This window comes from Kitasatospora sp. NPDC038210 (assembly GCF_055600605.1).
The window spans coordinates 1-106,951 of the sequence record NZ_JBVJYK010000026.1 but is presented as its reverse complement, the minus strand read 5'-3'; the positions used below and the strand labels follow the sequence as shown (position 1 = coordinate 106,951).

The following is a 106,951-nucleotide window of genomic DNA, read 5'->3' as shown; positions in this document are numbered from 1 at the left end:
GTCAGCCCACCCCCATCCGCATAGCGCATACCAACGGGATAGCGCGCAAATGATGGTCAGTCAGCTACACAAACAGGCCAATCACCTTGAAGAGCCGATGTCAGTAACGGCGTTGCATCGCCCGGTCCTCCGCCGCGCGCCGCTGCCGGTTGGCCCGGTCCTTCGCGGCGTCCTTGCGCGTCTGCGCCGCACCGGGGGGCTCGACGACGAAGTTGCAGTTGCCGCAGACGTAGCCCCCCTCCGGGCCGTAGGTGATCTCCGCCCCGCACTGCGCGCAGTGCATCCCGGACACGCTCACCTCCCGCGTGGTGACCTCCCGCAGTGCGGCGTTCGCCGGCGGCGGGACCACGTACCAGCACGATCCGCAGACGTAACCGCCCTGCGGGCCGTGGCTGACGGGCTGCCGGCACTTGCCGCAACGGGGAGTGTTCATACCTACCTCACGATGGACGGGACGACGGGGACTGCTCGCGCGGACGACGGCACCGCACGGCCGATGACGGCGCCGCACTGCCCGCAGGCAAGCTGTCTACCCTGATCCTGCATCAGCGACCCACAGTTCGGACACTGCATGGCGATTCCCTCCGGCCTCCTCGGTGGTGCAGCCATCGTGGCGCGGGTACCCCGGAGATCGGAAGCCCCGTACCCCGAGGAGCAGTCGGCATTCCTGGCGCCCCATCAACCCGAGCCGTTGTGGCGCCCGGAGACGGCACGGGGCGGGCGCTCGGCGTTACGCTCCCCCGATGGTGACGGTGCTGGTCAACGGTCTGCCCGGGGCGGGCAAGACGACGCTCGCGCGCGCTCTGGCGGCTGAGCTGCGGCTTCCGCTCTTCAGCAAGGACTCGGTGAAGGAGACCCTGGCGGACACGCTCGGCGTTCTGCGCCCTGCGGGGTGCACGGACCGGGAGTGGAGTCGGACGCTCGGCGCGGCCGCCGGCGAGACGCTGTGGACCCTGCTGGCCGACGCCGGTGGCCGGGCCGTCCTGGAGAGTCCGTGGTTGGCTCACACCCGGCCGGTGGTGGCGGCGGGGCTCCGGCGCGCGGGTGTCTCCACGGTCCTCGAAGTGTGGTGCGACGTACCGCCGGACGTGGCGCGTCGTCGCTTCGCCGCGCGCACGGCCGAGCGGCACGGCGTCCATCCCGAGCGCCCGGGCGGGTTCGGCGGGGACTGGGACCTGTGGTCCCGGGGCGCCGAACCGCTCGGGCTGGGAGTCGTCCACCGCGTGGACACCACCCGTCCGGTCGATGTCCCGGCGCTCGCGGCCGTCCTCTCGGCCGCGCGTTGACGCTGCCGCCGACAGGTGCGTGACGAGGGCGCGGTGACCGCCGGCGCTCAGTGCCGTCGCCCGCCCGGGCGACGGCGGGCGGCGGGCAACGGGTGGTCCGCCAGGGGCTGCGACTGCTCCGGGCGCAGGGCCAGGCCCACCCCGACGGCGGCCGTGGCCAGGCCCAGCGCGGCCAGCGGCCGGGACCACTCACCCACCGTGGCGGGGGCGAACGCGGGTGGCAGGACCAGCAACGAGGCGGTGAGGGCGGCGGCCGCGGAGGCGGGGCGGATGCTCGGGTGCCGGGGGCCGAACGCGTCGAGCAGCAGCAGGTGGGCGGCGAGCAGGACGGTCACGGCGAGCGCCCGGCCCCACGACGGTTCGCCGAGCGCGGCGAGCAGGACGGAGGCGGCGGCGAGGAGGGTGGGGCGGGTCGCGGACAGGCGCGCGAGCCAGGCCGGCGGGGCGCCCGACGCGTCCGGGCCGGCCGGTGCGGGCACGGCGGCCCACAGGGCGCCGACGGCGACCGGCAGCAGGCTGACCGGCCCCAGCCGGTCGGTGAGCGTGCCGTCTCCGGTGCCCGCGGCGGCGAGCGCGAGGGCGGTTCCGGTGGCGCGCAGGGCGGCGCGTTCCAGGCGCGGCGCCCAGCCGGTGCGGTGGGCCGGTGCCGCAGCGCCCGTACGGGGGCGGCGGGCCGGTTCGGCGAGCGTGCGTGGCGGGGACCCCGGCTTCGTGGCGCGGGTCGTTCGGGGCGCGCGGGTCGTTCGGGGCGCGCGGGTGGCGTCGGGCGCGTCGGTCGGGCGGGTCGGTCCGGTCATCGGGCGGCTCCCACGATCCGGCGCCGCAGCAGGGGCCCGAGGGCCAGGTCCAGGCTCTCGCCGGGTGCGTGGCGGACCACCGGGATGCCCCGGCCGCGCAGGGTGGCGCGCATCGCCTCGCGTTCCGCGCGCCACAGGCGCAGCGCGAGGGCGTCGGTCTCGTCGTCGGGGCGGGCCGCCGGTTCCCCGACCGGGATCTCCACCACGACGAGCGGGTTGCCCCGTTCGCGTACCCGGCCGAGCACGTCGAGGATGCGCTGGTCGGCGAGCGGGGTGAAGGCGTAGACGAGGGCGTGGCCGGGCAGGGCCGCGAGCGGCAGGGTCGGCAGGGGGCCGCGCGGGGGGCGGTCCTGACGGACCTCCAGCACGCTCTCCACGATGCGGTAGAACTGCCGGTCCCCGGTGGAGGAGGTGAGCAGGCGCAGGCGTCCGCCGACCGCGACGAGGCCGATCCGGTCGTGGCGGCGCAGGTAGGCGCGGGTCAGGCCGGTGGCGGCGCGCAGGGTCTCGTCCAGGCTGCGCAGTCCGGTGGTGGCGTCGATGTAGTCGGCGAGCGTGTCGAGCAGGACGACCGCGTCGGCTGCGCGTTCGGCGGCGAACTGGTTGATCTGGACGGCGTCGCGGCGGGTCGTGGACGGCCAGTGGATCCGGCGCTGCCGTTCCCCGGGCACGTGCGGGCGGACGCCGACGACCTCGATGCCGGTGCCCTCGTGCGCGGTGGTGTGCTCGCCGATCCGTTCGGGCAGGCGCACCGGGATCGGGGTGAGGCGGGCGGCGTCGGGGACGGGGAAGACGTCGACGGTGCCGAGGTCGGTGCGGACGGTGCGACGGGTCAGGCCGCGGGCGTCGGGGACGTCGAGGTCGACGACGCCCAGGTGCCGGCGGCCCCAGCTGGCGGCGTGCAGGACGAGGTCGACGCCGGTCGGGGTGACGGTCAGCGCGTCCAGGGTGACGCCGGGGCCGAGCGTCACGACGGGCTCCGGCGGGCCGATCCGGCCGTCGTGCTGCACGGTGACGTGCACGGCGACGGCCTCGCCCTCGAAGCAGCGCTGCGGGCGGACGGTGCTCTCGGCGGACAGCCGGGTGGGGCGGCTGCGGCCGGGGGCCGCCAGGGCGAGCAGGACGGCCGCGAACGCGGCCGGGGCCAGGAGCCAGGCGTGGCCGGTGACCAGGGCGGCGAGGGCCGCGACGGTGGCCACGGTGAGCAGGCGCAGGGTCTGCTCACCGGGCCGCCAGTACGGTGCCGGCGGGGCGTCGGGCAGCCCGGCGGCGGTGGCGCGGACGCTGCGGGCGACGGCCAGCGCGCGGACGCGGCGGGCGAGCCGGTCCGTGCCGCCGGTGCCGTCGGTGGCCGTCGGCAGGCTTGCGGCCGGGGCCCGGCCGGGGCCCGGGGTCCCGCTGCCGTCCGACGCGGCGTTCACCGTGTCCCCGCGTGGGGCAGCGTCTGCGGTGCGGGGACGGAGGCGACCAGCCGCGCCATCACGTCGTCCGCCTCGATCTGGCGCACCCACAGTTCCGGCTTGAGCGTGACGCGGTGGGCCAGGGCCGGGCCGGCGAGTGCCTTGACGTCCTCGGGGGTCAGGTAGTCCCGCCCTTCCACCATGGCGTGGGCGCGGGCCAGTTGGACCAGCGCCAGGCCGCCGCGGGGCGAGGCGCCCACCTGGATCTGCTGGTCGTTGCGGGTGGCGTCGACGAGGGCCATGACGTACGCGACCAGGTCGTCGTCGACCTCGACCAGTTCCACCGCCGCCCGCATGGCCAGGAGTTCCGCCGGGCCGGCCACGGTCTCCAGGACCGGCTCGGGGGCCGCCCGGTCGATCCTGGCGCGCAGCATCGCCGCCTCGGTGGCGGTGGGGAGGTACCCCATGCGGACGCGCAGCAGGAAGCGGTCGAGCTGGGCCTCGGGCAGGGCGTAGGTGCCCTCGTACTCGATCGGGTTGGCGGTGGCGATGACCAGGAAGGGGTCGGGCAGCCGGCGGGTGGCGCCGTCGACGGAGACCTGGCCCTCGGCCATCGCCTCCAGCAGGGCGGCCTGGGTCTTGGGCGGGGTCCGGTTGATCTCGTCGGCCAGCAGCAGCTGGGTGAACAGCGGGCCGGGCCGGAACACCATCTCGCCGGTGTTGCGCTCGTAGAAGGGGGCGCCGGTGACGTCCGAGGGCAGCAGGTCGGGGGTGAACTGGATCCGGCGGAAGTCGAGGCCGAGGGTGGTGGCGAAGGATCGGGCCAGCAGGGTCTTCCCGAGCCCGGGCAGGTCCTCGATCAGGACGTGCCCGCCGGCGAGGGCGCCGAGCATGACCAGGCGCAGCGCCTCGGGCTTGCCGACCACGGCCCGTTCGATCTCCGCGATGACCGCGCGGGCGCGCTCGCCGGCCTGTTGCGGGGTGAGCGGCGGAGGAGTCGCCGGGACGGTTCCCTGCGGTGCGGGACCGGCGGGACTCACCGGACCGGCAGGACTGGCGGGACCGGCGGGACGGGCGGAAAGGTCGGGCATGACGCTCCTGCAGAAACGATTCGGTCGGTGGGAGGTGATGGAGGGGCGGCCGTCACAGCGAGTCGAGCCGGTCGACCAGCTCGCGCAGGACCGCCGCCGGGAAGGCTTCGGCCGGGGCCGGCGTCAACGGGTCGATCCACGGCCACAGCCGGGGCCCGAGGAGTTCGGCGGCCCGGGCGCGGTCGGCCGACAGGTCCACGCCGTGCGCCTCCGCGAGCCGTACCGTGTACAGCCGTTGGAGCCGGAAACGCAGCGGCGCGGTGTCCCCCTGGGGGTCGAGGCCCTGGCGGACCGTCCAGCGCCAGTCACCGAGGCCGGGCTCGTACGCCTCCATCTCCTGCGGCCGACGGCGCCGGAAGAAGGTCTCGGTCTCGGTCGCCGCCCCGGCGACCCGGCGGGCGACGAGCAGGCCGACGGCGGTCAGCAGGACCGCACCGGCCCCCGCCCCGGGCCAGCCGCCGACCAGGGCGAACAGGATCTCGGCGAGGACGGCGGGCAGGGCCAGCTCGATCAGGCTGTGCCGCACCGAGCCCGGCCGGGCCAGTTCGCGGTCCGTCCCGTCCACGGGCCCGTCGCGTCGGGGTGCTGAACTGCTCACCGCTGCTCCCCTGTTGTGTCAGCTCCGGTTGGGTGAGCGCCTGTAGCGTGACCCGCTGCAGGGTGTGCCTCTGCTGTGTGCGCGACGGCCGGTGTGCCCTCGTCCGCCGCGGCCCCGGCGTCCGCGGGCTGGGCGTCCGCGAGCCGGGCGGCGATGGCGTCCAAAGCCGTACGGGCCCGGTGCACCTGGCTGTCGTCCATCGGGTGGGTCGAAAATCTGGCCTCGCGGAACAGCGTCGTCAACTCCCGTGCCCCGGCGGCGTCGACCCGCTCGTCGGACAACGCGCGCACCAGCAGCTCCGTAGGGCTCTCCCAGTCCTGCCGGGGCAGTCCGGAGGCGGCCAGCGAACCCTCCATGGCCGCGTAGCAGGCGATCACCGCCGCCCGGGCGTCCGCTCCCTCCAGGGCCCTGCGGCCCGAGGCGACCGCCTCGACGAGTGCGCCCTCGGGGCTCGCGGGCGCAGCGGGCAGCACCTCGGGCAGTTCCCCGCTACGGCGCCTCGACCTGCGCAGCCGGACCACGGCAAACGCGCCGACGGTGAGGACGGCTGCCGCCGCCAGGGCGATCACGGCCACGAGCAGCATCCCGAGCCCCTCGCCGGACTCCGGCGAGACCGGCACCGGCGGGGCCGACGGGACGGCCTCGGGGGTGGAGTCGGGCGAGGGCAGCGAGAGGTCGGGCAGCGCGTCCCCTCCGGACCGGCTGTGCAGGACCAGCAGCAGGACCGGCACGGCGACGGCGGCCAGGGGCAGCAGGAGCATGGCCGTCTCCCGCAGGCGGTCGGCCCGGGGTGTCGGCCCGTCGAGGTGGCGGACCTCCTCGCGGAAGCGCACCGCGAACCTGCCCACCAGGACGGCCCAGCCGAGCCCGAGCAGCACCACGTAGCCGAGGCCCGTCACCGGCCCGCTCGTCGCGGTGCCCAGTAACCCGCTCCCGGGCCGCAGGGTCGCGGCAGCCGTCAGCAGCCCGACGACGACCAGCACTGACGCCGCCCGTCGGCCGTGCCGTCCGCGCGTACGCGTCGGCGATCCACCGCTCATGCGAACCCCCCGGTCCCCCGCGCGCACGAACGGCGCGCGAGGTGCAGCGTCGCACACCGGCCGTCACGGTGTCACCTGCCGTCGCAGGCACCCCGTGCGTCCCCGGTGTCCCCGGTGTCCCGCGCCCCGCCGGCACGCGCCCGACCGGGGCGGAAGGCGGTCGGAAAATTTCTTCGAACCCGTCTGCAACCCCCGCGGTGGCCGCACGTCTGTATCAGTGAGGGGAACGGAACGGGGCGACTCACAGGGGGGGCCACCGTCCGGGAGCCGGCCTCCGTGACCCGTCGGGTCCACGAGGCCGCTCGACCGCTCACTCACGTACGCACAGGTACACGCACACCCACATCCCATCGCCTTCGGTACCGCCGAACCCTCTGTTCGGCATGTCCATGACAAGATTGTTCCAGGGGGAACCATGTCCAGCACCACCCGTATCCGCCGTTCCCGCCGCGCCGTCACCGTCGCCGCCGCGCTCGGTGTCCTCGCACTGGGCGGCTCGCTCGCACTCCCGGCGCAGGCCGCCTTCGCCGACGGCGTGCACCAGGGGACGCTGACCGTCCGGACGCCCCAGGAGGTCGGCTTCGCCGGTCAGCCGGTCGCGTTCACCGAGACCGTGACCAACACGGGCACCGAGACCACCGCCTTCTCGCTCGTCCTGCAGACCACGACCGAGGCGGGCACCCCGCCGCACGCGATCACGATCGACTACAAGGACCCGGCGAACGGCAAGTGGACGTCGGTCCCGTTGGAGTTCTACCGCGGCGACAGCGAGGCCACGTACCACGGCCTGATCAACGGCATCACGGTCGCGGCCGGCAAGACCGTGAAGCTGGACATGCGCATCGGCGCCCCGATGGGCCTGCCGCACGACGGTGCGAGCAACGGCGGCTTCCGCTCCATCACCCTGAGCTCCCGCCTGACCGTTCCGGGCACCTGGGAGAACCTGGGCGAGCTGGTCAGGATGATCTCGGTCGAGTCCGTCGTCAGCTCCCTGGCCCCCGTGCCCACCACGGCGGTCGCCGGCGGCGCGCCGATCGAGTTCGACGCGGTGCTGTCCAACCCCACCCCGTCCGCCTACGTCAACCTCGGCAACGTGCTCTTCACCAACAGCCACGCCACCGTCCAGGTCCGCAAGGCGGACGGCACGTGGACCACGCTGAAGAAGTACGCCAGCGACTCCGACGACACGGCCGGCGTCTACCTGCAGGGCCGCAACTCCTCCATCGGCGCCGGGAAGACCACGGTGACCCGGGTGCGCGTGTCCTACGACGGGACCACCCCGCTGGGCGCGACCCAGATCAACCCGTGCGTCTTCGTCAACGAGGGGAGCACCCCCTTCCTGGGGACCACCATGTGCAACCAGGGCAGCACCGTCGACGTCGTCGCCCCGACCGCGACCCCGGCCCCCACCACGCCCCCCAGCAGCGCTCCCACCACCGCCCCGGGCAAGACCCCCGGCAAGACCGGCGGCACCTCGGGCACCGGTGCCGAGCGGGGCACCGGCACCAAGCAGGGCACGGACGTGAAGCAGGCCACGGACACCAAGCCCGCGACCGACACGGCGCCCGCACCCGTCGCCCCCGTCGTGGCTGCCGAGCCCGCCGCGGGTGCCGCCCCCGCGGCCCCCGCCGCCCCCGCCGTGGGCGAACTCGCCGCCACCGGTGCCGAGTCCAGCACCGTCCCGGCCGTGGCCGCCGCGGCGCTCGCCACCCTCGGGGCCGGCGCGCTCGTCCTCGTCGGCCGCCTGCGCCGCCGGTCCTGAACCACCTCGCGACCCGCGCCCTCCCCGGTCACCCACCGGGGAGGGCGCGGGTCCGTCCGTCCCGATGGCCGTGCGTTTCGGTGGCCGTCCCTACCGGTCGCCGCCCCGGTCGGCGGCCGTCCCCGCCGCCGCCCCTCCGCGCCGCCGGCTCACGAACGGACCGTCAGCCCGTCCAGGGTGAGGTCCAGCAGGCGTTCGGCGCGTGCCCGCAGGTCGGGCCCGGCCGAGGTGAGGGCGATGCCTTCGAGGGCGGCCGCGAGGTCGGCGGGGCCGATGTCGGTGCGGATCGCGCCGACGGCCGTGCAGGCGTCCATCAGGGCGGCGAGGGCCCGTCGGATCATGTCCCGGCTGTGGCCGTGCGAGATGCTGCCGGCTGCGGCGAGGGCGCGCAGTGCGTCGGCCATTCCGGCCTTGGCGGCGACGTAGTCGAGGAAGAGCCGGGTCCAGGCGCGCAGCGCTTCGTACGGCGGCTCGGCTGCGAGCAGGCCGGGGACGGCGTCGCACAACTGGGCCAGCTCGTTGCGGTAGACCGCCTCGATCAGGGCCTCACGGGTGGGGAAGTTGCGGTAGAGGGTCGCGCTGCCGACGCCCGCCGCCTTCGCGATGTGTTCCATGCGGGCGTCGAGCCCGTCCTCGGTGTAGACGCGCACGGCGGCGGCGAGGATCTTGTCCCGGTTGCGCTGCGCGTCGGCGCGCAGCGGGCGGTGCGAGCTGCCGTCGGTCACGTGTCGTCGTTCCTTCCTGTCTGCCGGTCGATCCTTCCGGTCCTGTCCGCCGATTGCCAAGCGGATGGTTCCCCACTTAACGTGGGATCAAGTGGGGAACCCCCCATTTTCATCGCGGACCAACCTCGGCCCACCCTCGGGCCACCCTCGGGCCGGCCCGCCCGCACAACTCCGGAAAGGCTGCCCATGCCGGGAATCGAAGGCAAGGTCGTGGCGATCACTGGCGCCAGTAGCGGCATCGGGGCGGCGACCGCCCTCCACCTCGCCGGGAGGGGCGCCCGGCTCGTCCTCGGGGCACGACGCGAGGACCGGCTGGACGCGGTGGTCGCGCAGATCACCGCGCAGGGCGGCAGTGCCGTCGGCGCCGTCGTCGACGTGACCCGCCGCGAGGACTTGCGGCGCCTGACGGACACGGCGCTCGACCGGTTCGGCCGGCTCGACGTCCTGGTCTCCAACGCCGGCACCATGGCGGTGTCCCCGTTCGACGAGCTGCGCCAGGACGACTGGGACGCCATGGTCGCCACCCACATCACCGGCCTGCTCAACGGGATCGCGGCCGCCCTGCCCGTCTTCCGGGCGCAGCGCTCCGGCCAGTTCGTCAACATCGGCTCCACCGCGGCCTACACGGTGAAGTCCCCCCAGGGCGTCTACGCGGCGACCAAGACGGCGGTCAAGGTGCTCACCGAGGGCCTGCGCCAGGAGTCCGGGCCCGACCTGCGCGTCACCCTCGTCTCCCCCGGCTTCACCGACACCGAGGGCATCGGCAAGGGCGCCGCTCCCGACGTCGCCGCCGCCCTCCTCCGCCGGCGCGACGAGATCGCCATCCCGCCGTCCGCCATCGCCGCCGCCATCGCCCATGCCATCGACCAGCCCGAGGGCGTCGACGTCAGCGAGATCGTCGTCCGCCCCACGGCACAGGACTGACACCGGGGGCGGCGCTCCCTCCCCGCCCCTCCCCGCCCTGGACGGGACACGCGGAAGGTCCCGGCCGTCGTGCGGACGGGACCTTCCGCGGTGGGCGGGGCGCTGCCCGGCGGGCGGGTCAGCCGGTGGTGCGGGGTGCGAAGACGCCGAACGTGGCGCCCTGCGGGTCGCGGACCACGGCGATCCGGGGGCCGTTCTCCATCTCCACGTCGACGGGCCCGTGCAGGACCTCGGCCCCCAGGCGCGTCGCGGTCGCCGCGGCGGAGTCCACGTCCGCGACCTGGAAGTACGGGGCCCAGTGGGACGGAACCTCCGCCGGGATGGAGGCGTCCATCGCCATCACGCCGCCGAACATCTCACCGGCCAGGCCGACCATCGGGTAGACGTCGTCCGGCCAGACCTGCCAGCCGAAGGTGGTCTTGTAGAACTCCACCGCGGCGTTCCTGTCCCGGGTCGACAGGTCGACCCAGCCGAAGGCGTTCGGCTCGTTCACCACGCCGAACCCGGCGAACTTCCGGGCCTGCCAGACGGCGAACGGCGCGCCGGTCGGGTCGCTGAGCAGCGCCCAGCGGCCGAGGTCGCCGATCTCCATCGGCCCCATCCACACCTGGGCTCCCGAGCCCTTGGCGGTCCCGCAGGTGCCGTCGACGTCCTCGGTCGCGAAGGACACCAGCCACATCACCGGCTGCTGCGGGTTCATCAGCGGCGCCACGGCCGCGGCGGGCGCGCCGCCGTGGGAGAAGGTGGTGTAGCCGCCGTACTGCGGGTCGGGGTCGGTCTCGGCGCTCCAGCCGAACAGTTCGCCGTAGAACGTCTGAGCGGCGGGGAGGTCGCGGGCGCTCAGCTGCGCCCAGCACGGGGAACCGGGGACGATCTTGGTCACCTTCAACGCACGAGCCTCTCGGTGTCGGGTTCGGGGCAGGAGGACCATATCCGACAGTTCGTCAGATGTCCGGTACGACCGGCGGTTCGGGGGACGGCCCGGTGCGGCCGGGCCCCGTTTCCCGTCCGGGGGCCGAGGGCAGAGCGCTTCCAGGGGCCGGTGCCGGAGCGCTGGGGTTCTGTCACGTCCCGTCGCGCACCGTGGCGGAGGTGCTGCGCAGCAGGAGAAGGGACTCCGGGGTGGCACATCGTGAGGCAGGGCCGCCGGTCACCCCGATCGGCGTCACCGGCACGACCGACACGGCAGCGGCCGGGGCGGGCGCCGCATGAGCGCCGTCGACCGCACCGAAGGCGGCGCCGACGGCGACTCGCAGCCGCTCTACGTCCAGAACGTCATCGCCGTCAGCGGCTTCGCCTACGGCACGATCGGCGCCGACATCCACGTGCACGGCGCCGACGGGCTCCCGCTGTACCTGCTCGCCGCCTGGCAGCGCACGATGGACACCGACCCGGGGTGGCTGCGCGAACTCCCGAGCCGGATGCTCAACGCCCGCCGCGCCGTGGTGCCCTTCACCGGCCGCCACGACGAGCTCGCCCGGCTGCGGGAGTGGCGCGACGGCGACGGCGCGCGGTTGGGGGTGCGCTGGCTGTACGGCCCGGGCGGCCAGGGCAAGAGCCGCCTGGCGGCCCGGTTCGCCGACGAGTCCGCCGAGGCGGGCTGGAAGGTCGTCGTCGCCTTCCACGGCCCCGACGCCGACCCGATCCCGCCCGGCAGCCAGGACCTGCGCCCCGCCGGGGCGACCGGGGTGCTGTTGATCGTCGACTACGCGGACCGGTGGCTCACCACCAACCTGACCTGGCTGCTGAAGAACGCCCTGCTGCACCAGAGCAGCGTGCCCACCCGGGTGCTGATGCTGGGGCGCACCATGGACGAACTGCCCCAGCTGCGCGGCATCCTGGACACCTACCAGGCCGGTGTGTCCGTCCAGCCCCTCCCGGCCCTGCCCGCGGACGGCGCGGGCCGCGGCGCGATGTTCACCGCCGCGCGGGACGCCTTCGCGGCCGTCTACCGCCTGCCCGACGCAGCCGCGGTCCGGCCGCCCCTGGCGTTGCACGGCACGGAGTTCGGCCTGACCCTGGCCGTCCACATGGCCGCCCTGGTCGCCGTCGACGCCCGTGCGACCGGATCCGCCCCGCCGGCGGACCGGTCCGGCCTGACCATGTACCTCCTGGACCGCGAGCGGCTGCACTGGGCGCGGCTGTACGGCGACGGCGTCAACGCCGGGCAGGACGGGAACGGATTCCGCACGCCGCCCGAGGTCATGAACCGGGCCGTGTACGCCGCCGTCCTCACCGGCACCCTCTCCCGCGAGGCCGGTACGGCGGTCCTCGACCGGCTCCGGTTGCCGGACCCCCCGGACGTCCTGAAGGACCACGCGTCCTGCTACCCGCCGGCCGCAGCCGACACCTCGACCACACCGACCGAACCGACCCCCGGCCAGGTCCTGGAGCCCCTCTACCCCGACCGCCTCGCCGAGGACTTCCTCGCCCTGACCGTGCCGGGACACCGCCTCGCCTACCCGCCGCAGCCGTGGGCGGTGCCCGACACCTCGTCCCTGCTCACCCGGCACGGCCCCGAGCGCGCCCCCGCGCCCTGGACGCCCCGCGCGGTCACCTTCCTGCTGTCGGCCGCCCAGCACTGGGAGCACCTCGGCCCGCAGCACCTCTACCCGCTGCTGCTGGCGGATCCGCGTCTGGCGGTCGACGCCGGGAGCGCCGCGCTGACCGTACTCGCCGGGCTGCCCCACGTCGTCCCCGTCCTCGAAGCCGTCGAGCCGCACCTGCCGCCCGACCGGCACACCGACCTCGACCCCGGCATCGCGGCCGTGATCGGCCGCCTGACCGAGCACCTGCTGCGCCGCACCCGGGACCCGAACGACCGGGCGCTCCTCCACACCCGTCTGGCCACGCGCCAGTCGCACGCCGGTCTCCACCGCCAGGCGCTGGAGAACAGCGTGCAGGCGGTCGCGTGCCTGCGCGGCCCGGCCGAGGAGGATCCCGCGCAGTACCTGCCCGACCTGTCCAATGCGTTGGCCAACCTCGGCGTGTGCCGGTCGGTGCTGGGGCAGGCCGCCGAGGCGCTGGAGGACACCGAGGAGGCCGTCCTCCTGGCCCGCCGTCATGCGGCCGAGCACCCCGAGGCCCGCCGTCCCGGTGCTCCGCAGGCCGACCTGTCCCGCCCGCTGAGCAACCTGGTCCACCACCGGCTGGCGACGGGACGCCTCGACGAGGCCCTGGAGGCGGCCCGGCAGGCGGTGGACCTGTGCCGCGAACTGTCCGACGCGGACCCCGACGGTTACCGGCCCGCCTACGCCCGTGCGCTGGTCAACGCCGGGATCGCGCTGTTCGAGTCGGGGCACCGGGCCGACGCCGTCGAGGCCGGCCGGACCGCGCTCGCGGTCTACCGGGGCCTCGCCGCCGACAGCCCGGACCGCTTCGACCCCGAGTTCGCGACGTCGCTGGTCACCGTGGCCAACCACCTGTGGGGCATGGGGCGCGGCGCGGAGGCGCTCGGGGTCGCCGCCACGGCCGTGGGCATCCGGCGCCGGCTGGCCAGGGTGAACCCCGACGCCTTCCGGCCCGCGCTCGCCCGCGCGCTGACCGCACTCGGCGTCTACCAGCGGGCGGCCGGCCTCGACGACGAGGCACTGACGACCGCCGAGGAGGCCGTCCGCCAGTGGCGCGAACTGGTCGCGGCCAACCCGGCGTTGCACGAGGAGTTCCTCGCCGCCGCCCTGTCCAACCTCGGCAACCGGCTCGCCGCTGCCGACCGGCCGGAGGAGGCCCTGACCGCCACCGAGGAGGCCGTGCTGATCCTCGACCGCCGGGCCGCGACCGGCCGCGCCGTCGACCGGGACAGCTTCGCCATCGCGTTGAACAACCTGGGCAACCGGCTGGCCGCGGTGAACCGGCCGGAGGCCGCCCTCGACACCTCGCGGAAGGCCGTGGAGATCTACCTCGTCCTGGTCGGCGAGCACCCGGCGGCGTACGAGCCGGCCCTGGCCCGGGCGCTCGCGAACCTGGGCATCCGGTGGGCGCAGCTCGGCTTCCTCCGCAAGGGGCTGGACGCGACCGAGGAGGCGGTGCGCATCCAGCAGGCCCTGGCTGCCGCGAACCCCGAGGCGTTCACGACCGACCTGAGGCGCTTCACGTACAACCGTGACGCGCTCCGCGCGGAGCTCGCCGAGCGCTCGCCCCGGCCGCGGTGACCTACGCCGCTCCGGCCGGCCCTCCGCCCTCGGCCACTCCTGCGTCCCCGCCCTGTTCCCTGCCCTCGTGGTAAACCAGGTTCCCGCCCTGGACCCCGAAAGCGCGCCCGCTGTCGCGGGCGGTGACCGTCTGCTGGTACACCCGGGTCGCCGTCTCCTGCGGCAGCGCCGGGACCAGCACCTCGTCCAGCACCCTCCGGAGCTCCCCCGCGAGTTCGGGCTGCCGCCGGAGCAACGTGGCCAGCCGCCCCTGCCACTCCGCGGCGAGCGTGCCCCGCAGCTCCTCGTCGTCCTGTTCGCGGGCCTCCAGCGCCTCCTGCCGGAGCTCGGCCAGCTCCGCACCGACCGCCTCGGCGCCGTCCGGCCGGAACCTGCGCCACACGGCGACCATCGCGTCCCGCGCGTGCTCCCAGGCGTCCGTGGCCATCGCCCCGACGAGTGACGAGCCCGCGACGGCCGCGAGCGTGGCTGGATCCATGAGATCCCCTCCCCCTGTGTCAACGGGCGTACGTGCCACCCCGGGTGCCCCGGGAACACCGGCCACCCGATTCCGGATGCTACGCACGGCGGGGTGCGGCGATCACAACAGTCGCCGCAACTGTCACTTCCCGGTCGGCAACGGACCGCTCATCGCCAACTCGCGTTCTACCGATGTCTCTTGACGACCGATTGGATCTCGATCCGGCGTATCGTGTTACGTTTCGCGGACCAACGGACAACAGGTTGACCCCGGCGGCGCTACCAACACCCCGGGGTCCGGCACAAGGAAGCCAACGAACTCCCGATGCGTATTCATCGTAGCGCGCCCGTACGTGACTTCACCGTACTTCCCAACAACGTCCTGCAGTACCGACGGCTCTCCTACACTGCCCGCGGTCTGCTCGCGGACCTCCTGTCCCGCCCCGACGGCTGGCGGGAGGACGGTCGGCAGATGGCCGACGCCAGCCCCCAGGGGCGCGGCGCCGTCCGCAAGGCCCTGAAGGAGCTGATCGCGGCCGGCTACTACCGGGTCGAGACGGTCCGCCTGCCGGACGGCACGCTCCGCACCGAGAACCACGTCTACGACACCCCTCAGCTCCCGGCACCGGCTACCACCCCTCCGGCACCCGGTGGAGCGACCACTGGTGGCGCTGACGCCCTACCAAAGAACCGAGACAAAGAACCCTCCCTCCCGGCCGTCGCGGAACGCGACGGGCCGGAGGTCGAACACCGGGCCCCCGAGGCCCCTCCCCCGCCACCGGACGAACGAACGCGGGAGGCGGTCGCAGCACTCTTCCGGGCGATCCGGCCCGAGCCCCGCCTCCGCCTCGGCGAGGCCGAAGCCCGGAAGCTCGCCCCGCTGGTCGCCCGGTGGCTGGAGCGCGGCGCCACCCACAGCGAACTCGCCCAGGCCCTCCTGCCCGGGCTCCCCGTCCCCCTGCACTCGGCGGCAGCGGTGATCCGCTACCGCCTGGAAAACAAGATGCCGCCCGAACGAGCCCCCGCAGGCCCGGCAGCGGCCCGGTACGCCGAGTGCGCCAAGTGCCACGACCCGGTGCCGCAGCCCGGCATCTGCCGCCCCTGCGCCGGGCTCGGCGCACCCACGCCCGCCGTCGGCGGCAGCGGGGCGACCACCCTCGCCGGAGTGGCCCGTGCCCGGGCGGCCCTCCGTGCGGCCCGTACGACCGCACTGGGCCTCGGCGGACTGGCCCAGCCCGGGTGAGGCCTCGCCGGCCGCGGCTTCGCCGGTGTGCCGCGGGTGTACCGCCGGGGCACCGAGCAGGCGCTCCGACGGGCGGGACGCGCGGCACCGGGCCCGTCCGACTGATCCGGATGCCACCGTGCGCGTGCAGCCCACCGGCCCTGCGGCGAGGTTGAGGGGATGGACACCATCATCGTGCTCGAAGCCGACACCCCGACCAACGTCCGGCTGCTCGGTGCCGACCACACACCGGCCGACCCCGAGAACCCCGTACGCCGCGCGCACACCGCCCGGGCAGCGGCCTCGGGCGTCTGCGACCCGCTCACGCTGTGCGGCCTGGACACCTCCGACATGACCCTCGCCCCGCACCGGTCCACCGACCTCGGCGAACCGCACCCCCGCCTCCCCTGGGCCACCTGCAGCAGCTGCCGCAAAGCCGAGGAAGGCACCCGGCCCGCCCCCGTCGCGGACCGCGCCGGCACGGACGCTGTCGGCACGGACAGCGCCGCTGCGGACGGCGCCGGCACGGACGGCCCGGAGGACGCCCCCCTCCCGGCCGAACCCCCGGCGCCCTGAACCAGCGACGGCCGGACGGGGCCGCGAGAGCGGCCCCGTACCCCCGGCACGCACCGGGCTCAGCCGACGGTCAGCTCGCGGCCGTACCCGGTGTGGGCAACCTCGTCGTGGAGGTCGGCGAGGTGGCGATCGGGATTCAGCAGGGCGACGACGGCTTCGGTGAGCGGCCGGTGATCGAGGACGTGCTGGATCGCCGTCAGGTCGGGCGTCTTCTCGTAGTACTCCTCGGCGAACTCCCGATAGGCCGCGGCCGTCCCGGCCACCAGCACGTCGAAGATCCAGCTCGCGCCGTCCACGTCGCCGTCGTTCACCTCCGGGAGGTCCACGGCCCCGCTCCGCCACTCGGCATCCGAGGCCTCCCGCCAGAAGCACACCGTCGCCCTCAGGGTGCCGTCGGACTCGCAGAAGGACGGCTCGGTCAGGAGCGGCTGGAACGCCTCGGGCACCGAATCCACCAGCCCGGGCCACAGCCGGAGCGGGTCCTCGGCCCAGGGCGTCATCGGCGACTCGTGGTCGAAGCCGCGGGCGAACGCGCCGGCCGCCGAGAACACCACCGAGTAGTCGTTCCCCGAGCCGTCGTGCATCGACGCCAGCATCTCCGACCCGGACCAGGCCGGGTCGAACGCGTAGTAGCGCAGCGACGGCTCGTCGCACATGATCACGTCCAGCACGGCCATGGCCTGCGCCCGGTCCCGAACGGTTGAGATCTCCGGAAGCCGGCTGGTCACGTCGTATACGGTCATGCGCCGATTCAACCGCAGCCCACCGACACGATTGCGCGGACGGCCACCGCGTCCGCCTTCCGCGGACCGCGCGTCCAGTGGCAGCCGGGCGCCGGTTCCGGGAGGCGCCCCGTTGCCCGTCGTCAGCCGGCAGTGCCGAGGGCCTCGGCGAGGCGGGTGTCCTGGTCGGCCGGGAGGCCGACGCGGGTGGTGCGCGGGCTGTGATGGTCACTGCAGCGGAGGACCCGGCTCGGCTGGGTGACGCGGGCTCCGCTGAGGGGGGGAGCGGTCGTCTTCGTGGTGCCAGGTGGCGCCGTCCCAGAAGGGATGGTCGAGCAGGGCCTCGGCCAGCGCGCCGACGGCTTCGGACGGCGTGCCGACGGCGGTCAGGGCGTCGGCGACGGTCCCGGCGGCGTCGGCCGGCAGGTCGGCGTCGCCGAGGACGGGCAGGAGGAGCAGCAGGCGGGCGTGCGGCTCGGTGATCCCCGGCGCGCCGCCGGGGTTCCGGGCGATGTGGACGAGCTCGCGCCAGGCGAGGCCGGGGCCGGAGTAGTGGCCCTCGATGCCGGCGAGCGGGGCGGTGCGGTCCCAGTCGGGGTGGGTGAGGCGGTAGTCGATCCCGTCGTCGTCCGTGAAGTTGCGGTGGACGATGACGATGCTGTGGCCGTGCTGCAGCGGCAGTCGGATGACGGGCCAGGCCGCCGGGTCGGTGAGTCGCCCGTACGCGGCGTCGGCGTCGGCGCCGTCGACGCCGAAGAGCTCCGGTGTCGGATCGGGCTCCTCGCCTTCGGAGAGCCACAGCAGGTGGGCGGCCCAGAAGCCGGGCAGGGCCAACAGGTCCTCGCCCGCCGTCAGGGGGTCGTTCTCGTATCCGGGGATCAGCACGCCGAGCATCCTTGCAGGCAGAGACGACGCCGGCCCGCACGGCGTGGGGCCCTGAGCCCGGATCCCCGCGCCGAGTACGGCGAGCCGGGCGGGGCGGGCGGGGCGGGCGGGCGGGGCGGGGACTACACGGGATCCTCTCTGATCAACGTGCCGTCCGGGCCCAGTCGGTGGACGCGCGGCGGGGGCACGGCTGCGATGGCCGCTCTGAGGGCGGCGTCCCGCTCGGCGGGGCCGGGGGCGTCGGGGTCCCGGACGAGGTAGCCGTGCAGGGCGACGGTCTCCGCGGCCAGGTCGCCCGGCTCCGGGCAGCCCTCGACGACGAAGCCGCAGAGCGCGCGCAGCGCGTCCTCGCCCATGTCCAGCGGGTGGAAGGGCAGCGGGTACGGCTCCTCGCCCTCTTCCTCGTCCGGCCACGGGACGATGTCGGCGGGGCGCTCCCCCGCCCAGTAGGGCGCCTCGAAGGGGAGCGGCTCGCCGACGTCCTCGATGATCCCGCTGTCCGGGGACAGGCTCAGCGCGCGGACGAGGCGCCCGTCCTCCCACACGCCGAAGGCCAGCCGGTCGACGACGCTGTGCATGGCGTGCAGGACCATCCGCCGGCCCGCGCTCGCCGCCACCAGTCCGTCCGGGAGGCGGGACGGGAAGTCGATCATGAAGCGTTGGTCGCAGACCAGCTCCACCCCCGGCCAACTCCCCGCGTGGGCAAGGCCGTTCGGGGGATGGACCCCGCGCCCGAGGTTCGACGGGGCGGCCGCGTCGATCGACCAGCCCGGGTACAGGCGCCGCATCATCGCGGCCGTCCGCTCGCGGTCCGGCGCACCGACCCGCTTCAGCAGGCCCGGCGCCTCCCCGTCGGCGTACACGAGCAGCCCGGTCTTGGCCCCCACGGTTCCTCCCTCACGACGAATGCCCACGTTGCGCTCGCAAGCTACTCGCCGGCACCGACAGAGCGCCGGGCGCTCGGCTGTGGGTGGGGCGGGGCGCCCCCGGCAGGCTTCGTCAGTGCCCGGCCGTCGCGATGAGGCGTCGCAGGGCGGTGTGGGCGGGTGGGCCCCAGGTGGGCTTGCCACCGGGGCGACCGCGGACCCCGGCCTCTCCGATGAGGATCCCGGCGAGGGCGCGCAGCACCGCGCATCCGCGGGCGCGGCGCAGGGTCGCGGCGTCCGGAGCCGACCGGTCGGCGGCACGGGGGCGGTGGGTGTCGTGGAAGCGGTAGGTGTCGTGGAAGCGGTCGACGGCACCGTCCGGCAGGAGGATCCAGGCGGCGGCGAGGTCGTAGGCCGGATCGCCTGCGCACAGGTCGCCGAAGTCGATCACACCGCAGAGGGTGCCGTCCGCGGTGAGGACGTTCGCCGGGTGGAGGTCGGCGTGGAGCCACAGCGCCGGGCCCGCCCAGCCGGGCGCGGCGACGGCGTCCGCCCAGACGGCGCGGACGGCGTCCGGGTCGGGGATCAGCCCCATTTCGGTGGCCGAGGCGAGCATCCTGGCGAACCCCTCCGCGTGCTCGGTCAGCGGCCCCCCGCGGTCGCGGCCGACGGGCGCCCCGTCGGGGGCGGGCCGGTGAAGGGCGGTCAGGAACCCGGCCAGGCGGTCGGCCGCGTGGGTGGCCCGCGTGGCGGGGGCGCGGTCGCCGGGCGCGCCGGGGACCCACGTGGTGACGATCCAGGGCCGCGGGAACCGCTCGGAGGGCTCCCCGAGGCGCTGCGGGACGGGGACCGGCAGGGGCAGCTGCGGGGCGAGGGAGGGCAGCCACGCGTGTTCCTTGCGCAGCAGTCCGTCCGCGGAATCCGTCGCCCAGGGCAGGCGGACGGCGAGGTCGTCGCCGAGCCGCCACAACTGGTTGTCCCAGCCGCGTGCGCCGAGCCTGATGGGGCGGTCGGCCAGGTCGGGATGCTGGTCGCGGAGCAGCTCCCGGACGAGCTCCGCGGTCATCTCGGTCGCGGTGTGCGCGGTGTGGGCCATGGGTGACAACCGTAGCGGCGAAGGGGCTCACCGGTGCGTGCTTCGGCGGCCGTGGCCGGACGGTGTGGGTGCGGGTGAGCGCGGGATGGGCGCGCTGTGGGCGCGCTGTGGGCGCCGAGCGCGGTTCGGGTCAGCCGGCGCGGAGCAGGACGGTGTGGGCGGGGTCGAGGGCGGGGTCGGTGCTCACGCGGGTGTCCTCCTGGGTTACGGCGGCGGTGGCGGTTACGGCAATGGCGGCGGCAGTTACGACGGCGGTGGTGGCAGTGGCGCTTGCTGCGGCGCGGGAGTCAGGCCGGGGTGTCGGCCGGCACCGACGGCACCGGATCCGGCTGCGCCACCTGGTCGCGGCTGGGCAGCAGCAACGGGGTGGCCAGGATGGCCAGCCCCGCGACGGCGAGGGTGGTGCGCGGGCCGGTGGCGCCGGCGAGCAGTCCGCCGAGCGCGGTGAGGACGGCGATGGCCGCCTGCTGGCCGATCGACCAGGCCGCCAGGGTGCGGGCGACGAGGTGCTTGGGGGTGTGTTCGAGCCGGTAGGCGGCGAGCACCGGGGTGTAGAGGCTCATGTTGACGATGATCGCCAGCTCGACGGCGATCACGGTGACGAGGCCGACGACGCCGGGGCGGACGAAGGCCAGGCCGATCAGCCAGACGGCGCGCAGGGTGCCGACGGTCCGGAACACCCGGTGCCGTCCGTAGCGGGCCACGACGCGGGGGGCCAGCCGGGAGCCGACGAGTCCGCCGAGGCAGGGGGCGGCGAAGGCGAGGCCGTACTGCCAGGGGGCGAAGTCGAGTCGGCGCAGCAGGAGGACGGCGAGCACCGGCTCGGTGGCCATGATCAGGCCGGAGACGAGCACGTTGTTGAGGTAGAGCGCGCGCAGACCGGGGTCGCCCAGGATGTGCCGCCAGCCGTCCAGCACCCCGCCCGCCCGGACCGGGCCGGTGCCGGTAGCAGTGCCGGTGCCGCTTCCGGTGTCGCTACCAGTGCCGCTGCCGGGCGGCCGCGGGGCCTCCTCCCGGCCACCGATCGCGGTGATGCCGAGCGCGGACAGCAGGTAGCTGAGCGCGTCGGCCACCACGGTGGTGACCGGCCCGAACGCCCCGATCGCCGCGCCGCCCAGCGGTGGCCCGACCGCGATGGAGCTCCAGTTCGTGGACTCGAACCGGGCGTTGGCCACGAGCAGGTCCTCCGGCCGGACGAGGGCCTTGAGGTAGGCGCCGCTCGCCGCGCCGAACGCGATCTTGGCGGCGGCGATCACGATCGAGACCACGAGCAGCTGGACGAAGCCGAGCCACCCGAGGGCGTAGGCCGCGGGGATGCTCGCCATGGCCGCGAACCGGGTCAGGTCCGTCGCGATCATGACCGGGCGTTTGCGCCGGAACTCCACCCACGGCGCGAGCGGCACCGCGACCAGCGCTCCCACCGCGGGCCCGACCGCGGACAGCGCGGACACCTCGGCCGGACCGGCGTGCAACACCAGCACGGCGATCATCGGCAGTGCCCCGAACCCCAGCCCGGACCCGTACGCGCTCACCGCGTACGCCGCCCACAGCCAGCCGAACCGGCGGCCCAGCCGTTTCCTGCCCCTCATGCTCGATGCGCCTCCTCGCCGTCTCGATCACACAAACCGGGGTTGATCGAGGAGAGCTAATCGGGCGGCACAACCGCGGGTCAAACAACCTCCGCGCCATCGCTGCACAACCGCGGGTTGTTCACTAGGGTGGTCGGCGTGGACCTCGAAGCAGTGCGCACCTTCGCCGCCATCGCGGACGCCGGCCAGTTCCAGAAGGCCGCGGTCGACCTCTCCGTCACCCAGCAGGCCGTCTCCAAGCGCGTCGCCGCGCTGGAGCGCGACCTCGGGGTGCGGCTGTTCACCCGCACCCCGCGCGGGGCCGAGCTGACCATCGACGGGCAGGCGTTCCTGCCCCACGCGCGCGAACTGCTGCGCGTCGCGGAGCGCGCGGTCGCGTCCGTGCGCGTGGGGCACCGCCCGTTGCGGGTCGACGTGATCGCCTCGCGCGGCGCGGCGTCGGGCCTGATGCGCGGCTTCCACCGCGCGCACCCGCAGATCGACCTCGACGTGGTGATGCTGCTGGAGATCGAGACGGCGATCGCCGCCATCCGCTCCGGCACCGTCGACGCGTCCTTCCGCGCCGTCGCCGCGCCCGGCCGGCCCCTGCCCGAGGACATCACGTCCGTCCGGGTGCTCGACGAGCCGCTCCAGCTCCTCACCGGCCCCGGCCACGCGCTGGCGGGCGCGAGGTCGGTGACCCTCGCCGAGCTGGTCGGCCACCGGATCTGGATGCCGGGCATCCTCCCCGGCAGCGAGTGGGGCGCCTACTACGACGACCTGGTCGCCGAGTTCGGTCTCACCATCGAGGCGACCGGCCCCAACTTCGGCTCCGACGCGCTCCTCGACACCATCGCCGACACCCCGGCCCTGGCCACCTTCATGAGCGAGCACACCCGCCTCGTCTGGCCCGCCGGCCACGGCCTGCGCCGCATCCCGGTGACCGACCCGACGCCCGTCTACCCGCACTCACTCCTGTGGCACCGCGACAACCCCCACCCGGCCCTGGCCACCCTCCGCACCCACCTCGCCGCCACGACCCCCGGCCACGACGCCCCCGACACCTGGGCGCCGGACTGGGTGCTGCCGCGCTGAACGCAGCCGGGCCGGCCGGGACCGGGCGGTGCTCAGTCCGTACCGCGTCCGCTCCCGAGCCCGGCCCCAGTGCCGGCACCGGCCCCATCGCCTGCACCGGCCCCGTTGCCTGCACCGGTGCCGGTCCGCCACACGGAACGGAGCCGCTCCGCCACCTCGGTGGCCTGGCGAAGACCCGACCGGTAGGCCGGCTCCCAGGCCGTCCGGTCGTTCAGGTCCGGGCCGAACACACCGATCGAAGCCGGATCCGGCTCGACGGTCACCACGGTGTGCGCCGCGGCCACGGCCAGCTCCCGGTGGAGCAGCTCACGCGGAAACAGGTGCGCCTGCGGGTCGATCACGACGAGCGTGCGCGCTCCGGCCGCGAGTGCGGCGTTGGTCGCCGACCGCAGGGAGCCGTCCATGTACCGGTGGCCGTCGACGGTGATCGGCGGATAGATGGCCGGGAAGGCCGTGCTCGCCGCCACTGCGACGGACAGCGGCGCGCCGCTCGTACGGTCGAGGACGGCCGGCTCGCCGGTCTCGGCGTCCACCACGGGGATGAGCAGCGGCCGGTCCGGCCAGTCGTCCGTGCCGACCATGGCGCCCATCCGGGCGACATGGGCCTGCTCGGGGCCGGTCTCGGCGTCGAGCGCGATCCGGCCGACCCGGCGCCGCGCCCCGTCCGGGTCCGCGGCGGCCTGACCGAGCACGGCGAACACCTCGCCCAGCCGGCGCCCGTCCACCCGCGGCGGCGTGCTGCCGGAACCGGCCGGCCGCACCGGCGTGGCCAGGCGGCCCGGGTCCTGACCGGTGGCCAGCAGTGCGGCGGTGATCGCGCCGGCCGAGGTGCCGACGATGAGATCGGCCTCGCCGAGATCCACCCCGCCGTGGCGCAGGCCGCGGGCGAGCCCGGCCGTCCAGGCGGTGCCGACGAGACCTCCGGCGCCGAGTGCGACGGCCCGGTCGTGTGCGTGCATGACTGTCTCCTCCCCGTTCTTGAAACAGTCGTACCATATACTGACGCAGGCTCAGATCAGCAAGGACGAAAGGACGGTCCACCGTGGGGCGACCTCCGGACCCCGCTCGACGGGAGGCCACACTGGCCCGGGCGACCGACTACGTGCTGGCGCACGGCCTCGCCGGGTTGAGCCTGCGGCCCCTGGCCGCCGCCCTCGACACCAGCCCGCGGATGCTGCTCTACGACTTCGGCAGCAAGCAGGAGCTGGTGTCCGCCGTCCTCGCCGAGGCCCGCCGCCGCGGCGCGATGCGGCTGGCCGGGCTCCCCCCGGCGCAGGCCGCCTCCCCGGAGGAGCACCTGCGCGGCATCTGGGCCTGGATCAGCGCACCGGAACGCGCCCCGTTCGTCCGGCTGTTCTTCGAGGTGCACGCCGACGGCCTGGTCCATCCCGAGAACTACCCGCACCAGGCCGAGGCGATCACGGACTGGTTCGACACCCTGGGCGCCGTGTTCCACGACGTCACGGCCGGCCCGAACGACACCGTCACCCCGACGCTGGTCATGGCCGTCATCCGCGGCCTCCTGTTCGACCTCACGACCACCGGCGACCGCCACCGCACCGACCGCGCCCTGGACCGCTTCTGCGACCTCCTCGGCCCCGCCCTCCGACAGTCAGGACCAGCAGGCACGTGACTCTCCGCAGCCGCCTGGAGTGCGGGGCCGGCTACGGCCCCGGCCGTCCGCCTCGCGCGGTCCGGCGGCGCAAGGCGGCAACGCTCCGGCGACACGAGGCGGCGAGGCGGCCGCAGCACAGGGGATCAGGGCAGGAGGACGGCCTTGCCCCGGTTGCGGTGGGCCTCCAGGTCGGCATGCGCCTGGGCGGCCTCCGCCAGGGGGTAGGTGCGCCAGATCGGCACGGTGAGCATTCCGGCGGCGGCCAGCTGCACCAGCTCCGGCAGTGACTCCCCACCCTGGCCGCCGGTGCCCGCGCTGAAGCGCACGCCGTGCTGCTGGGCGGACATGTCGGCGATGGTGATGACCTTGTCCGCATCGCCGGTCAGGGCGACGGAGTCGGCGAGCACGCCGGCGCCGGCGGCGTCGAAGACGAAGTCGACTCCGCCCGGGGCGGCGGCCTTCACCCGCTCCGCCCAGCCGTCGCCGTAGCGGACGGCGGTGGCGCCCAGCCCGGTGATGCGCTCGACGTCCTTCTCCCCGACCGTACCGATGACGGTGATGCCGCGGGCGACCGCCAGCTGCACCGCGATGTAGCCGACGCTTCCGGCGGCGCCGTGGATGAGCAGGGTCCGGCCCGCCTCGACGCCGAGCTGGTCGAGGACCCGATGTGCGGTCCGGCCGACCGTGACCAGCGAGGCGGCCACCTCCCACGACAGCTCCGCGGGCTTGGCCACCGGGTGTTCCAGCAGGGCGTACTCGCTGTAGCTGCCACCGGCGGTGGCACCGAGCACCTCGTCGCCGACGGCCGCACCGGCTCCGTCGCCGACGGCGTCGACGACACCGGCCGCGTCCACGCCCGGTGTCACCGGGAAGTCGGCGGGGGCGACCTTGGCCATCGTGCCGGAGCGGATCTTCAGGTCGAGCGGGTTCACGGAGGCGGCCTTGACCTTGATCCGGACCTGGCCCGGACCGGGCTGCGGCGTGGTGACCTCGGTCGGGCGCAGCACCTCGGGCGGGCCGTACTCGGAGAAGGTGATGGCAGTGGACATCGGGAACTCCCAGGTGGAGACGGGTTCGGAAGACGGATCGGACGGGATCGCCCTGACCCACTGTGCGGTCACCACGGCGGCCACGCCCGTGGCCGCGCCGGTGTGCCGCGCGCCGATCAGGCGCCGAGAGCCGGGTAGTCGGTGTAGCCCCGGTGGTCACCGCCGTAGAACGTGGCCGGATCCGGCGTGTTGAACGGTCCGCCGGCGGCCAGCCGGGCCGGCAGGTCCGGATTGGCCAGGAACAGCGCCCCGTAGGCGATCATGTCCGCGCTGCCGTCCTCGACCAGCTCCAGCGCCTCGGGCCCGGTGAAGGCGGGGTGGGTGAAGGGGTTCAGGACGAAGGTGCCCGGCCACGCCTTGCGCAGGCGAGCGGTCAGGTCGCGGTCCGGGCCCTCCAGCAGGTGCAGGTAGGCCAGGTCCAGGCCGGTCAGCCGCCCGATCAGCGCCTCGTACACCTCGGCCGGGTCGGCCTCCGCGATGTCGTTGTACGGGTTGCCGGGCGAGATCCGCAGACCCACCCGGTGGCCGCCGATCGCCTCGGCCACCGCGGTGACCACCTCGGCGGCGAATCGGATCCGGCCCTCGGTGTCGCCGCCCCAGGCGTCGGTGCGCAGGTTGGTGTTCGGCGCGAGGAACTGGTGGACCAGGTAGCCGTTGGCGCCGTGGATCTCCACGCCGTCGAACCCGGCCTCGACGGCGCGGGCGGCGGCGTCGGCGAAGTCCGCGACGGTCTGCCGGATCCCCGCCTCGCTCAGTTCCTCCGGCGTCACGTAGTCCTTCGGGCCCTCGTGGGTGAACACCTGCCCCTTGGCGGCCACCGCCGACGGCGCCACCGGCGCCAGGCCGTCGGGCAGCAGGCTGGGGTGGCCGATCCGGCCGGTGTGCATCAGCTGGGCGAAGATCACCCCGCCCTCACGGTGCACCGCGTCGGTCACCGTCCGCCACGCCGCCACCTGCCCGGCCGTGTGCAGACCGGGGGTGTCGGGGTAGCCCTGGCCGACCGGCGAGGGCTGGATGCCCTCGGTGACGATCAGCCCGGCGCCGGCGCGCTGCGCGTAGTACGTCGCCATCAGCTCCGTCGGCTCCGCGCCCGGCCCGTACGCGCGGCTGCGGGTCATCGGCGCCATGGCGATGCGGCTGGTCAGGGGCTTGCCGCCCAGAACGATCGGATCGAAAGCAGTGGTCATGATCTCTTCCCTACGTGAGGAGTGCCGGTGGCCTCGATGCATCCAACGTAACAGATACCTGCTCGAACAGGTAAGTGCCCGGGGAGCCACTCCTCCGCAGCCACCTGGCATCAGCCATGCGGACCCAACAGGGAACTTGCCGTACGAACGCAGGCGGATCAGCGAGGGAGCGCAGCCGCACGATAGAGTTAGCTGCCCGATCAGGAAGTGAGGAAGAGATGACCCAGTCCCCGAAGGCCGGGAAGGATCCCGCGGGATCCGCTCAGGGAGCCAGCGTTCCGCTGCCGGCCGCCGCCGCCGGCGGGCCCGTCAGCCACGCGATCTTCCGCCTCGCCCGCCTGCACCGCATGTACGCCGGACAGCTCCTGCGCCGCATCGGCCTGCACCCCGGCCAGGAGCTCGTCATGATGCACCTGTGGGAACTCGGCCCCCGGCGCCAGACCGACCTCGTGCGCCTGCTGGACTCCGACGCCGCCACCATGACCCGCACCGTCCAGCGCCTGGAGCAGGCCGGCTTCGTCCGCCGCCGCCCCGACCCCACCGACAAGCGCGCGTCGCTCATCGAACCCACGGCCGCCAGCCACGCCCTGCGCCGAGAGGTCGAACAGAGCTGGAGCACGCTCGAAGACCTCGTCACCTCCGGTCTGACCCCCGACGAGCGCGCGGAGGCCCTGCACACCCTGGAACGCCTGGAGCACAACCTCGTCGAGGCCGCCGACTCCGGGTGCGAGGAGACGGAGGAGCCTCAGTCGGGCCGCTCGGCCCAGCCGTAGCGGGCAGGGCTCACCAAGGAACGGTCTGGCCGAAGCGGTCCAGATAGGCCAGGCCGGGCGTGCCCAGTCGGGAGAGCAGGACGTCCACCAGCAGGGGGACGGTCTCGTCGATCGTGAACGGCGCGTCCGGACCGCCCAGGGCCGTGCGGATCCAGCCCGGCGCCATGAGGACGAAGGCGCGCCGCGTCCCGCTCTGCCGGGCCGCGAAGCTCCGCAGGAACATGTTCAGCGCTGCCTTGCTCCCCCGGTAGACCTCGCGGCCGCCGGCCGTGTTGTTCGTGATGCTGCCCTGTCCCGAGGACATCGCCCCGATCAGGCCCGCCGGTGGCACCAGGTCTTCGAGGGCTTCGATGGCGCGCATGGGGCCGAGCGCGTTGGTGACCATCACGTCGACGAAGTCGGCCGTCGGGACCGCCCCGACCGGCGTCCGCTCGTTGTTGGTGGTGCCCGCGTTGACGAAGAGCACGTCGAGTCGGCGGTGCGCCAGACGTTCGTGCAACAGCGGCAGGTGGCCGGGCTCGTTGAGGTCGAGATGCTCGACGGTCACCCGCCCGTCGGCCCGGTCCGCGAGTTCGTGCAGCGGCGTCCGGGCGGTGAGGTCGCGGACCGTACCGACGACCCTCCACCCCCGGTCGAGGAACTCCGCCGCCATCGCGTGGCCGAGGCCGCGCGAGGCCCCGACGATCAGGACGGTCGGTTGGTGCTGGTGTGCGGTGCCGTTCGATGACATGGGCGTCAACTCCGTTCCACGGGCGTCGTACTCCGTTCGGGTGTCGTCGGGACGCCGGGACCGCCACGGGGCGGCGCCCGTCGCTGCGGTCCCTCGACCCGTGCGCCCCGAATCCCGTTCGCCGCGAACCCCTGCGCCCTGAACCCCCTACGCCCCGAGTGTTTCCTCCGCACGGCACCGCGGGCGAGCCACGAGCGCTCGTTCGTAGGATTGCCGACATGCCGAGGGCACTCATGATGGAATCCGCTTCGCTGCAGCCTGATGATGTACGAATCATCCGGGCGCTGCAGATCGCTCCGCGGGCTTCGTTCGCCGCGATCGCGACCGCCCTCGGCCTGACCGAGGGGGCCGTCAACCGCCGCTACCGCCGGCTGCGCGCCGACGGTGTGATCCGCGTGGCCGGCGTGGTCAACCCGGGCGCCCTGGGGCAGAGCAGGTGGCTGGTGCGGCTGCGCTGCCGCCCCGGCAGCGGCCCGGCGATCGCCGACGCGCTCGCCGAGCGGGACGACGTCAACTGGGTGGCCCTGGGCGCGGCGGGCTGCGAGATCACCTGCGCGACGCAGTCCCGGACGCGGGAACAACGCGAGGACCTCCTGGGGCAGCGGCTTCCCCGCACGGCCGCGGTGGTCGACGTCAACGCCTTCGCCATGCTCCGTCAGTTCCTCGGCGGGCGCGGCCACTACTGGTCCGCCCTGGCGGGCACGCTGTCCCCGGAGGAGGAAGCAGCGCTGGGGAGTGGCGGGCCCCCGTTCACCGAGTCTCCGGTCGTCGCCCGCGAGCCGCTGCAGCTCACCCCCGAGGACGAGAAGATGCTCGATGCGCTCGCCGCGGACGGCCGCGCCGGTCTCGTCGACCTCGCCGCAGCCGCCGGTCTCACTCCGGGTCGCGTCTCGCGGCGTCTCGACACCCTGCTCCGGCGCCGCGTCGTGCACATCGACGTCGAGATCGCCGCAGCGGCCCTGGGCTACCACGCCCGCGCGAACCTCTGGCTCCGCGTGCACCCGTCGGCGGTGAAGAACGCCGGCCGCGCACTCGCGCAGGAACCCGGGATCGCCTTCGTCGCAGCCGTCTCCGGGCCCTGGAACATCCACGCCGTCGCACACTGCCGGGATCTCGACGAACTGTTCGAGTTCACGTCGGATCGCATCGGGTCCCTGGACGGCTTGCAGAGCATGGAGGTCTCACCCGTGCTGAAACACGTCAAACAAGCGGGCACCCGGCTCTTCGGCGATCGCCTCGTCGAGCCGCGCGGCGCTCGCGCCCGGCGCTGAGAGGACGGGCGCGACCGGCCGCTCGGCGGCGCGTCCGCCCCCGGTGGTGCCGAACGGCCCGGACAGGGGCGGGCCGTTCGACACCTGGCGGGGGGCACCGCCCGTCAGCCGGCGGACTCCGAACTATCCGACCGCTCCGGCGTGGTGGTGCCCGACGGCGGGATCAGGCGCCCCACACGGTCCAGAAGACGTCGGCGTTGTCGCCGCCGCCGCCCTGACGGACCGGGGCGAAGACGCCGCCGTCGGTGCCGTTCTCGTCATAGCTGTTGGAACCGACGTAGGGGTTGGCCCAGTGCAGCTGGACGTACTTGCCGTTGCGCCAGCTCTGCTGGCAGTTGTAGGACACGTACTGCACCAGGCCCTCGGTACCGGTCATGAACCCGTTGCTCTCGGACCCGAAGGTCTGGTCGGCGCCGTCCCCCAGCCCCAGGTACGGCTCCTGCGTCCAGATGCCGTGGGCCAGGGAGTAGTTGGTCCGGTAGAGCGTGCAGCCGGTCTTGTTGCTCAGGTGGACCGTGGTGCTCCGGGCGGCCTGGACGCCGGCCGGGGCGGGCTGGGCGGCCTTGACGGCGGCCGAAGCGGTGGCGGTGGCGGTGACCGGGGCGGCCTGGGCGGTGCCGGTGGCGATGGTGCCGAGCCCGATGGCGGCCACCGTGGCCAGCGCCGCGACGCGTGCGGAGATGCGCATGGTTTCCCTCGATTCCGTGTGTGTTCCGGTGGGCGGCGCGGGCCGTGTGCCTGCGCCGTGGTGAACGATCCGCCGCGCCGGGCGACAAGCGATGGACGGGCGGGACGGCTCGATGCGGCCCGTGCCGCCCACCGCGCGTCCATCGTTTGTCTACTGTCCACTGTCGTGGTGTTCCGGGACTTCGGGCGCCTCGGCGGCCGTCGGCGACCCGTCGGCCGTCGGGGTGGCCGTCCGCCGGTCCGGACGCGGGGGAATTCCGGCGGTTTTCGATCTGGCGGCCCGTCATGATTTCCGGAACGTCACTTCCGGCGATTTCCCGGGTGTGTGAATCGGCGAGTGCCGTGCCCGATTCCTGTTCCCTCCCCCCTCCGCCGCAGCCGGGCCCGCGGTTTCCCGGATCACCGGGGCGGAGGGCCGTTCATGCGGGGAGAGAACCGCTTTCCGGGGGACGGTACCGGGCGCCGGAGACGATCATTGTGCGCGAAAGCGGGCGGGTCGCGTCCGACTCCCAGTTGATCATCTGCAATGCTGTCCCCGTCCACCGTTCGCGGCTTTGAACGGCGGACATCCGCAGTACCGGGCAGTCAGCCCGGGAAGCCCACGGAGAGAACGGAACATCATGAAGCCATCCGTGCTTGTCGTGTCCACCGACCCCCAGGGGTCCGCCGTCGTCTGGGCGGAGCGCGTGGGCGACAACCTGCCCTTCGACTTCATGGCGGCGCACGACCACGCCGAACAGCTGATCCACCTCAAGAACACCGGCGCGAAGATCCACGTGATCGCCAACCAGAAGGGCGGCGTCGGCAAGACCACCACGACGGTCAACCTCGCGGCGTGCACGTTCGACGTGCTCGGCGAGAAGGACGAGTACCAGCACATCTTCATCGACACGCCGGGCACCCTGGCCGACGAGGAGATCCTGCGCCGGGCGCTGGAGATCGCGGACGACGTCCTGGTCCCGATGATCACCGAGCCGCTGTGCTTCGACCCGACGGCCCGGACCATCCAGAAGGTCATCGAGCCGATGGACATCCCCTTCCGGATCGTCGTCAACAACTGGGACCCGCGCGACGGCCGCGCCGACCTGGAGGACACCGAGGCGTACATCGCGGCGAAGGGCTGGCCCCGCGCCAAGACCGTCCTGCGCCGGTACAAGATCCACTCGCGGGCGGTGGCCGAGGGCACCGTCGTCACCCAGTACAAGGAGAGCGGCACCGCCTACCGGGCCCGCGAGGACTTCTTCCGCCTGTCCCTCGAACTCGGGTACGGGGGTCGCTGATGGCAGGCCGTCGTGTCTCCTTCGCCTCGATGGCCGCCGACCCGGTCGTCGACGCCCCGGGGGTGGAAAGCGGCAGCAGCGCCAACAACACCCCGGCCCGGTGGATCCCCACCGCCAACTGCCTCCCCAACCCGCGCAACCCCCGCGACGAGCTGGGCGACCTCTCCGACCTGGCGAGCATCAAGGACCGCCAGCTGCAGAGCTGCCTCGCCGTCACCCCGGCGGCCTACCTGCGCCTGTGGCCGGAGGACCGGCAGGTGCTCGGCGCGGGCCCGCAGGACGTGGTCGTCGTCAACGGCAACCGCCGTCGGGCCGCGGCGCAGCTGTACGGGCGTGAGCAGCTGCTCGTGGTCGTCGACGACTCGGTGGCCGAGTCCAAGGCGACCCTGCTGCGGGCGGCGCTCGACGAGAACATGGCGCGCAAGGACTTCGACCCGATCGAGGAGGCCAACGCGGTCCTGCTCATCGTGGCGCAGTACCCCACCGCCAAGGAGGCCGCCGAGGCCGAGGGCTGGTCCCAGAGCTGGATCTCGCACCGCAAGAACCTGCTGAAGCTCCACCCGGAGCTGCAGCGCCAGGTGCGGGCCAAGGCACGCGGCGAGGAGGGCGTCTCCATCAACGTCGCCCGGCGGCTGGGGTCGGTGAAGGGCATCGAGGAGATGTCCCTGGCCGAACAGACGGCGGAGCTGGACCAGTTGCTGCAGGCCGACGCCGACGCGGTGGCGCTCAAGCGGGCGGCGCGGCTGCAGGCGAAGGCGGGCGTCAAGGCCGCCCCGGCCGGCGTGCCGGCTCCGCAGCCGGTTCCGCAGTCGGCGGCCGCGTCGGCACCGGTCGCCGAGCCGGTCGCCGAAGCGGTCACCACACCCGCCGCGGTAGCCGCCCCGGTGCCCGCCCCGGCCGCTGCCGAGCCGGTCAGCCGACCGGCTGCGGAGGCCGCGCCGTCGGCGGCAGCCCAGGTGGCGCCGACGACGCCGACCGCGCCTCGGCCGGAACCTGCAGCCCCGGCGGCTCCGAAGGCGGCTCCGTCCGCGAGCGCCGAGCCCGCTTCGGGCACCGACCGATTTTCCGCGGAAAATTCCGACGCGGTCCCGATGCCGGAGCAGCGCGAGAAGCCGGCGGTCGCAGCCCCGCAGGCCGATCTGGGCGGTGTCGACTGGCACAACGTCGAGGAACTGGCGGACGCCATCTGCCGTACCCTCTCGGCCGACGAGGCCTACCGCCTCGCCGACGCCCTGGCGAACCGTCTGCTGACGACCAGCAGCTGACACACCCTGGTGTCCCGCTCCACCCGTTCGGGGTGGAGCGGGACACTGCTGTTTTCCGGTGTTCTCCGGGTCGGTCGTGGCCCGTCCGGGCCTGGTGGCCTACGCCGGCGGGGCCGGCGGTTCGGGAGTGTCGAGGGGCCAGGTGTCGCGGTCCTCGATGTGGTCGTAGACGGGGAGTTCGTCGGCCAGGACGTCGAAGTGGAGCAGCGGGGCCCACAGGGCGCGGTCGCCGACGACGTACAGGCGGCGCTTGGCGCGGCTGGCGGCGACGTTGAGGAGGTGGGGGGTGCCGGCCGCCCATGCGCGGGCGCCGCGGCGGCCGGCGCCGAGCAGCAGGATGACGACGTCGGCCTCCTTGCCCTGCGCCTTGTGGACCGTGGCGCAGCGTTCGTCGAGGTGTTCGGCGCTCCAGCCGGGGAGGGTACGGCAGGTGTCGCGGGCCTCCCGGACGAGGGCGCGGAAGGGGGCGATGATGCGGAGGCGGTCGACGCCGACCTCGTGCTGGTCGAGCCGGCGCAGCAGGAAGGTGAGGGCACGTCGGTCGCGTTCGCCCCAGGGGGCGTCGGCGGGGCGCCCGGGGTCGGGGGTGTCGAGCCAGCGGCTGGGCAGCAGGCCGTCGTGCTCGGGGTCGGGGAAGGGCTGCGGGTGGGTGCCGTACACCATCAGGCCGCCGTAGGCGACCTCGTTGCTGACGGTGAACATCGGCTCCTCGCAGCGGCGGTGGACGCGCAGCGGTGAGCCGACCCAGACGGTCTCGTCCTCGGCGCCGGTGGGCGCGGGCAGGTACGTGCCGTAGCGGTTGACCCGGTCCGCGACGGCCTGGGCGGAGGTGGCGGAGGGCAGCCACTCCTCGTCGACGCCGTGGGCGAGCAGCAGACGGCGCTGCAGGGCGCTGGGCATGGTGACGACGGGTTCGAGCTGCAGGGGGTCGCCGACGAGGACGGCGCGGCGGGCGCGCCACAGGGCGCCGACGGCGGCCTGAGGGGTGGCCTGGCCGGCCTCGTCGACGAGGACCCAGCCGAGGGAGCCGCGGCCGAGGCGGGCGAACATGCTGCCGATCGAGGAGAAGGTGGTGGAGACGACGGGGACGAGCAGGAAGAGGGTCTGCCAGGCGTGCAGGACCTGCTCGTCGGGGACGGGGCCGTTGGTGCCGGCCATGAGCTCCACCAGGACCTGGAGGTTGCTGCGGATCCGCTTGGCGGTGTTGGCGACGAAGGCGCGGTGCAGGTCGAGGGCGCGCAGGAACAGGTCGCTGCGGGCGGTGCTCCAGGCCTCGTCGGCCCAGGGGGCGCCGAGTTCCTGCTCGGGGTCGTCGAGGTGGAGCCAGTCCAGCGGCAGGGAGGGGAGGGTCTCGGCGGCCTCGCGCAGGGAGCGGTGGGCGGCGTCGACGCGGGCGACGGCGCTCTCCAGCTCCTGCAGGGCCGTGCGGGCGTCCTGTTGGGCCCGCTGGAGGGCTTCGTGGGCGGCGGACTCCTCGATGAGGGCGGCCCGCTCCAGCGCTCGGGCGAAGTCGGCAGCCGTGGCGGCCGCGGTGACGTCGGTGGTCGAGCGGGTGCGCAGCTCGGCAGCGGCCTGCTCCTCGGCGCGCACGCAGCGGGCGATGTGGCCGTTGGCGTCCGCCAGGGCGGTGTGCTGCTCGACGAGCAGGGCGAGGAGTTCGGCCTGGCTGCGTTCGCGGTGCTGCTCGGCGGCCTGGCGCTCGGCCTCGCTCCGGAGCATGCGGCGCAGCCCGGCGCGCAGGCCCGACTGTGCGGTGGGGGGCTCGTCGTGGAGGGCCGTGAGGGTGTCGACCTGGCGGCGGTGCTGGTCGGCGCGTTCGCGGGCGACGGCCAGGACGCTCCGGGCTTCTTCGAGGGCCTGGCGGGCCCGGGAGACGCCCCGGTCGGCGGCCTCGTGGGCGGCTTCGGCGGTGCGGACGGCGCTCGCCCCGGTCTCGACGGCCGTGGCGGCGGCGTCGGAGCGGGTCCGGGCGGCGGCCACCTGGTCGTCGGCGCGGGCGACGGCGGCGCGCAGGGCGTCGAGGTCGGCGTCGAGCCGGTCGGACCGGGTGGCCGCCAGCGCGGTGGCGAGGCGGGCGCGTTCGGCGCGCAGGCGTTCCACCTCGGCCTGGGCGGCCTGGAAGGCGGCGACGGCCTCGGGCCAGGACGGGACGGGCTCGGCGGGGGCGGCGGGGGGCGCTGTCACGGTCGCCGGGGCCGTGGCCGAAGCCGTGCGGCGGTCGCGCGGGGTGCGGGCGGCGGTCCTGGGCGCGCTCGGCGGGACCCAGTCGCCGAGGACGGCGTTCATGCCGCGCACCGGCGGGAGGCCGGCGGCGGTGCGGACGGCGTTCTCGTCCTCGGGCAGGCGGCCCCACCAGAAGCGCTCGGTGAACCGCGTGCGGTTGGTCTTGTTGCCGAGGACGGCGGCCACCAGCCCCCAGGCGGGCGCACCGCCGAGCAGGGCGGAGGCGAGGTCGGAGAAGTGGTCGGGGCCGCCGTGCCAGTGCTCGTCGAGGGCGGTGGCGCCAGGCAGTTCGGCGGTGATGTTCTCCACCGCGCCGTTGTTGGAGGAGGTGACGACGATCTCGCGGCCGGTGAGCCGTGGGTCGAGGGCGGAGACGAAGCGCGTGTGGACGCCCTGGCGGTCCTTGCCGCGCCAGGCGCGGCCGACGAACGCCTCCTCGGGCCGCCGGTAGCCGGCCAGCACGGCGGCGCGCTCGACCACGAGGGCGGCGACCAGGTCGCGCAGCATGGTGGTCTTGCCGGTGCCGGGCGGGCCGTTGACGGAGAACAGGCCGCCGGCGTCCGGGGCCGGGGTGGTGGCCGTCGTCCCGGTGGCGCGGTCGGCAAGCATGCGGTTGACCGCGAACTGCTGGCTGAGCGCGAGGGGGTAGCGCGCCTTGGCCGGCCAGCGCCCGGCGGGGACGAGCGCCGGGTCGACGCCTTCGAGGACGGTGAGGCGGTCCACGAGCAGGTCGGTGCGGGCGGCGACCGGGATGTCCTGGCGAGCGGTCAGATAGGCCTCCAGGGCGGGGCCGAGGCCCTCGCCGCCGCTGTCGGCGAGCGCCGCGCCGACCCGGGCGAGGTCGGGCGGGAGGAAGCTGTTGAGGAACGGCTGCGGGGCGACGGCCTTGGCCTTCGGATCGCGCGGGAGGCGCACCAGCCGGCTCTGCACCCGGATCACGCGCGGGTCGAGGTGCTCCTCGACACCGCACAGGTGGGCGATCTGGGCGGTCAGCGCGACGAGGTCGGCGAGTTCGACCGGGCGCGCGCCGGTGTCCTCGTCGGTCCCGTCCGGACCGTCGGGCCCATCAGGCCCATCGGGCCGGTCGGGGGAAACGGGCGCAACGGTGGTGGGCGAGCCGGCCGGTGACGGCACCTCGGCGGACGGCTGCGGCGCGGGCGCGGCCCCCGGCCCCTCGGCGTCCTGCCGTCCCGTCCGGCGGGCCGCCGACCACTCGGCGACGCGCCGCACCAGCGGCTCCGTCGCCCCCTGCACGGCGGCCCCGGCGACCTCGCCGAACAGCGCCCCGACCGCTGCCACCGCCGCCCCGCCCAGGACCTCCGCGAGCAACTGCCGCCAGCCGCCCGTCGGTTCGGCCCCCTCTCCGCCGGCCCCCGCACGTCCGGGCACCGTGCCGCCCACCGGCCGGGACAGCAGCGGGTTCGGCAGCGAGTACGGCAGGGGGTTCGGCAGCAGCCGGGGCCCCGGCGCGTACCGGATCGGCGCGGCGGCCAGCTGACCCACCGCCACCTCGAACGCCTCGCCCAACTCCTCGAAGCCGTCCAGCCACCCGGGCGTCGACGGCCCGGGGTCGAAGAGCCGCCCCGTCGCCCAGGCGCACGCGGAGACCACCGAGGTCTCCTCGACCGGCCGCCCGTGCTCGTCCAGGACCAGCGCGAACATCGCGCTGCGGCCCGACAGCTTCAGCTCCTCCTGCGGCACCCCCGGATCGGGGTCGGTGCCCGCCGGCAGCACGGCGATCATCGCCTGGCGCAGCCGCTCCACCTCGAAGACCCCGCCGTACACCTCGTGCCGCCACACCATCCCGCGCGGCGCACGCCTGGCCGCCGTCTCCGGGTGCTCCGGCGACCAGGGCAGCAGCGCCGCCGCCTGGCCCGCGGCCGGCGTGACGTCGACGACGACCGGGTCCGAGGCCCGGGGCCGGCCCGCGCGGCGCTTGCGCGGCACCTCGGGGATCGACGGCGGGCTGAACAGCTCGATCGCCCGCCAGCACTCCAGCAGGTTCCCCGCCCGCCGGCCCCGCCCGTCCCCGCTCCCCACCCGTCGCCCCCTCGCGTCGAACCTGCTGCGCGCAGCCGCTTCGTGTGCCGTCAGCCGGCGGCCGAATCTACCGGACGCCGGGCGGGTGAGCCGAGTGCCGGCGGCGGGCCCGCTGCGGGCGGCCCCGGAGGCGCCCGCGCGGCGGGGGGCTACCGCTCCGCCGGCGCCCGGACCCGGCACCGATCGGCCGGTACGGCTCACCCGGCACGGGAGTCGGCGAGGACGTCCATGACCGGGGCGAGCGGGTGGTCGCGGCGGGCGGCGATCGAGGGCGCCTGGTCGGCGGTCCGGCTGAGGGCGTTGGCCAGGGCGAACAGGTCGGTGCCGTCGACGTCGGGGCGGACCTTCCCGATCGCCCGGGCCGCGCGCAGCAGCGGTAGGTGCGGTCCGGCGGGGCGCAGCCGGCCGAGCCGGCGCGCTCGATCGGCGCCGGCCGGCTACGCGTCGGCATCGACAGCGTCTTCCCGCTGAGCGCGGCGGCCCGGGCCCGCACGCGCGCCGAACAGGGCCACCTGCCGGGCAAGATCGTCCTCAGGGTGGTCGCCCGACCCGTTCCGGCAGGGGGCGGCTACTCGCCTTCCAGGGCCGCCACCAGCTGGGGCAGGGTGCCGCCGGCCGCGTGGAAGGCCAGGTGGTCGTGGTAGTCCCGGCTGTGGACGATGCGACCGTCGCGGACCCGCAGGACCTGGATGTTCGCGGTCTCGAAGTCCCGACCGGTGGCGCGGTGGTGGGCCCGGTAGTCCCACTGGGTGACGATCACCTCGGGATCGCCGGTCTCCCGGATCACCACGTTCTCCGCCGTGAGCCGCAGGGGCGAGTGCTCGGCGACTTCCGCGAACCGCTTCGCGAGGACGGCTCGCCCTTCGAACCGGCGCGGCCCGACCGGCTCGAAGACGGTCTCCACGACGGTGTCCTCGGCGTAGAGCTCGGCCAGTTCGGAGAACCGTCCGTCGGTAATGCCCTCCAGCAGCTTGAGGAAGACCTCGCGCGGCGACAGCGTTTCGGACATGATCAACCCCCAGGATCGCGCCGCTAGAATCGGACTAGCGACTCCGCTTCAAACGATACGGACCAGCCACTCCGGTTGTCCAGGGGTAGATCCGCGCGCGCCGCGGACGGGAGGAGACAGGCATGAGCGGGGCATCGGAACGACCGCTGCGCGCCGACGCGGCCCGCAACCGGGCCAAGCTGCTCGACGCCGCCACCGAGGTGTTCACCACCCGCGGCATCGGCGTGCCGACCGAGGAGATCGCCCGCGCCGCTGGGGTCGGGGTCGGCACCCTCTTCCGGCACTTCCCCACCAAGGAGGCGCTGCTGGAGGCGGTCATGGTCCGCAGGCTGGAGACGATCACCGCGCGCACCGCGGAACTCGCGGCCGAGGCCGAGCCCGCCGAGGCCTTCTTCGCCTGCTTCCGCCTGATCGTCGAACACTCCGCCGGCAAGCAGGAGTTCACCCGCGCCCTGGCCGAGGCCGGGGTCGACGTGCACGCCTCCCTGCGGGAGTCCACCGAACAGATGCGGTCCCAGCTGACCGAACTCCTCGCCGCGGCACAGCGGGCCGGGGCCGTCCGCCCCGAGGTGGGCCTGCCGGAGCTGATCGCCCTGCTCGTCGGCGTCGGCACGGCCACCGAGCAGCTCGCGGCCGACCCCGGGGCCCGGGAGCGGATCTTCGACGTCGTCTTCGCCGGACTGCGGCCGCAGTGACACCCCGGAGGCACGGCAACCCGGCGCCGCGACTCCGCGCCGCAGCACCGCGTCGCGACTCCGGGCCGCCACCCGCGTAAGGTCAGCGACCGACGCACCCACCTGCCCGATGACGACGAGGGACGAGCCCCACCGTGTCGAACGCGCCCGTGATCCGCAGTGACGTCCCCGGGTCCTTCCCCTGGAGCGTGTTCCACGTACGCCACCCCGAGCTCGTCCGGCGGGTCCTCGACGCCCTCCCCTACGGCCCCGCCGAGCGGTCGGCCGTCGAGCGGCTGCTCGTGGAGAGCACCGACGGCGTCCTGGAGCCGCTGCGCGCGGACGCGAGCGGCACGGCGGATGGGCCGGACGCGTCGGACGCGGTGGACGCCGCGGACGCGGCCAGGTGGCTGGCGTGGGGCGAGGGCCTGTGGGGCAGGCCGTGGGGCGAGGCTCCGTTCCTGTGGGCCGAGAGCTACTTCTACCGGCGGCTCCTCGACGCCACCGGCTACTTCCGGCCCGGCGCCTGGCAGGGCATCGACCCGTTCGCGCCGTTCAAGGCCGCCGAGCTCGGCGGGTCGGCGGTCGACGACGAACTGGCCGCGCTCGACGCCCTCGACGGGCTGCCGCGTGCCCGCCAGCGGGAGGCGCTGCTGTCGTCCTCGCTGTGGGGCAACCGCGCGGACCTCAGCTTCGGGATCACCGCGGAGCCAGGCGGGCCCGCCGCGTCCGGCCTGGTCGCCGACAACAGCGCACTGCTGTGGGCCGCGCTGGAACGGGCCGGGGGCGGACGGCTCTGCGTCGTCGCCGACAACGCGGGCCGGGAGCTGCTGCCGGACCTCGTGCTGATCGACCACCTCCTGACCGGCGGCCCGGCGGCGCAGGTCACGCTGTACGTGAAGCCGCAGCCGTACTTCGTGTCGGACGCGACGATGGCCGACGTCCTCGCCGCGCTCGAACGCCTCCGCGCCGCGCCCACGCCGGCCGCCGCGGCGGCCGGCGATCGGCTGTGGCGGGCGATGGGCAGCGGCACGCTCGCGGTCCGCACGCATCCGTTCTTCTGTGCGCCGCTGCCCTTCCACGACATGCCCGCCGACCTCCGGGCCGAGTTCGCGGACGCGGCGCTGACCGTCGTCAAGGGCGACCTCAACTACCGCCGCCTGGTCGGCGACCGGCTCTGGCCGCCGACCACCCCGTTCACCGCCGCGACCTCGCACTTCCCCTCCGCCGTCGCAGCCCTGCGCACCCTGAAGTCGGACGTGATCGTCGGCGTCGACGCCACCACCGTCGCCCGGCTCGACGACACCGGTACGCCGTGGCGCACCGACGGCCGCCACGCCGTCGTGCAGGTCGACGCCCGGCGGTAGGCGGGACGGCACCCCACGGGACGGCACCCCACGGGATGCACCGGGCCGGCGGCTACCGGTACCAGTCGTCCCCGCCCCCGGCGAGGGAACGGCCCAGGTAGTCCGCCAGGTCCCGGGCCACCCACCGGCGGCTGTCGTCCTCGTGCTCCCAGACGAAGACGTCCGGACGCTCGGGCGTCCGCACGAACGCGAAGTGGTCCCCGCCCCCGTTGTCGCCGAAGAAGAGCAGGGCGTCGAAGGGCATGTACAGCTGGGCGAAGGAGGCGTCGGAACGGAAGAGCAGGTTCCGATCGACGACCGTTTCGAGAGGCCACACGGTGTCCACCGCGGTGCGCCCGATGATTCCGTCGCTCTCCAGGAACAGCTGCCTCAGCTCGGCCGGCAGCCCGCACCCGAGCCGGCGCTCCGCCTCGGCGAGCGCCGTCACCTGCGCGGGACTCCGGAACCCCGCCCCGGGGAAGGCCTCACGAGCCGCTTCTCTCCACATGGCCCGAAGACTACCCAGGGGTCGGCCCGACCTCGGCGCGAGGCTCGACCTCGACCTCGACCTCGACCTTGACCTCGACCTCAACCTCAGGTTCAGGTCGAGGCGCAGCTTCAGGTTGAGCTTGAGGTCCAGGGTTCGGCTTCACGTTCAGGTCGAGGTCCGGCCTCACGTTCGGCATCAGGTTCAGGACAGCATGTTGATCCGGTACTGCATGATCCGGTAGTTCGTGTCGTCGTACCACTGACTGACGACGATGTGGAAGTTGCCGAACGTCGAACCGGGGACGACGAAGCCGCCGTACGGGCTGGCGACGAGGTTGCCGGCCTCCTGGCCCGGGGCGCCGGGCAGGATCATGGTCTGCTCCAGCGTCCTGGTCAGGTCCGAGGTCGGGAGGGGGAAGACCATCGCCCTGATCGACAGCGGGTCCATGTTGAGCCAGGTGAGGACGTACTTGCCGTCCATGGCACGGAAGCACATCTCGCCCCACCTGCGGGTGCCGAAGACGGTCGTCGGAGCGGGCGCGTTCCACCGCCAGCCGCCGTCGGTGAAGCCCCACGGCTCGTAGGCGTCCGGGTTGCCGAGACTGTCCTGCCGGACCCGGTGCAGCAGCATGCCCGATTCCACGTCGCGGTTGAACACCGTGGACAGCACGTAGCAGTAGCCGTCGTCGGCCACGGCGTACGTCTTCTGCTGGAACTGGCCGCCGTGCAGGTCCCCTGGCCACTGGCAGAGGTACTCCCAGGTCTCGCCGTTGTCGGTGGAGCGCCAGAAGTCGGTGTGGTGGGTGTCGTAGATGACGCCGCGCATGAGGTGCATGTACATCACGCCGTCGACGACGAACACGTCGGACGGGATCGCCGTGGTGAACTTGTCGCCGACCGGGTTGTGCGGCTCGTCGACGAGGCTCCTGGCGTGGTCGCCGCCGACGCTGCCGTCGATGCGCAGGTTGTCGGGGTCCGCGCTGCCGGAGCGCAGGCCGACCGGGGCGCGCCAGTCGCCGGTGCCCACCCGGTCGCCGTCGAAGGTGTCGCCGCAGACGAAGAGCATGGTGCCGTCCGGGCACCGCACGGGGATGCCGAGGTCCGTCCACGGCGAGGCGAACGGCCCGGTCTCGACCGGCCCGCTGAGGTTCTTGATCTTGGTTGCGATCGTCGGAGCGGTCGGGTCGTACGGGCCGTTGGCGACCGCCGCGGGAGCACCCGTGCCGATGGCCCCCGCCCCCACGGCGACGCCGAGACCGATCCTGAGCAGCGTGCGGCGGGAGGGCCCGCCGGTCGTCGCGTCGTTCCCGCCCGATGAGTGGGTCATGGTGTCGATGGCCTTTCCGAGTCGACTGGATCCCCGCGGCTTCCTGCGGCTCCCGAGGCTACGGCGATCCACCGGCGCCCGATCGACCGGTGAACAAACCTTCACTCAAATTGGTTAGGAGTTACCGGAGTTCACGATCCGCACGCAGCTCGTTCGAGCCCGGGCCGCGTCCCCGGCCGCGGGCCCGGCCGGGGACGGAACCGGGGTGTCCCGACGCGCAGCGGCGCCGTCCCGTCAGACGACGTGCAGCCCGTGCGCCGCGAACACGGCGCGGGCCGCGGCCGTCTGGTCGCGGGTGGGCATCGGTGTGTCCGCGAGCGTGAACTCCAGACCGAGCGCTCGCCACTTCTCCGTGCCGAGCTTGTGGAAGGGCAGCACGTCGACGCGGGTGACGTTGCCGAGCGAGGCGGCGAACGCGGCGACGCCCTCGACGTTCCCGGGCGGGTCGGTCAGGCCGGGGACGAGCACGAACCGGACCCAGGTCTCCTTGCCGAGGTCGGCGAGCCGACGGGCGAAGTCCAGGGTCGGGGCGAGTTCCCGGTGGGTCAGGTGCCGGTAGAGCGCGCGGTCCCAGGACTTGATGTCCAGCAGCACCAGATCGGTGTCGGCGAGCAGGGCGTCGGTGGCGCGGGCGCCGAGGAAGCCGGAGGTGTCCAGGGCGGTGTGCAGGCCGAGCCGGTGCTTGAAGCGGTGGAGCAGCTCGCCGGTGAGGACCGGCTGGAGCAGCGGTTCGCCGCCGCTGACGGTGGCGCCGCCACCGGAGGCGTGGATGAACCCGGTGCACTTGGCGGCCTCCGCGACGATCTCGTCCGCGGAGGTGCGCCGGCCGTCGCGCATGTGGCGGGTGTCGGGGTTGTGGCAGTAGAGGCAGCGCAGCGGGCAGCCGTCGAGGAAGACGACGAAGCGGGTGCCGGGGCCGTCCACGCCGGTGGACAGGTCCCAGGAGTGCAGCATGCCGCCGACCGGGCGCCGGGTGACAGCGGCCGCGGGGGTGACGGCGATCGGTTCGACGGCGATCGGTTCGGCGGCACTCGGAGCGCGAGCCGCCGGGGGACGACGCGGCGGGCCTTCGCGGAGGACGGGTTCGGTCATGGCGATTCTCCGGAGGACGGTGGGGTGCCGGCGTCCGCTGGTCGGAGCGGGCGCCGGCGCCGCGTGGACGGTCGGTCGCGCTGCCCGGGCCCGGTCTTCGCACCCCACGTCCGGGGGTTCGAAGACCGGCCTAGAGCGCGTCGTGGAAGGTGCGGTTGATGACGTCGAGCTGCTGCTCGCGGGTGAGGCGGACGAAGTCGACCGCGTAGCCGCTGACCCGGATGGTCAGCTGCGGGTACTCCTCCGGGTGGGCCATCGCGTCCAGCAGGGTGTCCCGGTCGAGGACGTTGACGTTCATGTGGAAGCCGTGGCAGGCGACGTAGCCGTCCAGCACGCCGACCAGGTTGCTGATCCGCTCCGCCTCGGTGCGGCCGAGCGCGTCCGGGGCGACGGTGTTGGTGAGCGAGATGCCGTCCTGGGCGTGCTCGTAGGGCAGTTTGGCGACGGACAGGGCGGCGGCCACGAAGCCGTGGCCGTCCCGGCCGTTCATCGGGTTGGCGCCCGGGGAGAACGGCTCGCCGGCCCGCCGGCCGTCCGGGGTGTTGCCGGTCTTCCGGCCGTAGACCACGTTGGAGGTGATGGTCAGGACGGACTGGGTGTGCTCGGCGCCGCGGTAGGTGGGGTGCTTGCGGACCTTCGCCATGAACTCCTCGACCAGCCGGACCGCGATCCCGTCGGCCCGGTCGTCGTTGTTGCCGTACGCCGGGTAGTCGCCCTCGATCAGGTAGTCGGTGACCAGCCCGGTCCCGTCGCGCACCGGGGTGACCTCGGCGTACTTGATGGCGGACAGCGAGTCGGCGGCCACCGCGAGGCCGGCGATGCCGCAGGCCATCGTGCGCCGGACGTCCCGGTCGTGCAGGGCCATCTCGATCCGCTCGTAGGCGTACCTGTCGTGCATGTAGTGGATGACGTTCAGCGCGTGGACGTACGTCTCGGCGAGCCACTCCAGCTGTTCGTCGAAGCGGGCCAGGACCTCGTCGTGGTCGAGCACGCCGTCGCCGACCGGGGCGGTGGCCGGGCCGACCTGGTCGCCGGACGTCTCGTCCCGGCCCCCGTTGATCGCGTAGAGCAGCGTCTTGGCGAGATTGACCCGGGCCCCGAAGAACTGCATCTGCTTGCCGACCTCCATCGCGGAGACGCAGCAGGCGATCGCCGTGTCGTCGCCGAAGCGCGGGCGCATCAGCTCGTCCGACTCGTACTGCACGGCGGAGGTGTCGATGGTCACCCGGGCGCAGAACTCCTTGAACCCCCGCGGGAGGCGCGGCGACCAGAACACGGTCATGTTCGGCTCGGGCGCCGGGCCCAGGTTGTACAGGGTCTGCAGGAAGCGGAAGGACGTCCGGGTGACCAGGGTGCGGCCGTCCGCGCCCATGCCGCCGATCGACTCGGTGACCCAGGTCGGGTCCCCGGAGAACAGCTCGTCGTACTCGGGGGTGCGCAGGAAGCGGACGATGCGCAGCTTGATGACGAAGTCGTCCACCAGTTCCTGCGCCTGCTCCTCCGTGAGGTGCCCGGTGTCCAGGTCGCGCTGGAGGTAGACGTCGAGGAAGGTCGAGGTGCGGCCGAGCGACATCGCCGCGCCGTTCTGCTCCTTGACCGCCGCCAGGTAGGCGAAGTAGAGCCACTGGAGCGCCTCGCGGCCGGTGCGGGCCGGACCGGAGACGTCGTACCCGTAGGCCGAGGCCATCTCCTTGAGCTCGCCCAGCGCCCGGATCTGCTCGGCGAGTTCCTCGCGTTCGCGGATCGTCTCCTCCAGGACCGCCGGGTCGGCGGGCGCCGCGTTCAGCTCGGCCTTCTCCGCGAGCTTGGCCGCGACCAGCCGGTCCACGCCGTAGAGGGCGACCCGGCGGTAGTCGCCGATGATCCGGCCGCGCCCGTAGGCGTCCGGCAGGCCGGTGATGACGCCGGCCCGGCGGGCCGCCAGGATCTCGGGGGTGTAGGCGTCGAACACCCCGGCGTTGTGGGTCTTGCGGTACGCGGTGAAGATCTTCTCCAGCTGCGGGTCGACCGGGTAGCCGTAGGTCCGCAGCGCACCCGCGACCATCCGCCAGCCGCCGTTCGGCATGATCGCGCGCTTGAGCGGGGCATCGGTCTGCAGGCCGACGATCAGCTCGCTCCCCCGGTCGATGTACCCGGGCGCGTGCGCGGTGACGGAGGACGGAACGTCGTGCGCGACGTCGTACACGCCCCTGGCGCGTTCCTCCGGGAAGCGGTCGGTGATCCGCCGCCACAACGCGGTGGTCCGCGCGGTGGGGCCGGCCAGGAAGGCGGCGTCGCCCTCGTACGGGGTGTAGTTGTGCCGGATGAAGTCATGGACGTCGACGGTCTCCCGCCATCGTCCGCCCCGGAATCCCTCCCAGGCGTCCCGAGTCGTCTCGTCGTGCTGCCGGACAGTCATCTCTTCGGCTCCCTTCTCGGATTCACCGCCACCGTGGTGGTCCCGCCGTCGGCCCCGGTCCTCGTCCGGAAGGTCCCGGCGGGCCGGGGCCGTCGGTCCTCAGGACCGGTCGTCGTAGTAGGCCTGACGCATCAGCTGCTGCATGTCGGCGAGCATCGGCATGCGCGGGTTGGCTGGGGCGCACTGGTCCTCGTAGGCGTTCATCGCCTGGTGCGGCAGGGCCGCCAGGAAGGCCTCCTCGTCGACGCCGGCCGCCTTGAAGGAGCGCGGGATGCCGACCCTGTCGCGCAGGTCCTCGACCGCCGCGGCGAGCGACTCGACGCCCTGCTCGGGGGTGGCGGCCGGGAGGCCGAGCATCCGGGCGACGGCCTGGTAGCGCTCGGGGGCGAGGTAGCTCTGGTACTTGGGCCAGCCGGTGACCTTCGTCGGGGCGGAACCGTTCCAGCGGATCACGTGCGGCAGCAGGAGGGCGTTGGTGCGCCCGTGGGCGACGTAGAAGGTGGCGCCCAGGGTGTGGGCCATGGCGTGCACCGCGCCGAGGAAGGACGAGCCGAAGGCCATTCCGGCGATCGTCCCGGCGTTGTGCATCTTCTCGCGGGCCACCGGGTCCTCCGGGCCGTCCGCCACGGCCCGCTCCAGGTTCTCGAAGATCAGCCGGATGCCCTGCAGGGCGAGCCCGTCGGTGAAGTCGTTGGCGTAGACCGACACGTAGGTCTCGATGCAGTGGGTGAGGGCGTCGAAGCCGGAGTCGGCGGTGACGTCCTTCGGCAGCCGTGTGGTCAGCGCCGGATCCACGATCGCCACGCTCGGGGTGAGCGCGTAGTCGGCCAGCGGGTACTTCTGGCCGGTCCCGGTGTCGGTGATCACCGCGAACGGGGTGACCTCGCTGCCGGTGCCCGAGGTGGTCGGGATGCACACCAGCTTCGCCTTCTCCCCCAGGTCGGGGAAGGTGAAGGCGCGCTTGCGGATGTCGAAGAACTTCTCCTTCAGGTCGGCGAACTCGACCTCCGGGTGCTCGTACATCAGCCACATCACCTTGGCGGCGTCCATCGGCGAGCCACCGCCCAGCGCGATGATCGTGTCCGGCTCGAACTCCCGCATCAGCTCGGCGCCGCGGCGCACCGTGTCGATGCTCGGGTTGGGCTCGACGTAGTCGACCACCCGCACCTCGACCGGCTCCCGGCGCCGGTCCAGGACGCCGCGGATCCGCTCCAGGTGCCCGATCCGGACCATCGTGTGGTCGGTGACGACGACGATCCGGTGCGCGTTCGGCATGCTCGCCAGGTACTTGACCGAGTTGCGCTCGAAGTAGATCTTCGGCGGGACCTTGAACCACTGCATGTTGGTGTTGCGCCGCCCGATCCGCTTGATGTTGACGAGGTTGAGTGCCGAGACGTTCCCCGACACCGAGTTGTGCCCGTAGCTGCCGCATCCCAGGGTCAGCGAGGGGGTGAAGGCGTTGTAGACGTCGCCGATGCCGCCCTGCGAGCTCGGCGCGTTCCAGACGATCCGGCAGGCCTTGACCTCGTGCCCGAACTCCTCCACGAACGCCGCGTCCTCGGTGTGCACCGCCGCCGAGTGCCCGAGCCCGTTGAACTCCACCATCGCCGCCGCCAGTTCGACGCCCTCGCGGCGCGATCCGGCGCTCAGCACAGCCAGCACCGGGCACAGCTTCTCGCGGGTCAGCGGCTCCGCCGGCCCGACCCGTTCGCAGTCCACCAGGATCACCGAGGTGTCCTCGGGCACCGCGAAGCCCGCCGCCCCGGCGATCCACGCGGCCGGGCGGCCCACCACGTCGGCGTTCAGCCGGTCTCCGGCGCAGGAGCCGCCGTCGCCGCTGCCGAACAGGAACCGCTCCAGCAGCACCTTCTCCTCGGAGCTGGCGTGGTGCGCCTTGAGCTTCCGGAACTCGGCGAGCGCCGCCTCCCGGATCTCCTCGTCCAGGATCACCGCCTGCTCGGAGGCGCAGATCATGCCGTTGTCGAAGGTCTTGGACAGCACGATGTCGTTGACCGCGCGCTTCGGGTCGGCGCTCTTCTCGACGTACGCCGGGACGTTGCCCGCGCCGACGCCCAACGCCGGCTTGCCGCAGCTGTACGCGGCCCGGACCATCGTGTTCCCGCCGGTGGCCAGGATCGTCGCCACGTCCGGGTGGTTCATCAGCGCGCCGGTCGCCGCCATCGACGGCTCCTCGATCCACTGGACGCAGTGTGCCGGGGCGCCGGCCGCCACGGCCGCGTCCCGCACGATCCGGGCCGCCTCCGCCGAGCAGTGCTGGGCCGAGGGGTGGAAGGCGAAGACGATCGGGTTGCGGGTCTTCAGCGCCAGCAGGCACTTGAAGATCACGGTCGAGGTCGGATTGGTCACCGGGGTGATGCCCGCGACCACCCCGACCGGCTCGGCGATCTCCACGATCCCGTCGATCTCGTCCCGGTACACCACCCCGACCGTCTTCGTGCGCCCCATCACGTGCGTGACGTTCTCGCAGGCGAAGACGTTCTTCACCGCCTTGTCCTCGAACACCCCGCGCCCGGTCTCCTCCACCGCCAGCACGGCGAGTCCGGTGTGCCGGGCCAGCGCCGCCAGGGACGCCTTCCTGACGATGTGGTCGACCTGGTCCTGGGTGAACGAGGCGTACTCCTGCAGGGCCTCCAGCGCGGAGGCGACCAGTGCGTCGACGGCGGACGGGGTGCTGACGTCGCTGACGCTGTTCACGGTGCTGACGCTGCTGGGGGACCCTGTCCGGGCCTCGGTCTCGTCCGCGGTCTCGGCCTCGGGGCGTCGGCGGGGCATGGTGGTCACCTCTCGGTTCGTCATCCGGTCGGGGCGCATCCGTGGCCGGTCCGCGCCTCCGAACTCCAGCCTGTCGCGGCAACGCCCTTGCGGAGAAGCGCCGTTGGACCGTTCCTCCGGGCCGAAGGTCCCTTCCCCGGCGGGCCTGCGATCGTGGCCGGCCCGCCCGGCGCGGCCCGGGAACGGCCCGGGAACGGCCCGGGAACGGCGCGACCCGGACCTTCGAGGGTCCGGGCCGCGGCCACCACCAGGCGGTTCAGTCGCGCGGTTCAGTCGTGCGGGACGATCGCGACCGGGCCGAGCGCGTGGTGCAGCACGGCGTGCGCCACGCTCCCCAACCGGGACACACCCGCCTGGTGCCCGGGGGTCCGCCGCCCCAGCACGACGAGCGAGGCTCCCCGGGAGGCGTCGACGAGCGCCCCGCCCGCGTGCCGGGCGGTCACCTCGGTCTCCACCCGCACCCCGGGGAACTTGTCCCGCCAACGGGCCAGCGCGTCCCGCAGGCGCACCAGCTCCGCCTCCGCCAGCGAGTCCCTGATCTCCCGCTGGTCGACCGGCGCCCGCGTCACGTACGGTCCGGCCGGCAGCGAACGGCTCTCCAGCACCCGCAGGGTGACGCCCCGGCGGACCGCCTGCTCGAAGGCGAAGGCGAGCACCTCGGCGCAGGGGCGGTCGCCCTGGACGCCCACCACCACGTCACCCGCCCCGTCGGCCTCGCCGTCCGCGTCCGCGTCCGCCCGGACGAGCACGACCGGGCAGAGCGCGTCGGCGGCCACCCGGAGCCCGACCGAGCCGACCAGCAGGCCGGTGAAGCCGCCGAGGCCGCGCGAGCCGAGGACGATCAGCCCGTCCCGCGCGCCGGCCGCCGCGAGCGCGTGGGCCGGGCTGCCCGGAATCCGCTCGCACGACAGCTCCAGGTCGGGCAGGACGGCCGTGAGGCGGTCCCGGACCGCGAGCAGCTCCGGCGGCAGGCCGTGGTCCGCCCCCGCCGGCCGCAGCGGCCTGCCGTCCTCGGCTCCCCCGACGTGGATCATCCGGAGCGCCCGGCCGCTCCGGTGGGCCTCGGCGGCAGCCCACGCCGCCGCCGCCGTGCTCTGCTCCGAGCCGTCGATCCCCACCACCACGGAGTGCGACATGTCTCGTCCTCTCGGTCCCGCGGGACGCGGCCGTTCCGCGCCCCCGCCGTCCGGGACAGCATCGCGTCGTGCCCCGCGGCCGTGGCAGGGGCCGAGCTGCCCTGCCGCCGAGCCGAAGGTCCCGGCGGCGCGGGGCCGCGCGTCGGGTACCGCCGCCCCCGGGCCGGCGAGCGGGGTGCCGCGTGCACGGCAGGGAGCCGGGGACGGTGTCACCCGTCCCCGGCTCCTCGTCCTCGGCGCGGCTCCTGCCGCCGCTACCGCGTCACCGCGCCGGTGTGATGAGGCCGTAGTGGCCGTCGTAGCGGTGGTAGAGCACGTTGCCCCGCCCGGTGGCGGTGTCGGTGAAGAAGACGAACGGCAGTCCGGTGAGGTCGAGCCTGGACACCGCCTCGGGCACCGCCAGTTCCGGCACCGCCGCGGTGCTCACGCTGAGTCCCGGCTCCGGCTCGCCGATGGGCCCGGCGACGGGTCCGACGACGGCCAGGCGGTGCCCATCGGCACGCTCGTCGCGGTAGACGACGCTGTCGCAGCCGGAGGCGGCGTCGGTGAACAGGTGGAAGTCGTAGTCCATGGCCTCCAGCTCGAACACGGCGGCCCGGGCGCTCTGGCTGGGCAGGCTGTACGTCTTGTGCCGCACGATCCGCCGGTCCTCCGGTGCCAAGCCGCGCCGGTGCGGGCGGTGATCGCGGGCCGCCTCGTCGTCCCGGGCGGCGCGGCCGGCCGGGACGTGGTGGCGGTGGGCGTCGCGGTGCCGGTGCACCCGGGCGAGCCGGGCGGTCAGCCGGTCCTGGAGCAGGTCGACGGCCTCCTGCATGGTCGCGGCCGCCACGTGGGCGCGGACGGGACGGCCGTTGAGGTCCACCACGGCCCGGGCGATGGCGGGCTTGACGACGTGGTTGCTCGCTTGGGTGAGCTTCACCCGGGCCGCGAGCACCGGCTCGTGCTGCCGTTCGACGACGGCCAGCAGCTTCGCCCGGGCGTAGTCGGGCGCGGCGAGGGACACCTCGCCCCGGGTCTCGACCCGGATGTCGGGGACGATCGGCGTGTGCAGACGGTTCATCAGGAGTCCTGCCTCTCGGATGTGGTCTCAGACTGCCGGGTGCCGGAGGGCGCCGTCGTCGGCCGTTCGTCCCGCGGCCAGGGCCGTGCGGCCCTACTCCCCACCGATCGGCGCCGGGCCCCGGTGGCCCCGGGCCCGACCGGGACCACCGGCCCGGCGGCCGGTGCCTTCGGTCCCTTCTCCCACCGCACGCCCGGACGGGAGATTCGATGGTGCCGGGCGTCCCGGCCCGAGGCTTGATCCCACGAGGGGGAAACCACCATGACGCGCTGTGTCCTGACCGGAATCGACGGATCGCCGCAGAGCGAGGCGGCGGCCCTGTGGGCGGCCGCGGAGGCCCGGCGCCGGGGCTGCCCGGTGCGGCTGCTGCACGCGTGGCCGTGGCTCGACGCCGGGGACGGGAACGTGTCGCGGCCCGGCGACCTGCGGCCGAGGGCATCGGACGGGCTTCGCGGGATCGCCGACCGGATCCGGCACGACCACCCGGGCCTGCCGGTGGAGGTCGCGGTGGTCGCGGACGATCCCGTCGACGCACTGCTCGCCGCGGCGAAGGAGCAGGAGCTGCTGGTGCTCGGCTCCCGCGGGCTCGGCGGCTTCGCCGGCCTCCTGGTCGGTTCGGTGGGGCTCGCGGTGGCAGCGGCCGCGACCGTCCCGACCGTACTGGTCCGCCCCGGACCGGCGCCCGCTTCCCCGGCGGCGGCCGCCGGGGCGGACCGGGAGGTGGTGGTCGGGCTCGACGGCCGTCGACCCGACGACACCGTCGTCGGGTTCGCCGTGGCCGAGGCGCAGCTGCGCGGCTGCCGGCTGCGCGTCGTGCACGGGTGGGACCCGGCGCCCGTCTGGGCGTACGGGGGCCTGATGCCGCCCCTGGTGGACCTGACGGAGCAGGAGGCCACCGAAGCGGCCCTGATCTCCCCGGTCGTCACCGCCCTGAGGGCGGAGCACCCCGGGGTCGACATCGTCGAGGACGTCCGCCTCGGTGGCGGAGCCCGGGCCCTGCTGGAGGCGGCCTCGACCCGTGCGGACCTCGTCGTCGTCGGGCGGCGGGAGCACCGTCACCGCCTCGGGCCGCGCCTCGGCCCCGTGGCGCACGCCGTCCTGCACCACTGCGCCGCCCCGGTCGTCGTCGTCCCCCACCCCTGAGCCGTGCACGGCCCCGCCATCGCCCCCTGAACAGCGACAAGGAGCACCGCCGTGTCCAGCACCCACCGCCCGGCCCGGCCCGACAGCCCGGCGGCACCGCCGTGCGGCCACCTGCGCCGGGCGCTCGGCCGGGAGCGCAATCCGCTCAGCCGCGCTCTCGACCGGGCCCGGAGCCGGGCGGTGGTGCTCACCGTCCTCGGGATCGCGCTCGCGGCGCTCCTCGGGGCCGGGGCCGCCGTCACCCACTTCGCCGCCGGCCAGCGGCAGGCCGCGGCCACGGCCGCCGGCCTCCACCGCGCCGACGCCCTGGTGCAGGGCTCCGTCCGGAGGGCGGAGGCCACCGTCGTCGGTGGAAAGGCCGTGTACCGCGCCGACGCGGCGTGGACCTACCCGGGCACCCGGCCCAACACCGGCAGCATCGACGTCCCCCGGACCGCCGGGCCGGGCAGCACCGTCGGGATCTGGGTCGACGGCAGCGGCCGCCCCTCCACCGCACCGCCGAGCACCGCCGACCTCGTGGCCGACGCCCTGTGTCTGGGCCTGCTCCTCTTCGGCCTGCTCTGTGTCCTCGCCTGCGCCGTGCTCTGCACGGGGCTGAGCGTCCTCGACCGTCGGGCCGACCGGGCGTGGACCCTGTCCTGGGCCCGGTACGAGCCCGTCTGGAGCGGCCGTGCCCCCCGTGGCGGCGGGCACGGCTGACCGGACCGGCCGTTCTGTCCGTGACACCGGACCGCGATTCCCGCCGCGGTGGGACGGAACAGGGCCGGAGGGCCCTATCGGAACCGCCCCCGTCACGTCAGACTTCGCGGAGAGTCACGCGGTCCGCCACCGGGGCGGGCCAACGGGGTTGGAGCGGCGATGACGGAGAGTCCGGCGGCTGGGACGAGCGGCTCGGTGACGGTGTTCCTGCTGGACGACCACGAGGTGGTCCGCCGCGGCGTGCACGACCTGCTGGACGCCGAGCCGGACCTCCGGGTGATCGGCGAGGCCGCCACGGTCGAGCAGGCACTCGCCCGGGTCCCCGCGCTGCGCCCCGACGTCGCCATTCTCGACATGCGGCTGCCGGACGGCGACGGCGTGACGGTCTGTCGCGAACTGCGCTCCCGCATGCCCGGGCTGGTCTGTCTGATCCTCACCTCGTTCGACGACGAGGAGGCGCTCCTGGACGCCATCATGGCCGGGGCCGCCGGGTACGTCCTCAAGCAGATCAGCGGCACCGACCTGGTCTCCGCCGTGCGCACCGTCGCCTCCGGCCAGTCGATGCTCGACCCCGGCGCCGCCACCCGGCTGATGGCCCGCCTGCGCGGCGACGCCGTCACCGAGCAGAGCTCCGGCCTGCCCCAGCTCACCGAACGGGAGCGGGAGGTGCTCGCCCTGGTCGGTGAGGGGCTCACCAACCGCCAGATCGGTCAGCGGCTCTACCTCGCCGAGAAGACCGTCAAGAACCACATCTCCCGCCTGCTGGCCAAGCTCGGCGTGGAACGGCGCGTCCAGGCCGCCCTGATCGCCACCCAGGCCCTGGGCCCCCACGGTCAGCCCTCCGCTCGAACCGGCCCCTGAACCGACCGCCCCGGGCACCGGCCCCACCGATCAGATCCGGTCGGCATCCCCGCCGGGGACCAACGACCCTCCCCCGGCGCCCACCGCGGCGACACCATCGATGCCATGACACCTGACACCACCCCGCTGGACGGGCGAGAGTGCCGACGGCTCCTCGCCGGCCTCTCGGTCGGCCGGGTCGTCTACACCCTCGGTGCCCTCCCCGCCGTCCAACCCGCCCGGTACCGGCTCGGGGCCGACGGGAGCGTGCTGCTGAGCACCGCCGCCGGGTCCGAGCTGGTCCGAGCGGTCGCAGGCGCGCTGGTGGCCTTCGAGGCCGGGGAGCTCGACGCGGCGGACGGCACCGGCTGGAGCGTGACCGTCCTCGGCCGCGCCGACGTCACCCCCGAGGGGGCCGTGACCGGTCCGACCGGCACGGTCACCGTCCGCATCCTCCCGGAGCTGGTGAGCGGCCGCCTGTTCCCGCCGAGCCGGGCGGTCCCACGCTGATCGAACCGATGACGGGCGGTCCCACGCTGATCGGACCGACGACGGGCGGTCCGACGCCGACCGACCCACCGGCCTCCGGCCGCCCGGACGACGCGACGAACGCGCCGCCGCAGGACCGGATCAGTGTGCCAGCGGCACCGACCAGGACAACCTGGTCCCGCCGGCCTCCGGGGCGGCCAGCTCGAAGACGCCGCCCAGGGTCTCGGCGCGTTCGGCGAGGTTGCGCAGTCCGCTGCGCCGCCCCTGTTCCGGAATGCCCACCCCGTCGTCCTGCACCGTGAGCACCACCCGCGACCCGGTCGCCTGCAGCACCACCTCGACCCGCCCCGCCCGCGCGTGCCGGGCCGCGTTGCTCAGCGCCTCCCCCAGAACCGCCACCACGTGGTCGGCCACCTCCGCGGGCACGTCCGTGTCCAGCAGGCCCTCCATGCTCAGCCTGGGCGGGAAGCCCAGCGCCGCCTGCGTCTCCTCGGCCACCCGCACCACGCGCGACCGCAGGCCCTGGCCGCCCTTCTCCTCCCGCGCCCGCAGGCCGAAGATCGTCGACCTGATGATCTTGATGGTCTCGTCCAGGTCCCCCACCGCACGCAGCACCCGGTCCGAGGCACCGGGGTGGTCGATGACCCGGGCCGCGCTCTGCAGCGTCATCCCCGTCGCGAACAACCGCTGGATGGCCAGGTCGTGCAGGTCCCGGGCGATCCGGTCACGGTCCTCCAGCATCGCCAACTGCTCGACGTCCCGACGGCGTTCCGCCAGCTCCAGGGCGAGCGCGGCCTGGTCGGCGAAGCCCAGCAGCGGGCCGGTCTCGCGGTCGGTGAACTCGGGTCGGCCGGCTTCCCTGGCCAGCAGCAGCACGCCGTCGATCTGCCCCTCCGCCCGGCCCAGCGGCACCGCGACCGCCGGTCCGAGCCCGGCGAAACGGCGCGGCTCGGCGAACAGCCGGGGATCACCGGCCAGATCCACCGTCGTCACCGACACCCCCGAGGCGAAGGCCGTGCCCGACAGCGACCCCTCCAGCGGCACCACCAGGCCCTCCCGGCCGGCCGCGTCGCCGCCGAGCGCCAGCTCCACGCGGAGCGCTCCGGTCCCGGCCGCCGGCACCGAGACGTCGGCCAGCTCCGCGCCGGTGATCTCCCTCGCCCGCTGGGCGATCAGCTCGAACACCTCGGACCGGGAACCGCCGGACAGCAGGGCGCGCGTGATCTCGGCGCTCGCGCTCAGCCACCGCTGCTGGCGCTGGGCCTCCTCGTACAGCCGGGCGTTGTCGATCGCCACCCCGGCGGCCACGGCCAGGGTGGAGATCACCGCCTCGTCGTCGGCGTCGAACTCCTCGCCGCCCTGCTTGTCGGTGAGGTAGAGGTTGCCGAAGACCTCCTCGCGCACGCGCACCGGCACGCCCAGGAAGGTCCGCATCACCGGGTGGTGCGCCGGGCAGCCCACCGACGACGGATGCTCGGAGAGATCGGCCAGCAGCAGCGGCGCCGGGCGGTGGATCAGCTCCCCGAGCAGGCCACGGCCGGTCGGGTACGGGCCGATCCGGGCGATCTCCTCCTCGGACAGGCCCACCGTGAGGAACTGCGACAGCGTCTCCCCGTCCGGCCCGATCACCCCGAGCGCCGCGTAACGGGCGTCCACCAGGACGGCGGCAGCCTCCACGATCCGCCGCAGCACCTGCGTCAGGTCCAGCTCCCGGCCGACCGACAGCACCGCCTCCAGCAGGCTGTGCACCCGGTCCCGGGTGCCCCGGGCCGCGTCGATCCGCGCCTGGAGCTCCTCCAGCAGCTCGTCCAACCGCAGCTGCGGCATCCGTGACCGCACCGTCTCGCCGCCCACGGGCCCTCCTCGTCGCCGAACCGCGTTGCCGAAGCCGCATTGCCGTGACCGCGCTGCCCGAGTCGCGTTGCCGCAACCGCATTGCCCAAGCCATGACGCCGCAACCGCGCTGCCCAAGCCGCGGCTGATTCTCGCAGACGGCCGTCCGGTCCCGGGACCTTCGGTACCCGGGTGGGGCTGCTCGGCCCCTGTGGCCGACCGTCGGTCCGGCGGGAGTCTGGTCGCCGGACGGGACCGCGCCCACGAGTGCCGTGGCCCTCCGCCGACCAGGGAGGTCTCAGCGATGTCACGCGGCGTGGTGGTGGGGATCGACGGCTCGACCGAGAGTGCGGCGGCGGCCGAGTGGGCCGCCCGCGAGGCCCTGCGGAACGGGCGCGCGCTGCGGATGGTCCTGGTCGCCGGCGGCGAGGTGGACGCGCTCGACCGCGACCTCGGCGGCGACAGCACGCTGCCGGGCCCGGTGGCCGCGATCCGGGACCGCATCGCAGCCGAGCTGCCCGGCCTGGCCGTCTCCTGCGAGATCGTCCCCGGGAACCCGGCGTACGCGCTGACCGCCACCGCCCGGCGGGCCCCGGTGCTGGTGCTGGGCTCGCGCGGGAAGGGCGGCTTCGCCGACCTCCTGATCGGCTCCGTCAGCTTGCGCGCCGCCGCCCGCGCGGACTGCCCGGTGGTGCTGGTCCGCGCCGGGTCGGACGGCGGAGCCGAGGCGGACGGCCCGGCCGCGACGCCCGGACCCGTCGTCGTGGGCGTCGAGGGCGACCGGCCGTGCGACCCGGTGCTCGCCTTCGCCTTCCGGCACGCCGCCGACACCGGCGCCGCCCTGCGGGTGCTGGAGAGCCGGGACACGTTCCGCGGCCCGTCCGCCACGGAGGCACCGGTGGACCGGTGGCACATCGGGCAGTCCTTGGCGGCCGCCGAACGGGCCCGGCTGCAGGACACCCTGGAGCGCTGGCAGGACGAGTTCCCCGACGTCCGTACCGAGGCGGAGGTGTGTGCCTGGAGCGCGAGCAGAATGCTCGTGGAGGCGTCCCGCACCGCCTCGCTGGTGGTCCTCGGCCGGCGCTCCCCCAGGCACCCGATGGCCGGGCCCCGGCTGGGCCCGGTGGCCCACTCCGTGCTCCACCACGCCCACGGCCCCGTTGCCGTCGTACCCCACCACTGAGCCGGTCACCTGCCGCGCCGGGACCGCCCCGTCCCGGCCGTGCCGGGTGCGGGCAGCGAGCAGCGGGCTACGGGCCGGACCGGTCGCGCGGGGCCCGCGGTGGCCTTGAAGGTGGCGACCGGCTGTGCATGACTGGAGGGAGCAACGCTCCCGGCCGACATCGAGGTGCCCCGGATGGGATTCATCGGCACGGTGGGGCTGGTACTCCACCCCGAGCGCACCTGCGCGCCCACCGTCGAGGCCGTGGTCCGTTGGAGCCGGGCCCGTGGGACGAAGGTCCTGGGGCTGGCGGCGGAGGTGGCCAGGATCGGCTGCGAGGCCATTCCGGTCGGGACCGAGGAGCTGGCCACGAGCGCCGACCTGCTGATCAGCCTCGGCGGGGACGGCACCATGCTGCGCGCCATGCGGCTCGCGACCGGGGGCCAGGCGCCGGTCCTGGGCGTCAACGTCGGACGCCTGGGCTTCCTCGCCGAGGTCGACATACCGGAACTGCCCGCCGCGCTGGACGCCGTCGACGCCCAGCGGTTCACCGTGGAAGTCCGTTCCGGCGTCCACGCCCGCTTCGGGACCACCCGGGAGACGGCGCTCAATGACGTCGTGCTGCTGCGCAGCCCGGGCCACAGGTCCGCGGCGGTCGCCGTGCGGGTCCAGGGCGAGCCCTTCGTCGACTACACCGCCGACGCGGTCGTCGCCGCCACGCCGACCGGCTCCACCGCGTACAGCTTCTCCGCCGGCGGCCCGATCGTCTCCCCCAACGCGGAGGGGCTGCTGATCACACCCGTGGCTCCGCACGCCGCGTTCAACCGCTCGGTGTTCCTCTCCAGCGGCGAGCGGCTCGACCTGGAGGTCCTGCCGCACAGCGGCGACCTCGCCGTCGAGGCCGACGGCCTCCTGGTCGGCCGTGTCGTACCCGGCGACCACGTCGCGGTGACCATGGTGCCCGCCGCCGCACGCGTCGTACGGCTCGGCCGCACCACGTTCTACCAGCGGGCCCAGCGCAAGCTCCGGCTCACCGGCTCGGCGGAGCACGACTGACTCCCCGGGGCGTCAGCGGCGGCGGAGGCGCGCGCGACGGAGGCGGTGCACGCGGCTCAGGCGGCGCACGCGACGCAGGCCGGCTGCCGGGGTCAGTGGGCGGCCAGGGCGAAGGCGTCGGCGGTCTCGTCGCGGTTCCGGCCCTGGCCGAGCAGGACGTGCAGGAGCAGGCGGGCCTTGTAGGCGTCGAGGTGGCCGCCCCGGATCAGTCCGCGGGCCAGCAGGTCCTTCTCCGAGCCGGGGAAGCCGTACGTCCCCTCCAGGACCGGCCCGTTGCCGATGCGGCTGGCGAGGACGACCGGGATCCGGGCCGCGGCCCGTTCCAGGACGGCCACGAAGCCCTCGGGGACGTGGCCGACTCCGAACGCGGCGACGACGAGCCCGTCGCACGCCCCGGCCATCGCGGCGAGGAGGGCGCCGTCGTCGCCGAGCGTCGCGGTGTACAGGCCGACGCGGGCCGGGGGCCGGATCGTCGGGCCGGCGAAGGTCGTACGCGCGGCGAGCGGGCCGTGGAGGTGGACGCGCCCCTCGTAGAAGCGGCCGAGGGGCCCGGTCGCCGGGGAGGTGAACGCGGCGGGGCTGGTGGTGTGGGACTTGCGGACGGTGCGGGCGGCGTGGATCTCGTCGCCGAGGACGACCACCGCGCCGGCGCCGCGCAGCTCGGGCGCCGCGGCGGCGATGACGGCCGCGTGGATGTTCGCCGGGCCGTCCGCGCCGGGCAGGGTGGGGTTGCGCATCGCCCCGGTGACCACGATCGGCTGCTCGCCCGGGTGCAGCAGGTCCAGCAGGTAGGCGGTCTCCTCGATGGTGTCGGTGCCCTGGGTGACCACCGCGCCGTCGCAGCCGGACCGGAAGGCCTCGGCCAGGGCGTCCGCGAGCGCGCCCAGGTCGTCGAAGCCGAGGGAGGCGCTGGGCAGGCGCCGGAAGTCGTGGACCCTCAGCTCGACGTCGAGGCCCTGCAGGGCGGGGACGGCGGCGAGGAGGTCGTGGGCGGACAGGGCCGGCACGACGCCGCCGGTGGCCGGATCGGCGGTCATGGCGATGGTGCCGCCGAGGGAGAGGATCGCAACCGCCTTCGTGCCCAACGTCGTTGTCTCCTTGTCGGGGTGTCCGGGTGCCCGGCTCTCCCGAGGTTGCGGGTGGCCGCCGGGTGGCTGGGGGCAATCTACCGGCTCGTGGCATGCTGTGACGATGCTCCTGGCACGTCATGGAACCAGCGTCGAACTGCGCCCGCTGCGCTACCAGTTCCCCGCGAAGAGCGGCGACCCGTACGACGACAACTGGCTCGTCGTCGAGGGCAGGGTGAGGACCCCCGCCGGCGGATGGTCGTTCCAGGATCCCGCCCTGCTGACCTCCGAAGGCCGCGAACTGTCGTCCTGGCTGCGCGCGGTCGCCGCGGGCAGGGTGGCCGTGGCGGAGCCCGACGAGGAGGGCGACCTGTCGCCGAGCCTGTCGTTCCTGGAGCCGCACCTGGCGTTCAGCCTGGCCGGAAGCCCCGACGGGCGGTCGCTGGTGCGCGTCCACCTGTCCCTGGAGGCGGCACCGCCGTGGCAGCGGTGGGACGCCGACGACGCTCCGGACATCTACCAGTACGCCGTCGAAGTAGCCTGCAGAAAAGAAGAGTTGCTGCAGGCCGCCGACGCGTGGGAGCACGGAATGTCGTCGTTCCCGTCCCGCTGAACGAGCGTCCCTGCCGTACCGGAGGCCGGACGGGAAGCCGTACCGGAGGCCGGACGGATTGATCCGGCCTCGAACCGGTCCGTAGAGTGCCCCGACGCCGCCGCGCGGACGGCGCACGGGCAGCACACGGGGTACGGGGGGATCATGGCGGACGGTTCCGGCCACGCGGCCCGGACAGGCAGCGCGGCCGAGGGGCGGGCCCGGGGGCGGGGGCGGACCCCGCTGCGGGCGGTGGCGCTGTCGGTCGTCCTGGCGGCGGCCCTGACGGCCTGCGGGTCGGACGGGCCCGACCGCGGCCGGGTGCTGCGCGCGGACGAACGCGCGGTGAGCCTCGCCGTCGGCCAGCGGTTCTCGATCGCCGTCCGGGACAACGCCTCGGCCGGCGACTCCTGGAGCATCGAGGCCCCTCGGCCGGACGCCGCCGTGGCGGTCGAGGTCGACGAGCGCGTCGACCTCCCCGAGGAGGCGAGGACCGCGGACGGCGTCGGCGGCACCCGCTACTACACCTTCGAGGCCAAGGGCCGCGGGACCACCGCCGTCACGCTCCTCGACTGCTTCCGCGGACTCTGCCACCGCCCGGCCCTCGGCGACGAGGACCGGAAGCGGGTCGTGCGCGACACCTACACGGTGACGGTCCGGTGAGCACCGACTGGCTCGACCGCGCGGCGAGGCTGCGGCGCTGGACGAACAACGGCGTCCGCGCTCCGCACAAGCCGCTGCTGCTGCTCTACGCCCTCGGCAGCCACCAGCAGGACGCCGACGGCGAGCTGCGCTTCAGCGCGGTCGAGGGTGAGCTGAAGCAGCTGCTCGCCGAGTACGGGCCGTCGCACCCGACGACGCCCGCCTACCCGTTCCACCACCTCGTCAGTGACGGCGTCTGGGAGGTCCGGACCGACCGGGGCCCCGGAAGCCCCGGGAGCGGCGTCGGCGTCCTCCGCGCGAGCGGCGCCACCGGCAGGCTGGCGCCGGGGCTGCGGGCCGCACTCGCCGAGGAGCCGTCCCTGCTGGGCCGGATGGCCAGGGTGGTGCTGGACGCCCACTTCCCGGCGTCCCTGCACGCCGACCTCTGCGAAGCCGTCGGCCTCGACCTGGAGCGGGCCGGAACCGGCTTCGTGGGCGCAGCCGACCCCGGTGCAGCCGACCCCGCGGCCCGGCGGCAGCGGGACCGTCGTATGCGTGAACTCGTGCTCACCGCCTACGAGTTCCGCTGCGCGTTCTGCGGCTACGACGGGGCCCTCGGCGCGAGCACGGTCGGGCTGGAGGCGGCGCACGTCCGCTGGTGGTCGCACGACGGGCCGGACGAGGTCGACAACGGCCTGTGCCTGTGCTCGCTGCACCACAAGCTCTTCGACAAGGGCGTCCTCGGCCTGGGGGAGGACCACCGCATCCTGGTGTCCCAGCGCTTCGTCGGCCGCAGCGAGGCCAGCCGCCGGTACGTGCTCGCGCTGTCCGGACGCCCCGTCATCGGGCCGCAGCCCGGGAACCCGCCGGTCGCGGCCCGGCACCGGCAGTGGCACGTGCGGCAGGTGTTCCACGGCACGCCCCGCCCACCCGCGGAGGCGGCGCACACCGGCTGAGGGACGGGCGGGCAGGGAACGCAGCGGTGGCCGCCTCCCTGCGGCGGATCGCCACCGGACCCCCTCCCGTCACTCTGACCGCGCACCGACAGCGGGCGGGGTCCTACCAGTCACCCCCGCCCGCCGTCGGCGGACCTCCCGCCGTGGGCGGCCCGGCCGGCCCACCTGCGCCGGCGGACGGGACCTCCGTCGAGGCCCGCAGCAGCAGGTCGCGCAGGGCCGTGGCGGTGTCCAACGGCTCGGCGGGGGTGAGGACGACCTGGTCGACGGTGGTCGACGGGCCGGCGAGGGGGATGACCCGCAGGCCGGGTGGCCGGTGGTCGAGCGCGGACTCGACGGTGATGCCGATGCCCGCTCCCGCGGCGACGTGCGCGGCGATCGCGTGCACGCTGTCGGCGGTCCTGATGATGCGCAGATCGGCACCGCCGATCCGGAAGGCGGACAGCAGGCGGTCGCAGAGGCCGCTGTTGATCTGGTGGGGCCAGGTGAGCAGGTCGGTGGTGGACAGGTCGGACGTGCTCAGCCCGGTGCGCCCGGCGAGGGGGTGGTCCGCGGGCACGAGCGCCACGAACCGCTCGGTGGACAGCACCCTCGCGCGGACGCCGGTGACGCCACCGGTCGCCCAGCCGATGCCGAGCCCGATCGTCTCCGCCCGCAAGGCGGTGAGCTGGGCGGTGGTCGGCATCGACTCCGGCACGATCGTCACATCGGGGAAGCGGTCGCGCAGTTGCGGCAGGCAGCGCAACAGCAGCTGGTGACCGGTGTACTCGGCATGGGCGACGACGAGGGTGGTGCGGGCCCGGTCGCCGGCGGCCAGGGCGCGTCCGCGCTGCTGGAAGCGGCGCAGCTGGGCGAGGGTGGCGCGGGCGTCGGGCAGGAGCGCTTCGCCGAGGCCGGTGAGTGAGACCCGGCGGCTGGTGCGGTGGAACAGCCGTCCGCCCAGGCTGCTCTCCAGCCGTCGGACGGCGTCGCTGACGGTGGGCTGGCCTCGGTGCAGGCGCGCGGCGGCGCGGCCGAAGTGGAGTTCCTCGGCGACGGCGACGAATGCTTCCAGTTCGATCCTGTCCACGGGAGCAGGCTAGCGCGATCGATCGGTGTCGCCGATCGCTGCATGCCGGAGTTCGGCGTTGATGGCGCGGCGCGCACGGGCTGTGATGGGTGGGCAGGCCGACGAGCAGGCCTGCGAGCAGGACTTTCCCACGATCGGAAGTAGTGAAGAGTCATGGCAGTCAAGGACGTTGACCGCGAGCAGGATGCGCCGACGGTCACCGTGACGGTGGTCTACCACTCGGTGCACGGGCACACCCGGGTCCTGGCCGAGCACCTCGCCGGCGGGGCGCGGCGGGTGCCCGGCGCCGACGTGCACCTGGTCGAGGTGCGGCCCGAGGACGTCGTCGCGGGCCGTTGGCACGACGCCGGGGTGATGGAGCTGCTGGAGCGCTCCGACGCGATCGTCTTCGGCTGTCCGACGCTGATGGGCAGCGTGTCGGCGGTGTTCAAGGCGTTCATGGAGGCGGCGTTCACGCCGTTCGTCACGCAGGCATGGAAGGACAAGCTGGCCGGCGGCTTCACGATGTCCGCCTCGCAGAGCGGTGACAAGCTGGCCGTCCTGGAGCAACTGGCGGTGTTCGCCGCACAGTTGGGCATGCAGTGGATCGGCGTCGGCGACATGCCCGGCAACAACTGGAGCGGCGGCTCGCGCGACGACGTGAACCGGCTGGGCTCGTGGCTCGGCCTGATGAGCCAGAGCCACGCCGACCAGGGGCCGGAGCGGGCCGGCTCGCGTGGCGACCTCATCACCGCCGAGCGCTACGGCGAGCGGATCGCCCGGCTGACCCAGCGGTGGGTCAACGCCCTGCCGTACGACACCCCCCGGATGACCGAACACGAGGCCCGCGCCCTGTCGGCGTCCCTCCGGGAGACGGACGACGCGCCGACGGCCCTGACCGGCGCCTGACCCCTGGCCTGACCCGGCGTCCGACCCGTCGTCGGTGCTGTTCCGGCACCGCCGCCGCCATCGCTGTCGCCGGGGGCGTTCGGCAGGGTCCCCGGCCGACGGCGGCACCGGGCCCGGTGCCGCCGTCGGTCACCGCCTGTTTCTCAGGCCGGAGTCGTCGGCGCGGTAGCGGTAGCCGGGCAGGGTGGTGCCCTCTGCTTGCAACAAAGAGGACTGTAGCCCCCCGGATCCCCAGAAGCAAATATCTGTGCTTACGATGGGGGCATGACCGACAAGCAAGCGCCCGCACGAGTGCGCAGGAGCCCCGAGCAGGTCCGCGAAGCCGTCCACCAGGCGGTCATCGACCTGCTCTCCGACCCGGACGGCGAGGACCTCAACATCCCCGCGATCGCACAACGCGCCGGCGTCAACCACACCAGCGTCTACCGGCGCTGGGGCAGCCTCGACGCCCTCCTGGCCGACATGGTGACCACCCGGCTCGAACGCGACTCACCCCTGAACGACACCGGCAGCCTGCGCGGCGACCTCCTCGCCTGGGCCCAGGCCAGCGTCGCGAGCATCCGCACACCCCAGGGACGCGCCCTCGTACGCGCCGTCGTGCTGTCCATGCCGAACAGCACCCAGGCCCAGGACGAGCGCGCGCAGCACTTCCGGCGCCGGATGCGCTCCATCGAGCAGATCCGCGAGCGGGCGACCGCCCGCGGCGAGGACCCACCGCCCCTGGAACAGATCCTCGACCAGCTCATCGCGCCGTTCTACGTCCGGGCGATCTTCGGCATCGACCCGCCGGACCACGGCTACCCCGAACTCCTGGTCGGCAGACTGCTCGGCGACCGGAACGGACCGGGCCCGAGCAGTGCGCCCACGGCGGCGTAGGCCGTCCGGCGGCGGGTTCCTCCGCGGGCCGCGGGTGCTACCAGTTGGCCCAGGTGAGGTTCCAGCCGCCGAGGCCGTTGTCGGGCGAGACGGTCTTCTCCTTGGTGTTCACGACCGTGACGACGTCGCCGATCATCGAGCTGTTGAAGAACGACCCCGCGGGGGAGGTGTCGCTGCCGCCCTCCACGTCCTTGAGCGCGACGCAGCCGTGGCTGGTGTTGGCCTTGCCGAACGGGTCGCCCTTGTACCAGTAGTTGCCGTGGAGGTAGGTGCCGCTCCTCGTCAGCCGCATCGCGTGCGGGACGGCGGGGATGTCGTACTCGTTGCCGAGGCCCACCGTCTGGGAGTTCATGTGGGTGACCTTCTCCTTGGACATGATCACCATGGTGCCGCCCCACGACGCGTGCTTGTCGTCGCCGAGGGTGGCGGGCACCGTGGTGGACTTGCCGTCCCGCACGATCGTCATCTGGTGCGTGGCGGCGTCCGCGGTGGAGATCTGGGAGCGGCCGATGGTGAACGGCTCGTCCTTGTCGACGTCACCCCACACGCCGGGGGCGACCTCGACGTTCTTCAACCGGTAGTGGATGGTGACCTTGGTCCCCGGCTTCCAGTAGTCCGCCGGACGGAAGTCGAGCCGGTCGTCGCCGAACCAGTGGCCCTTCACCTCGGTGCCGTTGTCCGTCTCGAAGGTGATGGCCTTGGCGACGGCGTCCTTGTTCACGACCTTCGTGCTGAAGTCCACCTTGACGATCATGCCCACGCCGTAGGTCTGGCCGTCGGCGATGTTGTCGTTGGTGGACACCTGCTTGCCGGGCGGGACGGTGGTGAAGGCGCTGGTGGCCGCGGACAGCAGACCGTCGGCGTCCTTCGCCTGGGCGTTCACCGTGTACGCCGTGCCGGGGGCGAGCGCCGCGGCGGGCTTCCAGTCGGTGCCGTCCGGGGTGATCGAGCCCGGGACGGGCTTGCCGTCCTTGTCGGTCACGTCGACGGTGGTGAGCTTGCCTTGGGAGACGGACACCCGGAGGGCGGTCGGTGCGACTCCCTGGGCCCCGTCCTTCGGCTCGACGTCCAGCACCGCGGTCGACGTCTTGGGCGTCGCCGCGGCGGCCGCCCCGCCGGGGGTGCCGGAGGCGGCGGCGTGAGCGCCGTCGCCCCCGCCCTGGCCGTCGCCGCAGGCAGCGGACATCAGCAGGACCCCGCCCATGGCCAGTGCCACCGCGCCGCGGTGGAAACGGTCGTTGGTGCGTATCGCGGCCCGGGCCGCCCGAACAGTGCTCACAGTCGCTCCCTCTCGGTGTTCGCCGGAAGCTTGTGCGCCGGTTCGTCCCCGCCGCAACGGCGGGCCGCCGATCAGGGACGCTGGGACGCTTCCACCCCCTGTGACCTGCGAAGATGTAACCTTCCTGGGACGCGCTCGCGGGACGATCCCGCGGGACGCCGGGAGGGCGCGGCCGGTGCCGCCGGCCTCCCCGGGGGAACCGCGGGGCGGTCTGCAGCGTGCTTGTCTGCCGGAGCCCACGTCAGCCGGCGCCCCGGTGGCCCGGCGGTCGGCGACGGCCGGAGCCGGGGGCGCGATCACCGAGGAGTGCACGAGCGGGTGGAGGACCAGTGCCAGAGGGGACCGGGGATTTGACGGCGGCGGACGAGGTCGGGCGGCTGCTCCAGGAGCTGAAGAGCCGGTCGGGGCTCAGTTACGGCGCGCTGGCGAAACGGCTGCACGTGAGCACGTCGGCCCTGCACCGCTACTGCAACGGCGACGTGATGCCGGTGGAGTACGACCCGCTGGAGCGCCTCGCGCGACTGTGCCGGGCGACACCGGAGGAGCGCACCGAGCTCTACCGGCTGTGGGTCATCGCCCACGCGACGCGCGGGAACCGGCAGGCGCCCGCACCCGGTCCTGCGACCCCCGGGCCCGTGGCAGCGGTGGCCCCCGCGGCACCGGAAGCGGAGCCGGAGGCGGAGGCCGAACCGCAGGCCGTACCGGAACCGCCACCGGCCGCGGGAAGCGTCGCGGAGGACGGGACGGCCGACCCGGCACGCACCCCCGCCGTACCGCCACGCCGGCGCGTGCGCCGGGGTGTGCTCGCCGCGGTGACGGCTGCCGCGGTGCTCGCCACCATCGGGGCCGTCGCCACCGGCCTCGGGCCCCACCGGGGCGGTCGCCCCGCGTCCGCTCCCGCCCCTGCGGCGGACGCCGGGCCGTCCACCGGATCCCCGGCCCCGCTCCCGATTCCCGGCGCCACGGCCGCGCCGGTCACCGCGGGCGCGACCCCGTCGGGGTCGACCGCCGCCGCCGACCAGGGAGCGAGCGCGCCGATCACCGTCACGGTCCGCCCGTCCGGCTGGGTCAGCGCATGCGACCAGTACGTGGTCAACCGCCCGCCGTCGGAAGTCCCCAGGCCGCCCGCGGTGGCGGACGTCTCCGCCTGGGCCGCCAGGGTCGGCGCGGTCCCCGGCCACTACCAGTCGATCGAGCTCGCCGTGCAGGGCACCGGCAGCGACACCGTGGTACTGACCGCCCTGAACGTCCGCGTCGCCCGGATCGCGGCCCCGCTGGCCTGGAACGCCTACTCCATGGGCGAGGGCTGCGGCGGCGGGGTCGACAAGAAGTCCTACGACATCGACTTCGACGCTGCCCGCCCCCGTCCGGTCGTCAGCGAGGGCAGCACCGGCCTGCCGGTCAAGGTGAGCGAGGCCGACCCGGAGGTCATCCAGGTCAATGCCGAGACCGTCGCCCACGACGTCAGCTGGTACCTGGAACTGGAGTGGTCCAGCGGCAACCGGAAGGGCACGCTGCCCATCGGCCTCGGCGACGGCACGCCGTTCCGCACCAGCGCGGTCAAGGGCCGGCCGCTGTACAGCTATCCGATCGGCGGGAAGGCCTGGGAGCCGAGCCCTTTCCGGCAGTGACGACCGGGCGGCGGGAAACGGAAGCGGTCCGTCGGGTGTCCCGGCGGACCGCTCCGAAGGATTGCGCCGGCTAATTCCTCTTGATCACTTTGCCCGCGTACCGGAATCCCTTGATGCTCGCCGGAGCGATCTTGAGCGCATTGGCGGCGATCGAAACGAGCATCTGCACGTTCTTCAGCGTCCCCTGCGTGTTGAACCCGTGGGCCCGGTGGTGGTCGTCGTGGATGTGGAGCGTGTGCTCCAGTGCCCCGTTGGCGTCGTAGATCTCCACGGTGTACTCGTGATAGTCGACCATGATTTCCCCCAATTCGACGGAGGTGCGTCCGCGGCGGAAATCAACGTAGCAGGCGGGAAGAATCGAGTCAGTATCACCCGACTGGCGCGGGAGGTGCATTCACGGCGTGCCGAGGGGCGCATTCGGGGGCGCATCCGGAAACCGCGGCCATTTGTGCCGTGAACATGACGGAGAATGCAGTCCGGACGGCTGTGCGGGTTTCGCCGAGGAATTCCTGACGTGCGCCGATCGATGTCGCCGACGGGCGCAGCCGGGCGTCGCCGCCACAACTGCGCGCCCGGGTCGCTTCGGTCGCTCGACCCCTCCCGGCTGCTTCAGGCGGGAACGGAGCCCGCGCCGCCGGCGGCCGGATCCGGGGCACGGAAGGTGCGACGGTACGCCGACGGGGCGACTCCGGCCTCCGCCGCGAGGTGCCGTCGCAGCGAGGTGGCGGTGGCGAACCCGACCTCGTGGGCGACGCGTTCCACCGGCAGATCGCTGGACTCCAGCAGGTGCCGGGCCCGCCGCAGCCGCTGCGAGATCAGCCAGCGGCCGGGGCTCAGACCGGTCTCCTCCTTGAAGCGCCGGGCGAAGGTACGGGTACTCATCGCCGCGTGCGCGGCCAACTCGTCCAGCGACAGCGGTAGTTCGAGCCGCTGCAGGGCCCAGTCGCGGGTCGGCCCGGTGCCGGTTGCGCCCGTCGGCGGCAGTGGCCGCTCGATGTACTGCGCCTGCCCGCCGTCCCGGTACGGCGGCATGACGCAGAAGCGGGCGGCCTGGTTGGCGACCTCGGTGCCGTGGTCCTGGCGCAGCAGGTGCAGGCAGACGTCGAAGCCGCTGGCCGCCCCCGCCGAGGTCAACACGTCGCCGTGGTCGACGAAGAGAACGTCGGTGTCGAGCTCGACCCGGGGGAACAGTTCCCGGAAGCGGTCGCTGAGCGCCCAGTGGGTGGTGGCCCGACGCCCGTCGAGGAGACCGGTGGCGGCCAAGAGGAAGGCACCGCTGCAGATCGACACCAGACGGGTGCCGGGCCGGACGCCGGACAGCGCGTCCAGGGCCTTCGGGTCCGTGGCGGCGGCCGATCCCCGGCTGATCGCGTACCCGGGGATGATCACGGTGTCCGCCTCGGCCAGCACCTCGGGGCCGTGCCCGGGGGTGACGGTCAGGTCCGAGACGGTGCGCACGGGCTTCCCGTCCACGCTCGCGGTCACCACCTCGTAGCGGTCACCGACGGAGCCCAGGACGTGTTGAGGTATGCCGAGTTCGAAGGGGTAGATCCCGTCGAGTACGAGGACGACCACCTTGTGGGCCCCGGGCCGCGGTCCCGGGCGCAGCGCGCGATCCGGTTCGACGGTGCGACCGGCTGGGTCGCGGGCGCCGGGAGTACCGGGGGCGGCGTGGTCGACGGGCATGGCGTGAATGTATCGGAGGCTGACCTTTCCGCCATGGTCGGGGCCGGGCTGGAACGGCAAGGATCGAGGCACGACCTCGACGGAGACCTTGAGGACCTCGATCTCCTGAGCCCTCGTCGGGATCGATCGATCCGAGTGTCCATTCGCAGTCGGACCCGTCCGACCGAGCACAGGAGGTTTCCATGGCCAAGGGCTACTGGGCCAGCGTCTACCCCGTCATTTCCGACCCCGAGAGCCTGACTGCCTACAACGAACTCGCCGGTCCGGCCGTCCGGGCCGGCGGCGGGCGCGTCCTGTCCCGCGACGGCCGAGTCGTCGCCCACGAAGCCGGAATCACCTCACGCGTCGTTCTGATCGAGTTCGACAGCTTCGAACAGGCCGTCGCGACACACGAGAGCGAGGCGTACCAGAAGGCCCTGGTGGCCCTCCCCGACGGCTTCGAGCGCGACTTCCGCATCGTCGAAGGCATCGACTGACAGTGATGACGTTCATGGTGACGCCGCCTGTGGGGTCCGACCCTTCGAACCGACTGACGTCCCGACTGTCCTGTTTCGGATTTGTCGGCTCATCGGTGGCGTCACCACGCACGCGGCTGCCTAGTACTCCGGGCAGCCGTGCAGGAGTTCGGCGAAGGCCTCGCCGACGGCGCCGAAGGGGAGGATCCGCAGCGCGGTGTCGTAGTCCGAGGTACTGATGACGTAGTACTCGGCGAGGTAGGAGAGGTCGTCCCAGGGCTCCCAGCTGTGGGCGCGCAGCAGGACCCGGCCGCAGCGGGTGCACTCGATCCACGGCACCAGGAGCAGGTCGGCGAGTTCCGGCTCGCGCCAGCCCGTCACCACGTCGACCCCGTCACCGCCGGCCGCACCGTCACCGGCCGTACCGTCACCGCCACCGTCGTTCCCGCCGCCTGCACCCTGACCGTCGCCCGCGGCGCCGCCGTGGCCCTCCGCGTCGAGGAGCCGCACCGGGGCGGGCACGCCGTCGTCCGGGCAGCGCAGGATGCCGGGCGTCAGGTGCCCGCGCCCGCCCCACTGCTCGGCGAGCACGGCTATCTGCGCCCGGTCCGCCCCGCCGATCGGGACCTGCCGGGCGAGCAGCCCCCCGACGAGCAGGTCGAGCCCGCACTCCTGCTCCCCGATCAGCCAGCAGTCCTTGACCTCCTGGCGCGCGGGCTCCGGCAGGAGATCGGCGATCCGGTACCAGCGGGCTTCGTCTGCGTCCATGGACCGGACCCTAACGCCCCCCACCGACAGTCCCCGGGCGGCCGTCGCACGACCCTTCCTCAGGATTCGCCTGACCCGGGGCGGTGGACGGACTACGCTGCGAACGTGCAGTGTCACGTTTCGTAGCCGCCAGCGGAGGAGTCCCGTGTCATCGCCCTGCGACCCCCAGTTCGCTCCCGTCGGCGACGTGAGCGCCGCGCTCATGGTCGTCGACTCCCGGCTCAAGGCCGTCTACGACGGCAAGACGGGGACGGACTCCGAACAGGAGCGGATGATCAAGCAGTTCGCCGCCTCCCTCGGCGCCACGGGCCTCGACGAGCTGGTCGACGGCACGTGCACCCTCATCTACGTGTTCATGAACTGGCTGCGGGGAACGCTGGAACGCCAGGAGCAGGACGTCGTGGAGTACGTGGTGCCCAGCCTGGTGGCCACGATGCGCATGATGCCCAGGACCTTCCGCCCCGAGGTCGTCCCCATCATGGCCGGTCTGCTCATCGCCGCCGGCACCGGCCTGAGCCCCTCCCTGTGGCGGGCGCAGTACGGGCCCTGGACCGGGGACGAGATGAACCCCCTGGAGGCCCTGGCCGTGCTGCTCGCCGAACACATCAACCGGGTCGCCGGCAACAACGACCACGGCTTCGCCACCCGCCTCGTCGCCGACGCACTGTCCGAACTGGACGAGGAGGACTGACCGGGGAACGGAACCCGGCGGCGGCCACGGCCGCGAGCGGGTTCTCCCGCCGTCCGGTGCAGCCGTGTGGCGCCGCCGCCGGGTGGATCGTGGATGATGGCGGGGTGTTGGTCATGGTGGAAGCAGTGCCGTCGGCCCCGGCGGAGCCGATGTTCGTTCGGGTACGCTCGGCCGTCGGCAGCGCGGTGGTGATCTGGCGGGGAGCCGCTGAGGCGGTGGGCCGGGAGCACCGTGTCGAGTGGACCGTGGACGAGGACGTCGTCTGGGCCGGGAACGCCCGGCCGAGCCTGTCGGCCACGCCCGAGGTGCGCGAGGACGGCGATCACACGGTGCTGCGCGGGGTCCTGAGCCTCGACGAGGACGGCGTGGCCGTCCTGGACGTGGGGGGTGCACTGATCATGTTCGAGCTCGCCGAGGCCGGCGGCGGCCGCCCGCCGCTGCCTGACGGTGTCGACGGGTCGTGGGTCGAGGTCCGTGTCGCACGGGACACCACCAGCGTCTGGCCCTACGCGCTCTGACCGTCGACGGCTGGTGGTCGCAGGGCTGCGGGCGGCAGGGCTGCGACAGCCGGGCTGCACCGTCTCCCGTCGGGCCCCCGTACCGCTCCCGTGGCCGGCATCACCGGCCACGGGAGCGGTACGGATCAGTGCCCCGTGACCGTCAGCCGTCGGCGTTGCCGTCCGCCGCGCGGTCACCCGTGAGCTCCACGACGAAGCGGTCGGCGGCCTCCACCAGTCTGCGGTTCGCCCGGTCCGACCGGTCGGCGACGGTGCGGAAGGCGCCCCGAACGTCGCCGTCCAGCAGCTCGCAGGTGACCACCAGGGTGTTCTCCGCGGGCAGGTGGTGCCGGTCCAGCCGCTGCTGGACCGCGTCCATGCCCTCACTCGCCAGCACGTCCCGCAGCTCCTCGGTCAACGGGGCAAGCCACCGGGCGCGCAGTGCGTACTCTCCACGGTCGGCGAAGGTCGGGCGGAGCGCGGCGAGCAGCTCCGCCGGGTACTCCTCGACGGGCCCGGCGAACTGCGGGTAGTCCTTGGCGAACTCGTCCCAGTCGACGTAGAGTCCGCTGATCTGCTGCGGAAGGAGCGGCCAGCGCGACCAGTTCTCGTCGGATCCGGTGAAGACCTGGCGCAGCAGGTCGTAGGGCGCCTCGGCGGTGCGCGAGAGCAGGATCGCGTCGTAGAGGTCCTTCCCCTGGGGGTGGTTGTCCGACACCAGCCAGAGGATCTTCCAGGCGAGGGAGAGCTGTGGCGTGGCGGCGAGCAGCGGGCCGGTGACGCCGGGGAGGCGGTAGGCCTGCGGTTCGACGGGCAGGTGCTCGGTGAAGACGAAGTCCAGCTGGACCGTCCCGCCCGGGACGCCCGGCGCCGACCACGGCAGGACGAGCCTGCGCCCGGGAATCCTGCTGTACGTCCAGATCTCGTCGCTGACCGCCTGGTCCGCGTGCAGCCGCACCGTGCCCGAGAGGCGTTCGGCGCCGGCGGCGAGCTCTTCGAGCATGCGGTCGGTGCGCTCGTCCTCCAGTTCCCACTCCACCGGGCGGACCACGAAGTCCAGGTCACCCGGCTCCCGTGCCTGCTCCCCGTACCAGGCCCGCAGCAGGATGCTTCCGCGCAGCACCAGGTGGTCCGCCCACGGCGATTCGGCCACGGCGGACAGAACGGTGTTCAGCGCCTCGCGCCGCGCGGCGAGCCAGGGCTCGGCGAGTTCCGGGTCGGCGAAGGCCGGTTCGCTGGGCCGGAGGGCCATGCTGTACCCGGCGAGGGCGGGGTCGAAGACCGGCTGCTGGCTCACCGCCTCGTCGTCGATCGGACGGATGCTCCTGGGCAGGTCCCGGTCCTCGCGGACGTCCTCGGACGGCGGCCGCCTGGGCAGCACGACGCCCTGCCACGGGCCGTACTCCAGGTCCTCCCACCCCACGGGTGACTGCGGCTGCGATTGCGGCTGGGACTGGTCCCCGGTCATCTCGGCTCTCCCTCTCCGTACGGCCCGGCACCATGCCCGGGCTCGGCTATCCACCCCGCGTCCAGGGCCTCGTCGCTGTCCACGACGACGAACTCGCGCTCCACCGACACCACGTCGCGGCCGTCGTCCGCGAGGTCCCCCAGCAGTGCCGCCAGCCGGCGGCCCGCGGTGTCCAGGCCGACGAGGCGGCACCGCTGCGTCACGAACCACTCGCACCGGCCGTCCTCGCGCACCCGGCGCGGATTGCGCGACAGGTGCGCGGCGTGCCGGTCCACCAGTTCGGCGAGGCGGGCTCGCCGTCCGGCGTCCCCGCCTTCCCGGGTCGGGCCCGGAAGCAGCAGCTTGACGTGGTGTTCGAAGTACCGTCCGGCCCCGTGCCGCACGGCGTCCTCGTCCGAGGCCGGGACGCCCTCCGACCACGGCGTGGCCTCGATCTTCGCCCGCAGGACGGTGAACCCGGCCCGGTCCAGCCGGCCCGTGACGCGGGCGGTCTCCGCGGCGACCTCCTCCAGCGTGCCGCCGGCGCGCAGGGTGAGCATCGGCTGCGAGGGCGACGCACCGCGGTCCAGCAGGATGTGGGTGAACTTCACGCCGTGGTCGTCGGCCCACGCGGCCAGCGCGTCCGCGGCACCGGGCCCCACCGTCAGGTGCACCTCGAAGTCCCCCCGGACGTCGGGCGGATCGGACGGGACGGGCCGGGCGGTGGGCCGTGGGTCAGGACGAGTGGCGAGCGTGGCGAGCATGGGGAGCATCCTGCCAAGCGCCTCTGACAACGGCTCATGCCGCCGGCGCGCAGCGGTGGCCGACGAGAGGTGGGTGTCCCGCGCCGCGCCGCCCCGCCCCGCCCCTGCTCCCTCCGGCCCGTCTCCCGGCCGCCCTGGGTACTGCCTCGACGCCGCCACCGCATCATGTCATCATGTGATGACATCGTCTGGTGACATCATGCGATGACATCAGCGGTGGGACTCCGGGCCACCGACGAACCGACGAAGGAGGATGCGTCCGTGCCAACCCCGACGGGCCTGCCGATACGACGTGAGCGGGCCCTGGTGCCCGTCCTGGTGTTCCTCAGCGCCGTGGTGGCGGTGATCAGCAGTCTCGGCGCACCGATGATCCCCACCATCGCGGCCGTCGACCACGTCTCGCTCTCCGAGGCCCAGTGGTCGCTGACCATCACGATGCTGGTCGGGGCGGTGGCCACCCCGGTCCTGGGCCGTCTGGGAGACGGGCCGCACCGCCGTACGGTCACGCTCGCGACCGCCGCCGCCGTCGTCATCGGCAGCGTGCTGGCCGCGCTGCCGCTCGGCTTCGGCTGGCTGGTCACGGGGCGCGCGCTGCAGGGCCTCGGGCTCGGACTGACGCCGCTGGCCATCGCCACCGCACGGGACAGCCTGCCCGCCGCGGCCTCCCGCTCGACGGTCGCGCTGCTCTCCGTCACCACCGTCGCCGGCGTCGGCCTCGGCTACCCGATCACCGGCCTGATCGCCGAGGCCTTCGGCATCCACGCGGGCTTCTGGTTCGGCGCCGTGATCAGCGCCCTGGCCCTGCTGCTGGCCGCCCTGGTCCTGCCCTCGACGGCGGAGCGCGAGCGGCACCCGCTGGACGCGCTCGGCGCGGTGCTGCTCGGCCTGGCCCTGGTCGGCCTCCTGCTCGTGCTCAGCGAGGGCGAGACCTGGGGCTGGGGCAGCGCCCGGCTGTGGACGGTGGCGGTCGCCTCCGTCCTGCTGCTGGTCGGCTGGGTGTGGCACGAGCTGCGCACCGCCCACCCGCTGGTCGACCTGCGCGCGCTGCGCAACCCCGTCGTCCTGACCGCGGACGTGGCCGGCCTGGTCGCGGGCGTCGGGATGTACCTGCTGATGTCACTGGTGATCCGCTACGTGCAGACCCCGACCGCCACCGGCTACGGCCTCGGCGCCTCGGTGGTGGTCGCCGGCCTCGTCCTGGTGCCGTTCTCGGCGGTCAGCCTGCTGTCCGGCAAGGTGGTCCCCGGCCTCGCCCGGCGCACCTCCTCCGCCCTGGTGCTCCCGCTGGGCTGCGCGGTCTCGCTCGTCTCGATGCTGTTCTTCCTGTTCGCCCGCGACCACCTCTGGCAGCTCCTGGTGGTGATGGGCATCGCCGGACTGGGCGTCGGCTGCACCTTCGCCGTGATGCCGGGGCTGATCGTCAACGCGGTGCCCGCCCACGAGGTCGGCAGTTCGGTCAGCTTCAACCAGGTGCTGCGCTACATCGGCTACTCCACCGGCAGCGCGCTGTGCGGCGCCGTGCTCCAGGCCCACACCGAGCCGGGCCGGCAGCTGCCCGGCGACAGCGGCTACCGGGACGCGGCCCTGATCGGTTGCGCGGTGTGGGTGGTGATCGGCCTGGCTACGATCGTCCTGCCGCGGCTCGGTGCCGCGACCGCCGCCCGCCGGGGCGCGCGCGTGGATGACGAACTGGTCCCGGACGGGGAACCGGTCGTGGACGAGGAGCTGATCGTGGAGGAGAGCATCGCCGACGGCGTGGCCGGCGAGAGCGACGTGCCCGCGCGGCGGGCCGGAGCCGAGCGGTGACCGACGAAACCCCTTCGGCCGACCGGTCCGTCCCTGACACCGACCGGTCCGTCCCCGTCACGGACGGCGGCGTGCCGGAGAGCGCAGCAGCGGAAGCCACGGCACCGGCGGCCTCCGCACCCCGGCGCCGGGACGCCGCCCGCAGCCGGGAGCTCCTCGTCCAGGCGGCGCTGGAACTCTTCGCCGAGCGCGGGTTCGAGCGCACCACCACCCGCGAGATCGGCGAACGGGCCGGTGTCGACCCGGCCCTGATCGCCCGGTACTTCGGCGGCAAGACACAGCTCTACCTGGCCACCGTACGGGTCGAGCTGGGCGGCGCGGCACCGGCCGACCTCCTGGTGGAGGACCGGCTGCGCCACCTGCTGGAGCGCTTCTCCCAGCGCGGCCCCGGCCCGACCTTCCAGGCCGCTGTGCTGCCCGGCGACAACACCGAGGTGCAGCAGGAAGCCCGCGCCTACCTCCGCAAGCGGCTGGTCCAGCCCCTGCACGACCGCTTCACCGCCGAACAGGTCGACCGGCCGCAGCTGCGGGCCGAACTGGCGGCGGCCGCGTTCGTCGGGGTCATCCTGGCCCGCTCGGGCGGCGCCTTCGACGAACTCGCCGCCGCAGACCCCGAGGACCTGCTCCCCCTCCTGTCCGACCTGCTCGCCGCGAGCCGCCCCGCCCGGTAGGCCACCCCGCCCGGCGGTCCGCCCCTCCGGGCAGGCCCCCGCCCGGTGGCCGCTCCCGACCCGCCGTCGGCCGCTCCCTCCCGGAGCGGCCAACGGCTCATTCCCGCACGGCGACGGCCTCCGCGAGCGGGGCGAAGAGCAGCGCCCAGTTGCCGGGCAGGTGCGTCACCGCGGACGCGACGTAGCAGCGGACGACCGTCCACTCGTCCGACCGGCCGCCCTCCCCCGGTGCCCCGCCCTCCCCGAGGGCCCGCAGGCATTCGTCGACGCACTCCGCGAGGTCGTCCTCGTCGAACCCCAGTCGCGCACAGGCCTGCCGGGCCTCCGGCGGCAGGGGGCACGCGTCGTCCCACTCACCGGCCGCGTCCAGCAGGTAGAGCAGGTGGCTCCCGGGTCCGGGCAGGTCGGCGCGCAGGTCCGCCGTGGTGAACTCCCGCTCGGCGTCCTGCGACACCAGCCCCGACGTCCCGACCGCGTCGGCGACGAGGCCCGCCCAGTAGGCCTCGTCGTGACTGCCGTCGGTCTGCCGCATGTGCTCGGCGGCGAAGGCCGCCATCGCGCCCGGGTCGTCGATCAGCGGTGAGACGACCAGGTCGCTCCGGTAGTCGAAGCCGAAGTAGTGGCGCCGCCCGTCGAGGGTGAGTGACTCGATCCCGCCCACGTGGCCGACCCGCCCGGGCAGCGGACCGAAGCGCTCGGCACGTGCGGCACGTTCCCGTCCCATGCGGCACACCGTACGGGCCGTCACCGACACCGGCCGCCGGCAGGCCGCGAGGCTCCGCGTGGTGTCCAGGACGGCCGGGCACCGTAGGCTCCGCCACGAGGCCCGCGAACGCCGTGGTGCCCGGACCGCTCGGCGGTCCGGGCACGACCCGTACGGAGACGGGCGGTCGGTCGGGCAGCCGGTCAGGCGGGGATGCCGCAGTACTGCTGCTGCTTGCCGATCGCGCGGTAGACGCAGTCCGCCGTCTCCACCAGGCGCAGGACCGCTTCGCGGTTGCGGCTGGTCTCACGGCCGATGACCTCGTCGGGCGGGTAGAAGCCGCCGCCGCTGCCGCTCGGACCGGGGTACATCTCGAAGGTGTAGGCGAAGACCCGCTGGCTGCCCCACAGCCAGTCGTCGATGGCGCCGTCGGTGATGTAGAGGTCGCTGGACTGCTCCGGCGTGTAGCCGTTGGTGGAGGCCATGGTGCGGCCCAGGGTGGCGAAGGTGTTGTACTCGTCGGCGGTCATGCCGGTGGGGGTGTCGGCGGTGGTCCAGCCGAACGGCCAGAGCACCAGTTGGCTGTAGGTGTGGAAGTCGATGGCGGCCGTGATCTGCTGCTTGCCGCCGACGATCCGGCTGCGGACGAAGTCGGCGACCACCTTGGTCTCCTTGGCCGACTCCGGCGCGCCGCCCCGGTAGGTCTCGTTGGAGGTGGAGCCGGAGGAGCCGCCGCAGCAGCCCCACTTGTAGTCCCAGTTGCGGTTGAGGTCGGTGCCGACGCTGTTGCTGCCGGGGTTCGGCTGGCGGTCCTTGCGCCAGCTGCGGTAGCGGCCGGTGGCGATGTCGTACTCGCCGCCGTCCGGGTTGAGGTCCGGGATCACCCAGATCTCGCGGCTGTTGACGGCGTTGGCGATGCGGCTGTCGGTGGCGTACTTGTCGCCGAACTCGTGCAGCAGGTAGAGCGCCATCTCGACGGTGAGGTGCTCGCGCGCGTGCTGGTGGGCGGTGAACAGCACCTCGGGCTCGTTCTCGTCGGTGCCGACGTTGTCGCTGATCTTCACCGCGACGATCGGCCGGCCCTCGTACGAGGTGCCGATGACGCGCTTGCTCATGATGTCGGGGTGCGCGGCGACGACGGCGTCGATGTCGGCCGTGGCCTCGGCGTAGTTGTGGTAGCCGGAGTCGGCCTGCGGGAAGTCGTAGGCCACGCCGGGCGCTCCGTCGGTACCGGCCCCGAAACCGTAGCGGGGGCCGGGCAGGGCGACCGGCGACCAGCCGAGCGCGCGCAGCCGGTCGGCCTCGGCCGGGTCGGCGGTGACCACGACGGCGTCGGGCAGGACGGCGTCGACGGAGGCGCCGGTCGCGGCGACGGCGGTGCGTTCGGCGACGGTGCGCGGTCCGTCGATCCGGTACTGCCGGGTGTTGTCGGTGCTGTCGGTGCCGGTGACGGTGTTGTCGGTCCCGGTGTCCGCGGCGGTGGCGGACGCGGGCACCGACGGGCGGTCGGGGGAGGCCGCCCGGGCGGTGATCGGGGTGGCGAGGGCGAGAGCCAGCAGGACGGCGGTGGCCGCGGCGGGCTTCCCTCGGCGGGGCAGTCGCATGACTGTCCTCCTGTGGGGGTCCGTGGGGGCGGAACGGTGGAGGAGGTTCGGCGCGCGCCAGCTTGATGGTCCGTCAGTGTCATGCGTTCGTCAAGGCATCGGAAAGACCGATTCCCCGGCTCGCGCGGATCCCGTGGTCGCAGCGGGAGCGGCGCGCGCCGGGACGGACGGCCGGCGAAAATCGGGTGACCCCACCGGTGCCACCGGCCACACTGGCGCCATGACCGGTTCCGCACTGCCTCGACCGCTCCGACCGCGTGCCCTGAGGTCCGGGGACCTCGTCGTCATCGCCTCGCTGTCCGGTCCGCTGCCGGCCGCCTACGAGCCCAACGTCGATCGGACGGTGACGGTGCTCGAACGGATGGGGTTCCGCGTGCGCCGGGCTCCGCTGCTCGAAGCAGGACGCCGCCACTGGTGGAGCGCGGCCACGCCCGCGGAGATCGCCGCCGAGCTCAACGGCCTCCTGCGCGATCCCGAGGTGCGCGCGATCGTCGCGAGTGACGGCGGTCAGACGGCGCTCGGCTACCTCGACCTGATCGACGTCGAGGCGATCAGGGCCGACCCCAAGCCGATCCTCGGCTACAGCGACATCTCACTGCTGCACCTGGTGCTCCATGAGCGCACCGGCCTGGTCGGGTTCCACGCCGACATGGCCGTCCCGGGCTTCGGCGGCAACTGGCAGTCCGCACCGGCGGCACGCCGAGAACAACTCGAAGAGCTCTACGCCAGGTTGCTGACCCGTCCGGAGCCGATCGGTGCGCTGCCCGCGAGCCCGTCGTGGGAGTGCTGGCGCCCCGGTCGCACCGAAGGCCGGCTGATCGGCGGGGTGGTCAACCGCATCGTGCTGGCGCAGGCGACGCCCTTCGCGCTGCCGCTCGAACGGTTCGACGGCGCGGTGCTGTTCTGGGAGGAGATGGGCGGCCTGGCGTCGCACGTGTGGAGCTACCTCCAGGTGATGCGGCACTGCGGCATCCTCGACCGGATCTCGGGCATGGTCGTGGGCGTTCCGCGTGGGATCGATGGCCTCGAACCCGGCTCGTCACCGACCCTCCGCGAGATCGTCCTCGACGTCCTCGGCGACCGGGACGTCCCGGTCCTGGGCAACGTCGAGTTCGGGCACGCCGGCCCGAACCTGCCGATGCCGGTCGGCATCCGCGTCGCCCTCGATGCGCAGCAGCGGACGTTGTCGCTGCTCGAACCGGCGGTGGCGCCCGCGCGATGACGGGACTGCGGCCGACGACAGGTCAGCGGGACGGCCGGTTCAGGAGGACGGCCGGGTGCCGCAGGTCGACAGGCTGCACCAGCGCCGTCGGCCGAACTCCCGTACGTCGACGGCGTACCGGCCGGGTGCGAGGCGTACCCGTCGTGCCTGGTCTCGATCACCACGCCGTACGGGCGCAGCCTGGCCCGCAGCCGTCCGACGTACGTGTGGACGGTGCCGCGGGCCGGGGCGGGCGGGTTGCCGTTCCAGAGCAGGTCGATCAGCCCGTCGGTGGGTGACGACCCGGCCGGCCGACTGCCAGCCGTCCGTGTCCTGTTCCCGGCCGAGCCCCACCTCCAGGAACACGGCGTAGGGCTCGTACGGCATTCCCGCAGGTCAGCCGCTCAGCCGCCGGACGGAGGTTCGATTTCGGAGCGCCCTGCGCGGGCGTCTCCTCAGGTGTTCACCGGTGGCGGTCCTGGGGGTCGGGTTCGAGGACGAGGACCGGGATCACGCGGTCGGCCTTCTCCTGGTACTCGGCGTACGGCGGATACGCGGCGACCGCGCGCTGCCACCACTGCGCCTTCTCGTCCCCGGTGACCTCGCGGGCCGTCATGCGCCGACGTTCGGGACCGTCCTGGAGCTCCACCTGCGGCTCGGCCTTGAGGTTGAAGTACCAGTCCGGGTGGCGCGGGAAGCCGCCCTTCGAGGCCACCGCCGCGTACCGCCCCTCGTGCTCCACGCGCATCAGCGGAATCTTGCGGATCCTGCCGCTCTTCGCGCCGCGCATCGTGACGATGACGACCGGCAGGCCGGTGTCCCGGAGCGTCGTCCCCTGCGTGCCGCCCGAACTCTCGTACAGCTCGACCTGTTCGCGCACCCACTGTGCCGGACTCGGATCGTACTCGCCCTCAAGAGGCATCGCCGTCACCCCGTTGTCGTCTACGGACCGTGCCGGGACAGTCCAGCACAGACCCCGCACGACGGAGAGGGCGCCGTTGCCGCTCCGCCGACAACTTCAAGCGAATGGCTGGGACGCCCGGGACGCCGAACACCGAGGGCCCGGGAGCCCGGGGCGGCCGGGACGCGGTCCCGCCGGAACGCCGGGAATGCGCGAGGTCGCCGTCAGGCGACCCGGACGGTGAACTGGCGCCTGGTCTGCGCGGGCCCGCCGGAGAACGTCATGTCGTCCTGGTCGCGGTAGTCGACGTGCAGGGTGACGGTGGTCCGGCCGGGGTTCGGGGCGGCGCGGAAGACGAAGTAGTAGTGGCCGCCCGAGCCGAGAGCGCCGATCTCGCCGAAGTCGAGCAGGTCCCCGACGCCGAAGTCCCTGACGTACTCGTCGCCGACGGTCTGCACCACCGCGGCGTCGGGCGCCGGATCGGCCACCGTCCAGATGTCGCCGGCCGTCCGGTACGCCCCCACCTCGATCGAGAAGAGTTCGCCCGGTCGGACGGTGATCTCTCCCGTGGTCGCGGTGACCACCGTGCCGTGGTCGAGCTTGCCGGTCGTCATCCGGTGGATCGCCACCGCGCCCGCCGTGCCCGCGACGGCGAGCACCGCGACCAGCACGAGCAGGATCCGCTGCCACTTCTTCACGAGGTCGTCTCCCGGTGGGTGACCCGCAGGGCCAGGACGGTGGCCACGGCGTCCAGCCAGCGGGCGACCAGCAGGTCCCCGGTCGGATCGCCGACGACCATCGAGGCGGCCTCCAGCCAGCCGCGCGCCACCGCCGCCGCGGGGCCGGGCAGCGGCTCGGGCAGCGCGGCGGCGTAGCGGGTGCCGCCGGAGCGGACCACCTCGCCGAGGAAGACCAGGGCGCGCGGCAGGACACCGAGCCTGTCCACGGTGATCGCGGCGGCCACCGCGCCGTCGCCGAACAGCGTGGCGCGGTGCGGGCCGGCGGCCGGCAGGCCGAAGCGCAGCAGCACCTCGACGTCCAGCTCGGCCAGCCGGGCGTCGCTCATGGGCTGGGGTGTGCTCAACTCTGCTCCTTGCCGGTTCACTTGGGCATGCTGACGTTGTTGGCGACGGGCAGCCGGCCCTTGGTCGCGCCGCCCATGTGGTTGTGGACGAAGTCGTCCTCGCTCACCCAGACGGTGTAGCCCCAGGGGTTGTAGATCTCCAGCTGGTCGCCGCGGTGCCCGATGATCATCATCTGGTGGCGGCCCGGCACGAACCAGGTGTCCTCCTTGACCTCGATCGGCACCGGCTTGCCCTGGTCGACCGCCGCTTCGACCCGGGCCAGCACGTCCTTGCGCTGCTCCGGGCCCTCCAGGTCCACGGTGTGGTACTCGGTGCCGGTGTGCTTGCCGATCTCGTCGTCGGCGACGTCCGTGGACTCCCAGGGCGTCATCCCGCCCCTCATCCGGTGCCACCAGCCGCGGGTGTCGTAGACGCGGTTCGTCTCCTGGTCCCAACGCTCCTTCGCGGCCTGGCCGTTGTCGTACGCCGGATCTCCGGGGTGGCCGCCGGTGGTGAGCTGGAAGGCGAACAGCGGGTCGACCATCGCCCGGGCGGTCACCGTCGAGGCGGCCACGCAGGTGTCGTGGTTGCCCTGGTTCCAGGGGACGCCCCGGTAGCCGGTGTCCGTGGCCTGGGACGAGGTCGCGTCGAGCTGTACCGGGGAGATCCGCTCGGCCAGCCAGCCGGGACTGTCGGCGTGCTCGTGGATCTGGTCGTCGAAGGCCTTGATCTCGTCGTAGCCGTGCCCGGCGGCCAGCGCCTTCATCAGGTAGGCGCGCTCCTCGGGGGACTTGCTGCCGGCCAGCAACTGGTCGAAGCGGGCCCGGTCGGCCTCGCTCATCTTGTCCATGAACTGGGCGGCCCTGGTGGCGTCGGTGGCCGTGAGGATGCTGCCGTACCTCTGGTTCCCGGCCGTGGCCGCGTCGGCCAGGACCAGCTTGTCGGCCGCGCCCAGGCCCTTGTTCGTGAACTTGCCCGCGAGCGCCTTGCCCGCCAGCGCGTTCAGCTCGCGGGCGGCCGCGCGGCCGGCGGTCTCGGCCTTCACCGCCGCGTCGAAGATGGACTTGATGCCGTCCTTCGCCTTCGCGTGCGCGGTGTGCATGGTGTCGTCGTCCCAGTGGACGAGGTCCGGCGCGCCGGCGACGGTGATCTCGTGCAGCAGGCTCAGCGCCTCGCCCAGCGGCGCGGCCCCCTGCCCGTGCAGGGCCTGCGCCTCGCTCAGGGCGGTGGCCAGCGTCGTGAGGTGCAGCCGCCCCTGGCCGAGCGCGTCACGACAGTGCGTCAGGTCGTCGGCGGAGGCCTTGACCACCTCGGCCGCCTTCTCCCCGACCTGGCCGGTCCACGCATCGGGCAGGTGCTGCGAGCCGACGCGTTCCACCTTCATCTGGATCTCGTCGATCTGCCCGACCGCCGCGGTGTATGCGGCCGCGAGTTCACCGAGCTTGCCCGCGTCCCCCTTCGGGGCGGCGAGCTGCAGGGCGTCGTGGACGGCGTACTTGAGGTCGCCGGCGCCCCACATGCCGTGGGACTCGTCGATCGTCTTCTTCAGCCGCTCGGCCTGCTGGCGCTGACTGCCCGGCTTCTCCCCCAGCGGGTGCGCATCGTGGTCGGGCACCGTCAGGCCCCCTGCCGCCGGTACGGCCGGCCGACACCCCGGCCCGTCCCGGAACCGTCGCTGTCCATGACATCTCCCCCGATATCCCGTCATGCGGCCCGAAGACCGCCGGACAGCATAGCGGCCGACCCGGACCCCTCCGACCTGCAGGAACAGCACGTCGATGGGCACGCGCACAACGGGCGCACAACGCACGCACAACCCCCCGGATCTCTCCGGAACGATCACAGGATCCCGCCCCGCCCGGCGGCCCGACCCTCCAGCCGGCCGGCCGGCCGGCCGACGACCGCCCGGAGCCCCGTCGATGCCCACCCGGAACCGTTCGACGACCTGTTTCCATCCGACGTCGATTGCTCCCGGAAGCAGGCATTACGCCGGGTCCGGTGGCAATGGGGGAAACATGGCAGATCGTGCCCGATCGAGCCCGCTCAATAATCGCCCCTGCAGATCAACGATCCGTTAATATCCGAAACTGAACGCTCTCGGAACCGGGCAGGACGCCGGGCCCGGGACACGGGGGGACAACCGGGGGGAAGAACGTGGCAGATCCTGATGCCGGCTTGCAGTTCAAGGTCAATCCGGCCGAACTGGACGGCTGTGGACAGAGCGCGCAGCACATCGGCGGTCTGATACCGGGTGAGACGTCGAAGCTCGCGGAGCCGTGCAACCAGGCTGCGGGCACCTTGCAGGGGTGGCTGACGGCCGCGGCGGTGCGGGACTGCGGCACCAACTGGAAGACGCTGCTGGACAAGCTCGCCGGTGACATGGGCGACGTCGGCACCAAACTCGGCACGACGGCCACCTACTACCGTCAGGTCGAGAAGGACGTCCACCAGAGCATGCGGAACCCGGCCGCGCCGGTGCCTGACGAGCCGGACCCGTTCGGCACGGCCGTCGTACCGGGCCCCGTGAAGCCCTCCAGTGCGAAGGCCACGGAGTAGCCCGGTGGACATCAAGACGCTGTACGACGCCGACGTCATCAACATCACCATCGCGAAGAACGCGTTCGACGCGCTCTACTCGGCCTTCGGCCGGCACATCGAGTCCTGGCAGCACGAGGTCGCCGACCGGCTGGCCAACTCGCACTGGTCCGGTACCGCGTCCGACCACGCGCAGGCCCGGATCCGCTTCCTGGGCACCGAACTGCAGTCCGCGCACACCGAGTTGGACCTGGTCGGCAAGGCGCTCGCCAAGGCCGCCGAGCAGTTCGCGCTGGCGCAGTCGCACCTGGTCTACGCCCTCGACGACGCCAAGGCCGCCAAGCTCACCGTGGCCCCCGACGGCCGCATCACCTGGGACAACGAGCCGACGTCCGCGAACTACGCGGGCGCCGGTGCCGAGACGACGGCCATCGCCATCAGCAACCGCATCACCACCGCGCTCAACGAAGCCGACCAGGCGGACCGGGAGATCAGCGCCCGGCTCAACCACTTCGCCACCAACGCGAGCAACGGCACCGGCCTGGACGCCGCCACCGCGGCCCAGGACCTGGCCGCCCAGACCGGCCGCGAGCAGGTACCGCCCGCGGGCACCGCGCCCGCCGACGTCAAGAAGTGGTGGGACGGTCTCAGCGACAGCGAGCGGCAGAAGTTCATCCACGACTACCCCGACCGGGTCGGCAACCTCGACGGCGTCCCCGCCACCGCCCGTGACGAGGCCAACCGCATCCGCCTGAAGCAGGTCAAGCAGGACCTCCAGACCCAGCTCGACCACCTCGGCCCCGAGCCGCCGCAGAAGATCGCCGGGGCGAACGGCGCCGTCACCAATCCGGACTGGATGGCCTGGGACGCCAAGAACATCGACCTGCGGGACAAGCTCAGGGGGATCGCCGACATCGAGAGCCGCCTGGGAGGCGACAAGCTGGCCTTCCGCGGCAACACGCCGGCCTTCCTCCTCGGCTTCGACGCCAACGGCAGGGGCCGGGCCATCGTCTCGGTCAACAACCCCGACACCGCCGACAACGTCGTGACCTTCGTCCCCGGCACCACGTCCAGGTTCGGCACGGTCGGCGGCGACATCGACAAGGCGGACGAGATGGCGAAGGCCGCCGGAATCGCGGACCACACCAAGTCCACGGCAGCGATCGCGTGGGTCGGCTACGACGCGCCCCAGAACAAGTTCCCGGATGCCGCCATGGACAGGTGGGCCGAGGGCGCGGAGCAGGACCTGGCCCGCTTCCAGGTCGGCCTGCGCTCGACCCACCAGGGCGCACCGTCGCACAACGTCCTCATGGGCCACAGCTACGGAACCGTCGCGGTGGGCTACACCATGAGCCATCTCAAGCCGCCCGTCGACGACGTCGTCCTCGTCGGCAGCCCCGGCGTCGGGGTCGACCACGCGAGCGAGCTGAACCTCGACCCGTCCCACGTGTACGTCGCCCGGGGAAGCGAGGACACCGGGATCGCGGCCACGGCGCAGACCGGATGGTTCAGGGAGGACCCCATGGAGCCCGACTTCGGCGCCCGGCACCTGAACGCCGGGAACAGCGACCACTCCCACTACTGGAATCCCACGGGAGACGCGATCAAGGAGTTCGGCAAGGTCATCGTCGGCACGTGGCAGCCGTCATGACGAAGGGGATCCGCCGCCGCTCCGCCACTGCGGCGCGGCTGGCACTGCCGGCCGTTGCCGTACTCCTGACGTCCACCTCCTGCACCACTACCGGTACGGAGGGCGATCCGACGATCACCCTTGAGCAGGCGAAACAGAAGACCGCGACATACTTCGCCGACGCCTTCGCCGCCCTCCCCCAGCCGGTGACCGCCGTCACCGACCGCGACAACGGCGCCTACTGCTTCAAGGACGACGCCCCTTCGGAGGAGGACGGCCGGATGATGGCCGTGACGTCGCGCTACCTGCGGGGCATCCCGGCCGACCACCACACCGCGACCTTCGACGCCTTCCGCGACCACCTCACCGCTGCCGGGTTCAAAGTCACCAGCAGCCGACCCGACAACATCTCGCTCGAAAACCCGAAGGACGGCTTCACCGCCTCCATCTACGACGGCGGCGACTGGACCACCACCCTGACCATCGGGTTCTCCTCCCCCTGCGTCTGGCCCAACGGCACCAAGCCACCCACGAGGTGAGGGGCCAGGTGAAGCGACCCGAACAACCGGAGGGCAGCTGACCGTCAGCCCGCGCGGTGGGGGCTGACGGTCGGCAGAGGTCGTTACAGGTCGGCGCGGGGAGGCGTCGTCAGCCGACGAGGCCCAGTCCCAGCAGTGCGCCCACCGCGCCCAGGGCCATGAAGACCGGCGTGAGCACCTTGATCTCGACCCAGCTCCCGGCCCGGAAGCGCATCGCCTTGGGCGGGCCGATCGGGTACCAGCGCTTGCGGCCGATCGGGATGGGCCACAGGATCGGGCAGCCCGAGACCGTGAGTGCGTCACCGATGCAGTGCACCAGCGCGCCCAGGGCGATCGGCAGCCCGATCCACAGGTACGACTGTCCCGGCTGGTCGAACAGCCACTGCGCACCGTTGCCGGGCCGGTCGAGGACGTCCGCCAGCATCCAGGCGCTGGTCGCCCCGAGCAGCCACACCAGCACGTCGCTGGAGACCCGCGCGTGCCGCCACAGCAGCCCCTCGATGGCCAGCACCATGTGCACGAACAGCACGGCCAGCACGCCCCAGCGCCCGCCGTACACCGCGATGCCCGCGGCCGAGGCGCCGCACATCACCGCCCAGATCCAGGTGTGGGTCAGCGTCCGGTGGCCGCCGGAGCGGCGCGCATCGCCCTTGCCCCGGGTCGACTTGTAGACGGCGTAGGAGAGCTTGTCGATGACCTCGCACAGCCAGCGCGACACCGGGCCGAAGGCCCGCGATATCGTCGCCGCCTTGTGGTCCAGGTCCGGGGCGAGCGCCGCTCCCGCGCAGATCAGGGCGCCGGCGACCAGCACCGGCCACGGCATCGGTTCGCCCATGCCGGCCGCGACCGCGCCGACCCCCAGCCACGCCGCCGCACCCGACAGCGCGTGCGCCGGTCCCATCATGCCGATCCCGCCTTCCCGCTCCGACCAGGGCCGGAGCGGCACCTGACGGGAAATGAGCATATCGGCCCATGATCACTTCTTGATCTCGCCCGTTCGAGGCGACGGCGCTCGTGCTCGCCGCCCCGGACGGCCCGGACCGGCCGATCGTCCGGACCCGTCCGGACCCGTCCGGGCCCCAGCGAGTGCCTAGCCGAACGTGAACCAGTTGAGGTTGACGAAGTCGGCGCTCTGCCCACTCGCGAAGGTGAGGTACACCGTGTGGGTGCCCGTGGTCCGGGCGATGTCGGCGGGTACCGTCCGCCAGGCCTGCCAGCCGCCGGTGCCGGCGACGGCGAAGCTGCCGACCGGTGCGGCGGTCGGGCTGTCCAGCCGGACCTGGACGAGTCCGCTGACGCCGGGTGCGGCGCCGGAGGCGACCCGGGCCTGGAAGCGGGTCGCGCCGGAGCTGCCGAAGTCCACGCCGGCGTAGGCGAGCCAGTCGCCGTTCGCGATCCAGCCGACGTCGCGGCCGCCGCCGGTGTCGCCACAGGTTTCCAGCGCGGTGCCGGACTGCGCACTGTAGGACTCGGCCCGGACGGTGCCGAAGGCGCTCGTCCCGCCGCCGGGTTGCGGTGACGGCCCGGGGTCGACCGGGCCCTGGGTGCCTCCCACGGTGACGGTCAGCAGGGTCGGGTTCGCCGACTGGACCTTGCCCTCGAAGTCCACGCCGGCCGGGTGGACGTCGTCGTACGGGAACGCGTAGCCGAGGTGGTCGGGGTTGGTGGCGTGCAGGACGCGCGCGTAGTGGTTGGTGCGCGCAGCGGTGTAGAAGGCGGCCGGGTTCTCGCCGTCCGGCTGGTGGGGGTCGTCGAGCAGGGTGGTGCGGTTCAGTGCGGCGGCGAGTCGTGCGCTCAGGTTGCCCATCAGGTCGTTGCCGGTGGTGAACGGTGCCGAACTGCAGTTGAAGACGGCTGCGGTGGAGGGCTTGGCGAAGCCGCCGACGCCGGGGAAGGTGAGGACGCCGTCGCGGACCCGGCCGGTGACGGTGCCCCAGCCGGCCTGCGTGTCGACGACCAGGTCGGTGCTCTGGTACTTCTGCCACACGGCGGTGAGGTAGCCGTCGAGGTAGCCGTTGAACAGTGACGGGTCGGCGCTGATCGCCGTGTTGGGGCTGAGGATGCGCAGGGTCCGGCCGGCGGGGTCCGGGACGATCAGCCGGGCCCAGTCGCCGCCGTCGGCGGCGGCCTGGGTGCGCAGCGCGTTGGCGGCGGACTCCAGACCGCCGGCGGGCAGGCCGCTGACGTGCTGCCGCGCGCTGCCGGCGGTCAGGTCGAACGCGATCGGGACGCCGGCGAAGTCGACGTAGCTGATGTTGGCGTACAGCTGGTCCGGGCCGTAGGTGAACTCGCAGAACCCGTAGGCGGTGGCGATGTTGGGGTCGGTGGGATTGCTCACCGAGGGCAGCGCGATGCCCGGGCCCGGGTTGATCCGGAAGACCAGTTCGCGGCCGACGGAGAAGTAGATCCGGCCGCTGGAGAGGTACGGCAGCCGGATCCGCCGCGGGGTGCCGCCGGGCGCGTTCAGGGCGATGGCGCAGTCGGCGCCGAGGGGTGCGCCCGGGGCGCTCGGGGAGGGCGGGTGGTAGAGCGTGCTGCCGTCGGAGCGCAGGAAGGCCCAGCTGTTGCCCTGGGCCGGGTCGAGGCCGAGGACGTAGGCGTGGACCGGCTGGGACGACACGGTGTTGACGAGGTCGACGTCGAGGCGTTGCGGGGTGGTGCTGCCGTCGGCCGGCCGGGACAGGGCGGCGACCAGCGCGGGCGCGGTCAGGGCCGCGACGGAGGCGCCGAGCATGGTCCTGCGAGTGATCACGGGGACTCCGGGAGCGGTGGAGGAGGAGGGGGGAGGGCAGGAGCCGCGCGCTGCGCCCGCCTGCCCATCACCCTCCCGCTCGGACCCGGACACGTCAATGTCCGTAACCATAAGTGGCTCTTAAGTCGGAGTCCGTTGATTTCTTGAACGCTCTGGGCGCTCCGTCGACTTCTCGAACGCTGCGGCGCGCGCCGGACTGCGCTCGGCGGTCCCACGCCTCAGGCCAGGAAGCCCCGCAGCAGGGCGGCCGTCGCGGCGAGGTGTTCCTCGGTGGCGCGGCGGGCGGCGTCGCCGTCCCCGTCGAGGATCGCCCGGACCATGGCCCGGTGCTGCTCGGCGGCGTGTTCGATGTTGCGGTCCAGCATGGGGATGGCGTTCAGCAGGTCGTTGAGGCGCATCCGGGCCTCGGCGATGGCCGCGGCGAGGGACGGGGAGCCGGTGAGTTCGCCGATGGCGAGGTGGAAGCGGGAGTCGAGCTGGCGGTACTGCTCCGGCGGGGCTTCCTCCAGGTCGGCCAGCCGGCTCTCCAGGTGGGCCCGCTGGTCGGGGGTGAGGGGATGACGGGCGGCGGCTTCGGCGGCTCCTGCTTCCAGGACTTGACGGTAGGTCAGCGCGTCCTCCAGGGAGCCGCCGAGGTCGCGGGCCGCGCGGCGCAGGTCGGCGACGTCCGGTGCGGGCATCCGGTAGGTGACGAAGGTGCCGCCGTAGCGGCCGCGGCGGGGTTCGACGCAGCCGGCCTGCTGCAGGGTGCGCAGCGCCTCCCGCAGGGTCTCCCGGCTGACGCCGAGCCGGACGGCGAGGTCGCGTTCGGCGGGCAGTCGGTCGCCGAGGCCGAAGACGCCGAGCTTGATCGCCTGGAGCAGCCGCTCGACGGTCTCCTCGAAGGCGTTGCCGGTCCGGACCGGGCGGAAGATCGCTCCGGCCTGCCAGTCGAGCCGCGCTCGCTCGCGTGATTCGTCCACGTCCACGCCGGAATCGTACCTACGGACCGGTTTCCGGCACCTGTTCCCCCGTTTCTCTTGACGCGGCCCCGATGCAGCCGGAACGATGCTGCTCACCCACCCAATGGACTGATTCCAGACCATTGACGAGCCGTCCGACCGTCGAACCCGTCGGGGCGACCGTGCCACGCCGTCGTGGCCCTGTGCTCCCCGGCACACCCTCAACCCCCAGGGGTGCCCATGACCGACGCACGCTCACCCGACCAGCCTGCCCCCGAAAAGTTTCCGCAGAACGCCGCTCCCGTTTCCGCCGACGAACAACGGCTCCGCGAGCTGGGCTACACCCAGGAACTGGCCCGCTCGATGTCGGGCTTCTCCAACTTCGCCGTCTCCTTCTCCATCGTCTCGATCCTCTCCGGCTGCCTGACCCTGTACGGGACGGGCATGAAGACCGGGGGCCCGGCCCTGATCATCTGGGGCTGGCCGGTGGTCGGCCTGCTCACGCTCTGCGTCGGGCTCGCCATGGCCGAGATCTGCTCCAGCTACCCGACGGCCGGCGGGCTCTACTACTGGGCGGCCAAGCTGACCCGCACCCGCGGCCCGGCGTGGAGCTGGTTCACCGGCTGGTTCAACTTCCTCGGCCAGGTCGCGGTGACCGCGGGCGTCGACTTCGGCGCCGCGTTCTTCACCAACGCCTTCCTCACGCTGCGCTTCGGGATCGAGGCCAGCCCCGCGCACACCATGGAGATCTTCGCCGTCATCCTGCTGGTGCACGGCCTGCTCAACACCCGCGGGGTGCGCCTGGTCGCCGTCCTCAACAGCGTGTCCGTGTGGTGGCACCTGGTGGGCGTCGCGATCATCGTCGGCGCGCTCGCCGTACTCCCCGACCAGCACGCCTCGGCCTCCTTCGTGCTCACCGAGTTCGTCAACGGGACCGGCTTCCACAACCAGTTCTACGTGGCGATGATCGGCCTGCTGATGGCGCAGTACACCCTCACCGGCTACGACGCCTCCGCGCACATGACCGAGGAGACCCACGACGCCGCCCGCTCCGGCCCCCGCGGCATCGTCAACGCCATCACCGTCTCCCTGGCGGCGGGCTGGATCCTGCTGCTCGGCATCACCTTCGCGATCCGCGACTACGACGGCGCGCTCAACAGCGACACCCAGGTCCCGCCCGCGCAGATCTTCATCGACGCGATCGGCGACGGCGGCGCCCAGGTCCTGCTGCTGATCGTCATCGGCGCCCAGTTCTTCTGCGGGATGGCCTCCGTCACCGCCAACTCCCGCATGATCTACGCCTTCTCCCGGGACGGCGCACTGCCCGGCTCCCGCCTGTGGCACCGCATCGACCCGCGCACCCAGACCCCGACCAACGCGGTCTGGCTCGCGACCGGTGGTGCCCTGCTGCTCGGACTGCCCGCACTCTGGAACACCACCGCGTACACCGCCGTGACCTCCATCTCCGTCATCGGCCTGTACATCTCCTACGTCATCCCGGTGTACCTGCGGCTGCGCCAGGGCGAGGACTTCCAGCGCGGGCCCTGGCACCTGGGACGGTGGAGCCGGCCGATCGGCATCGTCGCGGTCGTCTGGACCGCGGTGATCACCGTCCTGTTCATGCTCCCCACCGCAAGCCCGATCACCGCCGAGAGCTTCAACTACACACCCGTCGCGGTGGCCGTCGTGGTCGGCTTCGCCGGCATCTGGTGGCTGGTCTCCGCCCGGCACTGGTTCACCGGGCCGCACGTCCACGGCACCCCGTCCGACCCCGACGCACTGGACACCGAACTGGAGGTCCGATGACCCGCCCCCGGCTCACCCTCGACGAGCTGCGCACCCGCGTCGCCGACGGGTCCGTCGACACCGTCGTGCTCGCCATGACCGACATGCAGGGGCGTCTCCAGGGCAAACGCGTCGCCGCCGAGTACTTCCTCGCCGACGTCGTGCCCGGCGCCGCGGAGGGCTGCGGCTACCTGCTGGCCGTCGACGTCGACATGAACACCGTCGACGGGTACGAGGTCTCCTCCTGGGAGAACGGCTACGGCGACCTGACGCTGCGCCCCGACCTCGCCACCCTGCGGACCATCCCCTGGCACCCCGCCACCGTCATGGTCCAGTGCGACGTCGTCCACCACGACGGCACCCCGGTCGCCGTCTCCCCCCGCCAGATCCTGCAGCGCCAGCTCGACCGGCTGGCCGGCTACGGCTGGCAGGCCCACGCCGCCACCGAGCTGGAGTTCATCGTCTTCCGGGACAGCTACGAACAGGCCTGGGACAAGGACTACACCCGGCTCACCCCGGCCAACCAGTACAACGTGGACTACTCCATCCTCGGCACCGGCCGGATCGAGCCCCTGCTGCGCAGGCTGCGCAACGGCATGGCCGGGGCCGGCCTCACCGTCGAGTCCGCCAAGGGCGAGTGCAACCTCGGCCAGCACGAGATCGCCTTCAAGTACGCCGACGCCCTCACCACCTGCGACGACCACTCCGTCTACAAGACCGGCGCCAAGGAGATCGCCGCCCAGGAGGGCTGCAGCCTCACGTTCATGGCGAAGTACGACGAACGCGAGGGCAACTCCTGCCACATCCACCTGAGCCTGCGCGACGAGCAGGGCGCCCCGGTGTTCGCCGGTGACCGCCCGCACGGCTTCTCCCGCACCATGGAGCACTTCCTCGCCGGACAGCTCGCCTGCCTGGCCGACTTCGCCCTGCTGCTCGCCCCCACCGTCAACTCCTACAAGCGCTACGTGCCCGGCAGCTTCGCGCCCACCGCCATCGCCTGGGGGCGGGACAACCGCACCTGCGCCCTGCGCGTCGTCGGCCACGGCCAGTCGCTGCGCTTCGAGAACCGCGTCCCCGGCGGCGACGTCAACCCGTACCTCGCGGTCGCCGCCCTGATCGCCGCCGGACTGCACGGGGTCGAGCAGCAGCTCGAACTCGAACCGGAGTTCACCGGCAACGCGTACGCCTCCGCCGCGCCCCGGGTGCCCGCCACCCTGCGCGACGCGGTCGACGCGTTCGAACGCAGCGCCGTCGCCACCGAAGCCTTCGGCAAGGACGTCGTCCGGCACTACACCCACGCCGGACGCACCGAACTGGCCTCCTACGAGCGGGCGGTGACCGACTGGGAGCGGCGCCGCGGATTCGAGCGGCTGTGACGCGCGACAACCGCCGACGACCGCTGATCGGCATCACCAGCTACCAGGACGACGCCGCGTGGTCCGTCTGGCACCAGCGCGCCTCCCTCGTGCCCCAGACGTACGTCGACGCCGTCGTCCGCGCGGGCGGCACCCCGGTGCTGCTGCCGCCCCAGCCCGGCGGCACCGACCACCTGCTCGACGCCCTGGACGGACTCGTGCTGGCCGGCGGCCCGGACGTCGACCCGGCCCGGTACGCGACGGACGCGGACCCGCGCACCGGCCCGCCGCACCACGCCCGCGACGACTGGGAGAGCACGCTCCTGCACACCGCCCTGAGCCGGGACCTTCCGGTGCTCGGCGTCTGCCGCGGCATGCAGCTGCTCAACGTCGAACTCGGCGGCACCCTGCTCCAGCACCTGCCCGACGGGAGCCACCAGACCGTCCCCGCCCGCTACGTCCGCCACCGGGTCGCCCTGGTGGCGGGCAGCCGGCTCGCCGACGTCCTGGGGCCGACCACCGAGGTCTCCTGCTACCACCACCAGGCCGTCGACCGGCTCGGCGCCGGTCTGCAGGTCACCGCCCGCAGCGCCGACGGCACCGTCGAGGCACTCGAACTGGCGGGCCACCGCTTCGCGCTGGGCGTCCAGTGGCACCCCGAGACCAACCCCGACGACCTGCGCCTGTTCCAGGCCCTGGTCGCCGCCGGCCAGACCACCTCCACGCACAGGGAGACAGCTCCATGACCGAACCGGACCTCTACGAGGTCGTCAACCCCGCCACCGAGGAGGTGATCACCACCGTCGAACTGGCCGGCCTCGCCGAGACCGACGCCGCCGTCGCCCGCGCCCGCGCCGCCTTCGACACCTGGCGCCGGGTCGCCCCCGCCGACCGGGCCCGGCTGCTGCGCGCCTTCGCCGCCGCCGTCGACGCCGACCGCGACCACCTCGCCGCCCTGGAGGTCGCCAACGCCGGCCACACCATCGGCAACGCCCGCTGGGAGGCGGGCAACGCGCGGGACGTCATCGAGTACTACGCCGCCGCGCCCGAGCGGCTGTTCGGCCGGCAGATCCCCGTCGCCGGCGGCATCGACGTCACCTTCCAGGAACCGATCGGCGTGGTCGGCGTCATCGTGCCGTGGAACTTCCCCATGCCGATCGCCGCCTGGGCCCTCGCCCCGGCGCTGGCGGCCGGCAACACCGTCATCGTCAAGCCCGCCGAACTCACCCCGCTCACCGCCCTGCGCCTCGGCGAACTCGCCCTACAGGCCGGGATCCCGGAGGGCGTGCTGCAGGTCCTGCCCGGCCGCGGCCCGGTCGTCGGACAGCGCTTCGTCACCCACCCCGACGTGCGCAAGGTCGTGTTCACCGGCTCGACCCGGGTCGGGAAGGAGATCATGGCGGGCTGCGCCGCCCAGGTGAAGCCCGTCACCCTCGAACTCGGCGGCAAGAGCGCCAACATCGTCTTCGCCGACGCCGACCTCGCCAAGGCCGCCGCGACCGCGCCGTACGCCGTCTTCGACAACGCCGGCCAGGACTGCTGCGCCCGCTCCCGGATCCTGGTCGAGGCAACCGTCCTGGACGACTTCCTGGCGCTCCTGGAGCCGGCCGTCCGCGGCGTGCGGGTCGGCGACCCGGCCGACGAGAAGACCGAGATGGGGCCGCTGATCTCCGCCGCCCACCGGGAGCGCGTCGCCTCCTACGTCCCGGACGGGTCGGCCGTCGCCTTCCGCGGCAGCGCCCCCGACGGGCCCGGCTTCTGGTACCCGCCGACCGTCCTCGCGCCGGTGGGGCACGACGACCGCGCCTTCACCGAGGAGATCTTCGGCCCGGTCGTCGCGGTCGTCCCGTTCCGCGACGAGGAGGACGCCCTGCGCATCGCGAACGCCACCGAGTACGGGCTGTCCGGCTCCATCTGGACCAGGGACGTCGGGCGGGCCCTGCGGGTCTCGCGCGGCGTGGAGGCCGGCAACCTCTCCGTCAACTCGCACTCCTCGGTGCGCTACACCACGCCCTTCGGCGGCTTCAAGCAGTCCGGCCTCGGCCGCGAACTCGGCCCGGACGCCCTGGACGCCTTCACCCAGACCAAGAACGTCTTCATCTCCACGGAGGAATGATCACCATGACCCAGCGACTCGACGGCCGGGTGGCCGTCATCACCGGCGCGGGCAGCGGCATCGGCCTGGCCACCGCCCGCCGCTTCGCCACCGAGGGGGCGAAGGTGGTCTGCGTCGACCTCGACCCCGAGACCGGCGCCAAGGCGGCGAACGAGGTCGGCGGCCTGTTCATCCAGGCCGATGTCACCGACGAGGACGCGGTGCGCGACCTCTTCCAGCGGGCCGTCGACGAGTACGGCCGGCTCGACATCACCTTCAACAACGCGGGCATCTCCCCGCCGGACGACGACTCCATCCTCACCACCGGCCTGGACGCCTGGAAGCGGGTCCAGGAGGTCAACCTGACCAGCGTCTACCTGTGCTGCAAGTACGCGATCCCGCACATGCAGCGCCAGGGCAAGGGCTCGATCATCAACACCGCCTCCTTCGTCGCCGTGATGGGCGCGGCCACCTCGCAGATCTCCTACAGCGCCTCCAAGGGCGGCGTGCTGGCGATGTCCCGCGAGCTGGGCGTGCAGTTCGCCCGCGAGGGCATCCGGGTCAACGCCCTGTGCCCCGGCCCGGTGAACACCCCGCTGCTGCAGGAACTGTTCGCCAAGGACCCGGAGCGGGCCGCCCGCCGCCTGGTCCACATCCCGCTCGGCCGCTTCGCCGAGCCCGAGGAGATCGCCGCCGCGGTCGCCTTCCTCGCCTCCGACGACTCGTCCTTCATGACCGCCAACACCTTCCTCGTCGACGGAGGCATCTCCGGCGCCTACGTGACGCCGCAGTAGCAGGCCGCACGCGGGAAGGGGCGTCCGCCGGAACGGACGCCCCTTCCCGCGTTCCCGCGGGTCAACGGATCAGCGGGTCAGCGGGTCAGCGGGGCCCGGGTCAGCGCACGGTGACGGTGAAGACCGGGGAGGCGGTGTCGCCGCTGACGGTGCGCAGCTCGTTCAGGCCCTTGAGGCCGAGCTTCACGCCGAGCGAGTAGGAGCCGTTGCGGGCGGTGGTGACGGAGGCCGGCAGCGTGACCCAGGTGCCGTGCTGCTTCTGCTGCAGGGTCACCTTGCTGCCCGCCCGGAGACCGGTGGTCGTGCCGGTGACGCGGAACAGCTGCCACGCCGGGACGGAGGAGACCGACGGCTTGGCGGTGATGGCGGCGTGCGCCACGGCGGGCTGCGCGACGGCGGCCGACTGGGCGACGACGACGGCGGGCTGGGCGACGGGGGCGGCGGCCATGGCGGTGCCCGCCAGCCCGAGGGACAGCACGCCGAGGGTGGCCACGGCGGCCAGGCGCAGGGAGTTCCGCTTGGAGACGATCACGGGTGTGCACCCCTTTCGAGGGGAGGTGGTTGTCCGGCCCGACGGCGTGGATACGGCCGTTCGGGGTCTGCCATCCCTAGGGACGCCCGGTGTCCACCGATCGGTTGTGGACGGAACGTCACCACCGCGTAACAGTCGGCGATCATGTGCCGCGCGGCACGCGGCGGGCCGCAACCCGGCGCAGCCGACCCGCGAGGTCAGAATGAGGCATGCCACCAAGCCCCGACCCGGCCGGTCCCCCGCCGGGGACACCCGCTCCGGCCGGCGAACGCGGCGAGCACTGGTGGCCGGTGGCGCTGGCCGTCGCGACCGCCGCGCTGCTCCACGTGGCGCTGCCCGCGACGTACCGGGTGGAGCCGATCTGGGTGGTTCCGCTGGTCATGTTCGCACTGCTGGCGGTGCTGGTCATCGGTGACCCCGGGCGGATCGACCGTCAGAAGACCTGGCTGCGCCTGGTCACCGAGGCCCTGATCGCCTTCGTCACCGCGTCGAACCTGTTCGCGGGCGTCCACCTGGTGACGGACATCCTCACCAACAACAAGCTGTTCGCCAACAACGCCACCGGCCTGCTGGCCACCGGCGGCGTGACCGCGGTGACGAACGTGATCTCCTTCGCACTCTGGTACTGGGACCTGGACCGCGGCGGCGCCGCCGCCCGCGCCCACCGGCCCGACGCGAAGCCCGCGTTCGTCTTCCCCGAGATGCAGCACAAGGCCTACGCGTCGGCCGGCTGGGTGCCGGTCTTCGCCGACTACCTGTCGCTGTCCTTCTGGACCGCGACCGCCTTCAGCCCCACCGACGTCTCCGCGATCAGGAGGTGGGCCAAACTGCTGATGATGGTGGAGGCCGCGAGCTCGCTCATCCTGGGCACCCTGGTGATCGCCCGCGCGATCAACATCCTGCAGTGACGCGAGGTCCGCCGTGACCCGGGGCCCCGCAGTCGTGCGGGCGGCCCACCCGAGCAGCCGGCGCCACCACGCGGGTGGTGGCACCCGCTGCCGGGCGACCCGCCGGGGGATTGCCCCGGTCAGGCGTTCCTGCCGCGGGCGGCCACGCGCCAGCGGTCCACGAGCTCGCCGGCCCGGACCACCGCGACGTCGTCGACGAGGTTCACCGCGACACAGACGTGGTTGGGGACCACCCGCAGCCGCTCCCCCAGCCCGGGCAGGTCGCCGCCGTCGGGCCAGACCACGGTGGCGTGGTGCTCGGAGAGCGCCGTGATGCGGGCCTCGGGGTGGTCCATGAGCCGGCCGAAGCCGGTCGCCCAGGCGGGCCGGTCACCGCCGAGGACCTTGCTGCCCGCGTCCAGGACCACCCGCCGGGGCGTGGTGTCGTCCCCCTCGTGCCGGCTGACGACGGTCGCGGCGACCGTCAGCGCGATGTCCGCGAGGGCGCACCGTCCGAGTTCGAACTGCTGGGCGTCGCCGAAGACGTAGACGCCCGGCCGCACCTCGGTCAGCGCCGGGGCCCCGCCCTCCTCCGCGCTCCCGGCCCCTTCCGAGGTCGGCTCCGGAGCCCCGGTCAGCTCCGCGGTCGGGGTGGATCCGCCGCTCACCCGCGTGATCTCGAAGCCGTCGGCGGCCAGCAGTCCGGCGGCCCGCCCGAGGGCCTGCTGTTCCTCCTCGACCGCCTTCACGGGCATGCCCGGCGCGTAGCTGTGCCCCGGGAAGGTGAACACTCCGCCGACCCGGAGCCCCGCCCCGGCCGCCGCCCGGGCCACCGCCACGGCCTGCTCCGGGAGGACGCCGCTGCGGTGGTGGCCGCTGTCGATCTCCACCACGGCCTCGATGTCGCCGGCCGCGGAGCCGAGGTGGCGGCCCGCCGCCTCGGCCGCCTCGACGGAGTCCACCCCGATCGCGATCCGCGCCGTGCCGGCGAGCCGCCGCAACCGCTCCGCCTGCCGGGGCCCGATCCACAGCGGATAGGCGATGAAGAGGTCGGTGGCGCCGTGCTCGGCGAAGACCTCGGCCTCCCCGATGGTCGCCACCGTCAGCCCGACCGCCCCCGCCGCGAGCTGCCGCGCGGCGATCTCCGGCATCTTGTGGGTCTTGGCGTGGGGACGCAGCCGCAGGCCCTTGGCCCGCAGTGCCGCTGCCATGCGCTCGATGTTCCGTTCGAGCACGTCCAGGTCGACCACGATGTCCGGAGTGTCGATCTCCGCCGGGATTCCGCTCATCTGCGTTCCTTTCGATTCGAACCGCACCGGACATGATCGCCGACATGTCGAGGACGGTCACCCCCGTCCGCTCCGTCCGTCCGCCCGTCCGACCGAGCGGTCGACGTACGACGGCCGAGCCCACCGGCCCGCAGCGGCGGGCAGTGGCGCGGATCACAGCGGGAGCCGCGCGGCCGACGAAATGCCGAAGCCGTGGAGGTGGTTGGCACGGGCAACCGTTTCCGCTCCGGCGCACACCACCGGTACCCGCGAGGATCCCCATGACCGTCACCGAGCCCGTCCCGTCCACCGAGCCCGCCTCCTCCCGCGCGGCCGAGATCCTGTCCCGGCCCGTCACGATCAACGGGCTGACCGTGCCCAACCGCATCGTGATGGCGCCGATGACCCGCAGGTTCTCCCCGGGCGGCGTGCCCGGCGAGGACGTCCGCTCGTACTACGCCCGCCGCGCCGCCGCGGGCGTCGGCCTGATCGTCACCGAGGGGACGTACGTCGGCCACGAGTCCGCCGGCCAGACCGACGACATCCCGCGCTTCCACGGCGAGGAGCAGCTGGCCGGGTGGGCCCGCGTCGCCGAGGACGTCCACGCGGCGGGCGGCACCATCGTGCCGCAGCTCTGGCACATCGGGATGGTGCGCAAGCAGGGCGACCCGCCGGTCGCCGACGCCCCCGCCGTCGGCCCGTCCGGCATCCGCCTGGACGGCACCGAGGGAACGGGCCGGGCGATGACCCGCGCCGACCTGGACGCCGTCATCGGCGCGTTCGCCGAGGCCGCCGCGGCCGCCGAGCGGATCGGCTTCGACGGCGTCGAGCTGCACGGCGCCCACGGCTACCTGCTCGACCAGTTCCTGTGGGCGGGCACCAACCGCCGCACCGACGAGTACGGCGGCGACCCGGTCGCCCGGACGAAGTTCACGGCCGAGCTCGTCGCCGCGGTGCGCGCCGCCGTCTCGCCGGAGTTCCCGGTGATCTTCCGCTACTCGCAGTGGAAGTCGGAGAACTACGACGCCCGCCTCGCCGAGACCCCGCAGGAGCTGGAGGCGATCCTCACCCCGCTCGCCGACGCCGGCGTCGACGCCTTCCACGCCTCGACCCGCCGCTACTGGCTCCCCGAGTTCGACGACTCGGACCTCAACCTGGCCGGCTGGACCCGGAAGCTCACCGGCCGCCCCACCATCACCGTCGGCTCGGTCGGCCTCGACGGCGACTTCGTCCGCGCGTTCATGGGCGAGGGCGCCCCGGTCCAGGGCATCGACAACCTGCTCGACCGCCTGGAGCGCGACGAGTTCGACCTGGTCGCCGTCGGCCGCGCCCTCCTCCAGGACCCGCAGTGGGCCGCCAAGGTCCTCTCCGGCCGCTTCGCCGACCTGCTCCCCTACGACGCCGCCGCAGTCCGCACCCTCAGCTGACCACCCCTCCCGGTGCCCCGCCCGGCCGGGCGGGGCACCGGGAGCAGGGGGTTCGGTGAGCTCTGCCCGCCGCGGATCAGCCGTCGGGCGTGGGACCGGCCCCGGGGCGCAGGTCGTCGAGGAGTCCGGCGCGGTCGGTCAGCAGGGCGGCGAGGATGACTCGGGCGACGGCCAGGAGTTCGCCGATCTCGGGGCTGGTGAGCCGGTAGACGACGGCGGCGCCCTCGCGGTGGGAGACCACCACGCCGGCGCGGCGCAGGATGGCGAGCTGCTGGGAGAGGTGGGCCGGCTCGACGCCGACCTCGGGCAGCAGTTCGGCGACGGCGTGCTCGCGTTCGCTCAGGAGCTCCAGGACGCGGATGCGCACGGGGTGACCGAGGGTTTTGAAGAACTCGGCCTTGTGCTGGTAGAGCGGCACGGCGATGACCGAGGGCCTGCGCGGCGAGTCGGCCGTCATGGGATTCACCGCCCCTGCCGGACGCTGGTTGGGCTTGGCTTCATCGGTGGAGACTGTAGCAACGTGGTCGAACGGCCTGGTCAGCGTGGGGCGAGGGCGGTCGGCCCGGGGCTATTTGCCAATATTAGCAACTGCTAAGCTACGCAACACGACAGGCTCCGGAAGCGTCTGTCGCGACGTGGCCGCCCCGGAACCGACGCCGGGGCGGCCACGCTCACCCGCTCATCCGCTCGCCCCCCGGCCGGTGGTCGTCGGTGCGCCTTCCGGGTCGCGGCGACCGGGCAGGACGCCCTTCAGGTGCTGTCGGGCGTAGCCGATGGCATCGGGGGTGGCGGCGAAGACCCGGTGCTCGGCGTGAAGAGCGTCGAGGACGCCCAGGGCGTCCAGGGTGCTCAGGTGGTCGCCCTTGACACCGGAGACCAGGACGAGGATGCCGCGCCGCTCCAGCTTGGCGATGGCGTCGCCCAGCACGAGGGCTCCCGTGGCGTCGATGGCGCTGACCCGGGACAGGCGCAGGATCACGGCCCCGACGTCGCCGGTCTCGGCGAGTTCGAGCAGGAAGCGGTGGGCGCCGGCGAAGAACAGCGGGCCGTCGAGGCGGTAGGCGACGATGTGCTCGGCGAGCAGGGCCTGTTCCTCGGCGTGGTGGTCGGCCGGCGGCAGGCCCTCGTGCAGCGGCACCCTGGTGAGCACGGCGGACCGGGCGACCTGGCGCAGGGCGAGGGCACCGGCAACCAGCAGACCGACGACGACGGCGGTGACCAGGTCGAAGGCCAGCGTCGCGGTGGCGGTCAGGGCCAGGATCGCGGCCTCCCCCCGGCCGCTGCGGGCCAGCGCGCGCAGCGAGGCCACCTCGACCATGCGGACGGCGGTGGCGATCAGCACGCCGGCGAGCGCGGCCAGCGGGATTCCCGCCACCAGCGGAGCGGCGGCGAACACCACCACGGCGAGCACCGCGGCGTGGACGAGGGCGGCGAGCCGGGAGGCCGCACCGGAGCGGACGTTGACGGCAGTACGGGCGATCGCGCCGGTCGCGGCGACACCGCCGAACAGCGGGGCGACGAGGTTGGCGACGCCCTGACCGAAGAGTTCGCGGTCGCTGTCGTGCCGCTCCGAGACGCTCATCGCGTCCGCCGCGGTCGCCGACATCAGCGACTCAAGCGCCGCGAGGGCGGCCACGGCCAGCGCTGCGCCGGCCAGGTGCGGCACCGAGCCGAGGTCGAGGAAGCCGAGCGAGGGTGCGGGCAGCCCGGTGGGCAGGTGCCCGATCGTCGCCGCGTCCAGGCCGACCAGGCCCGTCACCAGCGTGGCGGTGACCACCGCGAGCAACGAGAACGGCACACCGGGGCGCAGCCGGGCGCCGAGGAGCATGATCAGGGCGACGCCGCCCGCGAGCGCGAGCGACACCGGGCGCGGGTCGTGCGCGAAGTCGGCGACCGCGTGCCAGGCGGAGACCACGACGTTCTCCGCACCGGGCCCCGGGACACCGAGGGCCGCCGGGAGCTGCTGGAGACCGATCACTGCGGCGATCCCCACGGTGAAGCCCTCGACCACGGGGGCCGGCACGTAGGCCATGAAGCGGCCGACGCCGCCGAGCGCGGCGGCGATCAGCAGGATGCCGGACATCAGGCCGACGGTGAGGACCCCGGCGGTGCCGTACCGGTGGACGATCGGGACCAGGACGACGGTCATCGCCCCGGTCGGCCCGCTCACCTGGAGGTTGGAGCCGCCGAAGAACGCGGCCAGCGCACCGGCCACCACGGCGGTGGCGAGTCCGGCCTCCGCCCCGGCGCCGGACGCCACGCCGAAGCCGAGTGCCAGCGGCAGCGCGACGATCGCCACCGTCAGCCCCGCCACCAGGTCCTTGCGCGGCGAGCGTCCCATCGTCGCCAGCGCCGCCCGGTCCGGCAGCACGGCGCGCAGCCTCGAACCCGCCAGGTGCGCGTGGTGCGTGAAGGTCCCGCTCATGCGCCGTGGGCCTGATGTCCGGGCCGGCGGAGCTCGGCGAGCAGCGTTTCCTGGTCCGTGATCATCTCGGTGAGGATCCGGCGGGCGGCGCGCAGCAGCTCGGCCACGTCCGGCGTGCTCAGCGCGTAGAGCACGGTGCTGCCCTCGCGGGTGGCCGTCACCAGCTGGGTGCGGCGCAGCACGGCGAGCTGCTGGGACAGGTTCGAGGGCTCGACCTCGATGGCGGCCAGCAGCTCGCGCACCGGGAGCGGCCCGTCCTGCAGCAGCTCCAGGACCCGGATGCGGACCGGGTGGCCGAGCGTACGGAAGAACTCCGCCTTGGCCTGGTACAGCGGGACCGCCATCGTTCAGTCCTCCTGCTCGCCGTTCGCCGTGCGCTCCACGGCGATCCCGTGGTGGGCGGCGATCCGCAGCAGTTGCGTCACCCGGCCCGCGTACGCCTGCTCGCCGTCCTCGTCGCCGGCCTTCCCCGCCCGGACACGCAGCCGCCGGGCCTCGGCCGGCTGCTCGCGCAGCTCCTCCTGGAACACGTCGTTCATCGCCGCCCCTCCTCGATCTGCCTCCGCAGCGGCCGGGCACCGCAGCGGCCGACCGCACGGAGCCTCTCCGTCCAAGGATGCAGCATCTATGAACATGAAGAATTCTTCAACTCACGATCAACGCAAGTCGTGGGCGCGGACGGTCACCCGACTGCCCCCGCGCCTGGTCCGCCGGGTCCGCCGGTCTCAGGTGCGGACGTGGCGCTCGATGTCCTCGTTGAAGGTCTCCAGGGCCTGCGCGGTCAGGGTGGGGCGCGTGGCCGCGATCGCCGCGAGGAAGTCGTCGGTGCCGGCGGGGAGCCCCGTGCGGTGGGTGATCTCGTTCTCGAAGGCCTGCTGGGAGCCCTTGCGGGCGGCGTACTCGATGTCGGCGGGGGTGAACATCTCGCTGGCGGAGACCAGCCTGTCGACATCGACCCGCTGCGCGCTCGGCCCGAGGTACCGGCGCCAGATCGCCTCGCGCGCGACGGCGTCGGGCGGACCGACGGGGATGATGTAGTCGAAGCGGCCCGGCCGCAGGAACGCCGAGTCGAGGGTGCGCAGCGAGTTGGTGGCGCAGATCAGCAGCCGGTCGTCGTGGTCGCGGAACGCCGGGATGAGCTTGAGGAGCTCATTGGTGACACCGTGTCCGGGGTCGACCGCGGTGCCGGAGCGGGCGGCGGCGATCTCCTCGACCTCGTCGATGAAGAGCAGCACGCTGGAGAGATCGGCGAGGTCCGCGAAGACCTCGCGCAGCGAGGCCGCGAGCGCCCCGTCGGCGTCGGCCGCCAGCCGGGACGGGAACAGCTCCACGAACGGCCAGCCCAGCCGTGAGGCGACCGCCTTGGCGAACGTGGTCTTCCCGGTTCCGGGCGGACCGAAGAGGATGACCGCCTTGGGCGGGCGGACTCCGTAGCTCTCGGCCAGCTCCGGTTCGGTGAGCGGGAGCACGATCCGCCGTTCGATGGCGTCCTTGGCCGCGTGCATCCCCGCGAGCCGCTCCCACAGCCCGTGCGGCATGACCCGGCCGCCGAGCTGGGCGAGCAGCCCGGCGTCTCCCGCGTCCGGGTGTTCCAGCTTCTCGTAGTAGACCAGCCCGCTCACCTGGCGGTAGCCGGAGTTCTCCAGGGCCGCCGTCCCGGTCGAGCCGGGGGTGAGGACCGCACTGAACCGCCGCACTCCCTTCGCCCGCAGACGTTGTTCGACCTGAGTGATCAACGCGCTGCCCAGGCCACGGTTGCGCCACGCGCCGGACAGGGCGACGATCATGATCCATCCGCGTTCGCCCTCGGCACGGGCGACCGCCATGCCGACCAGCTCCTCCCCGACCAGGGCGACCACGGCCGGCTGTCCCCCGCGGGCCGCGGCGACGACGTCGGAGACGGGGAAGACCGGGAGGGACAGGTCGGCGTGCCGGCCCTGGTCCCACAGCTGGATCGCCTGGTCCAGATCGTCGTCGTGGAAGTCCCGCAGGTGCCACACTGGCACGGCTTCCTCCTCGGCCCCCGAGCCCCTGCACGGCCCCGGTGCGCTGCGCCCGCGAGGGCTGCCCTCGCCCCGGTCCCCCTCGGGGCCATTGTCCGCGCGGCGGTCGCGGCGGGCGACCAGAACACACCGCTCGGCCGGCACCGGGCGGGCCCGCTGCCCGTAGCGGTGCGCAGTCGGGCGGTGGCCGCCGCCGGCTGCGGCCGGACGGGAGCCGCAGGACGGCCGAACGGCAGGGCAGCCGAACGGCCGGCCGTCAGGCATCCGGCCCAGCTCCACGGGCGCCCACCACACCGGACTGGTGAGCTGTGCGGGGAGTCCACGACCCGACCACGACCCGACCGGGCTCCCACGGCTCCTGGAGGAGGACTTCGTGCCGGACCCGACGTCGTCGTACGCCGACCTGCGCGCCCTGGTGATCAACTGCACGCTGAAGCGTTCCCCGGAGCGCAGCCACACCCAGGGCCTGATCGACGTCAGCACCGGCATCCTGGAACGCCAGGGTGTCCAGGTCGACGTCCTGCGCGCGGTGGACATCGACATCGCGACGGGCGTCTGGCCGGACATGACCGAGCACGGCTGGGAGACCGACGAGTGGCCGGTGATCTACTCCCAGGTGATGGCCGCCGACATCCTCACGCTGGCCGGACCCGTGTGGCTCGGGGACAACTCCTCCGTGATGAAGAAGGTCATCGAGCGGCTGTACGCCTGCTCGTCGATCCTCAACTCCGAGGGCCAGTACGCCTACTACGGCCGGGTCGGCGGCTGCCTGATCACCGGCAACGAGGACGGCGCCAAGCACTGCGCGATGAACGTCCTCTACAGCCTCCAGCACCTCGGCTACACCATCCCGCCGCAGGCCGACGCCGGCTGGGTCGGCGAAGCAGGCCCCGGGCCCTCCTACCTCGACCCCGGCTCCGGCGGCCCGGACAACGACTTCACCAACCGCAACACCACCTTCATGACCTGGAACCAGCTCCACCTCGCCCGCATGCTCAAGGACGCCGGAGGCATCCCCGCCCACGGCAACCAGCGCTCCGAGTGGGACGCCGGCTGCCGCTTCGACTCCGACAACCCCGAACACCGCTGATCAGCCGGTCATCTGTCTGACGGGGCCGGAGGGCCGACCAGGGATCGTTGATCGCCGCGTGGTGGAACTTCATCGGCCGATCCGATGACGGGATCTACGACGGCGCCCGACTGCCCGCTCCGGAGCTGCCCGGCATCCCGCTGAAGTCACGCGGGCAGGTGCTCTGACCTGGGGAAACGTTCGGCTGGACGGACTGCACTCCTGAGGGCGGCCGCCGTGCCGGGACAGTCGATTCGCTGCCTGTCCGGCGCCTGTGACCAGGGTTCGGACGGGAGGACGAAGCCGCCAGCGCCTCGAACTCGTGCCGGTGCGCGAGCAGCCAGACCGGGCACAAGCCCACCTGGGCTTCGACCGGCCGTCGGCTTGATGCGGCCGGGAAGCCTGTGCACTTCGCCTGCGAAGCAACCAGTCGCCAGTCGTTCGCGACCGTCCATGGCGCCTACCTGTCCGGTGTCCGCGCGGCCAAGGAGATCGTCGGCTGATGCCTTCGGCGGGGGAAGCGTAACCGCCGCCACTGGCGGCCCGGACCAGGACCGCAGGGACCGTCTCCGACTCCGTGCGATCGGCAATGAAGGCAGTTGCCGACCCCAACCGGATGTGCCACCTCGCGACTCCGTGGAGATAATCACCCAGCTCATTGCCCCGTCTGCTGGATCAAGGTGAAGTATGCCGCCGAACGTCACTGCTGTGACCGCAGCAGCCGCTCCTGCGGTACCGCTCCCGTCCTCGTCCGGGAACGTCAAGCTCGCGCCCCTTGTCGCGCTGATCTTCTTCAGTGTCTCCGGCGGGGCCTATGGAATCGAGGGCCTCTTCTCCACCTCGGGTCCGGGTGTCGGCGTGCTCCTTCTGCTGGTCACGCCCCTCGTTTACGGTGTGCCGCACGCCATGGTCTGCGCCGAGCTCGGCACGGCGATCCCGGTCGACGGCGGCTACTACCACTGGGTCCGGCGCGGGCTGGGGCGGTTCTGGGGTTTCCAGCAGGGCATGCTCAGCTGGCTCTGCGGCTTCGTGGATCTGGCGGTCTACCCGGTACTGTTCACCGATTACCTGCAGTCCATGGTCGACTGGGCCGCCCCCGGGAGGCACGTGCTGTTCACTGCGGGCCGCCTCCAGTTCGATCTGCACTGGTTCATCTGCCTTGGCGTGATCACCGTCTGCGTACTGATCAACCTCACCGGAACGGCCGGAGTCGGCCGTTTCTCCGTCGTGATGGCGGTCATCTGTCTTGCCCCGTTGCTGCTGCTCAGCGTCATCGGGTATGTACACATGATCGGTACCGAGGTCAACCCTGTCAGCCAACTGACCAGTACACCAGGCCAGTCGGTCGGCAACGCCTTCGGTGCGGGCCTCTTCCTTGCCATGTGGAACTACAGCGGCTGGGACAACGTCTCGGCCTACACCGGTGAAATCGAGAATCCCCGTCGCCAGTTGCCGAAGGCACTCGCCATATCCGTCGTGGCCATCGCGGCCGGCTATCTGCTCCCCGCAGTTGCCGCGCTCACGCTCGGCCCCGCGGGGCCTGCCGGCTGGAAGAGCTGGCACAGCGGGTCCTTCGCGGACGCAGCCGGAACACTGGCCGGGCCCTGGCTGCAGACCGCCGTGACGGCCGGCGGCATGCTGGCCTCGGCTGCGATGTTCTCCGCCCTCCTCACCTCCAGCGCTCGGGTGCCCTTCGTCCTGGCGCAGGACGGCTTCCTCCCGAACCGGGTGGCTCGGAGGAGCAGGCGTCGCCAGGTGCCGGTCGCTTCCCTCATCGGTTCATCCGCGGTCTACGCCTTGTTCTGTCTCAGCAGCTTCAGCAACCTGATCATCGTCGACGTCTTCCTCACCAACATCACGCTGCTGCTTGAGGTCGCCGCTCTCATCGCCCTGCGCCTCCGTGAACCACACCTGGAGCGCCCCTACCGACTCCCCGGCGGAGCCGTCGGACTGGCCGTCGTTGCCGCGACCCTCACCGGGGTCTGCGCCTGGGCCGCCTGGCAGCAATACGCGGAGAACGGCACCAAGGCCGTGATCTACTGCCTCGTCGCCATGGGTGCCTGCGCACTTCTGTACGTCCCGATGACCCGGTACCGGCGCGCCGCCGGAACACCGGCGTAGCCGCCCTTCGCGGGGTCGGGGCGGTCTGGAATCCCAGACCGCCCCGGCCCCCGCCGCACCCGGTCGTTCCGAAGGCTGCACGTCCGACGACAGCAGCAACCGACGTGCTTCAGAGGCCGGTCAACGTCTCCTCAGCCGGCGATCTCCTTGGCTGCGCGGATGCCGGAGAGGTAGGCGCCGTGGACGGTCGCGAAGGAGGACCGGTGCGTGGCCTCGCCCGCGAATTGGACACGCCCGGCGATACGGGCCGCGAGCTGGTCCCGCATCGCCGGCATCGAGCCGACCTTGTCGTACGAATGTGCACCCATTGGGGTGATGTTGTGATGATCCGGCGCTCGCCCAGGCGCCCCCGCGGGCCGGAGCTAGTGAGCTGGTTCGGAGTCGGTTCGTCGCCACATGAGTTGCCGTGCGTACCGAGTTCCGGGGAACGGCTGCGGCCGGGACTGCGAGCGCGGTGTGCTGGGGTGCGTGGGTGACAGCAGGCTGGAGCCGCTTGTGCTCTCCGAGGCGGAGCGGCAGGTGTTGCAGTGCTGGGTGAAACGCAGGACGACCGCGCAGGGGCTGGCCCTGCGGGCACGGATCGTTCTGGCGTGTGCGGAGGGCAGC

101 protein-coding genes and 1 pseudogene are annotated in these 106,951 nt (G+C 73.4%); 47 read left to right on the top strand and 55 right to left on the bottom strand.

The features are described 5' to 3' along the window. Positions 1 to 100 precede the first annotated feature (100 nt). Entirely contained in the window at positions 101 to 433 is a 333-nt protein-coding gene (locus ACZ7KX_RS35250) for a hypothetical protein (RefSeq protein ID WP_470330065.1), read from the bottom strand. Between the two features lie 310 nt (positions 434 to 743). On the opposite strand from ACZ7KX_RS35250, the gene ACZ7KX_RS35245 reads away from it, so the two are divergent. Continuing rightward, on the top strand, positions 744 to 1,286 hold the full coding sequence (locus tag ACZ7KX_RS35245) for a P-loop nucleotide/nucleoside kinase family protein (protein WP_470330064.1): 543 nt from the start codon (positions 744 to 746) through the stop codon (positions 1,284 to 1,286). Between the two features lie 47 nt (positions 1,287 to 1,333). Here ACZ7KX_RS35245 and ACZ7KX_RS35240 read toward each other — a convergent pair whose 3' ends face one another. Genes ACZ7KX_RS35240 through ACZ7KX_RS35220 form a run of 5 tightly spaced genes read right to left on the bottom strand, consistent with a single transcriptional unit; the run spans position 1,334 to position 6,155 of the window. Then, a complete protein-coding gene (locus ACZ7KX_RS35240) occupies positions 1,334 to 2,083 on the bottom strand; it encodes a hypothetical protein (protein WP_470330063.1) in 750 nt (249 codons plus the stop codon). After that, positions 2,080 to 3,504, bottom strand: a complete 1,425-nt coding sequence (locus ACZ7KX_RS35235) for a DUF58 domain-containing protein (protein WP_470330062.1) — start codon at positions 3,502 to 3,504, stop codon at positions 2,080 to 2,082. The genes ACZ7KX_RS35240 and ACZ7KX_RS35235 overlap by 4 nt, the downstream gene beginning before the upstream one ends. Beyond that, a complete protein-coding gene (locus ACZ7KX_RS35230) occupies positions 3,501 to 4,574 on the bottom strand; it encodes an AAA family ATPase (protein WP_470330061.1) in 1,074 nt (357 codons plus the stop codon). Before ACZ7KX_RS35230 ends, ACZ7KX_RS35235 begins: the two co-directional genes overlap by 4 nt. Before the next feature lie 52 nt (positions 4,575 to 4,626). Then, positions 4,627 to 5,172 (bottom strand): hypothetical protein, encoded by a 546-nt coding sequence (locus ACZ7KX_RS35225; RefSeq protein ID WP_470330060.1) that lies wholly within the window; start codon positions 5,170 to 5,172, stop codon positions 4,627 to 4,629. After that, positions 5,169 to 6,155 (bottom strand): DUF4129 domain-containing protein, encoded by a 987-nt coding sequence (locus ACZ7KX_RS35220; protein WP_470330059.1) that lies wholly within the window; start codon positions 6,153 to 6,155, stop codon positions 5,169 to 5,171. Before ACZ7KX_RS35220 ends, ACZ7KX_RS35225 begins: the two co-directional genes overlap by 4 nt. 472 nt (positions 6,156 to 6,627) lie before the next feature. Here ACZ7KX_RS35220 and ACZ7KX_RS35215 point away from each other — a divergent pair, with 472 nt between their 5' ends. Beyond that, complete coding sequence (locus tag ACZ7KX_RS35215) at positions 6,628 to 7,974, top strand: hypothetical protein (protein ID WP_470330058.1); 1,347 nt, start codon at positions 6,628 to 6,630, stop codon at positions 7,972 to 7,974. 149 nt (positions 7,975 to 8,123) lie between these two features. On the opposite strand, the gene ACZ7KX_RS35210 is transcribed toward ACZ7KX_RS35215, so the two are convergent. Then, entirely contained in the window at positions 8,124 to 8,699 is a 576-nt protein-coding gene (locus tag ACZ7KX_RS35210) for a TetR/AcrR family transcriptional regulator (RefSeq protein ID WP_470330057.1), read from the bottom strand. A 186-nt stretch (positions 8,700 to 8,885) separates the two neighbouring features. Here ACZ7KX_RS35210 and ACZ7KX_RS35205 point away from each other — a divergent pair, with 186 nt between their 5' ends. After that, positions 8,886 to 9,623 carry an SDR family oxidoreductase gene (locus ACZ7KX_RS35205; protein WP_470330056.1) on the top strand — a complete coding sequence of 246 codons (738 nt, stop codon included), beginning with the start codon at positions 8,886 to 8,888 and terminating at the stop codon, positions 9,621 to 9,623. A 118-nt stretch (positions 9,624 to 9,741) separates the two neighbouring features. Here ACZ7KX_RS35205 and ACZ7KX_RS35200 read toward each other — a convergent pair whose 3' ends face one another. Continuing rightward, complete coding sequence (locus tag ACZ7KX_RS35200; protein WP_470330074.1) at positions 9,742 to 10,506, bottom strand: VOC family protein; 765 nt, start codon at positions 10,504 to 10,506, stop codon at positions 9,742 to 9,744. Between the two features lie 325 nt (positions 10,507 to 10,831). On the opposite strand from ACZ7KX_RS35200, the gene ACZ7KX_RS35195 reads away from it, so the two are divergent. After that, positions 10,832 to 13,774, top strand: a complete 2,943-nt coding sequence (locus ACZ7KX_RS35195) for a tetratricopeptide repeat protein (protein ID WP_470330055.1) — start codon at positions 10,832 to 10,834, stop codon at positions 13,772 to 13,774. Between the two features lies 1 nt (position 13,775). Here ACZ7KX_RS35195 and ACZ7KX_RS35190 read toward each other — a convergent pair whose 3' ends face one another. Next, positions 13,776 to 14,252 carry a hypothetical protein gene (locus ACZ7KX_RS35190; RefSeq protein WP_470330054.1) on the bottom strand — a complete coding sequence of 159 codons (477 nt, stop codon included), beginning with the start codon at positions 14,250 to 14,252 and terminating at the stop codon, positions 13,776 to 13,778. Between the two features lie 306 nt (positions 14,253 to 14,558). On the opposite strand from ACZ7KX_RS35190, the gene ACZ7KX_RS35185 reads away from it, so the two are divergent. After that, positions 14,559 to 15,476, top strand: coding sequence for a hypothetical protein (locus ACZ7KX_RS35185; RefSeq protein ID WP_470330053.1), 918 nt, complete (start codon positions 14,559 to 14,561; stop codon positions 15,474 to 15,476). Positions 15,477 to 15,635: 159 nt separating this feature from the next. Further along, positions 15,636 to 16,031 (top strand): hypothetical protein, encoded by a 396-nt coding sequence (locus ACZ7KX_RS35180; protein WP_470330052.1) that lies wholly within the window; start codon positions 15,636 to 15,638, stop codon positions 16,029 to 16,031. A gap of 59 nt (positions 16,032 to 16,090) precedes the next feature. Here the strand turns inward: ACZ7KX_RS35180 and ACZ7KX_RS35175 are convergent, their stop codons facing one another. The 5 genes from ACZ7KX_RS35175 to ACZ7KX_RS35155 all read right to left on the bottom strand — a co-directional run bounded on the left by ACZ7KX_RS35175 (position 16,091) and on the right by ACZ7KX_RS35155 (position 21,189). Next, complete coding sequence (locus ACZ7KX_RS35175; protein WP_470330051.1) at positions 16,091 to 16,774, bottom strand: hypothetical protein; 684 nt, start codon at positions 16,772 to 16,774, stop codon at positions 16,091 to 16,093. Between the two features lie 207 nt (positions 16,775 to 16,981). Further along, positions 16,982 to 17,638 carry a hypothetical protein gene (locus ACZ7KX_RS35170; protein WP_470330050.1) on the bottom strand — a complete coding sequence of 219 codons (657 nt, stop codon included), beginning with the start codon at positions 17,636 to 17,638 and terminating at the stop codon, positions 16,982 to 16,984. A gap of 122 nt (positions 17,639 to 17,760) precedes the next feature. Then, positions 17,761 to 18,525 carry a DUF6928 family protein gene (locus ACZ7KX_RS35165; protein ID WP_470330049.1) on the bottom strand — a complete coding sequence of 255 codons (765 nt, stop codon included), beginning with the start codon at positions 18,523 to 18,525 and terminating at the stop codon, positions 17,761 to 17,763. Positions 18,526 to 18,637: 112 nt separating this feature from the next. Next, positions 18,638 to 19,600: an aminoglycoside phosphotransferase family protein gene (locus ACZ7KX_RS35160; RefSeq protein WP_470330048.1), complete on the bottom strand. Its 963-nt coding sequence runs from the start codon at positions 19,598 to 19,600 to the stop codon at positions 18,638 to 18,640. Between the two features lie 287 nt (positions 19,601 to 19,887). After that, complete coding sequence (locus ACZ7KX_RS35155; protein ID WP_470330047.1) at positions 19,888 to 21,189, bottom strand: MFS transporter; 1,302 nt, start codon at positions 21,187 to 21,189, stop codon at positions 19,888 to 19,890. A 138-nt stretch (positions 21,190 to 21,327) separates the two neighbouring features. On the opposite strand from ACZ7KX_RS35155, the gene ACZ7KX_RS35150 reads away from it, so the two are divergent. Further along, the gene (locus ACZ7KX_RS35150; RefSeq protein ID WP_350520688.1) at positions 21,328 to 22,263 is read left to right on the top strand and encodes a LysR family transcriptional regulator; all 936 of its coding nucleotides are present in this window, start codon (positions 21,328 to 21,330) and stop codon (positions 22,261 to 22,263) included. A 32-nt stretch (positions 22,264 to 22,295) separates the two neighbouring features. On the opposite strand, the gene ACZ7KX_RS35145 is transcribed toward ACZ7KX_RS35150, so the two are convergent. Next, positions 22,296 to 23,222 (bottom strand): patatin-like phospholipase family protein, encoded by a 927-nt coding sequence (locus tag ACZ7KX_RS35145; RefSeq protein WP_470330046.1) that lies wholly within the window; start codon positions 23,220 to 23,222, stop codon positions 22,296 to 22,298. An 83-nt stretch (positions 23,223 to 23,305) separates the two neighbouring features. Here ACZ7KX_RS35145 and ACZ7KX_RS35140 point away from each other — a divergent pair, with 83 nt between their 5' ends. After that, complete coding sequence (locus tag ACZ7KX_RS35140; RefSeq protein WP_470330045.1) at positions 23,306 to 23,896, top strand: TetR family transcriptional regulator; 591 nt, start codon at positions 23,306 to 23,308, stop codon at positions 23,894 to 23,896. Between the two features lie 125 nt (positions 23,897 to 24,021). On the opposite strand, the gene ACZ7KX_RS35135 is transcribed toward ACZ7KX_RS35140, so the two are convergent. Further along, positions 24,022 to 24,927, bottom strand: a complete 906-nt coding sequence (locus ACZ7KX_RS35135; protein WP_470330044.1) for an NADP-dependent oxidoreductase — start codon at positions 24,925 to 24,927, stop codon at positions 24,022 to 24,024. Positions 24,928 to 25,043: 116 nt separating this feature from the next. After that, on the bottom strand, positions 25,044 to 26,114 hold the full coding sequence (locus ACZ7KX_RS35130) for an alkene reductase (protein ID WP_470330043.1): 1,071 nt from the start codon (positions 26,112 to 26,114) through the stop codon (positions 25,044 to 25,046). A gap of 218 nt (positions 26,115 to 26,332) precedes the next feature. On the opposite strand from ACZ7KX_RS35130, the gene ACZ7KX_RS35125 reads away from it, so the two are divergent. Beyond that, on the top strand, positions 26,333 to 26,887 hold the full coding sequence (locus tag ACZ7KX_RS35125; protein ID WP_470330042.1) for a MarR family winged helix-turn-helix transcriptional regulator: 555 nt from the start codon (positions 26,333 to 26,335) through the stop codon (positions 26,885 to 26,887). Positions 26,888 to 26,897: 10 nt separating this feature from the next. Here ACZ7KX_RS35125 and ACZ7KX_RS35120 read toward each other — a convergent pair whose 3' ends face one another. After that, positions 26,898 to 27,617 (bottom strand): SDR family NAD(P)-dependent oxidoreductase, encoded by a 720-nt coding sequence (locus ACZ7KX_RS35120; protein ID WP_470330041.1) that lies wholly within the window; start codon positions 27,615 to 27,617, stop codon positions 26,898 to 26,900. Between the two features lie 218 nt (positions 27,618 to 27,835). Between ACZ7KX_RS35120 and ACZ7KX_RS35115 the strand changes: the two genes are divergently transcribed. Continuing rightward, complete coding sequence (locus tag ACZ7KX_RS35115) at positions 27,836 to 28,888, top strand: Lrp/AsnC family transcriptional regulator (protein WP_470330040.1); 1,053 nt, start codon at positions 27,836 to 27,838, stop codon at positions 28,886 to 28,888. Between the two features lie 163 nt (positions 28,889 to 29,051). Here ACZ7KX_RS35115 and ACZ7KX_RS35110 read toward each other — a convergent pair whose 3' ends face one another. Beyond that, complete coding sequence (locus ACZ7KX_RS35110; RefSeq protein WP_470330039.1) at positions 29,052 to 29,576, bottom strand: hypothetical protein; 525 nt, start codon at positions 29,574 to 29,576, stop codon at positions 29,052 to 29,054. A 631-nt stretch (positions 29,577 to 30,207) separates the two neighbouring features. On the opposite strand from ACZ7KX_RS35110, the gene ACZ7KX_RS35105 reads away from it, so the two are divergent. Continuing rightward, the gene (locus ACZ7KX_RS35105) at positions 30,208 to 30,855 is read left to right on the top strand and encodes a ParA family protein (RefSeq protein ID WP_470330038.1); all 648 of its coding nucleotides are present in this window, start codon (positions 30,208 to 30,210) and stop codon (positions 30,853 to 30,855) included. Continuing rightward, a complete protein-coding gene (locus ACZ7KX_RS35100) occupies positions 30,855 to 32,120 on the top strand; it encodes a ParB/RepB/Spo0J family partition protein (RefSeq protein WP_470330037.1) in 1,266 nt (421 codons plus the stop codon). The genes ACZ7KX_RS35105 and ACZ7KX_RS35100 overlap by 1 nt, the downstream gene beginning before the upstream one ends. Before the next feature lie 99 nt (positions 32,121 to 32,219). Here ACZ7KX_RS35100 and ACZ7KX_RS35095 read toward each other — a convergent pair whose 3' ends face one another. After that, a complete protein-coding gene (locus tag ACZ7KX_RS35095; protein WP_470330036.1) occupies positions 32,220 to 36,383 on the bottom strand; it encodes an AAA domain-containing protein in 4,164 nt (1,387 codons plus the stop codon). A gap of 197 nt (positions 36,384 to 36,580) precedes the next feature. Continuing rightward, entirely contained in the window at positions 36,581 to 36,754 is a 174-nt protein-coding gene (locus tag ACZ7KX_RS35090) for an SbtR family transcriptional regulator (protein WP_470330073.1), read from the bottom strand. A 9-nt stretch (positions 36,755 to 36,763) separates the two neighbouring features. Here ACZ7KX_RS35090 and ACZ7KX_RS35085 point away from each other — a divergent pair, with 9 nt between their 5' ends. Further along, positions 36,764 to 37,027: a zinc-binding dehydrogenase gene (locus ACZ7KX_RS35085; RefSeq protein ID WP_470330035.1), complete on the top strand. Its 264-nt coding sequence runs from the start codon at positions 36,764 to 36,766 to the stop codon at positions 37,025 to 37,027. Here ACZ7KX_RS35085 and ACZ7KX_RS35080 read toward each other — a convergent pair. Beyond that, positions 36,952 to 37,392 (bottom strand): nuclear transport factor 2 family protein, encoded by a 441-nt coding sequence (locus tag ACZ7KX_RS35080; RefSeq protein WP_470330034.1) that lies wholly within the window; start codon positions 37,390 to 37,392, stop codon positions 36,952 to 36,954. The genes ACZ7KX_RS35085 and ACZ7KX_RS35080 overlap by 76 nt on opposite strands. A 122-nt stretch (positions 37,393 to 37,514) precedes the next feature. Here ACZ7KX_RS35080 and ACZ7KX_RS35075 point away from each other — a divergent pair, with 122 nt between their 5' ends. Together ACZ7KX_RS35075 and ACZ7KX_RS35070 are read left to right on the top strand one after the other, a co-directional pair. Continuing rightward, on the top strand, positions 37,515 to 38,087 hold the full coding sequence (locus ACZ7KX_RS35075) for a TetR/AcrR family transcriptional regulator (RefSeq protein ID WP_470330033.1): 573 nt from the start codon (positions 37,515 to 37,517) through the stop codon (positions 38,085 to 38,087). A gap of 134 nt (positions 38,088 to 38,221) precedes the next feature. Further along, positions 38,222 to 39,433, top strand: coding sequence for a damage-control phosphatase ARMT1 family protein (locus ACZ7KX_RS35070; protein WP_470330032.1), 1,212 nt, complete (start codon positions 38,222 to 38,224; stop codon positions 39,431 to 39,433). 52 nt (positions 39,434 to 39,485) lie between these two features. Here the strand turns inward: ACZ7KX_RS35070 and ACZ7KX_RS35065 are convergent, their stop codons facing one another. The 7 genes from ACZ7KX_RS35065 to ACZ7KX_RS35035 form a co-directional block, all read right to left on the bottom strand. Continuing rightward, positions 39,486 to 39,920, bottom strand: a complete 435-nt coding sequence (locus tag ACZ7KX_RS35065; protein WP_470330031.1) for an SMI1/KNR4 family protein — start codon at positions 39,918 to 39,920, stop codon at positions 39,486 to 39,488. A gap of 183 nt (positions 39,921 to 40,103) precedes the next feature. After that, complete coding sequence (locus tag ACZ7KX_RS35060; RefSeq protein ID WP_470330030.1) at positions 40,104 to 41,228, bottom strand: DUF4185 domain-containing protein; 1,125 nt, start codon at positions 41,226 to 41,228, stop codon at positions 40,104 to 40,106. A 234-nt stretch (positions 41,229 to 41,462) separates the two neighbouring features. Beyond that, positions 41,463 to 42,182 (bottom strand): pyruvate formate-lyase-activating protein, encoded by a 720-nt coding sequence (gene pflA, locus ACZ7KX_RS35055; RefSeq protein WP_470330072.1) that lies wholly within the window; start codon positions 42,180 to 42,182, stop codon positions 41,463 to 41,465. Between the two features lie 268 nt (positions 42,183 to 42,450). Further along, positions 42,451 to 44,718: a formate C-acetyltransferase gene (gene pflB / locus ACZ7KX_RS35050; protein WP_470330029.1), complete on the bottom strand. Its 2,268-nt coding sequence runs from the start codon at positions 44,716 to 44,718 to the stop codon at positions 42,451 to 42,453. Positions 44,719 to 44,817: 99 nt separating this feature from the next. Then, positions 44,818 to 47,511 (bottom strand): bifunctional acetaldehyde-CoA/alcohol dehydrogenase, encoded by a 2,694-nt coding sequence (gene adhE, locus ACZ7KX_RS35045; RefSeq protein WP_470330071.1) that lies wholly within the window; start codon positions 47,509 to 47,511, stop codon positions 44,818 to 44,820. 269 nt (positions 47,512 to 47,780) lie between these two features. Then, positions 47,781 to 48,647 carry a universal stress protein gene (locus tag ACZ7KX_RS35040; RefSeq protein ID WP_470330028.1) on the bottom strand — a complete coding sequence of 289 codons (867 nt, stop codon included), beginning with the start codon at positions 48,645 to 48,647 and terminating at the stop codon, positions 47,781 to 47,783. Positions 48,648 to 48,909: 262 nt separating this feature from the next. Further along, entirely contained in the window at positions 48,910 to 49,707 is a 798-nt protein-coding gene (locus tag ACZ7KX_RS35035; protein ID WP_470330027.1) for a ribosome hibernation promotion factor, read from the bottom strand. A gap of 261 nt (positions 49,708 to 49,968) precedes the next feature. On the opposite strand from ACZ7KX_RS35035, the gene ACZ7KX_RS35030 reads away from it, so the two are divergent. The 4 genes from ACZ7KX_RS35030 to ACZ7KX_RS35015 all read left to right on the top strand — a co-directional run bounded on the left by ACZ7KX_RS35030 (position 49,969) and on the right by ACZ7KX_RS35015 (position 52,899). Then, positions 49,969 to 50,850: a universal stress protein gene (locus ACZ7KX_RS35030; protein ID WP_470330026.1), complete on the top strand. Its 882-nt coding sequence runs from the start codon at positions 49,969 to 49,971 to the stop codon at positions 50,848 to 50,850. Positions 50,851 to 50,901: 51 nt separating this feature from the next. Continuing rightward, positions 50,902 to 51,549, top strand: a complete 648-nt coding sequence (locus ACZ7KX_RS35025; RefSeq protein WP_470330025.1) for an Rv1733c family protein — start codon at positions 50,902 to 50,904, stop codon at positions 51,547 to 51,549. A 159-nt stretch (positions 51,550 to 51,708) separates the two neighbouring features. After that, on the top strand, positions 51,709 to 52,410 hold the full coding sequence (locus ACZ7KX_RS35020) for a response regulator (protein WP_470330024.1): 702 nt from the start codon (positions 51,709 to 51,711) through the stop codon (positions 52,408 to 52,410). Positions 52,411 to 52,515: 105 nt separating this feature from the next. Continuing rightward, positions 52,516 to 52,899 (top strand): pyridoxamine 5'-phosphate oxidase family protein, encoded by a 384-nt coding sequence (locus ACZ7KX_RS35015; RefSeq protein ID WP_470330023.1) that lies wholly within the window; start codon positions 52,516 to 52,518, stop codon positions 52,897 to 52,899. A 120-nt stretch (positions 52,900 to 53,019) separates the two neighbouring features. Here the strand turns inward: ACZ7KX_RS35015 and ACZ7KX_RS35010 are convergent, their stop codons facing one another. Further along, positions 53,020 to 54,705 carry a GAF domain-containing sensor histidine kinase gene (locus ACZ7KX_RS35010; RefSeq protein WP_470330070.1) on the bottom strand — a complete coding sequence of 562 codons (1,686 nt, stop codon included), beginning with the start codon at positions 54,703 to 54,705 and terminating at the stop codon, positions 53,020 to 53,022. A 310-nt stretch (positions 54,706 to 55,015) separates the two neighbouring features. On the opposite strand from ACZ7KX_RS35010, the gene ACZ7KX_RS35005 reads away from it, so the two are divergent. Next, complete coding sequence (locus tag ACZ7KX_RS35005) at positions 55,016 to 55,894, top strand: universal stress protein (protein ID WP_470330022.1); 879 nt, start codon at positions 55,016 to 55,018, stop codon at positions 55,892 to 55,894. Positions 55,895 to 56,068: 174 nt separating this feature from the next. Further along, entirely contained in the window at positions 56,069 to 56,929 is an 861-nt protein-coding gene (locus ACZ7KX_RS35000) for an NAD(+)/NADH kinase (RefSeq protein WP_470330021.1), read from the top strand. 92 nt (positions 56,930 to 57,021) lie between these two features. Here the strand turns inward: ACZ7KX_RS35000 and ACZ7KX_RS34995 are convergent, their stop codons facing one another. Beyond that, a complete protein-coding gene (locus ACZ7KX_RS34995; protein ID WP_470330020.1) occupies positions 57,022 to 58,014 on the bottom strand; it encodes an asparaginase in 993 nt (330 codons plus the stop codon). A gap of 106 nt (positions 58,015 to 58,120) precedes the next feature. Between ACZ7KX_RS34995 and ACZ7KX_RS34990 the strand changes: the two genes are divergently transcribed. The 3 genes from ACZ7KX_RS34990 (at position 58,121) to ACZ7KX_RS34980 (ending at position 60,186) form a co-directional block, all read left to right on the top strand. Further along, complete coding sequence (locus tag ACZ7KX_RS34990) at positions 58,121 to 58,609, top strand: WapI family immunity protein (protein ID WP_470330019.1); 489 nt, start codon at positions 58,121 to 58,123, stop codon at positions 58,607 to 58,609. 144 nt (positions 58,610 to 58,753) lie between these two features. Continuing rightward, positions 58,754 to 59,251: a protease inhibitor I42 family protein gene (locus tag ACZ7KX_RS34985; protein ID WP_470330018.1), complete on the top strand. Its 498-nt coding sequence runs from the start codon at positions 58,754 to 58,756 to the stop codon at positions 59,249 to 59,251. After that, positions 59,248 to 60,186: a phosphorothioated DNA-binding restriction endonuclease gene (locus ACZ7KX_RS34980; RefSeq protein ID WP_470330017.1), complete on the top strand. Its 939-nt coding sequence runs from the start codon at positions 59,248 to 59,250 to the stop codon at positions 60,184 to 60,186. The genes ACZ7KX_RS34985 and ACZ7KX_RS34980 overlap by 4 nt, the downstream gene beginning before the upstream one ends. A gap of 103 nt (positions 60,187 to 60,289) precedes the next feature. Here the strand turns inward: ACZ7KX_RS34980 and ACZ7KX_RS34975 are convergent, their stop codons facing one another. Next, a complete protein-coding gene (locus ACZ7KX_RS34975; RefSeq protein WP_470330016.1) occupies positions 60,290 to 61,255 on the bottom strand; it encodes a LysR family transcriptional regulator in 966 nt (321 codons plus the stop codon). A gap of 153 nt (positions 61,256 to 61,408) precedes the next feature. Between ACZ7KX_RS34975 and ACZ7KX_RS34970 the strand changes: the two genes are divergently transcribed. Both ACZ7KX_RS34970 and ACZ7KX_RS34965 read left to right on the top strand, forming a co-directional pair. Beyond that, positions 61,409 to 62,143: a flavodoxin family protein gene (locus ACZ7KX_RS34970; protein ID WP_470330015.1), complete on the top strand. Its 735-nt coding sequence runs from the start codon at positions 61,409 to 61,411 to the stop codon at positions 62,141 to 62,143. A 264-nt stretch (positions 62,144 to 62,407) separates the two neighbouring features. Continuing rightward, positions 62,408 to 63,019 (top strand): TetR/AcrR family transcriptional regulator, encoded by a 612-nt coding sequence (locus tag ACZ7KX_RS34965; RefSeq protein ID WP_470330014.1) that lies wholly within the window; start codon positions 62,408 to 62,410, stop codon positions 63,017 to 63,019. A 37-nt stretch (positions 63,020 to 63,056) separates the two neighbouring features. On the opposite strand, the gene ACZ7KX_RS34960 is transcribed toward ACZ7KX_RS34965, so the two are convergent. Then, on the bottom strand, positions 63,057 to 64,298 hold the full coding sequence (locus ACZ7KX_RS34960; protein ID WP_470330013.1) for a L,D-transpeptidase: 1,242 nt from the start codon (positions 64,296 to 64,298) through the stop codon (positions 63,057 to 63,059). Positions 64,299 to 64,627: 329 nt separating this feature from the next. On the opposite strand from ACZ7KX_RS34960, the gene ACZ7KX_RS34955 reads away from it, so the two are divergent. Beyond that, positions 64,628 to 65,929: a helix-turn-helix domain-containing protein gene (locus ACZ7KX_RS34955; protein WP_470330012.1), complete on the top strand. Its 1,302-nt coding sequence runs from the start codon at positions 64,628 to 64,630 to the stop codon at positions 65,927 to 65,929. Positions 65,930 to 65,999: 70 nt separating this feature from the next. Here ACZ7KX_RS34955 and ACZ7KX_RS34950 read toward each other — a convergent pair whose 3' ends face one another. Then, positions 66,000 to 66,224, bottom strand: coding sequence for a hypothetical protein (locus ACZ7KX_RS34950; protein ID WP_470330011.1), 225 nt, complete (start codon positions 66,222 to 66,224; stop codon positions 66,000 to 66,002). A 314-nt stretch (positions 66,225 to 66,538) separates the two neighbouring features. Further along, positions 66,539 to 67,615: a GlxA family transcriptional regulator gene (locus tag ACZ7KX_RS34945; RefSeq protein WP_470330010.1), complete on the bottom strand. Its 1,077-nt coding sequence runs from the start codon at positions 67,613 to 67,615 to the stop codon at positions 66,539 to 66,541. A 182-nt stretch (positions 67,616 to 67,797) separates the two neighbouring features. On the opposite strand from ACZ7KX_RS34945, the gene ACZ7KX_RS34940 reads away from it, so the two are divergent. After that, positions 67,798 to 68,091, top strand: a complete 294-nt coding sequence (locus tag ACZ7KX_RS34940) for a DUF1330 domain-containing protein (RefSeq protein ID WP_470330009.1) — start codon at positions 67,798 to 67,800, stop codon at positions 68,089 to 68,091. Positions 68,092 to 68,211: 120 nt separating this feature from the next. On the opposite strand, the gene ACZ7KX_RS34935 is transcribed toward ACZ7KX_RS34940, so the two are convergent. After that, complete coding sequence (locus tag ACZ7KX_RS34935) at positions 68,212 to 68,838, bottom strand: hypothetical protein (protein WP_470330008.1); 627 nt, start codon at positions 68,836 to 68,838, stop codon at positions 68,212 to 68,214. Between the two features lie 145 nt (positions 68,839 to 68,983). Between ACZ7KX_RS34935 and ACZ7KX_RS34930 the strand changes: the two genes are divergently transcribed. Both ACZ7KX_RS34930 and ACZ7KX_RS34925 read left to right on the top strand, forming a co-directional pair. Further along, on the top strand, positions 68,984 to 69,529 hold the full coding sequence (locus ACZ7KX_RS34930; RefSeq protein WP_350520734.1) for a hypothetical protein: 546 nt from the start codon (positions 68,984 to 68,986) through the stop codon (positions 69,527 to 69,529). 113 nt (positions 69,530 to 69,642) lie between these two features. Further along, positions 69,643 to 70,047 (top strand): hypothetical protein, encoded by a 405-nt coding sequence (locus ACZ7KX_RS34925; protein WP_470330007.1) that lies wholly within the window; start codon positions 69,643 to 69,645, stop codon positions 70,045 to 70,047. 142 nt (positions 70,048 to 70,189) lie between these two features. Here the strand turns inward: ACZ7KX_RS34925 and ACZ7KX_RS34920 are convergent, their stop codons facing one another. Together ACZ7KX_RS34920 and ACZ7KX_RS34915 are read right to left on the bottom strand one after the other, a co-directional pair. Then, on the bottom strand, positions 70,190 to 71,494 hold the full coding sequence (locus ACZ7KX_RS34920) for a nucleotidyl transferase AbiEii/AbiGii toxin family protein (RefSeq protein ID WP_470330006.1): 1,305 nt from the start codon (positions 71,492 to 71,494) through the stop codon (positions 70,190 to 70,192). Continuing rightward, complete coding sequence (locus ACZ7KX_RS34915; RefSeq protein WP_470330005.1) at positions 71,491 to 72,237, bottom strand: hypothetical protein; 747 nt, start codon at positions 72,235 to 72,237, stop codon at positions 71,491 to 71,493. Before ACZ7KX_RS34915 ends, ACZ7KX_RS34920 begins: the two co-directional genes overlap by 4 nt. A 261-nt stretch (positions 72,238 to 72,498) precedes the next feature. Here ACZ7KX_RS34915 and ACZ7KX_RS34910 point away from each other — a divergent pair, with 261 nt between their 5' ends. Continuing rightward, complete coding sequence (locus tag ACZ7KX_RS34910; protein ID WP_470330004.1) at positions 72,499 to 74,043, top strand: MFS transporter; 1,545 nt, start codon at positions 72,499 to 72,501, stop codon at positions 74,041 to 74,043. Further along, complete coding sequence (locus ACZ7KX_RS34905) at positions 74,040 to 74,714, top strand: TetR/AcrR family transcriptional regulator (protein ID WP_470330003.1); 675 nt, start codon at positions 74,040 to 74,042, stop codon at positions 74,712 to 74,714. The genes ACZ7KX_RS34910 and ACZ7KX_RS34905 overlap by 4 nt, the downstream gene beginning before the upstream one ends. A 97-nt stretch (positions 74,715 to 74,811) precedes the next feature. Here ACZ7KX_RS34905 and ACZ7KX_RS34900 read toward each other — a convergent pair whose 3' ends face one another. Then, entirely contained in the window at positions 74,812 to 75,438 is a 627-nt protein-coding gene (locus ACZ7KX_RS34900) for a hypothetical protein (protein WP_470330002.1), read from the bottom strand. 182 nt (positions 75,439 to 75,620) lie between these two features. Then, positions 75,621 to 77,021: a M14 family metallopeptidase gene (locus ACZ7KX_RS34895; RefSeq protein ID WP_470330001.1), complete on the bottom strand. Its 1,401-nt coding sequence runs from the start codon at positions 77,019 to 77,021 to the stop codon at positions 75,621 to 75,623. A gap of 220 nt (positions 77,022 to 77,241) precedes the next feature. On the opposite strand from ACZ7KX_RS34895, the gene ACZ7KX_RS34890 reads away from it, so the two are divergent. Continuing rightward, the gene (locus ACZ7KX_RS34890; RefSeq protein WP_470330000.1) at positions 77,242 to 78,243 is read left to right on the top strand and encodes a S66 peptidase family protein; all 1,002 of its coding nucleotides are present in this window, start codon (positions 77,242 to 77,244) and stop codon (positions 78,241 to 78,243) included. Between the two features lie 442 nt (positions 78,244 to 78,685). Here the strand turns inward: ACZ7KX_RS34890 and ACZ7KX_RS34885 are convergent, their stop codons facing one another. The 4 genes from ACZ7KX_RS34885 to ACZ7KX_RS34870 form a co-directional block, all read right to left on the bottom strand. Next, positions 78,686 to 79,144 carry a nitroreductase family deazaflavin-dependent oxidoreductase gene (locus tag ACZ7KX_RS34885; RefSeq protein WP_470329999.1) on the bottom strand — a complete coding sequence of 153 codons (459 nt, stop codon included), beginning with the start codon at positions 79,142 to 79,144 and terminating at the stop codon, positions 78,686 to 78,688. A gap of 203 nt (positions 79,145 to 79,347) precedes the next feature. Then, positions 79,348 to 79,821: a protease inhibitor I42 family protein gene (locus ACZ7KX_RS34880; protein ID WP_470329998.1), complete on the bottom strand. Its 474-nt coding sequence runs from the start codon at positions 79,819 to 79,821 to the stop codon at positions 79,348 to 79,350. Then, the gene (locus ACZ7KX_RS34875; RefSeq protein ID WP_470329997.1) at positions 79,818 to 80,207 is read right to left on the bottom strand and encodes a hypothetical protein; all 390 of its coding nucleotides are present in this window, start codon (positions 80,205 to 80,207) and stop codon (positions 79,818 to 79,820) included. Before ACZ7KX_RS34875 ends, ACZ7KX_RS34880 begins: the two co-directional genes overlap by 4 nt. A 17-nt stretch (positions 80,208 to 80,224) precedes the next feature. Beyond that, positions 80,225 to 81,802 (bottom strand): peptidoglycan-binding protein, encoded by a 1,578-nt coding sequence (locus tag ACZ7KX_RS34870; RefSeq protein ID WP_470329996.1) that lies wholly within the window; start codon positions 81,800 to 81,802, stop codon positions 80,225 to 80,227. Positions 81,803 to 82,341: 539 nt separating this feature from the next. Here ACZ7KX_RS34870 and ACZ7KX_RS34865 point away from each other — a divergent pair. Genes ACZ7KX_RS34865 through ACZ7KX_RS34855 form a run of 3 tightly spaced genes read left to right on the top strand, consistent with a single transcriptional unit; the run spans position 82,342 to position 84,891 of the window. After that, a complete protein-coding gene (locus tag ACZ7KX_RS34865) occupies positions 82,342 to 82,743 on the top strand; it encodes a WXG100 family type VII secretion target (protein ID WP_396548239.1) in 402 nt (133 codons plus the stop codon). A 4-nt stretch (positions 82,744 to 82,747) separates the two neighbouring features. Continuing rightward, positions 82,748 to 84,373: an alpha/beta hydrolase gene (locus tag ACZ7KX_RS34860; protein ID WP_470329995.1), complete on the top strand. Its 1,626-nt coding sequence runs from the start codon at positions 82,748 to 82,750 to the stop codon at positions 84,371 to 84,373. After that, positions 84,358 to 84,891 (top strand): hypothetical protein, encoded by a 534-nt coding sequence (locus tag ACZ7KX_RS34855; protein ID WP_470329994.1) that lies wholly within the window; start codon positions 84,358 to 84,360, stop codon positions 84,889 to 84,891. The genes ACZ7KX_RS34860 and ACZ7KX_RS34855 overlap by 16 nt, the downstream gene beginning before the upstream one ends. A 109-nt stretch (positions 84,892 to 85,000) precedes the next feature. Here ACZ7KX_RS34855 and ACZ7KX_RS34850 read toward each other — a convergent pair whose 3' ends face one another. The 3 genes from ACZ7KX_RS34850 to ACZ7KX_RS34840 all read right to left on the bottom strand — a co-directional run bounded on the left by ACZ7KX_RS34850 (position 85,001) and on the right by ACZ7KX_RS34840 (position 88,605). Beyond that, complete coding sequence (locus tag ACZ7KX_RS34850; RefSeq protein WP_470330069.1) at positions 85,001 to 85,795, bottom strand: metal-dependent hydrolase; 795 nt, start codon at positions 85,793 to 85,795, stop codon at positions 85,001 to 85,003. A 186-nt stretch (positions 85,796 to 85,981) separates the two neighbouring features. After that, positions 85,982 to 87,643: a beta-1,3-glucanase family protein gene (locus ACZ7KX_RS34845; RefSeq protein ID WP_470329993.1), complete on the bottom strand. Its 1,662-nt coding sequence runs from the start codon at positions 87,641 to 87,643 to the stop codon at positions 85,982 to 85,984. Between the two features lie 218 nt (positions 87,644 to 87,861). Continuing rightward, a complete protein-coding gene (locus tag ACZ7KX_RS34840; protein WP_470330068.1) occupies positions 87,862 to 88,605 on the bottom strand; it encodes a FadR/GntR family transcriptional regulator in 744 nt (247 codons plus the stop codon). 219 nt (positions 88,606 to 88,824) lie between these two features. On the opposite strand from ACZ7KX_RS34840, the gene ACZ7KX_RS34835 reads away from it, so the two are divergent. From ACZ7KX_RS34835 to ACZ7KX_RS34815, 5 genes are read left to right on the top strand one after another with little or no spacing between them, the layout of a single operon-like run. After that, on the top strand, positions 88,825 to 90,390 hold the full coding sequence (locus ACZ7KX_RS34835; protein ID WP_470329992.1) for an amino acid permease: 1,566 nt from the start codon (positions 88,825 to 88,827) through the stop codon (positions 90,388 to 90,390). After that, positions 90,387 to 91,745: a glutamine synthetase family protein gene (locus ACZ7KX_RS34830; RefSeq protein WP_350520757.1), complete on the top strand. Its 1,359-nt coding sequence runs from the start codon at positions 90,387 to 90,389 to the stop codon at positions 91,743 to 91,745. The genes ACZ7KX_RS34835 and ACZ7KX_RS34830 overlap by 4 nt, the downstream gene beginning before the upstream one ends. Then, positions 91,742 to 92,470 carry a gamma-glutamyl-gamma-aminobutyrate hydrolase family protein gene (locus tag ACZ7KX_RS34825; RefSeq protein WP_470329991.1) on the top strand — a complete coding sequence of 243 codons (729 nt, stop codon included), beginning with the start codon at positions 91,742 to 91,744 and terminating at the stop codon, positions 92,468 to 92,470. The genes ACZ7KX_RS34830 and ACZ7KX_RS34825 overlap by 4 nt, the downstream gene beginning before the upstream one ends. Next, on the top strand, positions 92,467 to 93,840 hold the full coding sequence (locus ACZ7KX_RS34820; RefSeq protein ID WP_470329990.1) for an aldehyde dehydrogenase family protein: 1,374 nt from the start codon (positions 92,467 to 92,469) through the stop codon (positions 93,838 to 93,840). The genes ACZ7KX_RS34825 and ACZ7KX_RS34820 overlap by 4 nt, the downstream gene beginning before the upstream one ends. Continuing rightward, on the top strand, positions 93,837 to 94,613 hold the full coding sequence (locus ACZ7KX_RS34815) for a 3-oxoacyl-ACP reductase (RefSeq protein WP_470329989.1): 777 nt from the start codon (positions 93,837 to 93,839) through the stop codon (positions 94,611 to 94,613). Before ACZ7KX_RS34820 ends, ACZ7KX_RS34815 begins: the two co-directional genes overlap by 4 nt. A 100-nt stretch (positions 94,614 to 94,713) precedes the next feature. On the opposite strand, the gene ACZ7KX_RS34810 is transcribed toward ACZ7KX_RS34815, so the two are convergent. Next, complete coding sequence (locus ACZ7KX_RS34810) at positions 94,714 to 95,142, bottom strand: hypothetical protein (RefSeq protein WP_470330067.1); 429 nt, start codon at positions 95,140 to 95,142, stop codon at positions 94,714 to 94,716. Between the two features lie 212 nt (positions 95,143 to 95,354). Here ACZ7KX_RS34810 and ACZ7KX_RS34805 point away from each other — a divergent pair, with 212 nt between their 5' ends. After that, positions 95,355 to 96,053, top strand: coding sequence for a hypothetical protein (locus ACZ7KX_RS34805; protein WP_470329988.1), 699 nt, complete (start codon positions 95,355 to 95,357; stop codon positions 96,051 to 96,053). Between the two features lie 119 nt (positions 96,054 to 96,172). On the opposite strand, the gene ACZ7KX_RS34800 is transcribed toward ACZ7KX_RS34805, so the two are convergent. After that, positions 96,173 to 97,321, bottom strand: a complete 1,149-nt coding sequence (locus ACZ7KX_RS34800) for a D-TA family PLP-dependent enzyme (protein WP_470329987.1) — start codon at positions 97,319 to 97,321, stop codon at positions 96,173 to 96,175. 260 nt (positions 97,322 to 97,581) lie between these two features. On the opposite strand from ACZ7KX_RS34800, the gene ACZ7KX_RS34795 reads away from it, so the two are divergent. Continuing rightward, entirely contained in the window at positions 97,582 to 98,727 is a 1,146-nt protein-coding gene (locus tag ACZ7KX_RS34795; protein ID WP_470329986.1) for an NADH:flavin oxidoreductase, read from the top strand. A gap of 76 nt (positions 98,728 to 98,803) precedes the next feature. Here ACZ7KX_RS34795 and ACZ7KX_RS34790 read toward each other — a convergent pair whose 3' ends face one another. The 5 genes from ACZ7KX_RS34790 to ACZ7KX_RS34770 all read right to left on the bottom strand — a co-directional run bounded on the left by ACZ7KX_RS34790 (position 98,804) and on the right by ACZ7KX_RS34770 (position 103,158). Continuing rightward, a complete protein-coding gene (locus ACZ7KX_RS34790; protein ID WP_470330066.1) occupies positions 98,804 to 99,151 on the bottom strand; it encodes an ArsR/SmtB family transcription factor in 348 nt (115 codons plus the stop codon). Positions 99,152 to 99,406: 255 nt separating this feature from the next. Next, positions 99,407 to 101,152, bottom strand: coding sequence for a SulP family inorganic anion transporter (locus ACZ7KX_RS34785; RefSeq protein WP_470329985.1), 1,746 nt, complete (start codon positions 101,150 to 101,152; stop codon positions 99,407 to 99,409). Next, positions 101,149 to 101,496: an ArsR/SmtB family transcription factor gene (locus tag ACZ7KX_RS34780; RefSeq protein ID WP_470329984.1), complete on the bottom strand. Its 348-nt coding sequence runs from the start codon at positions 101,494 to 101,496 to the stop codon at positions 101,149 to 101,151. The genes ACZ7KX_RS34785 and ACZ7KX_RS34780 overlap by 4 nt, the downstream gene beginning before the upstream one ends. A 3-nt stretch (positions 101,497 to 101,499) precedes the next feature. Further along, positions 101,500 to 101,691 (bottom strand): hypothetical protein, encoded by a 192-nt coding sequence (locus ACZ7KX_RS34775; RefSeq protein WP_470329983.1) that lies wholly within the window; start codon positions 101,689 to 101,691, stop codon positions 101,500 to 101,502. A gap of 186 nt (positions 101,692 to 101,877) precedes the next feature. Then, positions 101,878 to 103,158 (bottom strand): ATP-binding protein, encoded by a 1,281-nt coding sequence (locus ACZ7KX_RS34770; protein ID WP_470329982.1) that lies wholly within the window; start codon positions 103,156 to 103,158, stop codon positions 101,878 to 101,880. 370 nt (positions 103,159 to 103,528) lie between these two features. Here ACZ7KX_RS34770 and ACZ7KX_RS34765 point away from each other — a divergent pair, with 370 nt between their 5' ends. The 3 genes from ACZ7KX_RS34765 to ACZ7KX_RS34755 all read left to right on the top strand — a co-directional run bounded on the left by ACZ7KX_RS34765 (position 103,529) and on the right by ACZ7KX_RS34755 (position 106,345). Beyond that, positions 103,529 to 104,245 carry a flavodoxin family protein gene (locus ACZ7KX_RS34765; protein WP_470329981.1) on the top strand — a complete coding sequence of 239 codons (717 nt, stop codon included), beginning with the start codon at positions 103,529 to 103,531 and terminating at the stop codon, positions 104,243 to 104,245. 383 nt (positions 104,246 to 104,628) lie between these two features. After that, positions 104,629 to 104,727, top strand: a complete 99-nt coding sequence (locus ACZ7KX_RS34760; RefSeq protein ID WP_470329980.1) for an FAD-dependent oxidoreductase — start codon at positions 104,629 to 104,631, stop codon at positions 104,725 to 104,727. Positions 104,728 to 104,932: 205 nt separating this feature from the next. Beyond that, a complete protein-coding gene (locus ACZ7KX_RS34755) occupies positions 104,933 to 106,345 on the top strand; it encodes an APC family permease (RefSeq protein WP_470329979.1) in 1,413 nt (470 codons plus the stop codon). A 131-nt stretch (positions 106,346 to 106,476) separates the two neighbouring features. Here ACZ7KX_RS34755 and ACZ7KX_RS34750 read toward each other — a convergent pair whose 3' ends face one another. Continuing rightward, the gene (locus tag ACZ7KX_RS34750; protein WP_470329978.1) at positions 106,477 to 106,653 is read right to left on the bottom strand and encodes an FAD-dependent oxidoreductase; all 177 of its coding nucleotides are present in this window, start codon (positions 106,651 to 106,653) and stop codon (positions 106,477 to 106,479) included. Positions 106,654 to 106,813: 160 nt separating this feature from the next. Here ACZ7KX_RS34750 and ACZ7KX_RS34745 point away from each other — a divergent pair. Beyond that, positions 106,814 to 106,951, top strand: a pseudogene (locus ACZ7KX_RS34745) (IS630 family transposase); the annotation flags it as partial.

What these genes read in the sequence shown, in the direction of transcription:
- ACZ7KX_RS35250 (WP_470330065.1), bottom strand. Translation starts at nt 433, where the DNA reads ATGAACACTCCCCGTTGCGGCAAGTGCCGGCAGCCCGTCAGCCACGGC.
- ACZ7KX_RS35245 (WP_470330064.1), top strand. Translation starts at nt 744, where the DNA reads ATGGTGACGGTGCTGGTCAACGGTCTGCCCGGGGCGGGCAAGACGACG.
- ACZ7KX_RS35240 (WP_470330063.1), bottom strand. Translation starts at nt 2,083, where the DNA reads ATGACCGGACCGACCCGCCCGACCGACGCGCCCGACGCCACCCGCGCG.
- ACZ7KX_RS35230 (WP_470330061.1), bottom strand. Translation starts at nt 4,574, where the DNA reads ATGCCCGACCTTTCCGCCCGTCCCGCCGGTCCCGCCAGTCCTGCCGGT.
- ACZ7KX_RS35215 (WP_470330058.1), top strand. Translation starts at nt 6,628, where the DNA reads ATGTCCAGCACCACCCGTATCCGCCGTTCCCGCCGCGCCGTCACCGTC.
- ACZ7KX_RS35205 (WP_470330056.1), top strand. Translation starts at nt 8,886, where the DNA reads ATGCCGGGAATCGAAGGCAAGGTCGTGGCGATCACTGGCGCCAGTAGC.
- ACZ7KX_RS35195 (WP_470330055.1), top strand. Translation starts at nt 10,832, where the DNA reads ATGAGCGCCGTCGACCGCACCGAAGGCGGCGCCGACGGCGACTCGCAG.
- ACZ7KX_RS35190 (WP_470330054.1), bottom strand. Translation starts at nt 14,252, where the DNA reads ATGGATCCAGCCACGCTCGCGGCCGTCGCGGGCTCGTCACTCGTCGGG.
- ACZ7KX_RS35185 (WP_470330053.1), top strand. Translation starts at nt 14,559, where the DNA reads ATGCGTATTCATCGTAGCGCGCCCGTACGTGACTTCACCGTACTTCCC.
- ACZ7KX_RS35180 (WP_470330052.1), top strand. Translation starts at nt 15,636, where the DNA reads ATGGACACCATCATCGTGCTCGAAGCCGACACCCCGACCAACGTCCGG.
- ACZ7KX_RS35175 (WP_470330051.1), bottom strand. Translation starts at nt 16,774, where the DNA reads ATGACCGTATACGACGTGACCAGCCGGCTTCCGGAGATCTCAACCGTT.
- ACZ7KX_RS35160 (WP_470330048.1), bottom strand. Translation starts at nt 19,600, where the DNA reads ATGGCCCACACCGCGCACACCGCGACCGAGATGACCGCGGAGCTCGTC.
- ACZ7KX_RS35155 (WP_470330047.1), bottom strand. Translation starts at nt 21,189, where the DNA reads ATGAGGGGCAGGAAACGGCTGGGCCGCCGGTTCGGCTGGCTGTGGGCG.
- ACZ7KX_RS35145 (WP_470330046.1), bottom strand. Translation starts at nt 23,222, where the DNA reads ATGCACGCACACGACCGGGCCGTCGCACTCGGCGCCGGAGGTCTCGTC.
- ACZ7KX_RS35135 (WP_470330044.1), bottom strand. Translation starts at nt 24,927, where the DNA reads ATGTCCACTGCCATCACCTTCTCCGAGTACGGCCCGCCCGAGGTGCTG.
- ACZ7KX_RS35130 (WP_470330043.1), bottom strand. Translation starts at nt 26,114, where the DNA reads ATGACCACTGCTTTCGATCCGATCGTTCTGGGCGGCAAGCCCCTGACC.
- ACZ7KX_RS35125 (WP_470330042.1), top strand. Translation starts at nt 26,333, where the DNA reads ATGACCCAGTCCCCGAAGGCCGGGAAGGATCCCGCGGGATCCGCTCAG.
- ACZ7KX_RS35120 (WP_470330041.1), bottom strand. Translation starts at nt 27,617, where the DNA reads ATGTCATCGAACGGCACCGCACACCAGCACCAACCGACCGTCCTGATC.
- ACZ7KX_RS35115 (WP_470330040.1), top strand. Translation starts at nt 27,836, where the DNA reads ATGCCGAGGGCACTCATGATGGAATCCGCTTCGCTGCAGCCTGATGAT.
- ACZ7KX_RS35110 (WP_470330039.1), bottom strand. Translation starts at nt 29,576, where the DNA reads ATGCGCATCTCCGCACGCGTCGCGGCGCTGGCCACGGTGGCCGCCATC.
- ACZ7KX_RS35100 (WP_470330037.1), top strand. Translation starts at nt 30,855, where the DNA reads ATGGCAGGCCGTCGTGTCTCCTTCGCCTCGATGGCCGCCGACCCGGTC.
- ACZ7KX_RS35080 (WP_470330034.1), bottom strand. Translation starts at nt 37,392, where the DNA reads ATGTCCGAAACGCTGTCGCCGCGCGAGGTCTTCCTCAAGCTGCTGGAG.
- ACZ7KX_RS35075 (WP_470330033.1), top strand. Translation starts at nt 37,515, where the DNA reads ATGAGCGGGGCATCGGAACGACCGCTGCGCGCCGACGCGGCCCGCAAC.
- ACZ7KX_RS35065 (WP_470330031.1), bottom strand. Translation starts at nt 39,920, where the DNA reads ATGTGGAGAGAAGCGGCTCGTGAGGCCTTCCCCGGGGCGGGGTTCCGG.
- ACZ7KX_RS35060 (WP_470330030.1), bottom strand. Translation starts at nt 41,228, where the DNA reads ATGACCCACTCATCGGGCGGGAACGACGCGACGACCGGCGGGCCCTCC.
- pflA (WP_470330072.1), bottom strand. Translation starts at nt 42,182, where the DNA reads ATGCTGCACTCCTGGGACCTGTCCACCGGCGTGGACGGCCCCGGCACC.
- pflB (WP_470330029.1), bottom strand. Translation starts at nt 44,718, where the DNA reads ATGACTGTCCGGCAGCACGACGAGACGACTCGGGACGCCTGGGAGGGA.
- adhE (WP_470330071.1), bottom strand. Translation starts at nt 47,511, where the DNA reads ATGCCCCGCCGACGCCCCGAGGCCGAGACCGCGGACGAGACCGAGGCC.
- ACZ7KX_RS35040 (WP_470330028.1), bottom strand. Translation starts at nt 48,647, where the DNA reads ATGTCGCACTCCGTGGTGGTGGGGATCGACGGCTCGGAGCAGAGCACG.
- ACZ7KX_RS35035 (WP_470330027.1), bottom strand. Translation starts at nt 49,707, where the DNA reads ATGAACCGTCTGCACACGCCGATCGTCCCCGACATCCGGGTCGAGACC.
- ACZ7KX_RS35030 (WP_470330026.1), top strand. Translation starts at nt 49,969, where the DNA reads ATGACGCGCTGTGTCCTGACCGGAATCGACGGATCGCCGCAGAGCGAG.
- ACZ7KX_RS35020 (WP_470330024.1), top strand. Translation starts at nt 51,709, where the DNA reads ATGACGGAGAGTCCGGCGGCTGGGACGAGCGGCTCGGTGACGGTGTTC.
- ACZ7KX_RS35015 (WP_470330023.1), top strand. Translation starts at nt 52,516, where the DNA reads ATGACACCTGACACCACCCCGCTGGACGGGCGAGAGTGCCGACGGCTC.
- ACZ7KX_RS35010 (WP_470330070.1), bottom strand. Translation starts at nt 54,705, where the DNA reads ATGCCGCAGCTGCGGTTGGACGAGCTGCTGGAGGAGCTCCAGGCGCGG.
- ACZ7KX_RS35005 (WP_470330022.1), top strand. Translation starts at nt 55,016, where the DNA reads ATGTCACGCGGCGTGGTGGTGGGGATCGACGGCTCGACCGAGAGTGCG.
- ACZ7KX_RS35000 (WP_470330021.1), top strand. Translation starts at nt 56,069, where the DNA reads ATGGGATTCATCGGCACGGTGGGGCTGGTACTCCACCCCGAGCGCACC.
- ACZ7KX_RS34990 (WP_470330019.1), top strand. Translation starts at nt 58,121, where the DNA reads ATGCTCCTGGCACGTCATGGAACCAGCGTCGAACTGCGCCCGCTGCGC.
- ACZ7KX_RS34985 (WP_470330018.1), top strand. Translation starts at nt 58,754, where the DNA reads ATGGCGGACGGTTCCGGCCACGCGGCCCGGACAGGCAGCGCGGCCGAG.
- ACZ7KX_RS34970 (WP_470330015.1), top strand. Translation starts at nt 61,409, where the DNA reads ATGGCAGTCAAGGACGTTGACCGCGAGCAGGATGCGCCGACGGTCACC.
- ACZ7KX_RS34965 (WP_470330014.1), top strand. Translation starts at nt 62,408, where the DNA reads ATGACCGACAAGCAAGCGCCCGCACGAGTGCGCAGGAGCCCCGAGCAG.
- ACZ7KX_RS34950 (WP_470330011.1), bottom strand. Translation starts at nt 66,224, where the DNA reads ATGGTCGACTATCACGAGTACACCGTGGAGATCTACGACGCCAACGGG.
- ACZ7KX_RS34945 (WP_470330010.1), bottom strand. Translation starts at nt 67,615, where the DNA reads ATGCCCGTCGACCACGCCGCCCCCGGTACTCCCGGCGCCCGCGACCCA.
- ACZ7KX_RS34940 (WP_470330009.1), top strand. Translation starts at nt 67,798, where the DNA reads ATGGCCAAGGGCTACTGGGCCAGCGTCTACCCCGTCATTTCCGACCCC.
- ACZ7KX_RS34935 (WP_470330008.1), bottom strand. Translation starts at nt 68,838, where the DNA reads ATGGACGCAGACGAAGCCCGCTGGTACCGGATCGCCGATCTCCTGCCG.
- ACZ7KX_RS34925 (WP_470330007.1), top strand. Translation starts at nt 69,643, where the DNA reads ATGGTGGAAGCAGTGCCGTCGGCCCCGGCGGAGCCGATGTTCGTTCGG.
- ACZ7KX_RS34920 (WP_470330006.1), bottom strand. Translation starts at nt 71,494, where the DNA reads ATGACCGGGGACCAGTCCCAGCCGCAATCGCAGCCGCAGTCACCCGTG.
- ACZ7KX_RS34915 (WP_470330005.1), bottom strand. Translation starts at nt 72,237, where the DNA reads ATGCTCGCCACGCTCGCCACTCGTCCTGACCCACGGCCCACCGCCCGG.
- ACZ7KX_RS34900 (WP_470330002.1), bottom strand. Translation starts at nt 75,438, where the DNA reads ATGGGACGGGAACGTGCCGCACGTGCCGAGCGCTTCGGTCCGCTGCCC.
- ACZ7KX_RS34895 (WP_470330001.1), bottom strand. Translation starts at nt 77,021, where the DNA reads ATGCGACTGCCCCGCCGAGGGAAGCCCGCCGCGGCCACCGCCGTCCTG.
- ACZ7KX_RS34890 (WP_470330000.1), top strand. Translation starts at nt 77,242, where the DNA reads ATGACCGGTTCCGCACTGCCTCGACCGCTCCGACCGCGTGCCCTGAGG.
- ACZ7KX_RS34885 (WP_470329999.1), bottom strand. Translation starts at nt 79,144, where the DNA reads ATGCCTCTTGAGGGCGAGTACGATCCGAGTCCGGCACAGTGGGTGCGC.
- ACZ7KX_RS34850 (WP_470330069.1), bottom strand. Translation starts at nt 85,795, where the DNA reads ATGATGGGACCGGCGCACGCGCTGTCGGGTGCGGCGGCGTGGCTGGGG.
- ACZ7KX_RS34835 (WP_470329992.1), top strand. Translation starts at nt 88,825, where the DNA reads ATGACCGACGCACGCTCACCCGACCAGCCTGCCCCCGAAAAGTTTCCG.
- ACZ7KX_RS34830 (WP_350520757.1), top strand. Translation starts at nt 90,387, where the DNA reads ATGACCCGCCCCCGGCTCACCCTCGACGAGCTGCGCACCCGCGTCGCC.
- ACZ7KX_RS34820 (WP_470329990.1), top strand. Translation starts at nt 92,467, where the DNA reads ATGACCGAACCGGACCTCTACGAGGTCGTCAACCCCGCCACCGAGGAG.
- ACZ7KX_RS34815 (WP_470329989.1), top strand. Translation starts at nt 93,837, where the DNA reads ATGATCACCATGACCCAGCGACTCGACGGCCGGGTGGCCGTCATCACC.
- ACZ7KX_RS34805 (WP_470329988.1), top strand. Translation starts at nt 95,355, where the DNA reads ATGCCACCAAGCCCCGACCCGGCCGGTCCCCCGCCGGGGACACCCGCT.
- ACZ7KX_RS34800 (WP_470329987.1), bottom strand. Translation starts at nt 97,321, where the DNA reads ATGAGCGGAATCCCGGCGGAGATCGACACTCCGGACATCGTGGTCGAC.
- ACZ7KX_RS34795 (WP_470329986.1), top strand. Translation starts at nt 97,582, where the DNA reads ATGACCGTCACCGAGCCCGTCCCGTCCACCGAGCCCGCCTCCTCCCGC.
- ACZ7KX_RS34785 (WP_470329985.1), bottom strand. Translation starts at nt 101,152, where the DNA reads ATGAGCGGGACCTTCACGCACCACGCGCACCTGGCGGGTTCGAGGCTG.
- ACZ7KX_RS34780 (WP_470329984.1), bottom strand. Translation starts at nt 101,496, where the DNA reads ATGGCGGTCCCGCTGTACCAGGCCAAGGCGGAGTTCTTCCGTACGCTC.
- ACZ7KX_RS34775 (WP_470329983.1), bottom strand. Translation starts at nt 101,691, where the DNA reads ATGAACGACGTGTTCCAGGAGGAGCTGCGCGAGCAGCCGGCCGAGGCC.
- ACZ7KX_RS34750 (WP_470329978.1), bottom strand. Translation starts at nt 106,653, where the DNA reads ATGGGTGCACATTCGTACGACAAGGTCGGCTCGATGCCGGCGATGCGG.